The organism is Sorangium sp. So ce448 (genome assembly GCF_051520915.1).
GTDB lineage: Bacteria > Myxococcota_A > Polyangia > Polyangiales > Polyangiaceae > Sorangium > Sorangium cellulosum_B.
In genome coordinates, this window is sequence record NZ_CP150343.1 from 4,113,185 (window position 1) to 4,228,527 (window position 115,343).

77 protein-coding genes and 2 tRNA genes (2 of these 79 running past the window's edge) are annotated in these 115,343 nt (G+C 72.2%); 49 read left to right on the top strand and 30 right to left on the bottom strand.

All coding sequences use genetic code 11. The features are described from left to right. The 7 genes from WMF45_RS15755 to WMF45_RS15785 form a co-directional block, all read left to right on the top strand. Window positions 1-1,066, top strand: the 3' portion of a protein-coding gene (locus WMF45_RS15755) for a DTW domain-containing protein (protein WP_437717710.1). 86 nt of this gene lie to the left of the window's left edge; only the last 1,066 of its 1,152 coding nucleotides appear in the window; the start codon falls outside the window, past its left edge; the stop codon is at window positions 1,064-1,066. Between the two features lie 273 nt (window positions 1,067-1,339). After that, the gene (locus WMF45_RS15760; RefSeq protein ID WP_437717711.1) at window positions 1,340-3,694 is read left to right on the top strand and encodes a pyridoxal-dependent decarboxylase; all 2,355 of its coding nucleotides are present in this window, start codon (window positions 1,340-1,342) and stop codon (window positions 3,692-3,694) included. A 403-nt stretch (window positions 3,695-4,097) separates the two neighbouring features. After that, complete coding sequence (locus tag WMF45_RS15765) at window positions 4,098-5,060, top strand: macrolide 2'-phosphotransferase (RefSeq protein ID WP_437717712.1); 963 nt, start codon at window positions 4,098-4,100, stop codon at window positions 5,058-5,060. 96 nt (window positions 5,061-5,156) lie between these two features. Then, window positions 5,157-5,441, top strand: a complete 285-nt coding sequence (locus tag WMF45_RS15770; protein WP_437717713.1) for a hypothetical protein — start codon at window positions 5,157-5,159, stop codon at window positions 5,439-5,441. Then, window positions 5,438-8,446: an ATP-binding protein gene (locus WMF45_RS15775; protein ID WP_437717714.1), complete on the top strand. Its 3,009-nt coding sequence runs from the start codon at window positions 5,438-5,440 to the stop codon at window positions 8,444-8,446. Before WMF45_RS15770 ends, WMF45_RS15775 begins: the two co-directional genes overlap by 4 nt. 319 nt (window positions 8,447-8,765) lie before the next feature. Then, window positions 8,766-10,145: an MFS transporter gene (locus tag WMF45_RS15780; RefSeq protein WP_437717715.1), complete on the top strand. Its 1,380-nt coding sequence runs from the start codon at window positions 8,766-8,768 to the stop codon at window positions 10,143-10,145. Between the two features lie 1,150 nt (window positions 10,146-11,295). Continuing rightward, window positions 11,296-12,840 carry a cellulose binding domain-containing protein gene (locus tag WMF45_RS15785; RefSeq protein ID WP_437717716.1) on the top strand — a complete coding sequence of 515 codons (1,545 nt, stop codon included), beginning with the start codon at window positions 11,296-11,298 and terminating at the stop codon, window positions 12,838-12,840. Window positions 12,841-13,305: 465 nt separating this feature from the next. On the opposite strand, the gene WMF45_RS15790 is transcribed toward WMF45_RS15785, so the two are convergent. Both WMF45_RS15790 and WMF45_RS15795 read right to left on the bottom strand, forming a co-directional pair. Further along, entirely contained in the window at window positions 13,306-15,873 is a 2,568-nt protein-coding gene (locus WMF45_RS15790) for a polynucleotide kinase-phosphatase (protein ID WP_437717717.1), read from the bottom strand. Then, window positions 15,870-17,369 carry a 3' terminal RNA ribose 2'-O-methyltransferase Hen1 gene (locus WMF45_RS15795; RefSeq protein ID WP_437717718.1) on the bottom strand — a complete coding sequence of 500 codons (1,500 nt, stop codon included), beginning with the start codon at window positions 17,367-17,369 and terminating at the stop codon, window positions 15,870-15,872. The genes WMF45_RS15790 and WMF45_RS15795 overlap by 4 nt, the downstream gene beginning before the upstream one ends. Before the next feature lie 87 nt (window positions 17,370-17,456). Between WMF45_RS15795 and WMF45_RS15800 the strand changes: the two genes are divergently transcribed. Continuing rightward, window positions 17,457-18,491 (top strand): sensor histidine kinase, encoded by a 1,035-nt coding sequence (locus tag WMF45_RS15800; RefSeq protein ID WP_437717719.1) that lies wholly within the window; start codon window positions 17,457-17,459, stop codon window positions 18,489-18,491. Then, window positions 18,488-19,243 (top strand): LytR/AlgR family response regulator transcription factor, encoded by a 756-nt coding sequence (locus WMF45_RS15805; RefSeq protein ID WP_437717720.1) that lies wholly within the window; start codon window positions 18,488-18,490, stop codon window positions 19,241-19,243. The genes WMF45_RS15800 and WMF45_RS15805 overlap by 4 nt, the downstream gene beginning before the upstream one ends. On the opposite strand, the gene WMF45_RS15810 is transcribed toward WMF45_RS15805, so the two are convergent. Next, window positions 19,227-20,318: a serine hydrolase domain-containing protein gene (locus tag WMF45_RS15810; protein WP_437717721.1), complete on the bottom strand. Its 1,092-nt coding sequence runs from the start codon at window positions 20,316-20,318 to the stop codon at window positions 19,227-19,229. The genes WMF45_RS15805 and WMF45_RS15810 overlap by 17 nt on opposite strands. Window positions 20,319-20,622: 304 nt before the next feature. On the opposite strand from WMF45_RS15810, the gene WMF45_RS15815 reads away from it, so the two are divergent. From WMF45_RS15815 to WMF45_RS15835, 5 genes are all read left to right on the top strand, one after another. Continuing rightward, window positions 20,623-21,738, top strand: a complete 1,116-nt coding sequence (locus WMF45_RS15815) for an STAS domain-containing protein (protein WP_437717722.1) — start codon at window positions 20,623-20,625, stop codon at window positions 21,736-21,738. Between the two features lie 201 nt (window positions 21,739-21,939). After that, the gene (locus WMF45_RS15820) at window positions 21,940-22,272 is read left to right on the top strand and encodes a hypothetical protein (protein ID WP_437717723.1); all 333 of its coding nucleotides are present in this window, start codon (window positions 21,940-21,942) and stop codon (window positions 22,270-22,272) included. A 1-nt stretch (window position 22,273) separates the two neighbouring features. Beyond that, window positions 22,274-23,638 (top strand): efflux RND transporter periplasmic adaptor subunit, encoded by a 1,365-nt coding sequence (locus WMF45_RS15825; protein WP_437717724.1) that lies wholly within the window; start codon window positions 22,274-22,276, stop codon window positions 23,636-23,638. A 10-nt stretch (window positions 23,639-23,648) separates the two neighbouring features. Next, complete coding sequence (locus WMF45_RS15830; protein WP_437717725.1) at window positions 23,649-26,783, top strand: efflux RND transporter permease subunit; 3,135 nt, start codon at window positions 23,649-23,651, stop codon at window positions 26,781-26,783. Window positions 26,784-26,786: 3 nt separating this feature from the next. Beyond that, a complete protein-coding gene (locus WMF45_RS15835) occupies window positions 26,787-27,365 on the top strand; it encodes a TlpA family protein disulfide reductase (RefSeq protein ID WP_437717726.1) in 579 nt (192 codons plus the stop codon). 12 nt (window positions 27,366-27,377) lie between these two features. Here the strand turns inward: WMF45_RS15835 and WMF45_RS15840 are convergent, their stop codons facing one another. Both WMF45_RS15840 and WMF45_RS15845 read right to left on the bottom strand, forming a co-directional pair. Next, window positions 27,378-28,934: a hypothetical protein gene (locus WMF45_RS15840; protein WP_437717727.1), complete on the bottom strand. Its 1,557-nt coding sequence runs from the start codon at window positions 28,932-28,934 to the stop codon at window positions 27,378-27,380. A gap of 152 nt (window positions 28,935-29,086) precedes the next feature. Further along, window positions 29,087-30,214, bottom strand: a complete 1,128-nt coding sequence (locus WMF45_RS15845; protein ID WP_437717728.1) for a hypothetical protein — start codon at window positions 30,212-30,214, stop codon at window positions 29,087-29,089. A gap of 297 nt (window positions 30,215-30,511) precedes the next feature. Here WMF45_RS15845 and WMF45_RS15850 point away from each other — a divergent pair, with 297 nt between their 5' ends. Beyond that, window positions 30,512-32,410 carry a hypothetical protein gene (locus WMF45_RS15850; RefSeq protein WP_437717729.1) on the top strand — a complete coding sequence of 633 codons (1,899 nt, stop codon included), beginning with the start codon at window positions 30,512-30,514 and terminating at the stop codon, window positions 32,408-32,410. Between the two features lie 52 nt (window positions 32,411-32,462). Here the strand turns inward: WMF45_RS15850 and WMF45_RS15855 are convergent, their stop codons facing one another. Then, window positions 32,463-33,506, bottom strand: a complete 1,044-nt coding sequence (locus tag WMF45_RS15855) for an MBL fold metallo-hydrolase (RefSeq protein WP_437717730.1) — start codon at window positions 33,504-33,506, stop codon at window positions 32,463-32,465. Window positions 33,507-34,667: 1,161 nt separating this feature from the next. Between WMF45_RS15855 and WMF45_RS15860 the strand changes: the two genes are divergently transcribed. Next, on the top strand, window positions 34,668-37,406 hold the full coding sequence (locus tag WMF45_RS15860) for an RICIN domain-containing protein (protein ID WP_437717731.1): 2,739 nt from the start codon (window positions 34,668-34,670) through the stop codon (window positions 37,404-37,406). Window positions 37,407-37,810: 404 nt separating this feature from the next. Here the strand turns inward: WMF45_RS15860 and WMF45_RS15865 are convergent, their stop codons facing one another. Further along, window positions 37,811-39,184: a FecR domain-containing protein gene (locus WMF45_RS15865; protein ID WP_437717732.1), complete on the bottom strand. Its 1,374-nt coding sequence runs from the start codon at window positions 39,182-39,184 to the stop codon at window positions 37,811-37,813. Beyond that, the gene (locus WMF45_RS15870; RefSeq protein ID WP_437717733.1) at window positions 39,177-39,818 is read right to left on the bottom strand and encodes an RNA polymerase sigma factor; all 642 of its coding nucleotides are present in this window, start codon (window positions 39,816-39,818) and stop codon (window positions 39,177-39,179) included. Before WMF45_RS15870 ends, WMF45_RS15865 begins: the two co-directional genes overlap by 8 nt. Window positions 39,819-40,079: 261 nt before the next feature. On the opposite strand from WMF45_RS15870, the gene WMF45_RS15875 reads away from it, so the two are divergent. Next, a complete protein-coding gene (locus WMF45_RS15875; protein WP_437717734.1) occupies window positions 40,080-45,236 on the top strand; it encodes an AAA family ATPase in 5,157 nt (1,718 codons plus the stop codon). 8 nt (window positions 45,237-45,244) lie between these two features. On the opposite strand, the gene WMF45_RS15880 is transcribed toward WMF45_RS15875, so the two are convergent. After that, on the bottom strand, window positions 45,245-45,604 hold the full coding sequence (locus WMF45_RS15880) for a hypothetical protein (protein ID WP_437552603.1): 360 nt from the start codon (window positions 45,602-45,604) through the stop codon (window positions 45,245-45,247). A gap of 321 nt (window positions 45,605-45,925) precedes the next feature. On the opposite strand from WMF45_RS15880, the gene WMF45_RS15885 reads away from it, so the two are divergent. Beyond that, the gene (locus tag WMF45_RS15885) at window positions 45,926-48,250 is read left to right on the top strand and encodes a PilZ domain-containing protein (RefSeq protein ID WP_437717735.1); all 2,325 of its coding nucleotides are present in this window, start codon (window positions 45,926-45,928) and stop codon (window positions 48,248-48,250) included. Between the two features lie 139 nt (window positions 48,251-48,389). Here the strand turns inward: WMF45_RS15885 and WMF45_RS15890 are convergent, their stop codons facing one another. Continuing rightward, window positions 48,390-49,091 (bottom strand): hypothetical protein, encoded by a 702-nt coding sequence (locus tag WMF45_RS15890; protein ID WP_437717736.1) that lies wholly within the window; start codon window positions 49,089-49,091, stop codon window positions 48,390-48,392. A gap of 374 nt (window positions 49,092-49,465) precedes the next feature. After that, on the bottom strand, window positions 49,466-49,597 hold the full coding sequence (locus WMF45_RS15895) for a hypothetical protein (protein WP_437717737.1): 132 nt from the start codon (window positions 49,595-49,597) through the stop codon (window positions 49,466-49,468). Window positions 49,598-49,966: 369 nt separating this feature from the next. On the opposite strand from WMF45_RS15895, the gene WMF45_RS15900 reads away from it, so the two are divergent. Beyond that, window positions 49,967-50,938, top strand: coding sequence for a phospholipase D family protein (locus tag WMF45_RS15900; RefSeq protein WP_437717738.1), 972 nt, complete (start codon window positions 49,967-49,969; stop codon window positions 50,936-50,938). Between the two features lie 235 nt (window positions 50,939-51,173). Here WMF45_RS15900 and WMF45_RS15905 read toward each other — a convergent pair whose 3' ends face one another. Together WMF45_RS15905 and WMF45_RS15910 are read right to left on the bottom strand one after the other, a co-directional pair. Then, a complete protein-coding gene (locus WMF45_RS15905) occupies window positions 51,174-51,485 on the bottom strand; it encodes a hypothetical protein (RefSeq protein WP_437717739.1) in 312 nt (103 codons plus the stop codon). 22 nt (window positions 51,486-51,507) lie between these two features. After that, entirely contained in the window at window positions 51,508-52,245 is a 738-nt protein-coding gene (locus tag WMF45_RS15910; protein WP_437719545.1) for a DUF6602 domain-containing protein, read from the bottom strand. Here WMF45_RS15910 and WMF45_RS15915 point away from each other — a divergent pair. Continuing rightward, window positions 52,165-52,329: a hypothetical protein gene (locus tag WMF45_RS15915; protein ID WP_437719698.1), complete on the top strand. Its 165-nt coding sequence runs from the start codon at window positions 52,165-52,167 to the stop codon at window positions 52,327-52,329. The genes WMF45_RS15910 and WMF45_RS15915 overlap by 81 nt on opposite strands. A 52-nt stretch (window positions 52,330-52,381) precedes the next feature. Here the strand turns inward: WMF45_RS15915 and WMF45_RS15920 are convergent, their stop codons facing one another. Both WMF45_RS15920 and WMF45_RS15925 read right to left on the bottom strand, forming a co-directional pair. Continuing rightward, a complete protein-coding gene (locus tag WMF45_RS15920) occupies window positions 52,382-53,668 on the bottom strand; it encodes a patatin-like phospholipase family protein (RefSeq protein ID WP_437717740.1) in 1,287 nt (428 codons plus the stop codon). Then, window positions 53,665-58,158: a protein kinase domain-containing protein gene (locus tag WMF45_RS15925; protein WP_437717741.1), complete on the bottom strand. Its 4,494-nt coding sequence runs from the start codon at window positions 58,156-58,158 to the stop codon at window positions 53,665-53,667. Before WMF45_RS15925 ends, WMF45_RS15920 begins: the two co-directional genes overlap by 4 nt. A gap of 490 nt (window positions 58,159-58,648) precedes the next feature. Here WMF45_RS15925 and WMF45_RS15930 point away from each other — a divergent pair, with 490 nt between their 5' ends. The 11 genes from WMF45_RS15930 (at window position 58,649) to WMF45_RS15980 (ending at window position 73,273) form a co-directional block, all read left to right on the top strand. Then, window positions 58,649-60,382: a fumarate reductase/succinate dehydrogenase flavoprotein subunit gene (locus WMF45_RS15930; protein WP_437717742.1), complete on the top strand. Its 1,734-nt coding sequence runs from the start codon at window positions 58,649-58,651 to the stop codon at window positions 60,380-60,382. A gap of 40 nt (window positions 60,383-60,422) precedes the next feature. Then, window positions 60,423-60,707 carry a 4Fe-4S dicluster domain-containing protein gene (locus WMF45_RS15935; protein ID WP_437717743.1) on the top strand — a complete coding sequence of 95 codons (285 nt, stop codon included), beginning with the start codon at window positions 60,423-60,425 and terminating at the stop codon, window positions 60,705-60,707. A gap of 21 nt (window positions 60,708-60,728) precedes the next feature. Beyond that, window positions 60,729-61,724 carry a HEAT repeat domain-containing protein gene (locus WMF45_RS15940; RefSeq protein WP_437717744.1) on the top strand — a complete coding sequence of 332 codons (996 nt, stop codon included), beginning with the start codon at window positions 60,729-60,731 and terminating at the stop codon, window positions 61,722-61,724. A 4-nt stretch (window positions 61,725-61,728) separates the two neighbouring features. Next, entirely contained in the window at window positions 61,729-63,168 is a 1,440-nt protein-coding gene (locus tag WMF45_RS15945) for an ABC transporter substrate-binding protein (RefSeq protein ID WP_437717745.1), read from the top strand. Further along, window positions 63,165-64,115, top strand: a complete 951-nt coding sequence (locus tag WMF45_RS15950) for an ABC transporter permease (protein ID WP_437717746.1) — start codon at window positions 63,165-63,167, stop codon at window positions 64,113-64,115. Before WMF45_RS15945 ends, WMF45_RS15950 begins: the two co-directional genes overlap by 4 nt. Further along, window positions 64,112-64,957: an ABC transporter ATP-binding protein gene (locus WMF45_RS15955; protein ID WP_437717747.1), complete on the top strand. Its 846-nt coding sequence runs from the start codon at window positions 64,112-64,114 to the stop codon at window positions 64,955-64,957. Before WMF45_RS15950 ends, WMF45_RS15955 begins: the two co-directional genes overlap by 4 nt. A gap of 115 nt (window positions 64,958-65,072) precedes the next feature. Further along, window positions 65,073-65,498, top strand: a complete 426-nt coding sequence (locus WMF45_RS15960; RefSeq protein ID WP_437717748.1) for a DoxX family protein — start codon at window positions 65,073-65,075, stop codon at window positions 65,496-65,498. A gap of 233 nt (window positions 65,499-65,731) precedes the next feature. After that, window positions 65,732-68,113 (top strand): PAS domain-containing sensor histidine kinase, encoded by a 2,382-nt coding sequence (locus WMF45_RS15965; RefSeq protein ID WP_437717749.1) that lies wholly within the window; start codon window positions 65,732-65,734, stop codon window positions 68,111-68,113. A 367-nt stretch (window positions 68,114-68,480) separates the two neighbouring features. After that, window positions 68,481-70,268 carry an ATP-dependent zinc metalloprotease FtsH gene (gene ftsH / locus WMF45_RS15970; protein WP_437717750.1) on the top strand — a complete coding sequence of 596 codons (1,788 nt, stop codon included), beginning with the start codon at window positions 68,481-68,483 and terminating at the stop codon, window positions 70,266-70,268. Between the two features lie 510 nt (window positions 70,269-70,778). Continuing rightward, the gene (locus WMF45_RS15975) at window positions 70,779-71,915 is read left to right on the top strand and encodes a D-alanine--D-alanine ligase family protein (RefSeq protein WP_437717751.1); all 1,137 of its coding nucleotides are present in this window, start codon (window positions 70,779-70,781) and stop codon (window positions 71,913-71,915) included. After that, a complete protein-coding gene (locus WMF45_RS15980; protein WP_437717752.1) occupies window positions 71,912-73,273 on the top strand; it encodes a GNAT family N-acetyltransferase in 1,362 nt (453 codons plus the stop codon). The genes WMF45_RS15975 and WMF45_RS15980 overlap by 4 nt, the downstream gene beginning before the upstream one ends. A gap of 26 nt (window positions 73,274-73,299) precedes the next feature. On the opposite strand, the gene WMF45_RS15985 is transcribed toward WMF45_RS15980, so the two are convergent. Further along, entirely contained in the window at window positions 73,300-74,343 is a 1,044-nt protein-coding gene (locus tag WMF45_RS15985) for a serine/threonine protein kinase (protein WP_437717753.1), read from the bottom strand. 213 nt (window positions 74,344-74,556) lie between these two features. On the opposite strand from WMF45_RS15985, the gene WMF45_RS15990 reads away from it, so the two are divergent. Both WMF45_RS15990 and WMF45_RS15995 read left to right on the top strand, forming a co-directional pair. Further along, on the top strand, window positions 74,557-74,979 hold the full coding sequence (locus WMF45_RS15990; RefSeq protein ID WP_437717754.1) for a tellurite resistance TerB family protein: 423 nt from the start codon (window positions 74,557-74,559) through the stop codon (window positions 74,977-74,979). Window positions 74,980-75,728: 749 nt separating this feature from the next. Further along, entirely contained in the window at window positions 75,729-76,622 is an 894-nt protein-coding gene (locus WMF45_RS15995; RefSeq protein WP_437719546.1) for a serine/threonine-protein kinase, read from the top strand. Between the two features lie 9 nt (window positions 76,623-76,631). Here WMF45_RS15995 and WMF45_RS16000 read toward each other — a convergent pair whose 3' ends face one another. After that, entirely contained in the window at window positions 76,632-77,849 is a 1,218-nt protein-coding gene (locus WMF45_RS16000) for a hypothetical protein (RefSeq protein WP_437717755.1), read from the bottom strand. Between the two features lie 248 nt (window positions 77,850-78,097). Here WMF45_RS16000 and WMF45_RS16005 point away from each other — a divergent pair, with 248 nt between their 5' ends. The 3 genes from WMF45_RS16005 to WMF45_RS16015 all read left to right on the top strand — a co-directional run bounded on the left by WMF45_RS16005 (window position 78,098) and on the right by WMF45_RS16015 (window position 81,910). Further along, a complete protein-coding gene (locus tag WMF45_RS16005; protein ID WP_437536085.1) occupies window positions 78,098-79,210 on the top strand; it encodes an S-(hydroxymethyl)glutathione dehydrogenase/class III alcohol dehydrogenase in 1,113 nt (370 codons plus the stop codon). Window positions 79,211-79,439: 229 nt separating this feature from the next. Further along, on the top strand, window positions 79,440-80,987 hold the full coding sequence (locus WMF45_RS16010; protein ID WP_437717756.1) for an aminopeptidase: 1,548 nt from the start codon (window positions 79,440-79,442) through the stop codon (window positions 80,985-80,987). A gap of 200 nt (window positions 80,988-81,187) precedes the next feature. Further along, window positions 81,188-81,910, top strand: coding sequence for a type II toxin-antitoxin system RatA family toxin (locus WMF45_RS16015; protein WP_437717757.1), 723 nt, complete (start codon window positions 81,188-81,190; stop codon window positions 81,908-81,910). A gap of 31 nt (window positions 81,911-81,941) precedes the next feature. Here WMF45_RS16015 and WMF45_RS16020 read toward each other — a convergent pair whose 3' ends face one another. After that, the gene (locus WMF45_RS16020; RefSeq protein WP_437719547.1) at window positions 81,942-82,997 is read right to left on the bottom strand and encodes an aldo/keto reductase; all 1,056 of its coding nucleotides are present in this window, start codon (window positions 82,995-82,997) and stop codon (window positions 81,942-81,944) included. A 156-nt stretch (window positions 82,998-83,153) separates the two neighbouring features. Between WMF45_RS16020 and WMF45_RS16025 the strand changes: the two genes are divergently transcribed. After that, window positions 83,154-84,056, top strand: coding sequence for a helix-turn-helix domain-containing protein (locus tag WMF45_RS16025; protein ID WP_437717758.1), 903 nt, complete (start codon window positions 83,154-83,156; stop codon window positions 84,054-84,056). Window positions 84,057-84,089: 33 nt separating this feature from the next. Here WMF45_RS16025 and WMF45_RS16030 read toward each other — a convergent pair whose 3' ends face one another. The 4 genes from WMF45_RS16030 to WMF45_RS16045 form a co-directional block, all read right to left on the bottom strand. After that, window positions 84,090-85,781, bottom strand: a complete 1,692-nt coding sequence (locus tag WMF45_RS16030) for a right-handed parallel beta-helix repeat-containing protein (RefSeq protein ID WP_437717759.1) — start codon at window positions 85,779-85,781, stop codon at window positions 84,090-84,092. A 62-nt stretch (window positions 85,782-85,843) separates the two neighbouring features. Beyond that, window positions 85,844-86,737 carry a LysR family transcriptional regulator gene (locus WMF45_RS16035; protein WP_437717760.1) on the bottom strand — a complete coding sequence of 298 codons (894 nt, stop codon included), beginning with the start codon at window positions 86,735-86,737 and terminating at the stop codon, window positions 85,844-85,846. A 121-nt stretch (window positions 86,738-86,858) separates the two neighbouring features. Continuing rightward, window positions 86,859-88,106, bottom strand: coding sequence for a hypothetical protein (locus WMF45_RS16040; protein ID WP_437717761.1), 1,248 nt, complete (start codon window positions 88,104-88,106; stop codon window positions 86,859-86,861). Window positions 88,107-88,183: 77 nt separating this feature from the next. Then, window positions 88,184-92,746, bottom strand: a complete 4,563-nt coding sequence (locus tag WMF45_RS16045; protein ID WP_437717762.1) for a DUF2339 domain-containing protein — start codon at window positions 92,744-92,746, stop codon at window positions 88,184-88,186. A gap of 295 nt (window positions 92,747-93,041) precedes the next feature. Between WMF45_RS16045 and WMF45_RS16050 the strand changes: the two genes are divergently transcribed. Next, window positions 93,042-93,308 (top strand): hypothetical protein, encoded by a 267-nt coding sequence (locus WMF45_RS16050; RefSeq protein ID WP_437552632.1) that lies wholly within the window; start codon window positions 93,042-93,044, stop codon window positions 93,306-93,308. Between the two features lie 34 nt (window positions 93,309-93,342). On the opposite strand, the gene WMF45_RS16055 is transcribed toward WMF45_RS16050, so the two are convergent. After that, a complete protein-coding gene (locus tag WMF45_RS16055; protein WP_437717763.1) occupies window positions 93,343-94,230 on the bottom strand; it encodes a DNA adenine methylase in 888 nt (295 codons plus the stop codon). A gap of 546 nt (window positions 94,231-94,776) precedes the next feature. Between WMF45_RS16055 and WMF45_RS16060 the strand changes: the two genes are divergently transcribed. Next, on the top strand, window positions 94,777-95,748 hold the full coding sequence (locus WMF45_RS16060) for a hypothetical protein (protein ID WP_437717764.1): 972 nt from the start codon (window positions 94,777-94,779) through the stop codon (window positions 95,746-95,748). A gap of 35 nt (window positions 95,749-95,783) precedes the next feature. Here the strand turns inward: WMF45_RS16060 and WMF45_RS16065 are convergent, their stop codons facing one another. From WMF45_RS16065 to WMF45_RS16075, 3 genes are all read right to left on the bottom strand, one after another. Continuing rightward, window positions 95,784-96,497, bottom strand: coding sequence for an NUDIX hydrolase (locus WMF45_RS16065; RefSeq protein ID WP_437717765.1), 714 nt, complete (start codon window positions 96,495-96,497; stop codon window positions 95,784-95,786). A gap of 141 nt (window positions 96,498-96,638) precedes the next feature. Beyond that, window positions 96,639-96,713 (bottom strand) — tRNA-Glu (locus tag WMF45_RS16070). Between the two features lie 39 nt (window positions 96,714-96,752). Then, a tRNA-Gln gene (locus tag WMF45_RS16075) sits at window positions 96,753-96,826 on the bottom strand. A 592-nt stretch (window positions 96,827-97,418) separates the two neighbouring features. Here WMF45_RS16075 and groES point away from each other — a divergent pair. From groES to WMF45_RS16095, 4 genes are all read left to right on the top strand, one after another. After that, the gene (groES, locus tag WMF45_RS16080; RefSeq protein ID WP_012235412.1) at window positions 97,419-97,715 is read left to right on the top strand and encodes a co-chaperone GroES; all 297 of its coding nucleotides are present in this window, start codon (window positions 97,419-97,421) and stop codon (window positions 97,713-97,715) included. Between the two features lie 68 nt (window positions 97,716-97,783). After that, entirely contained in the window at window positions 97,784-99,472 is a 1,689-nt protein-coding gene (gene groL, locus WMF45_RS16085) for a chaperonin GroEL (protein ID WP_437717766.1), read from the top strand. 202 nt (window positions 99,473-99,674) lie between these two features. Then, a complete protein-coding gene (locus tag WMF45_RS16090; protein WP_437717767.1) occupies window positions 99,675-100,331 on the top strand; it encodes a Crp/Fnr family transcriptional regulator in 657 nt (218 codons plus the stop codon). 4 nt (window positions 100,332-100,335) lie between these two features. Further along, complete coding sequence (locus WMF45_RS16095) at window positions 100,336-101,103, top strand: MBL fold metallo-hydrolase (protein ID WP_437717768.1); 768 nt, start codon at window positions 100,336-100,338, stop codon at window positions 101,101-101,103. Window positions 101,104-101,356: 253 nt separating this feature from the next. On the opposite strand, the gene WMF45_RS16100 is transcribed toward WMF45_RS16095, so the two are convergent. The 3 genes from WMF45_RS16100 to WMF45_RS16110 form a co-directional block, all read right to left on the bottom strand. After that, window positions 101,357-102,175, bottom strand: a complete 819-nt coding sequence (locus tag WMF45_RS16100) for a PP2C family protein-serine/threonine phosphatase (RefSeq protein WP_437552642.1) — start codon at window positions 102,173-102,175, stop codon at window positions 101,357-101,359. Between the two features lie 236 nt (window positions 102,176-102,411). Next, complete coding sequence (locus WMF45_RS16105) at window positions 102,412-104,049, bottom strand: FAD-dependent oxidoreductase (RefSeq protein ID WP_437717769.1); 1,638 nt, start codon at window positions 104,047-104,049, stop codon at window positions 102,412-102,414. A 4-nt stretch (window positions 104,050-104,053) separates the two neighbouring features. Then, window positions 104,054-105,658 (bottom strand): polyamine aminopropyltransferase, encoded by a 1,605-nt coding sequence (locus WMF45_RS16110; protein WP_437717770.1) that lies wholly within the window; start codon window positions 105,656-105,658, stop codon window positions 104,054-104,056. Between the two features lie 108 nt (window positions 105,659-105,766). Here WMF45_RS16110 and WMF45_RS16115 point away from each other — a divergent pair, with 108 nt between their 5' ends. The 6 genes from WMF45_RS16115 (at window position 105,767) to WMF45_RS16140 (ending at window position 115,259) form a co-directional block, all read left to right on the top strand. Next, window positions 105,767-107,239: a DUF4178 domain-containing protein gene (locus WMF45_RS16115; protein ID WP_437717771.1), complete on the top strand. Its 1,473-nt coding sequence runs from the start codon at window positions 105,767-105,769 to the stop codon at window positions 107,237-107,239. A 310-nt stretch (window positions 107,240-107,549) separates the two neighbouring features. Continuing rightward, window positions 107,550-107,858, top strand: a complete 309-nt coding sequence (locus WMF45_RS16120) for a hypothetical protein (RefSeq protein ID WP_157906673.1) — start codon at window positions 107,550-107,552, stop codon at window positions 107,856-107,858. Window positions 107,859-108,014: 156 nt separating this feature from the next. Next, window positions 108,015-109,118: a hypothetical protein gene (locus WMF45_RS16125; RefSeq protein ID WP_437717772.1), complete on the top strand. Its 1,104-nt coding sequence runs from the start codon at window positions 108,015-108,017 to the stop codon at window positions 109,116-109,118. Further along, the gene (locus WMF45_RS16130) at window positions 109,115-111,085 is read left to right on the top strand and encodes a S8/S53 family peptidase (protein ID WP_437717773.1); all 1,971 of its coding nucleotides are present in this window, start codon (window positions 109,115-109,117) and stop codon (window positions 111,083-111,085) included. Before WMF45_RS16125 ends, WMF45_RS16130 begins: the two co-directional genes overlap by 4 nt. 209 nt (window positions 111,086-111,294) lie before the next feature. Further along, window positions 111,295-113,652 (top strand): ATP-binding protein, encoded by a 2,358-nt coding sequence (locus WMF45_RS16135; protein WP_437717774.1) that lies wholly within the window; start codon window positions 111,295-111,297, stop codon window positions 113,650-113,652. Further along, complete coding sequence (locus WMF45_RS16140) at window positions 113,649-115,259, top strand: sigma-54-dependent transcriptional regulator (RefSeq protein ID WP_437717775.1); 1,611 nt, start codon at window positions 113,649-113,651, stop codon at window positions 115,257-115,259. The genes WMF45_RS16135 and WMF45_RS16140 overlap by 4 nt, the downstream gene beginning before the upstream one ends. A gap of 62 nt (window positions 115,260-115,321) precedes the next feature. On the opposite strand, the gene WMF45_RS16145 is transcribed toward WMF45_RS16140, so the two are convergent. Continuing rightward, window positions 115,322-115,343: the end of a UDP-glucose dehydrogenase family protein gene (locus WMF45_RS16145; RefSeq protein WP_437717776.1), read on the bottom strand. Its footprint extends 1,280 nt past the window's final position; 22 of the gene's 1,302 nt are visible here — the last part of the coding sequence; its start codon lies beyond the right edge, outside the window; the stop codon is at window positions 115,322-115,324.

Sequence of the window (115,343 nt, forward strand, 5' to 3'; positions counted from 1 at the left end):
CGTGCTCCTCCAGCACCCGCGCGAGAGGAAGGTCGGCATCGGCACGGCGCGCATGGCCCACTTGGCGCTTCCCAACTCCGAGCTGCACGAGGGGGTGGTCTTCGAGGACGACGCCCGGATCGCCGCCCTCGCGAGCGATCCGACAACGGCCGTGCTCTTCCCCGGGGGCGACGCGCCCGCGGCGGGCGGGGCGCCGGTGCGCTCGCTCATCGTGGTCGACGGCACGTGGTGGCAGGCGAGGAAGATGCTCGCGCTGAACCCGCGCCTGGCCTCGCTGCGGCGCATCGGCGTGACGCCCCGCGCGCCGGGCAACTACCGCATCCGCAAGGAGCCGCGGCCCGAGTGCCTCGCCACGGTCGAGGCGGTGGCCAGCGCGCTGGCCGCGCTCGAGGGCGAGCCCGCGCGCTTCGACGAGATGCTCCGGGCCTTCACGTTCATGGTCGACCGGCAGATCGAGCACCAGGCGAGGAGCAAGGCCCCGCGGCGGCGGCGCGCGCAGGCGGCCTCGCCGCTCGCGCCGCTGCGCCCCTACCTCGCCGAGCCGGAGAGGGTGGTGCTCGTCGACGGCGGGGCCAGCTCCGGCTGGCCTGCGGGCGCCGGCGCGGCCGAGCCGACGTCCGAGCTCGTGCACCTCGTGGCCTGCCGCGCGTCGGGCGAGCGCTTCGAGGCATTCCTCCGCCCGCGCCGGCCGCTGGGCCCGAGCGTCGCGCACCAGCTCGAGGTGCCCGAGGGCCGCCTGCTGGACGGCGAGAGCGTGAGCGCCGCCCTGACCCGGTTCCTCGCGTTCGTCGGCCCGGGCGGCGTGCTGGGCGCGTGGGGCACCTTCACCCTGGACCTGCTCGCGCAGGAGGGCGTCCGGCGCCCGCCGTTCCTCGACCTGCGCGACCTCTGCGCGCGGCACCTCGGGCGGCGCCCCGGCGGCATCGCCAACGGGGCGCGGGCGCTCCGGGCCGGGGAGCCGGCGCCGTGGGGCGCCGGTCGGTGCGGGCACGCGGTGGGGTGGCTCGAGGTCGTCCTCGCGCGCCTCCTCGACCTCGCGGGGGAGGACTCGGCACCAGACAGCTAGAGAGACAAACGGGTTGAAGCCGCCTGCAAACAGCCAGAAATTGAACCGCCAAGGCGCCAAGGACGCCAAGAACTTATTGTTTTCTTGGCGTCCTTGGCGTCCTTGGCGTCCTTGGCGCCTTGGCGGTTCGATTCTCTGGTTTTCGCGCCGGCTTGACCGTGGCCAAGGTGACCTGTACCGTCTGGCCACCTTCGTTGCGAGATTCCCTCGAGACGGCGAGCGAAGAGGAGCGAAAGCCTTATGGACGGGCGGGCGTCGAACGACAGATCCAGGATGAAACAATACTTCCAGTTCGGCGACGGGCCGTTCCTCAAAGGGGCCGGGACGAGGTCGCCGGAGGCGTGGTTCTTGGGCCCGAAGGCCGAGAACGCTGACGAGTTCGAGAGGCTCATCGTGGAGGCCATCCGGGATCACTCGTTCTGGCGACGGAACTTCCACCCTCAGGATCCCACGCACATCACCGAGCAGGCCAAGCGGCACCCGTCCTATCTCCACACGATGGATACGCTGAAGGACAGCTTTCGGTCGCTCATGTCGTTCCTCAAGAAATCCGTGCCCTTCTTCAGCGATCGGTACCAGGGGCACATGAACTGGGATACCTCGATCCCCAGCGTGCTCGGCTACTTCGCCGCGATGCTCTACAACCCCAACAACGTCGCGTTCGAAGGGTCCACGGCGACCACGATCCTGGAGATGATCGTGGGCGACGATCTCTGCCGGATGCTCGGCTATCCGCTGCCGGACGAGGGCGCCGGCGACAAGGCCATTCGACCCTGGGGACACATCACGTGCGGCGGCACGGTCGCGAACATCGAGGCGATCTGGTCTTCCAGGAACTTGAAATTCTACCCGTTGTCGCTCCGGGACGCGCTGAGATCCGAGCCGAGCCTCTCGGCGGCGCGTGAGCTCGTCGTGACCACGTGCGACGGCAGGCGCGCGCTGCTCGGCGACCTCGACGCCTGGTCGCTCCTGAACCTCAAGGTGGACGAGATCCTCGCGCTGCCCGCGCGCCTCACGCAGGAGTACGGCATCTCGAGCGACACGATCACGGCGGCGATGGCGGGCCACTCCCTCCAGCACCTGGGGATCCAGGAGCTCTACCGGCGATGTGGGGCGGACCTGCCGTGCTCGCCTGTGTTTCTCGTCCCCGCCACGAAGCACTACTCATTCCCCAAGGCAGCGGCCGTGCTGGGCATCGGCTCGGCGAACGTGCTCGATATCCCCGTGGACTGCGACGCGCGGATGAGCCTCTCCGCGCTGGAGGCGACGCTGAGGCGTTGCCTCGACGAGCGGCGGCCGGTCTACACGGTGGTGAGCGTCGTCGGGAGCACGGAGGAGAGCGCGGTCGATCCGCTGAAGGCGATCCTCGACCTGCGCCATCGATTCCAGAAGGAGGGGCTCTCGTTCACGGTCCACGCGGACGCCGCATGGGGCGGCTATTTCGCCTCGATCCTCCGCCCTGACGAGGGGCCGCGCGCGAAGGACGCGCCCTCGGGGCCCGCGGCCGAGATCGGGATGAGCAGGTACGTGACGGCGCAGCTCTCGGCGCTCGGCCGGGCGGATTCGATCACGGTGGACCCGCACAAGTCGGGCTATGTCCCGTACCCGGCCGGGGCGCTCTGCTACCGGAACTCGGCGATGCGCGACATGGTGACGTTCAAGGCCCCCTACATCGTCCACGGGGACGCGGAGCCGACCGTGGGCATCTATGGGCTCGAAGGGTCGAAGCCAGGAGCCGCGGTGGCGGCGGTCTACCTGAGCCACAAGGTCATCCGGCCCACCCGGAGCGGGTACGGGCAGCTCCACCGGAAGGCCCTGTTCAACTGCAAGAGGTTCTACGCGCGGCTCCTCTGCTTGGCTCGCCGGGAAGATCGGTTCATCATCGTGCCGGTCCCGCGGCTTCCAGCCGAGATCGGGGGCGGCGACGTGGAGAGCGAGCTGCAGTTCATCCGCGAGCGCATCGACCGACCGAGCCTCGAGGAGCTCCTGGCCGACCCCGAGGCGATGGCGGTGCTGCCGGAGCTCGGTCCCGATCAGAACATCCTCACCTACGCCGTCAACTTCAAGCACCCAGACGGTTCGATCAACACCAGCCTCGAGATGATGAACCGATTGAACAAGGCGATCTATGATCTCTTGAGCATCGCCCCCGGGGACGACATCTATCACTACCGGATGATCGTGAGCACGACGGACTTCAGCGAGGAGCACTACGGCAACGTCTTCATCGAGGACTACAAGCGGCGCCTCGGGGTCTCGGCGTCGCAGGGCTCGACGGTGACGGTGCTGAGGTCCACGGTGATGGCGCCCTGGCTCCCGGAGTCGCCCGAGGGGAGCATCCTGGATGTGCTGGAGCTCGAGCTTCGCGATGCGATCTTCAAAGCGATGATGCGGGACTCGATGCTCCAGGCCTTCGAGGAGATCGACACGAATCGGGACGGCGCTCTGGACGTGGCCGAGATCATGGCGAAGTTTCGCGAGAAGGGCTTCCACGACAGCGAGGTTGACGAGTTTTTGCAGGTCTGCGACCTCGACAGGAACGGCAGTGTGTCGGTGAGCGAGTTCCTCGGGGCGTTCTCGCACTTCCTGATGAAGGCGAAGCTCTCGGGGAGAGAGGCGAGGGGGTAAGCCAGGCGGAGGCGGACCCTCGCCGCCTGGCTCGAGGCCGAGCCGGGAGCTCGCGGCGCCGCCGTGCCGCCGGGCCAGCGTCGAGCCAGGCGCCCTGAACGCCGTTGCGGCGCCGGGCCCCGCGTGAGATGCTCCGGCCGTGGCATTCCTCCGGCTGCGCTGAGCTCGGCATCCTCGTCCGCCCTGTCGCCCCGGCGCTGCCGGGGCAGCGAGGCGTGCGCGCGGGTGCCTGTCCGTGCCCTGTCTTCCCCTGCAACGTGGAAGACCGGGGCGCGGTGACTCATGCCCGGCAACCTGGAACGTTCACGTCACGCACGCCCCGCCGGCCGTGAGCTCGCGCCGCGAGTCTTCCCCATCCGCGCGCGCCGCCCTGGAAAGGTGGCGCGCGAAGAGGCTCGCTCTCATGACCGCAATCAACGAAATCTCCTCCACCGGCTCTTCCTCCTTCGCGCCCATCGATTCGGTCGGCGCGCTCCTCGATGCGGCGCGCCGCGAGGGGCTCCGTCTCGTCACGTCCCACGCCGACTTCGACCGGAGCGGGCTCGACTTCCTCGTCGTGCACGCCCACGACGAGGGCGGCGTTCCGTGGGTCGTGCGCACGCCGCGCCGCATCGCGGTCGTCGCGTCGGCGCGCGTCGAAGCGCGCGTGCTGGCCCTCGTGCGCCAGCGCTTGCCGGTGGCCGTGCCGGACTGGCGTGTTCACACCGACCACGTGATCGCCTATCCGCGCCTCGGCGACGTGCCCGCCGTCTCCTTCGATCCCGAGGCGGGCCCGCGCTGGAGCCGCGTCGATCCGGCGGCGCCGTCCGATGTGTTCATCGCGTCGGTGGCCGAGGCGCTCGCGGCGCTCCAGCGCGTGGACGCGGCGGCGGCCCGCTCGGCGGGCGTCCCCGTGAAGTCCATCGCCGACGCGCGCCAGGTCCATGCGCGGGCCATGGACGAGACGCGCGCCGCGCTGGCGCCGCCGGACGCGCTGTGGGCCCGGTGGCAGCGCTGGCTCGAGAACGACGCGATCTGGCCGCGCGACCTCGCCCTCGTGCACGGCGATCTCCACCCCGGCCACATGCTGCTCGACGAGGGCGGCCGGCTCACGGGGATCCTGGACTGGACCGAGGCCCACATCGGCGATCCCTCGGTCGACTTCGCGCTCTTCGTCGGCGCCTTCGGCAAGCCCGCGCTCGACGCGTGCATCGCGCGCTTCGAGGCGGCCGGCGGCACGACGTGGCCGGGCCTCGCGGCCCACGCCGGCGAGCGCTGGGCGGCGTTCCCCGCGATCGCGGCGAAGTGGGGAGTCGAGTCCGGCGACGAGGGCGTCATCACCCACGCGCGCAACCTGCTCGCAGGGATCGTGGCCGAGAGCGGGTGAGCGCCGGCGCGCCGCACCCCATCACCCAGGGTGATGATGCGTTGCGTTGTGAGCCCGCGCATGTTCAGCCGCGGCGGCCCTGAGTAGCCTCTCCACATGACCGGAGGACACGGCGCGGATGCCGGCGCGGCGGATCGCGCGCTCGTGCTCATGCTGCTGGGCACGGTGCTGCTCGTGTCGCCGGCGCGGCTGCTCTGGGCCCGAGGCCTGCTCGCGGTGGCCGCGGTCTTCGCGGTCTGGGCCGCGCTGATCGCGCTCGCCGCGCTCGCGACGCGCTCCGACCGCGGCGATCGCGGCGACCTGCCGAGCGGCGATCACGCCCGCGGCGAGCGCGATCGCGGCGACCCGGCGCCCGGCGCCGGTGATCGAGGGCCGCCGTGATCGACGTCGGCGTCTTGCTCTTCGCCACGGTGGCCTGGCTCGCCGTGCTCGCCGCGATCGCGCTCGCCGCGCAGCGCGAGCGGATCCCCCGCGCGCTCGCGCGCCACCCGCTCGTCCTCGCCCTCTCGCTCGGCGTCTACGCCTCGTCGTGGACCTACTACGGCGGCGTCGGCTTCGCGCAGCGCCACGGCCTCGTCTTCCTCGCGGTTTACCTCGGCCCGACGCTCGCGTGCATCGCCACCCCGCTCCTCTGGTCGCGCGTCCTGCGGATCACGCGCGAGCAGCGCCTCTCCTCGCTCGCCGACCTCTTCGCCTTCCGCTTCCAGAGCCCCGCGGCGGGGGCGGTCGTCGCCGCCTTCTCCGTCGTCGCCAGCGTGCCCTACGTCGCGCAGCAGTTCCGCGCGACAGAGCAGTCGGTCCGCGTGCTCTCCGGGCCCGGGCACGAGGAGGCCGTGGGCGCCGTCTTCTGGGCGCTGCTCACGCTCTTCACGGCGTTCTTCGGCGCCCGCCCGGCCGCCGAGCAGGGGCGGGAGGACGGCCTCGCGGCGGCGGTCGCGTTCGAGTCGGCGGCGAAGCTCGCCGTGCTCGCGGCCGTGGGCCTCGTCGCCGTGCTCGGGGCCTTCGGCGGGGCGGGCGGGCTCGCGGACTGGCTGGGCGATCACGCCGCCGAGGTCGAGGCGCTCGGCCGCCCCGTGCGCGAGGACAGCGGCTGGACGTCGATGCTCGTCATCAGCTTCGCCGCCGCCTTCCTGCTGCCGAGGCAGTGGCACATGGCGTTCGCGGGCGGCGCCGGCGACCGCGCGCTCGCCAGGGCGGCCTGGGCCTTCCCGCTCTTCCTGCTCGCGCTCAACCTGCCCGTGCTGCCCGTCCTCTGGGCCGGGACCCGCCTCGCGCCGGCCGAGCCCGCCGACAGCTACGTGCTGCTCGTGCCGCAGCTGCTCGGCCAGGGCTGGCTCGCGCTCGCCGCGTTCATCGGCGGCATCTCCGCGGCGAGCGCCATGGTCATGGTCACCGCCGTCGCCCTCGCGAGCGCCAGCGCCACGCACCTGCTCCTGCCGATCGCCCGCAGGACGCTGCGCCGCAACGTCTACGCGCGCGTGCTGTGGCTCCGCCGCGGGCTCCTGATCGTCATCCTCACCGGCGGGTGGCTGTTCCACCGCGCGCAGCCGCACCGCGGGCTGCTCGTCGAGAGCGGCATCGTGTCGTTCGTCGCCTTCGCGCAGTTCCTGCCGGGGCTCTTCGCCGCGCTCTTCTGGGAGCGCGCGACGCGCGCGGGGTTCCTCGCCGGGCTCCTCGCCGGCATCGGCACGTGGACGGCCACCTGCCTCGCGCCCTTCCTGCCCGAGCTGTCCGGGCTCGACCCGGGGTGGCTCGATCTCCTGCGCGAGGGCGCGGGCCGGGCCGACCCCGCCGTGTACGTGACGGTCACGGACACCTGGTCGCTGCCCACGTTCGTGTCGCTCGCCGTCAACGGCGCCACGCTCGGGCTCGTCTCGCTCCTGCGCCCCCCGGCCGAGGAGGAGCGCGAGGCGGCGCGCCTGTGCACGCGCCGCGAGATCGGCCCGTCGGTCGAGCGCGCGACCGTGGCCTCGAGCGTTGGCGCGCTGGAGGAGCGGCTCGCGCGGCTGCTCGGCCGCGAGGCGGCCGCGCTCGAGGTCACGCGCGCCCGGATCGAGCTCGACATCCCGCGCGACGAGACGCGGCCCACGGAGCTCCACGCGCTGCAGGAGCGCCTGCACCGCAACCTGTCGCCGCTCGTCGGCCCGGTGCTCGCGAGGACCGTCGCGGAGGCGGACGCGCAGGCCGCCCCCGGGGCGTTCGGCGGCAGAGCGGCGACCGGCGCGCTCACCGAGCAGCTCCGCTGGCTGGAGCGGCGCCTCGCGCGCGGGGAGGCCACGACGACGTTCGTCGGCGCCGCGAAGGAGCTCGACCTCCTGCGGCGCTGGCTCCGCTCGGTGCTCGCGCAGCTCCCCCTCGGCGTCTGCGCCGTGGGCTCCGACGGCGCGATCAGCCTCGTGAACCGGCGCCTCGAGGCGCTCGTCGGCGCCGAGGAGCGCGACCTCGTCGGGGCGCCGCTCGACCGGCTGCCGGCCCCGTTCGCGGAGCTGTTCGCGCGCGCCGCCCGCGCCGCCTCGGCGGGCGAGGCCGGCGCGGACGAGATCGAGGCGCACGTGGCCGGCCGCGCGCGCTCGCTGCGCGTCCACCGCGCCGCGCTCGACCCGCTCGACGCGCGCGCCGCCTCGGGGGGCGTGGTCCTCCTCGTGGAGGACCGCACCGAGCAGCGCGCGCTCGAGGCGCAGCTCGCCCACCGCGACCGCCTCGCCCAGCTCGGCCGCCTCGCCGCCGGCGTGGCCCACGAGGTCGGCAACCCCCTCACCGGCATCGCCTGCCTCGCGCAGAACCTCCGCGCCGAGTCCGACAGCGACGAGATCCGCGCGCGGGCGGGCCTCATCCTCGGCGAGGCGGCGCGCATCGAGGCCATCCTGCGCTCGCTGCTCGACCACAGCCGCACCGGCGCCGTGCCGAAGCCCGGCGAGGGCGCGCGCGCGCGGGTCGGGCGCGTGGCGCTCGCCGAGGTGGTCGCCGAGGCCGTGCGGCTCATCCGGCTCGACCGCGCGGCGCCCCACGTCCGCGTGGATCAGGCCTGCCCAGAGGCGCTCGTCGTCATCGGCGACCGGCGCGAGCTCGTCCAGGTCTTCGTCAACCTGCTCGCGAACGCCCGCGACGCGTCCGAGGCCGGCGCGCTCATCGCCGTCCGAGGGTGGATCGACGCGGGCCAGATCGTCGTCGAGGTCGAGGACCACGGCAGCGGCATCCCCGAGGAGCTCCTCGCCGCGGTGCTGGAGCCGTTCGTGACGACGAAGCGCGACCCGAGCGGCACGGGGCTCGGCTTGCCGCTCTCGCGCTCGATCGTCGAGGATCACGGCGGGACCCTCACGCTGCGGAGCGCGGTGGGGCGGGGGACGACGGTCGTCGTCCGGCTGCCGCTCGCGGGCGCGGGGTGAAGCGGTCGGCGCGGGACGTCGGGTGTTACCGATCGTAACGAGACGTGGCCGAACGAGCCCGCCAGCGTGCTTGCCCCGTGGACGAACAGGTATTCTCAAGGCTGCTTGCGTGGTATTGAGATCAAAGAGAGCAGCATTCCGCGAGCCGGGGGTGACAGGGCATCGACCCACGCGCTGCCCGGCCCCTCCTCCTCCCTCGCGTGCGGGGTGAGGAGGAGCCATGAAGAACACCCTGGCTGCCTCTTTCCGCTCGGCGCGCCTCCAAGCCCGTCTCCGGCCCTCTCGACGAGCGCTGGAACTCCTCCGAGGAACCGTTCTCATGGCACAGACGTCTCCCCAAACCTTCGACGTGACGCCCACGACCCAGGCCCCCGCGGCCGGGCGTGAGGTTGTCAGCAGCTCCACGCTCTGGAAGGTCATCTTCGCGTCCGCTGGCGGCACGATGATCGAGTGGTACGACTTCTATATCTTCGGGAGTCTCGCCGCGATCATCTCGACCCACTTCTTCCCGAAGGACAACCCGACGGCGAGCTTCCTCTTGACGCTCGGCACGTTCGCCACGGGCTTCGTCGTCCGCCCGTTCGGCGCGCTCGTGTTCGGGCGCATCGGCGATATCGTCGGTCGGAAGTACGCGTTCCTCGTGACGCTGCTGCTCATGGGCGGCGCGACGGCGCTCATCGGCTTCTTGCCGACGTACGACAAGATCGGGCTGCTCGCCCCGATCGCGCTCGTCCTGATCCGCCTCGTCCAGGGCCTCGCGCTCGGCGGCGAGTACGGCGGCGCGGCGGTGTACGTCGCCGAGCACTCACCCGACGAGAAGCGCGGCTTCTACACCTCGTTCATCCAGATCACGGCGACGCTCGGTCTGTTCGTCTCGCTGGCGGTGATCCTCAGCACCCGCCTCATCGTGGGCGAGGAGGCCTTCAAGGACTGGGGCTGGCGCATCCCGTTCCTCCTGTCGGTCATCCTCGTCGTCGTGTCCTTCTACGTGCGTTCCCGCCTCAAGGAGTCGCCGATCTTCAGCAAGCTCAAGGCCGAGGGGAAGACGTCGACCGCTCCCATCAAGGACAGCCTCGGCAACAAGCGCAACTGGAAGGTCATCCTCGTCGCCCTCTTCGGCGCCACGGCCGGCCAGGGCGTGGTCTGGTACACGGGGCAGTTCTACGCCCTCTACTTCCTGCAGAACACGCTGAAGGTCCCGTTCATCACGGCCACGATCGTGATCGCCTCCGCGCTCGCCCTCGGCATGCCGTTCTTCGTGTTCTTCGGCGCGCTCTCGGACCGCATCGGCCGCAAGAAGATCATGCTCGCGGGCAACCTGTGCGGCGCGATCGGCTTCTTCCCGGTGTTCTGGGCGATGAAGCAGAACGCGGACAACCCGGTCGTGCTCACCGCGCTCGTGTTCGTGCTCGTGCTGTTCGTCACGATGGTCTACGGCCCGATCGCGGCCTACCTCGTCGAGGCCTTCCCTGCGAAGGTGCGTTACACGTCGCTCTCGATCCCGTACCACGTCGGCAACGGCGTGTTCGGCGGGCTCTTGCCGCTCATCGCCTCGTCGGTGACGGTCGCGACGGGCAACATCTACGCGGGGCTCCTCTATCCGATCGCGGTGGCGCTCATCACCGTCGTCGTCGGCGGGATCTTCCTGAAAGAGCGCAGCGACGTGCGCCTCTGGGACGAGCTCGATCGCCCGGCTTGACGGCGATCTCCCGGCGGACGGAGCGCGGCTCGCGCGCCGTCCGCCGCCTCCTGCTCCTTGCAGGTTCGCGGGATACGAGCTCAGCCGTCAGGCGCTGCAGCGAGGCATACGAAAGTACGCCGCAGCGAGCCGCACGACGTGGATGAGCCCGTAGAACTGAAACCTCCCTCGAAATTCCGGAAAAATTCACAGGGAGGCGGGGAGGAGGGGAGTGGAATCCCACCAACCCTCCCCGTCTCCCCGCCTCCCTGTTCAATTTCTCTTCTCGAGAATGCCAATTGGTCGAGGTCGGGGCCTACTGGGTTGGTCAGAAGGTGCTCGCAGAGGCGACGCGCGACACGTCCGGCGACGAGACGACCTGGACGCTGCCGGAGCACTTCCCGACGGGGAAGTACCTCCGTGTGACGGTGGATGGCGGCACGCTGACGCAGGGGGAAACGCGCTGGCGTGGAACGAGCACGGCTACCACGAGATCGCGCTCGACGCGGGCGCGCTCACCTTGTCGCCGTAACAACCCTGTCATTCCCGCCGTCGGGCCGGCGCGCGCGGCGATCTCGGCGCCCTCACGGGCGCGGCGCCGCGCGCGGGCGCCGTCCATCGTTCCCGCAGATCTGGTAGCGGGTCGCCCAGGCCCGATTCGGCTGAGGGGCGCTCTGTTACCGCATCGCTCGAGCGCGGCCTTGATCTCGAGCACGAGCCACAGAGGCAGCGAGGCACAGAGGAGCATCCGTGTGCTCTGTGCACCTGTGGTTCAATAGTTTTCCTTCAAGGAACGCGGGCGGCCATGGGAGACGTGATGTTGGCAGATCGCGTCGATGAATAGTTTCGTTGCCACTGATGGCTGTGGGCTCGCCGGTGTGCCCCATGCTGCTTCGCTACATTGAACTACAGCATGGTGTTTGATTCGTCACGGGCTTGAGAGAGCAATTGTGCTTGACTCGGTACATGGTGTGATCGAAGGGTCGCTGGTCGGGCATCAGAGGTGGGAAGTGGGGAAGTGGGGAAGTGGGGAAGTGGGAAATCGGAAATTGGGGGCCACGAAGCAAAGATAGGTTGAGCGCGCCGTGTCATATGCTTTGCGCGCGGCGCGTCGGCGTGGCATCTTACGGAACTTGCTTGCGGCCTCTCGGCCGCTCCTGGGAGAAAATTTATGCGCTTTGCTAGCTTGCTGAGCTTCGGCTCGGTTTCGATCGCTTGCTGCCTGGCCGCCTGCATCGCCGCGTCTCCGGACGACGAAGAGATCCTGTCGCTGGAGGGCGAGCTGCTCAGCTCGGACGGGACGATGTCGGCGGAGCTGTCGTACCAGTCGCAGTGGTCGACGGGGTACTGCGCCAACGTGACCGTGAAGAACATGAGCTCCAGGCCGAGCACGTCCTGGGGCCTTTCGATCGCGCTCAACGGCGCGACGACGGTCAGCTCGTGGAATGCGCGGATCACGCAGTCGAACGGGCAACTGAACGCCACCAACGAGAGCTACAACGGCTCGCTGGCAGCAGCGTCGGCGGGAGCAGCAGCGTCGACGACCTGGGGGTTCTGCGCGAACGGCACGGCGAAGCCTTCGATCACGTCGGTCAACGGCAACGGGAACGGCGGCTCGACGTCGGCGAGCTCCAGCAGCGCCTCGAGCAGCTCCAGCAGCGCTTCGAGCAGCTCCAGCAGCGCTTCGAGCAGCTCCAGCAGCAGCTCGTCGGCCAGCTCCGGCGCAGGTGGCGCGGGCGGCGGCGGAGGCTCAGGCGGCGGAGGCGCGGGCGGCAGCGGTGGAGGCCCGGTGGTCAATTCCGGCCTTCCGACGCCGCCCGGATCCAGCAATGTGGCGAAGCCGTCCGGCGCGGCCGGCGGGTTCAGGGTCATCAACTGGGCCGGCTTCACGGGCGCCGTGTCGTACACGTTCGACGACTCGAACTCGAGCCAGATCCAGAACTACGACACGCTGAACGCGCTCGACGTTCCGTTCACCTTCTACCTCCAGACCGGCAAGACCGAATCGACCAACTCGGTGTGGCAAAGGGCGCTGAGCGACGGGCACGAGCTCGGCAACCACACGAAGAGCCATTCGAGCAATGACAGCGGCGCCGATACGGACGCCGCGACGCAGTTCATCGAGAGCAGGTTCGGCACCAAGGTGTGGACGATGGCGGCTCCGAACGGCTCGTCCGTGTACTCGAGCATCGCCAGGACGCGCTTCCTCATCAACCGGGGCGTGGCCAACAACCTCATCGGCCCGAACGACTCGACCGATCCGTTCACGCTGCCCTGCTACATCCCCCCGACCGGCGCCTCGACGACGGTGCTGGACCAGCAGGTCACGAGCGCGCGGGACGCCAAGAAGTGGCGCACCGTCCTGGTGCACGGCTTCACCGGCGGCAGCGACGGCGCCTATCAGCCGGTCGGGCTCCAGGCCTTCGTCGATCACGTCAAGCACTCCAAGGCGCTCGGCGACATGTGGCTCGACAGCGTGGTCAACGTCGGCGCTTACTGGCGCGGCCAGAAGGCGGTCTCCTCCGCCACCACCTCGACGTCCGGCGGCGCGACGACCTACACGTGGCAGCTCCCCGCCAACTTCCCGCCGGGCAAGTACCTGCGCGTGACGGTCACCGGCGGGACGCTCAAGCAGAACGGCGTTCCGCTGAACTGGGATCCGCACGGCTACTACGAGGTGGCGCTCGACGCGAAGTCCGTGACGCTGTCGCCGTGACGAAGCGGGCCCGCGCCCCGCGGCCCCCCCGCCGCGGCGCGCGGTGGGTTTTCGTCCGTGCGCTGCGCGACGGCCGGGCGATCTGCCTCTCGTCAAGATGCCCGCGTCGCATCGGGGACGACGCGACCACGAGCCCGCTCGACGGTCGCTCCTCCCGCTCTCGACACGTCTTGCCTGAAAGACGCTGTGGCGCTGCGCTCAGCGCGCCGCTCTACGAAGCGACGCTCACGGCGCCGCATGGAGCCGCTGTACGACGTCGCGAGATTCCGGGCGCTCGTCCCCATGACAGAACAAAGAAGGAGAACGATCTCTCAGCGGTCGGGAGGCGGCAGCGAAAAACCGATCGACCCCGGAAACGCCACGGAAGATATCGACGAACGCCCGGGGCGCCGCCTCGTTCGATCCGCGCGTACCGATGGACATCGCCGAGGAGCGGGATGACGACCACCGCTTTCCCGCTCCCCGTCACAGCCGCGGATCGACCGGCTCGCTCTCCAGCGCCAGCACCCCGAACACACACTCGTGCACGCGGTGCAGCGGCTCGCCCTCCACGAAGCGGTGGAGCGCCTCCAGGCCGAGCGCGTACTCCCGCAGCGCGAGCGCGCGCTTCGACGACACGCTGCGGTGGCGCAGCCGCGCGAGGTGCTGCGGCGTCAGGTACTCCGGCCCGTAGATGATGCGCAGGTACTCCGGCCCGCGGCACTTGATCGCCGGCTGGACGAGCCCGCGCGGGCCGCGGACCACCCACTCCCATGACTTGACCACCATGCCCTCGCCGCCGCGCTCGACCATCTCCGTCCAGAAGGCCACCGCCTGCGCCTCGCTCTGCGGGTCCGAGAGGTCGACGACGCGGTGCGGGGTCTCCACGAAGAACGCCGGATCGACCTCGGCGAGCCGCGCGAGCTGCCGCAGGTGGAAGCCGTGGTCCCGCGCCGCGTGCACCGCGCCCTCGCTCGCCAGCAGGTGGAACGGCGCCAGCCGGAGGTCCGCGAGCGACCGCACCGGCCAGCAGTAGCGCCGGTACGCCGCCACGTACCCGTCCATCGCCGCCTTCCGGGCCGCGTGCCGCTCGAGCAGCTCCCGCGCGCTCTCGTCGCGCGCGGCGGTCATCGTGAGCGCCCGCACCGCCGCGTCGAGCGACGCGCGGCCCGACGAGCCCACGGCGGCGTACTGGCCGCGCAGGAGATCCTGCGCCTTCGCCGACCAGGGCAGGAGCTCGGCGTCGAGGCAGACCCAGTCCGTGCGCAGCTCGGCCCACAGATCCGCCCGATCCATCGCCGCCCGCACCCGGTCGATGAGCTCCCGGCTCCGCGCCTCGTCCGAGAAGAACGGCCTGCCCGTGCGCGTCGTGCACACGCCGAGCGGCCCCTCGTCGAGGCGGAACCTCCGCCGCCGCGCGGCCTCGTCGCGGCACACGACGAGCACCGCGCGCGACCCCATGTGCTTCTCCTCGCAGACGACGCGGCCCACGCCGTTCTGCCGGAAGTACGCGAACGCCTCGCGCGGGTGCTCGAGCAGGCCCCCGTCCTTCGCCGTCTCGCTCGGCGACATCGTCGGCGGCAGGTAGATGAGCCACCGGGGATCCACGGCGAAGCGGCTCATCGCCTCGAGCGCCGCCGCCGCGTTCTCCTCCCGGATCGTCACCATGCCGTGCACCCGCGTCCGGATCGCGCGCCGGCCGCGCACGTCGTCGATGTCGAGCACGTCGTGCGCCTGCCCCCGCGCGCCGGCCTTCGGCTCGCCCGCGAGCGGCGCGAGCGGCTTCGCGGGCTCGTAGTACACGCGGCGCGCCTTGACCTCGACGAGCTCGCGCTCCGGGTAGCGGAGCGCCGTGAGCGCGCCGCCGAACACGCACCCCGTGTCGATGCAGATGGTGCGGTTCTCCCACTCGGCCACCGTCGTCGGCGTGTGGCCGTAGACCACCATCGCCTTGCCGCGGTACTCCGAGGCCCAGTTGTACCGCACGGGAAGGCCGTACTCGTCGGTCTCGCCCGTGGTCTCGCCGTACAGGCAGAACTCGCGCACGGCGCCCGAGCCCCGGCCCTGGAACGCCTCCTTCACCCCCGCGTGCGCGACCGCGAGGTTGCCGTCGTCGAGCACGTAGTGGCTGACGAGCCCGTCGATGAAGTCCGCCGCCTTCGCCTTGAACGCGTCCGTCTCCGACTCGAGCTGCTCGAGCGTCCGCTCGAGCCCGTGCGTCGGCTTCACGTCGCGCCCGCGCAGCTTCTTCAGCAGCTTCACGTCGTGGTTGCCGGGCACGCAGAGCGCGGCGCCCGACGCGACCATCGCCATCGCGAGGCGCAGCACGTCGGGCGAGCGCGGCCCGCGGTCCACGAGGTCGCCGAGGAAGATCGCGCGCCGGCCCTCGGGGGGCGACACGCGCGGCGCGTCCGGCAGCCCCTCCAGCTTGTAGCCGAGCGCCTCGAGCAGCTCGACGAGCTCGTCGAAGCAGCCGTGGACGTCGCCGATGATGTCGAACGGCCCGCGCTCGTCGCGGCGATCGGTCCACAGGCGCTGCCGCTCGATCGTGGCCGCCGCGACCTCCTCGGGCGAGGAGAGCACGTGCACGTAGCGGAAGCCCTCGCGCCGGAGCTCCTTGAGCGAGCGGCGCAGCTCGCGGCTCTGGCCCCGCACGACGTGCGGGCCGAACTGCCGGTCCGGCCGGCCGGCGTTGCGCGCGTGGCAGAGCTTCTCGGGCATGTCGAGCACGATGGCCACAGGCAGCACGTGGTGCTCGCGCGCGAGCGCGACGAGCGGCCTGCGCGCGTCCGCCTGCACGTTGGTCGCGTCGACGACGGCGAGCCGCCCCGACGCGAGCCGCTTGCCCGCGATGAAGTGCAGGACCTCGAAGGCGGACGCGCTGGCGGCCTGATCGTTCTCGTCGTCGGACACGACGCCGCGGTAGTGATCGGACGAGAGGATCTCGGTCGGCTTGAAGTGCGCCCTCGCGAACGTGCTCTTGCCGGAGCCGGACGCGCCGACGAGCACGACCAGCGAGAGGGAAGGGACGATGAGGGGGGCCTGCTCGCTCACGACGCCACCTCCGTCGCCTGCGCTTCGGCGCCGCCCGCGCCGCCGTCCTGGGCCTCTCCGCCGCCCGCTCCGTTGGTGCTGCTCGTGCCGCCCGCGCCGCCCTCGCGCGTGAAGATCGCCATCTGCGTCGGCGCGCCGAGCGAGGGATCCATCGGGCCGATGGGCAGGTGCTCGACGGCGTAGCCGTGCGCGGCCGCGACCCCCTCGCAGAAGGCGTGGAACTCGGCGCGCGTCCACTCGAAGCGGTGGTCGCCGTGGCGGAGCGCGCCGCGCGGCAGCCCCTCGAACAGCGCGTTGTACTCGGCGTTCGGGGTGGTCACGAGGACGACGCGCGGCCGCGCGTGCTCGAAGACGCTGCGCGTGAGCGCGCCGAGCCGCGAGAGGTCCACGTGCTCGATGACCTCGACGAGGGTCGCGGCGTCGTAGCCCGAGAAGCGCGCGTCGCGGTAGGTGACCGACGCCTGGAAGAGCTGGATGCGCCGCCGCTGCTTGTCGGGCAGGTCGTCGAGGCGCAGCCGGTTCTTCGCGATCTCGAGGCTGCGCATGGAGACGTCCGCGCCCGCGACGCGCTCGAAGACGCGCTCGTCGACGAGGCGCTTCAGCAGCTTGCCCTCGCCGCAGCCGAGGTCGAGCACGCTCCTCGCCTCGGCCCGGCGGAGCGCCGCGACGACGGCCTCGCGCCGCGCCTCGTCGAGGCTGATCCGCGCCTCGCCCCGGTCCTCGGGCGCGGCCTTCTCGTCCTCGGCCTCCTCGGGGCTCGCCTCGTCGTCGGCCACGAGCCGCGCGAGCGCGGCCCGGAAGAGCGGCCGGCTGTGCTTCAGGTAGCGGAGCGCGATCGCCTCGCGCTCCGGGTGCTCCGCGAGCCACCCCTTGCCCTTGGCGAGGAGGTTGTCGACCTCGGCGTCGCCCACGTAGTAGTGCTTCTTGTCGTCGAGCACGGGCACGAGCACGTAGAGGTGCGCGAGCAGCTCCCTGAGCCGGCACGTCCTCGCGAGCGAGACGCGCAGGTAGCCGCTCTGGCCCCACTCCGGGAACGCCTCGTCGAGCGGGAGGCGCTCGGCCGCGATCTCGTAGCCGAGCGGCTCGAAGAGCCGCCGGAGCAGCGCCTCTCCGCCGCGGCACGGCAGGGCCTCGATCGTGGCGGAGAGGGGGATCGGCGCGTCCGCGAGCTCCGGGCGGTCGCGGCACTTGCCGCCGAGCGCCGAGCCGAAGACCTGCGCGATCGCCACGGAGAGGAACGACGAGGCGACGTAGGGCCGGTCGTTCACGTACTGCGCGAGCGTCCCGGGCTCGCCCGCGCCGCGCCCGCGCACGAGGTCCACGGGGTCGACGTCGAGCAGGAGCGCGGCGGTGCACCGCTCCTCGGTCGCCTCCGGATAGAACACGTGCGCCTTGCCGAACGACAGCGGGAACGACTGCGTGTACGCCGGGTTCTTGACGAGCAGGTAACCGAGGTCGGTCGCCGGCCGGTGCGTGGTGGTGAGCGTGAGGAGCATCGGGGGCCCGAGTCTACGCGAGAGGGACGACGCGCGACACGCTCGGCGCGACCGCGCGGGGGGCCCTCCGCTGCTAGCGTTGAACGGGTGACGCAGGAGCCCGCAAGCCCGGGAAAGGCCCACGTCGGCAAGGCCGTGGTGATCACCACGGCCGTGCTCTGGCTCCTCGACTGGATCGACCAGGGAAGCTTCGAGCCCTGGCGCGGGCTGGGCACCGCGGCGTGGGTCGCGGCGGTCCTCGGCGCGCTCACGCTGGTGGCGCGCCGCATCGAGCCGCGGCGCGCGCCGATATGGCGTCAGCTCGTCGTGCTCGCGTTCACCGCCGGGATCGCCAGCTCCATCGCCACCACCTTCTTCTTCCTGGTCGCCACGGCGCTGCCCGAGGTGTTTCCAGAAGGACCGCGACGGCCGCTCGTGGCCACCGCCGTCGTGGGCTTCTTCGACGGCGACGCCCTGTTCGGCTTCTGGGCCCTCCTGATCGAGCTGCCTCGACAGATCGGCGCCGAGCGGAGGCTCGAGGACGAGCGGCGCGCGCTGCGCCAGGAGGTCGAGCTCGCGCACATCCGCGCCGCGCTCGAGCCTCACTTCGTGTTGAACACGCTCAACACGATCGCCGGCCTGGTGACCGAAGAGCCGGCCGAGGCGCGCACCCTGATCGCGACGCTCGGCGACCTGCTGCGGGACATCATGCAGGGATCGCGGCGATCCCATCACACGGTCCGCGAGGAGGTGAGCTGGCTGCGGGGCTTCGCGCGCATCCTGGAGTCCCGGCACTTCGGGCGGCTCGCGTTCGAATGGGACGTGGACGCCTCGGTGGACGACTGCGTGCTCCCTGTGCTGCTGCTCCAGCCCCTGCTGGAGAACGCGGTGCACCACGGCGCGCTGCGCCGGCGGGAGCGCGGCCGTGTCGTCCTGCAGATCACCGGGGAGGCAGGGCACCTGCGCTGCGCCGTCGAGGACGAGGGCCCCGGCTTCGACCTGGCCGCTGTCCCGCCGGAGGGGCGGGGGCTCGCGCTGGTGCGGCGCCGCGTCGCCCTGGAGTCGGCCGACGCGTCGCTGCGCATCGACTCGAGGCCCGGCCGGACGCGCCTGGAGGTCACGCTGCCCAGGAGGACCGCATGAAGCAGCTCTCCGCTCTCGTCGTCGAGGACGAGTGGCCGGCGCGCAACTTCCTCGTGGAGCTGCTGCGCGATACAGGGAGCTTCGGAGCCATCGCCGCGGTGACGAACGTCGAGGCGGCTCGAGAGGCGCTCGATCGCGTCGAGCTCGGCATCGACGCCGTCTTCGTCGACATCCGGCTCGTCGATCGCCCTGGAGACACGTCGGGCCTCGAGTTCGCCCGCTCCCTCTCGGCTCTCGCGAGCCCGCCGGCGGTGGTGCTCGCCACCGCGCTGGCGCACCACGCGCTCGATGGGTTCGAGATGGGCGCTGTCGACTATCTCCTCAAGCCGTTCACGCTCGACCGCGTCACAACGTGTGTGGCGCGGCTCCTCGAGCGACGCCGGGCGCCGTCCCCGAGCGCGGGAAAGCCGCGCCTTGTCGCGCGAAGAGACGACCGCCTGGTCTTCCTGGACCTCGACGGCATGCTGGCGTTTCAGGCGGCCGAGCGGCTCACCTATCTCCACCACGCCGACGGCGTGTTCTCGGTGGACCTCTCGCTCAACGCGCTCGGGGCCACGCTGGGCGACCGTGTCCTTCGCGTGCACCGCAACTGGCTCGTCGCCCCGGCGTACGTGCGCGGGCTCGGCCGGCTCGACGGGGAGCTGATCCTCGAGGTCGGTCCAAGTCTCCGCGTGCCCGTCTCGCGCGATCGCGCGCGAGAGGTCCGGCAGCGGCTCCTGGAGAACACCGTCGGCATCACTCTTCCCGACTGAGCTCGCCTCTCTCGGCCGAGAGGACAAGCTTCGCCAGCTCGACCCCGAAGCCCTCGATATCAAACACATCGTACGTGTTCGTCCCGAGGATCACGCGCGTGTTCGCCGCCGGGCAGTCGACAGCGACCCCTCCAAGGCCATAGTCCCCGGCGCCGGCCACGGCGTAGACCGTCTTGCCCTCCAGGTCGTGGGCGCCGCCCGAGAGGTAATGCGTCTCGTACGACGCGAATGCGGCCGGACCGAGCACCTCTCCCTTCCAGACGGCGACCAGCCAGCGCTCGAGGTCGGAGACGGTCGTCACCAGCCCGCCATTGCCGACGAGCGACCAGGTGTACGGCCATCCGGCGGGGTCGTTCTCCCCGAAGGTCGAGGCGTCGTATCCGATCGCTGTGTCGATCTGCTCCCAGATCGGGTCACCGAAGAACCCGCTCTGTCGCATGTGGGCGGGAGCGAAGAGCTCGTCACGCACGTAGTCCGTGAACGCTCGTCCCGAGACGGTCTCCACGACGTCGGCGAGCAGCGTGTAGCCGGAGTTGGAGTATTGCTCGTTGCTTCCCGGCTCGAACAGCAGCTCCTGCGCGAAGATCCGCTGGCGCGCTTCGAGCCGCGTCATCGGCTCGAAGTCCCCCTCCGTGTCGTGGTACTCGTCGAACCCGGCGCGGTGCTGGAGGATCTGAACGAGCGTGATCTCGGCCTTGTCGGCCGGCACGTCATCGAAGAGGGTCGCGAGCGAGTCGGTGACAGCGAGCGCGCCGTCGCCTTCGAGCTTGAAGATGGCCGTCGCGGTCAGGTCCTTCATCACGGAGCCGAAGTCGTACGCCGTGCCGGCGACGTTGGGGATGTTGCTGTCCCGATCCGCCAGGCCGTAGCCGCTCGCGAGCACCTCGGCCCCGTCGACCGTGACCAGCACCGACCCGGAGAACCCGGCCGCGGCCGCGTCCGAGAGGCGACGCTCGAGCTCCTCGCGGAGCTCGTCCCGCTCGGGAAGTGCGGGAGACTCCCCGCTGCACCCAGTTTGTGGGACAGCCAGCGTGACAAGGCCGGCTGCCATCAGCCATTGCGAGATGGGTTTCATGCCGCGCCAGGCTGCCAGCCGAGCTCGCGAAGATCAGGGACGAACCGACGAGCGCCGGGTTCTCGGCCACGAGCGGCGGGTTCCGCGGGACGAGCAGCGCTTTGCTCTCTTTCTCTGGCCTGTTCGCCGCCGCCTGCACCGTCGCCGCGCCTCTGGCCCCGCCTCTCGAGGGGCCGTCACGGACGTGCGCTCCCGCGCGAGCCCCGGAGCGCGGTCGCGGCTCGCCCGTCGAGGGCGACGCGCGCCGGGTCGAGCCGGTACACTGCCGCAGGCGGGCGGGGGCGCTCGTGGACTCGGGGAATTTATGAGCACAAGCTCTGAGCTTCTGGACAAGAAGATCCGCGTCGTCGTCGGGGGGATGGCGATCGAGTGGGATCTCGAGAACGGGCAGTGCACGTGGGCCGGCGTCCCCTCGGTGTCGATGTTCCTGCCGAGCAGCGTGGTTGGCCTGATGTCCGGCTTCCAGCGGATGGCGGGGACCGAGCGCTTCAACCTCGCCGTGGAGAGCGGCGGGCGGCTCAGCATCGACGACGACTGGACCTACATCTCCGGTTATCCGACGTTCGAGGAGGGCTTCAAGGCGCTCGGCGTCGGCGCGGCCACGGCGGGCTGGGGCGTGTGGCACGTGCTCTCCCTGGACCGGGAGCGGAAGGAGGCCCGCTTCCGCGTGGTGAACGGGTGGGAGTCGGTCTACCAGAAGGAGCTCGATGTCTGCTGGGGCAGCAGCATGATCGCGGGCAAGCTGGCCGGGTTCTGCACCCGGCTCTTCGGGGAGGAGTGCGACGTCGAGCAGACGTCGTTCGCCGCGCGAGGCGACGCCCACGACGAGTTCACGGTGCGCCCCGCCACGACCAGCCTGGAGGACCGGCTGCAGCACCTGCTCGACGAGGAGCGGGCGACGAAGACCGACCTGGCCATCACGCTGCACAAGCTGAAGCGCGAGGTCGACGAGCGCGCCCGCATCGCCGAGGAGCTCCAGCGGACCGAGCAGGAGCTCCGCGACAAGCTGTCGCTCATCGAGCGGCAGCAGCACGAGCTCCGCGCGCTCGCCACCCCGATCATCCAGGTGTGGGACGGCGTGCTGACGCTCCCGTTGATCGGCACGCTCGACGGCGTGAGGGCCGGGGTGATCACCGAGGAGCTGCTCGACGCCATCGTCAGGACGGGCTCCCGCTATGCGATCCTCGACATGACCGGCGTGGACAGCATCGACGGCGAGACCGCCGATCACGTGATCCGGATCATCCGCGCGGTCGAGCTGCTCGGCGCGAAGGGGGTCATCACCGGCGTGCGCCCCGCGGTGGCCGCGCTGATCACGTCGCTCGGCCTCGAGCTGTCCGCCGTGACCACGCTGCGGAACCTCCGCGAGGGGCTGCGGATGTGCATCCAGTCGCTCTCGGACAAGCCTGCAGGGGTGTGAAGACGGCGGGCGGTGGGACGCCGCCCACCGGCGATGGCTCTATCCGCCGGAGGTCCGCCCAGGGATGGCCGGACCTCGTCCCCGGCTCGCGCTCTACGCTTGCGGCCAGGGCCAGCGGCGGTAACGGTGGTGCCGGTGCGCTGGCGCGCGTCCGAGGCGCTCCCGTCGCGTGACGCCGCGAACAACCATGAGAAAAGGCCCATGAAGCTTCGTTCCATCTCGGTCCTGATCTGCGCCTTCGCCCTCGGCGCTGCGTCGTGCTCGAAGGAGGCGCCGAGCGCCGGCAAGGACGCGCCCGAGCAGACGCAGGCCAAGGCGGCGGCGCACGCGCCGGCCGACGTGAAGCCCGGCTCCCACGAGGACTGGTGCGGAGAGCACCAGGTGCCCGAGTCGCAGTGCACCCGCTGCAACCCGGATCTGATCCCGGCCTTCAAGGCCACGGGCGATTGGTGCGCCGAGCACGGGCTGCCCGAGTCGCAGTGCCTCAAGTGCAATCCTGATCTGAAGATCGTCCGGCCGCCGAAGGGGAGCTGACGTGCCAGGCCGCGTTGGCATTGCGGTGCTCCTGCTCCTCGCCGGGCTCCCGGGCTGCGGGGGCAAAGGGACCGACAGCTCCGCGGCGGAGAAGGCCGGGGTGAAGCGGAGCGCGGCGTCGGCCGTCGAGGGCGCCATGTGCAAGGAGCACGGCGTGCTGGAAGCCCTGTGCACGAAGTGCAACCCGAGGCTCGCCCCGGTCTTCCAGGCCAAGGGAGACTGGTGCAAGGAGCACGAGTTTCCGGAGTCCATCTGCCCCATCTGCCACCCCGAGCGCGGCGGCAAGCCGGAGGCCGACGTGGCGAGCGACGGCGCGCCTGCCGACGGGACGAAGGTCAAGCTCAAGACCAAGGACACGGCCCGGCTCGCCGGGATCCTCACCGCAAAGGCCGTCGAGCGTCAGGGCGGCGGTGGCATCCCCGTGACCGCCAGGATCGTCTACGACGCGCTCAAGGTGGCGGAGATCAACGCCCGCGCCCCGGGGGTCGTCCGGCAGCTTCACGTGGACGTGGGCGCGGAGGTCAAGAAGGGCGCGCCGCTCGCGATCATCGACAGCGCCGACGTGGGTGCGGATCGATCGCGGCTCGCCGGCGCGCAGTCGCGCCTCACGATCGCCGAGGAGAACCTGAAGCGCGAGGAGCAGCTCGAAAAGGAGGGGATCTCGTCGCGCCGGAGCGTCCTCGCCGCGCAGCAGGAGCTCGACGCCGCCCGTGCCGAGCGCGCCTCCTTCGCGGCCTCCCTGGCCGTCGTGGGCGCGAGCGCGGGCGGGAGCGGGGGCTACACGCTCGCGACCCCGCTCGCCGGCGTCGTGACGCAGCGGAAGGCGAGCGTGGGCAGGCTCGTCGGCGTCGAGGAGACCCTGTTCGAGGTGGTCGACGTCTCGAGCATGTGGGCCGAGCTCGACGTCCCCGAGACCGAGCTCGCTGCCGTCTCGCTGAAGCAGCCGGTGGTCATCGAGGTCGACGGCATCGAGGGGCGCGAGCTCAGAGGGGAGATCACGTACGTGGCGCCGGCCATCGACCCGGCCACGCGCACGGCCAGGGCGCGCGTCCCGCTCGCGAACCCGGGCGGCGCGCTGCGGGCCAACATGTTCGGCAGGGCGCGCATCCTCGCCCCCTCCCGCGCGGCGGTCGTTGTGCCCCGCGCCGCGGTGCAGCGCGCGAGGACGGTGAAGCTCGTGTTCGTGCGGCTCGCGGACGACCAGTTCGAGGCGCGGCGGGTCGAGGTCGGGGCGACCGAGGGCGACCTTGTCGAGGTGACCAGGGGCGTGCGTCCGGGCGAGGAGGTCGCGACGGAAGGGAGCTTCCTGCTCAAGACCGAGACGCTCAAGGAGAGCATCGGCGCCGGCTGCTGCGGCGAGGACTGAGCCGCGGGCCATGCTGAACGCCGTCATCACCTGGTCGCTCCGCCACCGGTTCCTCGTGATCCTGGCCTCGATAGGCCTCTCCCTGGCGGGCATCCTCGCCTTCCGCCGCCTGCCGATCGACGCCTTCCCTGACACGACGCCTGTGCAGGTGCAGATCAACACCGTCGCGCCTGCCCTCTCCCCCGTCGAGATCGAGCGCCAGATCACGGCGCCCGTCGAGCAGGCGATCTCGGGGCTGCCCAGGCTCGAGGAGGTCCGCTCGCTCTCCCGCTTCGGCCTCTCCCAGGTCACCGCCCGCTTCGAGGACGACACGGACATCTACCTGGCCCGCCAGGTCGTCATGGAGCGCCTCCAGACCGTGACGTTGCCGCCGGGGATCCATCGCCCGGAGCTCGGCCCGGTCGCCACCGGGCTCGGCGAGGTGTTCCACTACGTGGTCACGGGCAAGGGCAAGTCGCTGAGCGAGCTGCGGACGGTCCACGACTGGGTCATCGCGCCGCAGCTCCGCTCGGTGCGCGGCGTGGCCGAGGTGAACGCGTGGGGCGGCGATGAGCGGCAGATCCAGGTGCTCGTCGACCCGGCGGAGCTCACCGCGCGGGGGCTCTCGCTCCACGACCTCTCCGAGGCGCTGGAGCGCAACAACGCCAACGTGGGCGGGGGCAACCTGGACCAGGCCGGCGAATCCAGCCTGATCCAGGGCATCGGCATCGCCACGCGCGTGAGCGACATCGAGGACATCGTGGTCGCCGCCAAGGGCGGGGCGCCCATCCGGGTGCGCGACGTCGCCCGGGTGGTCGAGGGGCGCGAGATCCGGCGGGGCGCGGTCACCGCCGACGGCCAGGGCGAGGTCGTTCTCGGCCTCGGCTTCATGCTGATGGGCGAGAACAGCCACGACGTCACGACGCGGCTCAAGGCGCGCCTTTCGGAGGTCGAGAAGAGCCTGCCACCAGGGGTCGACGTCGCCGTCGTCTACGACCGCACCGAGCTCATCGACAGGGTGCTCGGCACCGTGCAGAAGAACCTGCTCGAGGGCGCGCTGCTGGTCGTGGCGGTGCTCTTCGCCTTCCTCGGCAACCTCCGCGCCGGGCTCATCGTGGCCTCGGCCATCCCCCTGTCGATGCTCTTCGCCTTCGACCTCATGCTGCGCGCGGGCGTCGCGGGGAGCCTGATGAGCCTCGGCGCGATCGACTTCGGCCTCGTCGTCGACAGCTCGGTGATCATGGTCGAGAACTCGGTCCGGCGGCTCTCCGAGGACGCGAGCGACCGGAGCACGACGGACGTCGTGCGCGACGCCTCGATCGAGGTCCGCAAGCCGACGATGTTCGGCGAGCTGATCATCATGATCGTCTACCTGCCGATCCTCGCGCTCGAGGGGGCGGAGGGGAAGCTGTTCCGGCCGATGGCGCTCACCGTCATCTTCGCGCTCATCGGCTCGATGATCCTGTCGTTCACGCTCATGCCGGCGCTCGCGAGCCTGCTCCTGCCGCGCCGCATGAAGGAGCGCGACAACGCGCTCGTGCGCCTCCTCAAGCGGGCCTACCGGCCCGCGCTGCAGCTCGCGCTGCGGTGGCGCTGGGCGGTGCTCGCCGGGGCCGCGCTGCTGCTCGGCAACGCGGCTTTCCTCGCGACGCGGCTCGGCTCCGAGTTCGTGCCGCGGCTCCGTGAGGGCACCCTCGTCGCGAACACCGTGCGGCTCTCGGGGGTCTCCGCGGGCGAGTCGATCCGCTACGGCACCCGGCTCGAGCGGGTCCTCCTCGACAGGTTTCCGGACGAGATCGAGCGCGTCTGGACGCGCACGGGCACCGCGGAGGTGGCGACGGACCCGATGGGGCTCGAGCTGTCCGACATGTTCATCACGCTCAAGCCGCGGGAGGCATGGAAGCGCGCCGCCACGCAGGACGAGCTCGTCCAGGCGATGGAGTCCGAGCTCGCGGGGATGCCGGGCATGCGCGTCATCTACACGCAGCCCATCGAGATGCGGGTCAACGAGATGGTCGCGGGGATCCGGGCCGATCTCGGGGTGAAGCTGTTCGGCGACGACTTCGACACGCTCAAGCAGAAGGCGCGCGAGATCGAGGCCTCCCTCAAGCAGATCCCAGGCGCCGCGGACGTCGTGACCGAGCAGGTGACAGGCCAGCCCGTGCTCGAGATCGAGGTCGACCGCGCCGCCATCGCCCGCCACGGCATCGCGGCCGCCGACGTCCTGGATGTCGTCGAGGCGCTCGGCGCGCGGGAGGTGGGGCAGCTCCAGGAGGGCGAGCGCCGCTTCCCCGTGGTGCTGCGCATCGACGATCGCTACCGGGAGGACCCCGCCTCGATCGGCCGCATCCTGGTCACCGCGGCCGGCGGGGAGCGCATCCCGCTCGCGCGGCTCGCGAAGATCCGCACGACCGAGGGGCCGGCCGCGATCAACCGCGAGTGGGCCAAGCGCCGGATCGTCGTGCAGGCGAACGTCCGGGGCCGCGACGTGGGCACCTTCGTCGAGGAGGCGAGGGCGAGGCTCGATCGGGAGGTCGAGCTCCCGCCCGGCTACTACGTCCGCTTCGGCGGGCAGTTCGAGCACCTCGAGCGGGCGCAGGCGCGCCTGCTCGTCGTCGTGCCCATCGCGCTCGGGCTGATCCTGCTCTTGCTCTACTTCACGTACGGGCGGCTCCTGGATGCGGTCCGCGTCTTCACGGGCGTCCCGTTCGCCGCGATCGGCGGCGTCGTCGCGCTCTGGCTCCGCGATCTGCCGTTCAGCATCTCCGCGGGCGTCGGGTTCGTGGCCCTGTCGGGCGTCGCGGTGCTCGGGGACATGGTGCTCGTCTCGACCATCCGGCAGCTCACGGCGGCCGGGATGCCGGTGCGCGACGCCATCGAGCTCGCGGCCGAGCGGCGCCTCCGCCCGGTCCTCATGACGGCGCTCGTCGCCTCCCTGGGCTTCCTGCCGATGGCGCTGAACACGGGCGTCGGCGCCGAGGTCCAGCGCCCGCTCGCGACCGTCGTGATCGGCGGCGTGATCTCCTCCACGCTGCTCACGCTGCTCGTCCTGCCGGCGCTCTACAGCGTGGTCGGCGGGAGGCTCCGCGCGGACGCCGCCGGAGAGGCGGGCGCCTCCGAGCCTCCGCGGCCCGCTGGCCCGGCTCTGTCGCCTGCGGCGGAATAGCCGGTGAGCGCGCGCTCCCGCCTCCGCGCGATCGCCGTCACGGCGGGCGTCCTGATCCTCGTCCAGGCGCTCGCCATGGGGCTCTACTGGGCCGTGGAGCGCCACCGCGGCGTCGGCCGTCGAGGGCGCCCTTTCGCGGTCGAGCGGCTCCATGACGGCCAGCGCGTGCCCGACGCTGCCTTCGAGCAACCGGACGGGACCTCGCTTCGCGCCGCCGCTCTGCGCGGCCGCCCTGTGCTGCTCCACTTCTGGGCCACCTGGTGCGCCCCCTGCCGCGCCGAGCTCCCGCGCTTGCTGGAGCTCGGCCAAGAGCTGGAGAGGGCCGGGAGGCTCCAGGTCGTGGCCGTGAGCGTCGACGAGAACTGGGAGGTCGTGCGCGCCTTCTTCGGGGGCGAGGTCCCGCCCGGCGTCGTGCGGGCCGGATCCCCTGCGGTGCAGCAGCGGTTCGGGGTCTCGACGTTGCCCGACACCTTCCTTGTGGAGGCGGACGGCAGGATGTCCCTCCGCTTCACGGGCGCGAGGGACTGGCAAGCGCCCGAGGCGACAACGCTGCTGCTTGGACAGGAGCGGCCAGCGCCCTGATCGCGCTTCCCGCTATTCGGCGCCCCCGGCAGACACCGAAGACCCATCGAGGGAGCCGCCGGCGCCATTCGTGCCACCTGCGCCATTCGTGCCGCCTGCGCCATTCGTGCCGCCTGCGCCACCCGCGGCATCCGTGCCGCCGGCGCCATTCGTGCCGCCGGCGCCATTCGTGCCGCCTGCGCCGCCTGCGCCATCCGTGCCGCCGGCGCCATTCGTGCCGCCTGCGCCACCCGCGGCATCCGTGCCGCCGGCGCCATTCGTGCCGCCGGCGCCGCCCGCGGCATCCGTGCCGCCGGCGCCATTCGTGCCGCCTGCGCCATCCGTGCCGCCCGCGCCACTCGTGCTGCCTGCGCCACTCGTGCTGCCTGCGCCACTCGTGCTGCCTGCGCCACTCGTGCTGCCTGCGCCACTCGTGCTGCCTGCGCCACCGGTGCCATCTGCGCCGCCACCACCACCCGTACCGCCTGTGTCCGGGTCCTCCAGGGGGTAATTCTCGTCGAGGCACAGACGGCCTTCAGGCGTCGCGGTGCAGATCTCTCCCTTCGCGCAGGCCCTCTGGCCTTTCGGGCACTTCGTCACGTCGAAGAGGCAGAATCCGTTGGTCTCCACGCCAAAGAACACACACGAGGCGTGCGGCAGCAGGCAGTCGCTGTGGCTGTTGCACGCGGGCGCGCACATTCCGAGGTCACCAACCCCGGGCTCGGCTGTCAGAGGATACAAGCAGAGACCGCTCTCCAGCCCTCCGCAGTCCTCGTTGGCGACGTCCCCGCCGAGCCCGCACAGCTCGGCGCACACGCCGACGTCGGCGCCGATGTCGATGCACCACCCCGCGCAGGGATCCGTGCCGTCGGCCTCGAGCGCGCACTCGGCGCCCGCCGGCAGCCCTTGCGTGGGCTCGTCGACGCAGATGTTTACGCGGGGATCGCACACCCGGCCGCCGCACTGGCTGTCCGATCCGCAGTTCGGCATGCATACGGATACATCGCCGATCTCCTCGCAGCGCAGCTCCTCGCGGCCGCGGCACTTCGTCGGATCGAGCTCGTCGACGATGCTCTCGAGCGGGGGCTCGCCCGAGGTGCAGCCGAGAAGGCAGAGGCCGTCGAAGCACGCGCTGCCTTCGCCCTCACAGTCGCTGTCTCCCGTGCACGTGGTCGTGCAGTACCCGCCCGCCGGGCCTCCGCCGAGGAACTCGTCGCCCGACTCCTTGAAGCAGTAGCCGCGCCGGCCGCAGTCCGCGTCCCTCTCGCACCGGGCGCCGAGCCCCCGCCCTTCGCCCGAGCCGCCGTCGCCTGAGCCGCCGTCGCCCGAGCCGCCGTCGCCGCCCCCGGCGCCGCTCTGGGCGCTGGAGCCGCCGTCGTTGCCGTCGGAGCCGCCGTCGCCGGAGCCACCGTGGCCGGAGCCGCCGGAGCCGCCATGGCCCGCCGCGCCCGCGCCGTTGCTGCCGGCGCCCGCGCCGTCGCTCGTCGATGTGCCTCCCGCGCCGCTGTCGGCATCGTCAGAGCAGCCGAGAAATCCCGTAGAAAATGCGACCGTGGTGAGCAAAGCCGCCGCAATTCTTCGCACTCTCATCGCTGTCACCCGAACCAGGAGGACGTGCCCCCATCGGGCGCGCCGTCGACTGATTCACAGACGGTACCGGAATCGGCGCCTCTCCAACATCGGCAAACGGCCTCGTGCCGGCGTTCGCTGCCCCTTGCCGGGCCACGCGGGCGCGGCCCGCCTCAGAGCCGCACGAGCAGCCCAAGAAACCCGGCGAACGTCGGTCTCCCCGCGGTGCCGAGCCGCTCGCCGCCGAGCGTCACGACGGCGCGGGGCTCGGCGAAGATCGCGTGTGCATCCACCAGGAGGGCCGCGCGGTCGGTCAGGCGCAGCCCGGCGCCCCCGCCCAGGGCCGCGGCGACCGACCAGACATCGCCCGTCGCGCTCCGCAGCGGCGGCAGGGGATCACCGCTGACGAACAGGTGAATTCCGCCTACGCCGGCCGAGAGCACAGGCCAGATCGCGCCGCCCGTGTCCAGCGCCCATACCGCCTCCAGAAAGGCCATCTCCTGACGGACGGACACCGTGCCGAGCTCGCCCTCGAGCGTCGGCCCCAGCGTCGGCCCGGCGAATGTCAGCCGCGCCGCGAGCCCCGCGGGCAGCGCGCCGCCGCGGCCGTCCGCGCCGACCCCGTACGACAGCCGCAGCGCGGGCCCCAGCGCCGGCCCGACGCCGTCTGCGCTCAGGAGCGCCACGAAGCCGGCTTCCACGCCGACGCCCGCGAGCATCCCGGCCCGCTCCGGCGCAGGGGGCATCCCGGCCCGCTGCCGGACGGGCGCCATCCACCGCCGCACGTCGTCGGGAACGGCGGCGCCGCCGTCCTCCGCGGCGCGCCCCTGCGGCTCCTGCAGGCTCGCCTCCAGCAGGCTCGCCTGCAGGAGCTCGACCGCGCGCACGGCCATCACCGACGGCGCCGCCGCGCCGGCCGCCTCCACGGCGCGCACCACCGTCTTCTGCGTCACCCGGTCGACGATCCACAGGTCGGCGGTCGCGCCCGTCCGCGAGCGGACGATCGTCGCGGCCGCGAACGCGTCCGCCTCCTTCGCGGCGCGCTCCAGCCCTGCGCGCAGGTCGCCCTCGGGCGCTCGCAGGACGCGCACCACCTCGAACCCCGCCGCGCCGAGCTCGGCCCGCAGCCGCGTCGCCGCCTCGAGCACGAGCGGGTCGTCCACGCCGGCCTCGACGATCACCACCCGTGACGCGGCCGCCTCGGCCTTCCCTGAGGGCGCGCCGGGCGGCGCCGCGTCGGCCCGCGCCGCGGCGGGCGCCGACGCGAGGAGGAGCCAGAGCAGGAGAGTGAGGGAGCGCACGCGCCAGGGCTCTATCAGATCGCAGGCGGGGGTGGAGGCGCATTGCAGTGAACGGGGAAGGGGCCAGGGGGAGGGGGCCAGGGGGAGAGGGCATGAGGCCCAGCGACGTACCCGAGGCGCCGAGCCACGTGGATCCCGCAGCGTCCGTCCGGACGGGCCATGACCGGGAGGGCCTCCACGATGCGGCGCGCTCTCGCGGAGGAGCGTCGATGGGCATAAGCTCGACTGGGCCCCAGCCTGCCGTCGATGCGCCGCCGCAGGGATCAGGGGCGACCGCGCCGATCGAGGGGAAACGCCATGGCAGATGGGGAGATCGACGATCTGCAGCAGCTGCCGTCGCGCCAACACAGCGGCTCGGAGCCGAAGCGCGACGGCGGTCCGCTGGTGCTCGTGAGCCCGACGACCGGGGGGCGGCAGGGGCAGTCAGGCCCTCAGGAGGCCTCGCCGGAGGCAGGGCAGCCTCCTTCCAGGCCAGAGCGGGCGCGGCGGCCGCCCGGCGGGCGAGGGGACGCACGGCAGGGGCCGCTCGCCGAGGAGATCGAGCTCGTCAACAAGACGGCTCGCCGGATCTGCATCCGGCGCGACGGCAGCGATCTCGTCGTGGCGCCTTTCGACGTGGTGCGCACGACGGAGGCGGCGGCGCAGCGGCTGGATCTGAGCGTCTGGCTCGAGCGTGGTTATGTGGAGAAGCGCGCCCCGGTCCAGGCCGAAGAGCCGAGCCTCGACGCCGCCGCCATCGCGGGGGTGCTGGTCCTCGGGGGGCTCACGTCGCTGTTCATGGCCACCCTGGACGGCTGGGCCCGCCTGGCCTTCGGCGCGGTCGGCGTCGGGATGATCGCGTTCACCGTGTTCCCGTCGCTGGAGCGCTGGGCCCGGCATCGCCATCGCAGCACCGCGTTGATGCTGCGCGACCAGTTCTGGCGCGCGATCGGCATGCTGGCGGTGTGCCTCGTGGGGTTCGGCATCCCCGCCGCCACGGTCCTCTTGCAGGCCGAGAAGCGCCTTCACGAGATCTTCACGTTATCGATGCGCAGCATGGCGTTGCTGCTCCTCTTTGCGCTGTTCATCGGCGCCGCGGCGACGTTGCCCGCGCTCCTGTTCTTTCTGTTCGCGGAGCAGCGCCGTAACGTGGTGAAGGAGCAGTTTCACCGCGACGTGCTGCGGCTCGACCCCGCGCTCCGCACGATCGACGAGGCGGAGCGGGCCTATTCTCCGCTGATGAAGGACGCGCTGGACACCCGGCGCGGTCCGCTGTTCTTCGTCCCGATCATCCTCAGCACGTTCCTCCTCTCGGTCGGCTGGGTGATCTCGGCGCTGCCGACGGTGGCGTCCGTGGCCGAGACGCTGGGGGACACGCCGGTCGAGCTTCACTCCCTGTTCATCCCCAACCGGACCGCCTTCACGTTCGCGTTCCTCGGCACGTATTTCTTCGCGCTCAACATGGTATTCCGCCGCTATGTGCGGGCGGATCTCGGGCCCAAGGCGTACAGCCACATCTCCGTGCGCATCATCATCGCCACGATCCTGGCCTGGGTCATGAGCAAGACGTTCGAGGGCGCCTCGCTCTCGGGCGGCGCGGCGCCCATCGACAGCGCGCCCTGGCACCTGCTTCTGCTCGCCTTCTTCATTGGCATCGTGCCGGACACCGGGCTCGCCGTTCTCCATGACCTGCTCAAGACGCGCATGGTCACCTTCTTCGTCCCTACCCTGAAGGACCGCGACCCGCTGACCCACCTCGAGGGCATCACGCTCTACGACAAGGCGCGCCTGCTCGAGGAGGGCATCGAGAACATCGAGAACCTCGCGCACCACAACCTGATCGAGCTGATCCTGCGCACGCGCATCCCGGCCCCGCGCCTCGTCGACCTCGTGGATCAGGCGATCCTGTATCTCCACGCGCGAGACGAGGCCGAGCCGGCCCGGAACGCGCCGTCGAGCATCCTTTCGAGGCTGAAGGCGCATGGGATCCGCACCGCGACCGATCTCGAGCTCTGCATGGCGACGCAGGAGACGCGCGACGCCGTGATACGGCTGTCCTCCGAGTCGCGCATCCTGCTCCTGCTCAGCGCGCTGCGGGACGACGAGTGGATGCCGCAGCTCCGGAGCTGGCGCGAGTTCCGCAAGACCTACGAATATGCCTACACGGTCGAGCAGATCACGCCGCCCTCGCCCGAGACGAGGCCCCGGGCGGCGTGACCGCGCGAGGCGCGGCGTGGCGTTCCCGCTGAAGGGGGCTGGCCGCCGTCCGTCACCGAGGGTCCGCGACCGCTCGCCACCATGGGGTCGGCGCCCCGACCCGCTCGGGCTCGAACGCGGCGCCGATCCGGGGGGTCACGACGCGCGCGCCGCGCTCGGTGGCCAGGGAGAGCAGCGTCTCGGCCGGCTCGTCCCAGTCGTGGAGGCCGAGGTTGAAGGTGCCCCAGTGGACGGGCAGGAGCGTGCCGCCGCCGAGCATCTCGAACGCGGTCAGCGCGTTCTCGGGGCCGAGGTGGATGGTCCCCCACGCGGGGTGATACGCGCCGACCTCGAGCATCACCAGGTCGAAGGGGCCGTGTTGCTTGCCGATGTCCTCGAACCCGGGGAACAGCCCGGTGTCGCCGGAGAAGAAGACCTTGCGCCGCTCCGCCTCGATGACCCAGGAAGCCCAGAGCGTCGCGTTGCGGCTCATCGGCCCGCGGCCCGAGAAGTGCTGAGAGGGCGTCGCGGTGAAGCGGACGCCGCCGATCTCCGCGCGCTCGTGCCAGTCGAGCTCGGTGATCCGCGCCGGGTCGACGCCGAGCGCCTCGAGGAGCGCGCCCACGCCGAGGGGCGTGACGAAGGGGACGCGCGTGCGGGCCAGCGCCTCGATCGTCGGCGCGCAGAGGTGATCGAAGTGGTCGTGGGAGAGCAGGACCGCGTCGAGCGGCGGCAGCTCGTCGAGCGCGGCCGGGACCGGATGGAAGCGCAGCGGCCCGGCGAAGGAGACCGGCGAGGCGCGCTCGCCGAACACCGGATCGGTGAGGACCCGGCGGCCATCGAGCTCGAGGAGGACGGTGCTGTGGCCGAGCCAGGTGACCCGCAGGCCGGTGTCGCTCTGCCGGGCCCAGGTCTCGTGGGGCCGCACGACGGGCAGCGGCGCGGGCGGCTCCCGCCGGCCGCGGCGGAAGAAGAACTCGCCGAGCACGGGCAGCGTCGAGCCCTTGGTCATTGTGGGGCCGGCGCCCGACGGGTTCTCGAACTTGCCGTCCTTGAACTGGGCTGAAGCGCGCGCCCGCTCGAGCCGCAGCCCTTTGCGACGCCGTGAATCGTTCATGAGGGGACGACCTCCTGCCGGGCGCGGTGCCTGGCGAGACAGAACACGACCTTGAAGGCGACCACGCCGCGGCCTGGTCGCCGGAGGAGGCGTGGGCTCCTCCTGCTGTAGCGCGCGCTCGGCCAGGGTGGCTCGCTCACGCACCGGATGAGCTTTGGGATCGGCGCGCAGACCGTCAAGGCCTGAACTTGACAAATTGTTCTCAACTTGTCAATGTTGACCATCGCCTGACGCTTTCTCCTTGCGCTGGCCCCTCGGCGATTCGCCCCGTGCTTCTCCGGGTGCCGCCTCGGGGGAGCGGGGACGACCTGCCTGGATCTGCGCAGGAATCAACGCACGGCGAAGCCCTGGTCATCCGATGATCCAGCGGTGCCGCGGCAACCCTCGTTCAGGCGAGACTCGACCCGTTCAGTGACACGGGCGAAAAGGGCGCGAGGAGCCAAATGTCTCGGTCAATGTGGGACATTGCGGCACAGGTCATTGGCCATCAACTGCTGTGGTCGTGGCTTCGTAAATAGTCGTTCATAAATGCCGGCAAAGTGAACAAGATGGGCAGATGCGCGGCAAAGTGAAGAGGATCGACGGCGGGATATGCGCAAATTTGTGCGTGTTTGCGGGGATTTGTAAACGATCGCCCGAGCGATCGTGGGTTCGAGTATGTGAACGCTCACGTGAAAGACCATGTGAATGATCAGGCAAACGAGCATGCAAATGATGCAAATGACGCGGCGGGACGCATGATTGGCTTGACTCGTAACGCGATAGGGGACAAGAGTAAACCTCTTAGCGGTGCCTGACCGCCTGTCGAACGAGTCCTCCAGCTCCGCACCTCGTGATCGAGATCCCCTGGGGGGCGATGACCGATGACCACCGCGGCCGTCCCTCCGGAGCATCCATTGCGCATTGCGTGTCGAGAGCCCCTGACCAGCGCAAGGGCAGCGTCGAGCTGTAGCACTACTGCGGGAGGTCGCCCTGAGAAGCGAACCGCCAAGCCGCCAAGGGCGCCAAGCAACCAGGGAAATAAGAGGGGGAATGCCGAGACGGCCCTCCCCTTCTTCTCTTGGCGGCCTCGGCGCCTTGGCGGTTTTTCTGCTGATCCGGGGCAACTTCCCGCAGTAGAGGTAGATAGACCGTATTTCTTACTTGACAGAGGAGAACAACATGAGATTCGCATCAAGGAGCGCCCTGCTCGCCTTCGCGACGAGCCTTCTCGCCGTCTCATGCATCGCTGGTCTGGACGACGCCGGCAGCGAGCAAGGCGACGCGCTCGAGGAGAGCCTCACGATCGACCCGAACGCGGTCTACACGCTCGTCGGCGTGCAGAGCAACAAGTGCGTCGAGATACGCGGGGGCAGCACGGCGAGCTCGGCAGCTGCGCAGATCGCCACGTGCAACGGCGCCACGCGACAGCAGTTCCGGGCGGAGTCCGCAGGGAGTGGAACCTTCCGGCTGCGGAACGTGAACAGCGGACTCTGCCTCGGGATCAACGGTGGATCGACGGCGAACGGTGCCACCGTCGTCCAATCCAGCTGCGGCAACGCCACGAGCCAGCAATTTTCGTTCGTGGACGCCGGCAACAACGCCCAGCGGATCATGGCCCGAAACAGCAACAAGGCGCTCGACGTCACCGGGCGGTCGACCGCGGACGGCGCCGGCCTCCAGCAGTACAGCTGGGCGAACGGCGACAACCAGAAGTTCACGTTCAAGGTCGTGGGGGGCAGCTCGAGCAGCTCAAGCAGCTCAAGCAGCGCGAGCACCGGCGTGGGTGGTTCGGGCGGCGCTGGTGGTGCTGGCGGCTCGACCAGCTCAAGCAGCTCGACCAGCTCGACCAGCTCAAGCAGCGCGAGCACCGGCGCCGGTGGTTCAGGCGGCTCGGGCGGTACTGGCGGCTCGGGCGGCGCTGGCGGCGGCGACGCGGATACGGGGGTCAACCCGGCGTCGGGCTGCACGCTCGGCTACAGCCAGATCCCGGACGGGAAGGGCGGCAAGAACGTCGAGGCTGTCTGCCTTCCGAAGGAGATGAACTTCAACATGGCCGCGTCGCTGGAGGCCTTCAAGACGACGGTCTACCCGCTCTTGACCGCCAACTGCTCTGGCTGCCACAGCTCGACGGGCAAGGCCCAGGCGCCCATGCACTCCGACGTCGATCCGGCGCTGGCCCACGAGTACGCGCTCACGCGCGTCAACTTCAAGAAGCCGGCGGACTCCAAGCTCGTGGTCCGGATGGGCATCGACCGTCACAACTGCTTCGGGACGAGCTGCAGAGACGCGAACACGCAGATGCTCAACGCCGTCACGGCGTGGGCGAACGCCGTCGCGCCGACCCTGCCGGCCACCCCGCGCCCCGTCGCGGCCGGCGAGAAGGTCACCGAGGACCAGGTCAAGGCGTGGATCGCGACGGACAAGGCCACCGTCGCCGCGGCGGACGCGGAGTTCATCAAGTACGCCTCGCTGCACGAGCTCCACAACGCGGGCGTCAGCGCAGAGGAGCTCAACGTGGCCCGCGTGGGGCTGTCGAAGGCCCTGAACTCGACCGCGCGCTGGGCCCCCACGATCGTCAACCCGGTGGACATCAACGGCAAGGGCATGGTCTACCGCTTCGATACCCGCAACTACTGGGGCTACAACAAGGGGGTCACGAAGCTCCACTTCGGCGGATCGGACGACGACGTCTTCTTCGGGAGGACCTCGGTCAACTACCTGGGTGAGCCCGTCGGCTCCGACGTCACGTTCAAGGAGCGGTACAGATACACCTCGACGGTCCAGGTGGATCCGAGCTTCGCCAGGCTCGTCTGGGGGCGCGTCCTCGCCGGCAACGTGGAGGGCGCCACGGACAGCCAGGTGCTGCCGCCCAACGTCAACGGCTTCAAGACCGATTACATCGAGGCGAGCCAGCTCGTCTACACGCTGACACGCCCGGACGTCTACAACGCCATCATGGCGATCCCCTGGTACGCGCAGGATCTCGAGGCCGAGCTCGGCGTCCTCCACGACGCGGGGGTGAAGTCGTACGAGTACATGCTCACGAAGCAGGCCATCACCGTCGATTCCCGCATGTACTTCAGGGCCAGGACGAAGACCGGCGGGTACTACTGGAAGACGTGGGACGTCTTCAGCGGGCAGCTCGACGGCGTGACCACCATCGAGCAGGCGTACGAGACGGGCCAGATCCGGTTCCCCTTCTGGGCGCACCCGATCCCCAAGTTCATCAGCGGGGCCGGCGGCTCGGCGAGCAACTACAGCTTCATCGCGACGCTGGCTCAGCCGAACGGCACGGAGCCGGCGGGGTGCGACGGGGCGCCGAGCTACGCGGGCGGCAGCTACATCAACTGCCGCTACTACACCGGGACCGACGGCCTCCAGCAGTCGGCGGAAGAGGTGATCTGGGATCTGCCGAACGGCCTGCAGGGGTACTCCCTCTGGGGCGGCATCAACCAGCGCCGCGTCGACGCCTTCGTCAACATCGTGCGTGATCCGCGCCTCCAGAAGACCGCTTCGGACGCGCAGATCAACAGCACGGTGGGCTTCGCCACCCAGGATCGCCGCCTGAACACCGGCAGCTCCTGCATCGGCTGCCACGCTGACGGCATGAACCGCGGCAACAACGATCTGCGCGACTGGCTGGACGCCGGCGGCTCGCGCCTCCCGAAGGGCGAGCACGGGGTCGACGGGTGGATCAACGACGCGGCGACGGTGGCTCAGGTCAAGGAGCTGTATCCCCCGTCGACCGTGATGCGGCCGCGCATGGAGGACGATCGCAAGGTCTTCCTGACGGCGATGGCGAAGATGAAGCGGGGCATGATCCTCGGCGCGGACAAGAACGTGTACGTGGAGCCGACGATCTGGACCATCGAGTGGGCGCAGAACTTCTACAAGTACCCGCTGAGCCGCTCGAACTAGCGCCTTCACGTCTGAGGTCATCCGTGCTCGCCGCGCGAGAGGGCGCGGCGAGCTGACCGGCCCGAGGTGGGCAGCGCGGCGCGCGGGAGGGCGCGCCGGATTGCCCCTCAGGCCTGCGCCTTCCACCACACCATTGGTCACCAGCGTGAACGTGAACGTGAACGTGAACGTTTACGTGGTCGTTTACGTGGTCGTGGTCGTGGTCGTAATCGTCAACGGTAGGCCGTGAACGACCACGACCACGACCACGTAAACGACCACGACCACGACCACGTAAACGTTCGGACATGGGAGAACGCGGCGCGAAGCCTGGGTAACGCTTATGGGGGCAAGCCCCCCACCCGAACGTTCTCCCGATCGGATCAAACGATGGATGCCAGAACGGGTGAGTCACCCGCCGGGCGTCACGGCGTGAGGAGATCGCGCGCCACCGGCTCGTGCGCGCCGCGCGGGTGGCGCTTCAGGTAGAGCTCCGCGATGGGGCGCGCCGCCGCCCGGCCGGCCGTGCGCTCGACCGCCACCATCTTGCGGCCGAGCGCCTCGGCCGCGAACGGGCCGCCCGGCGACTCGGCGAGGTACGTGTCGTACCAGGCGACGGCCGCCTCGGGCGAGCCGCCGTCGTGGATCAGGCGGCCGAGCAGGAAGGCCGCCGCCTTGCCCTGGCTCGTCCCCGGGAACCGCTTGCGCGTCGCCGAGAGCGCGCGCTGCGCCACGTCGCCGCGCCGCGCGTACCGCGCCGCGTCCCCGAGGGCGACAAGGTCGTCCAGCGCGCCCCGCTCGAGCACCCCCCCGAGTCCGCGCTGCTCCGCCTCGGCCAGGACCGCCCGGAAATCCCCCGCAGCCACGCGCTGCGCCCAGCTCGGCGCCACCGCCGCGCCGGCCGGCGCCGCCGGCCCCGCACCGTCCGTCGGAGGGCTCGCGGGCGCCCCCTCTGCCCGCGAGCCCTCCGGCCGTACGGCCCCAGCGTCGCCGCCCCCGGCGCCGCCAGGTCCGATGGTCTTCTCCTCCCGGGGCTGCGCCGCCGTGCCCGCGGGCGGCAGCGCCTCCGGCGCCGGATCCGCCGCGCTCGCGGCGTCGCCGCTCGAGATCTGCACGTCGCCCTCGCGCATCCGCGCCACGAGCCGCTGCCCGGCGCGGAGCGGCAGCCCCTCGGGCGCGAGCGGCCCGCGCACGGTCACGCTCCCCTCGTGCAGAGCGACGCGCAGCGTGCCGTCGCCGCGGCTCCAGGACACGTCGAACGCCGTGCCGGTGACCAGCACCGCGAACGGCCCCGCCTCGACGGACCAGCGCGCCCTCGGCCGCCGCGTGACGCGCAGCGACGCGCGGCCGTCCTCGAGCAGCATGCGCGCCCCGGCCGCGTCGACGTCGACCACGCGCATCGCGCTGCCCGGCGAGAGCGCGACGGAGGTGCCGTCCGTGAAGCGGAGCCGCGCCTCGCCGCCGGCCGTGGCGGCGATGTACCGGCCCGCGGCGGAAGGCGCGCCCTCGACGGCGTAGTCGAGCGGCCGCGCCGGCCAGAGCGTGACGAGCGCGAGCGCGAGCGCCGCCGCGCCGGCGAGCGCGAAGCTCCACCGCGGCCGCCCGGTGAGCGCGCTCCACAGGGGCGAGGCGCGCAGCCACGAGCCCACGCGGCCCGGCGCTCCCGCGCGGCCCGCGCCGCGGCTCACCGCCTCCACGAAGCGGGCGCGCTCGGCGGCGTCGTGCGCCGCGTCGACGTCCGCGGGGACGCCGCTCCGCACGAGGTCCGCGAGCCGGCTCAGCTTCTCCGCTTCATTCATCGCGATCTCCTCCGTCGGCGGGGAGGGTCCCGGGCCGATCGAGGTCCTGCGGGGCCTTGGTGAGGTAGGCCGAGAGCGCGGGATCGCGCTCCGCGGCGGTGAGGATCCGGTGCGACGCGCGTGCGAGGTGGCGCTTCGTCGTGGCCAGGGAGCAGCCGAGCGCGGCGGCGATCTCGGTGAGCTCGAGCCCCTCGATGAACCGCAGCACGAAGAGCGTCCGGGACCTGTCGTCGACCTGGTCGAGGATGCGGTAGAGCCGCGTGAGCGCCGCGCGCCCCTGCGGATCCTGCTGCGCGCCCCCCATGTCCGGGAGCTCGCCCGAGGGCGACAGCTGGAGCCAGCGCCGCACGCGCCTGCGCCGCAGCTCGGCGCGCGCCACGCGCACCGCGATGCCGACGATGAAGCTCGAGAGCAGCGAAGGGTCCCTGAGGTCCTTCGCCACGCGGAAGAAGCGCAGGAATGTGTCCTGCACATGATCGTCGACCTCGTCGCCCGGCCCGAGGGTGCGCGTCAGGATCCGGCGCACGAGCGGCGCGAACCGCTGCCAGAGGATCGGCGCGGCGCCCGGGTGCCCCTGCGCGGCGGCGCGCGCGAGCGCCTCGTCATCGGTCGCCGCCAGCGGTAGCGCTTGCACGCCTCGCCTTTGCGTGAAGGGCGCGACCGCTGTCAAGGGCGGGACGGTCGACCGGCGCGTCGGGAACACGCCCAGCAGTGTTCCCCGGGAGGCCGCCGCGGCTCAAGATTCGGCACGCCCGCGCCCCCGTGGAGCTCGAGACAAGGAACGACGAGGATCGTCGATGGGATGTGCGCTGGGCTACTGATTCCGGCCACAGCGGCACCGAAGCGACGTCGAACGCCGTCACGGTAGGTTCCGTATCAGTTGTAACCTGTACGCATGACCACACTCGGCGCGGTTCATGCCACCGGATCCGCGAGCCCGCTGCAGGGCTACGCCGCGGAAGCCACCCTCCACGAGGGGACGATGATCACGGTGCGCCGCGCGCGCCGCGCGTCGGACGGGCAGCCGGTCGTGCTGAAGGGACCGAGCGCCGGGCGGGCGTCGCCGCGCGCGATCGCGAGGCTCCGCCACGAGCTGGTCATCACGCGCGAGATCGCGCACCCGGGCGTCCTCCGCGTCCTGGACGTCGAGGAGAGCGACGGGGGGCCCGTGCTCGTCCTGGAGGATTTCGGCGGCGCGTCGCTCGACATCGTCCTGCGGGGCGAGAGGCTCGGCCTGGCCACGACCTTGCGGATCGGCATCCACGTGGCGGACGCCCTCGCGTCGCTGCACCACGCGGGCATCATTCACAAGGACGTCAAGCCGCACAACCTGCTCGTCCGCCTCGATCCGCTGGTGGTCAAGCTCTCCGACTTCGGGATCGCAACGCGCCTGTCGCAGGAGGCGCCGAGGGCCGAGAACCCGGGCGCCGTGGAGGGGACCCTTCCGTACATGTCACCCGAGCAGACGGGCTGGATGAACCGCAGCCTCGACTGCCGGACGGACCTCTACTCCCTGGGCGTCACCCTCTACGAGATGCTCACGGGCGCGCCCCCGTTCACCGCGCCGAGCGCCATGGAGCTCGTGCACTGCCACCTGGCCAGGACGCCGACGCCGCCGCACGCCGTATCGGCCGAGATCCCGCGCGTCGTCTCCGATCTCGTCATGAAGCTCCTCTCCAAGGCCGCCGAGGATCGGTATCCGTGCGCCGAGGCGCTGCGCGCCGATCTCGAGGAGTGCCTCCGGAGGTACGAGGCCGACGGCCGCGTCGATCCTTTCCCGCTCGGCGAGCGCGACGCGGGCGGCCGGCTCTGGCTGCCGGAGAAGCTCTACGGGCGCGAGGCCGAGGCGCAGGCGATCGTGGCCGCGTGCGAGCGCGCTTCGGCCGGCGCCGGCGCCGTCGAGCTGTTCCTCATCTCCGGCCACGCCGGCGTCGGCAAGTCCGCCCTCGTCCGCGAGGTCTACAAGGTGCTCGCGCGGCGGCCCGGGTACTTCGTCTCGGGGAAGTTCGGCCAGCTCAAGCAGCGCACCCCCTACGCGGCCATCGCGCGGGCGTTCGGCGAGCTGTGCGAGCGCATCCTGTCGGAGGGCGAGGAGTCCGTGGCGCGCTGGAAGGCCCGGCTGAGCGCCGCGCTCGGCTCGATCGGCCAGGTCGTCGTCGACGTGATCCCCGAGCTCGAGCGCGTCGTCGGACCCCAGCCCGCCGTGCAGCCGCTCGGGCCGAGCGAGTCGAAGAACCGCTTCAGCCTGGCGTTCCAGACCTTCGTCCGCGCCGTCACGGAGGAGCACCTCCTCGCGCTCTTCATCGACGACCTCCAGTGGGCCGACCCGGCCTCGCTGAAGCTCCTCGAGCTCCTCCTGACCGATCCCGACGTCCGCGGGATGCTCGTGATCGGCGCCTACCGCGACCAGGAAGTCGACGACGCCCACCCGCTGGCGAGGTTCGTCGGCGGCCTGCGGGTCGCGGGCGCGTCCGCCTCCGAGGTGTGGCTCGGGCCGCTCGAGATCGAGGACATCCGCCGGCTCCTCGCCGACGCCCTGCGCTGCCGCCTCGAGGACACGGACGCCTTCGCGGCGCTCATCCTGGAGCGGACCGCGGGCAACCCGTTCTTCATCCACCAGCTCCTGCACGCCCTCGCCGGCGAGGGGATCGTGCGCTTCGATCCGGCCGCGGGGGCGTGGGCGTGGAGCCTCGAGCGCGCCCGGAGCGCGGAGGGCGCGGAGGGCGTCGTCGAGCTGATGGCCGCGAAGATCCGGCGGCTCGCACCCGGCGCGCAGCGCGCCCTCCGGCTCGCCGCCTGCGTGGGCCACCGCTTCGACCTCCGGACGCTCGCGCTCGTCGCCGAGCAGCCCCCGGGCGAGGTGGCCGCGGCCCTCTGGGAGGCCCTGCGGGCGGGCGTCGTCGTGCCCCTCGATCCCGAGTACCGCCTCGTCCACGCCGGCGACGCGGCGGTCGCGGGCAGGCTGCTCGAGGACCCCTCGTTCCGCGTCTCGTACCGGTTCCTGCACGATCGCGTCCAGCAGGCGGCGTACGCGCTCATCGACGAGCCGGAGCGGAAGCGGCTGCACCACCGCATCGGCCGGCTGCTCGCGGCGAGCCTCGGCGAGGACCCGAGCGACGAGGATCTGTTCGTCGTCGTCGGCCACCTGAACCTCGCCCCGGCCCCGATCGAGGATCCGGCGGAGCGCGGCGAGCTCGTGCGGCTCAACCGGGCCGCGGGGCGGCGCGCGCAGGCGGCGACCGCGTACGACGCCGCGTTCGGCTACCTGAGCGCCGCGGCGTCCGCGCTCGGCCCGGATCCATGGGCCGGCGAGCCGGGCCTCGCCTCCGACGCCTTCGACATCTTCGACATCTTCGACATTTGCGCCGCGAAGGCCGAGTGCGCGTACCTGAGCGGCCGCTGCGACGAGGCGGAGGCGCTCTTCGACGCCCTCCTCGAGCGCGCCGCCTCGGACGTCCAGCGCGCGCGCGTGTACTGCACGCGGATGGTCCTCTACAACGCGCAGCACCGCTGGGCGGACACGCTCGCGCTGGCGCTCCAGGGCCTGCGCCTCTTCGGTATGGAGGTGCCCACCGCGGGCGAGGCGCTCGCCGCCGCGCTCCGCGCGGAGCTCGCCGAGGCCGGGCGCGGCTTCGCCGCACGGCGGGGCGAGGACGTCGGCGCGGGCCCGGAGCTCGCCGATCCGCGCGTCAGGGCCGTGGTGGAGATGCTCGGCTACGGCTCGCCATCGGCGTACTTCCTCAACCCGCCGCTGGCCCAGCTCCTCGCCGTCAGGATGACGAACCTGTCGCTCCGGCACGGGATCTCGCCGATGGCCAGCGTGGCGTACGCGCTCCACGGCTTCTACCTGGCCGCGTTCTGGGGCCAGCCGCACGAGGGCTACAGGATCGTGCGGATGGGCGTCGCCCTGAACGACAGGTACCGGGTCGATGCCATCCGGGCGAAGGTCGACTTCAACTACGGGGTCGTCATGAACCACTCGAGGCCGCAGCGCGAGGCGCTCGAGGTGCTCCAGCGGGCGCGGGTCGCCGGGATGGAGACCGGCGACTTCATGTTCGCGTCGGCGGCCTCCAACCTCGTCGCCCAGATGAAGCTCAGCCTGGAGGGCGAGCTCCGGCGCGTGCGCGAGGACGTCGGCGGGTTCCTGCGCTTCACCTCCCGCACGAAGGACGCGCTGTCGACGGCGGTCCAGACCGTCGCGCGGCAGGTGATCCAGAACCTCGAGGGGCGCACGCTGGACCGCGGCACGCTGAGCGACGCCGGCTTCGACGAGGACGCCTTCGTGCCGAAGCTCGATGGGATGGGCTTCGCGATCGTCGCTGGCTTCTACTACACGAACAAGCTCGCGCTCGCGTACCTCTACGGCGACCACGAGGGCGCGCTGCGGATGGCGCGCCGCGCGCACGAGCGGGCCCGCGCCCTGACGGGCCAGTACATCGGCATCGTCGATCTGCCGCTCTACACCTGCCTCACCCTCCTGGCGCTCGGCCCTCGGGCGAGCGGGGAAGAGGGCGGCGCGCTGGCCGAGATGCTCGCGTCGAGCCACGACAAGCTCGCCGTCCTCGCGCGGGACTGCCCCGAGCTCCGGCACCTGGAGCTGCTCGTCCGGGCGGAGCGCGCGCGCGTCGCCGGGGAGGCGCTGGAGCCGATCCTCGAGCTCTACCAGCAGGCGAGCGACGCCGCGGAGCAGGCGGGGTACGTGCGCTACCGCGCGCTCGTCAGCGAGCTCTGCGGCAGGTTCCTCGCGGCGAGGCGCATGCCGTGGCTCGCGCGCTCGTGCCTCGTCGAGGCCTACCAGGCCTACGCGCGCTGGGGCGCCACGGCCAAGCTGCGGCAGATGGAGGAGGCGTACGTCCAGCTGCTCCCCCGCGCGGCGGCGGGCCAGCCCGCGTCCGCGAGCGTCCTGTCGAACCTGACCTCGGTCGCCTCGTCGACGACCGATACGGTCGCGCGGCGCGTGGCGCTGCTCGACGCGGCGGCCCTCATCCGCGCCGCGCAGGCGGTGGCGCGCGAGATCGACCTCGGCCGCGTGATGACGCGGCTGCTCCGGCTCGCCATCGAGAGCGTCGGCGCCCAGCGGGGCGCGCTGATCCTGGGCCACGAGGGCGGGCCGCGCGTGGAGGCCGTCGCCGAGGAAGAGGGCGAGGTGCGCGTCGGCCCGTCCACGCCCGTGCGCGAGAGCGGCGCCGCCGCAGCCCGGGTGATCGAGCTCGCGATGCGCACCGGGAGCGCCGTCGTCGTGGCCGACGCCGCGCAGGACGGGCGGTTCGACGGCGACCCCTACGTCGCGGCGCGCAAGCCGCGATCGGTGCTCGCGCTGCCCATGGTGAGCCAGGGGGAGGTCTCGGGCGTCCTGTATCTGGAGAACAACGCCGCGCCCGAGGTGTTCTCGCCCGCCCGCCTCGACGTGCTCGAGCTCGTCGCCGCGCAGGCCGCCGTCGCCGTGAAGAACGCGCTGCTCTACGCGCGCGTCCAGGCGGCGAGCGACGAGCTCCGCAACGCCAACGACGCGCTCGAGGCGGCCGTCGCCGCCCGCACCGCGGAGCTCTCGGCGGCGAAGGTGCAGCTGGAGGCGGAGCTCGTCGAGCGGGAGAGCGCCGAGCGGGCGCGCGCCGCCCTCCAGGAGGACCTCATCCGCGTGCAGCGGGAGCGGCTCGCCGAGCTGTCGACGCCGCTCATCCCGATCACCGACCAGATCATGGTCATGCCGCTCATCGGGACCCTGGACGCGGAGCGGGCGGACGAGGCGCTCGAGACGGCGCTGCACGGCGTGGCGGACACGTCGGCGCAGGTCGTCATCCTGGACATCACCGGCGTGAAGGGCGTGGACAGCAGCGTCGCCGCGACGCTCGTCCGGGCCGCGACCGCGCTGCGGCTGCTCGGCGCCGAGGCGGTGATCACCGGGATCCGAGGCCACGTCTCGCAGACGCTGGTCAGCCTCGGGATCGACCTCCGCGAGACCGTCGTCCAGGGGACGCTCCAGCGCGGGATCGCGTACGCGCTCCGGAAGACCGGCCAGGCGCGGCAGCTCGCCGCCATGGCGCCTCGCTGACGGCCCGCTCAGTTGGCGAGCTTGTTCGCCTCTCGCGGGCCGAAGATCGCCTCCCAGTTCGAGCGGTAGGCGTCGGTCGCGACCTGCGCGGGGCCTGACCGGGGCGACTCGCCGCGCGCCGCCGGGAGGAGCACCTCCACGTCGAAGAGCCGCGCGTGCTCGGACCGCTGCGTCAGCTTCACGAGCTCCCCGTTCAGCGGGCGCCCGTGCTCGGTGGGCCGCAGCTCGCCGATCTCGAGCCGGTCCTCCCGGCTCCGGATCACCCGGAAGCCCTCCCCCTGCTCGACGGGGCTGTGGATGAAGACGACATCCTGATTCGCGGCGGGCGCGGGCGTGTCCTGGTTCTGCGGGGGCTCGTCCTTGCCCATCGCGAGAGTTTCCCACGTTTGCCCCCCCGAGCGCCAGGTGAAGCGAGCGGTCGATCACACCGCCCGGCACCACCTCTCACCGCCTGCCGCCCATCGCACTCCGCCTCCGCCCCCGTTGCTCGGTGGCTCCGTTGCTCCCCGCGTCACAACGCTGCGCATCACGGCGGCGCGCGTGCACGTCGCACGTGGCGAATGGCGCGTGGCCGGGGCCTCCAAAACTTGGCCAGCGCGGGGCTTACGCCGTACTGCCGGCCAATGGGCCCTCTGCACCGCGGAGGGCCCGCGACGGCGGACGCGGCTTCGCGGCGGAGGAATGGGCGTATGAACGGTCGAGGCGCAGAGGGAGAGGGCGTTCGCAAGGCGCCGGAATCCTTGGACAGGGAGCGCGAGGGCGGCGGCGAGCGGCGCGCGGGCGCCGGGCAGCGGGTCCGCGTCGAGGCGCTCGTCGCGGTCGGCGAGACGTCGGGCGGCGGCTTCGAGGCCGAGTCGATCGACATGTCCCCCGAGGGGATGCGCCTGCGCACGGCGTACCTGCCGCGGGTCGGCGACGCCCTGATCTGCCGGTTCGACGGGCTCGGCAAGGAGCTGGTCGTCGAGGGCGAGGTCTGCTGGCGCGCCGAGCAGGCGCGCGGCGGCGAGTTCGGCCTGCGCTTCACCGGCCTCGACGCCGGGGCGGAGGAGGCGGTGCGCGCGATGTGCTCGTCGATCGACGCGGGCGGCGCAGGCGCCGCGGGCGCCGCGCCGGCGCTCAGCGTCCAGGCCGCCGCCGCGTCGCTCGGGGCCGCGCAGCGGGGCTCCCGCGTGCGGCTCCACATCGAGGGTCTGGGCTCGCCCATGAAGGCGCGCGTGCGCGGCGGCGGGCTCGACGACCTGGAGGTCGGCTCCAACCTGGAGTTCCTCAAGGTGGGTCGCTCCCTCGAGCTGGAGGAGGTCGATCAGGGCACGCGCCGCGAGGCGTACATCGATCACGTGAAGGTCGAGGTCGACCCGGCGACGAGCGTGCCGCAGCTCGTGGTCACGCTGTGCTACGAGGCGCCCCGCGCGGCCAAGGCGCCGCGGCCGCGGCCCTCGTCGCCCGAGGCGCTCCCCCCGGCCCCGGCGCGATCTTCCCACGACGCCGGCGCGCCGGCGCGGTCGCCGTCGTCGCCGCCGGGCGAGCGTGCGGCCGGGCGGCCGTCGTCGGCGCCGACCGTCCCGGCGCGCGATCATCAAAGCGAGCGCGCGGCTGCGCGGCCTTCCACGGCGCCGACGGTTCCGGCGCGCGATCATCAAAGCGAGCGCGCGATGGCGCGGCCGTCCTCGGCGCCGCCGGCCGAGCCTCGGGGCGAGCGCGTCCCCTCGGGTGCGAGCGGCGTCGCGGCGGCCCACGCGGACGACGATCACGACAGCGACGTGTCGCCGGCGCTCTCGGCCCGCGAGGCGCGCGCGGGCGCCGACGCGGCTCCGCCCTCCGCGGACGACGGGGCGCCGCCCTCCGCGGGGAGCGCGGCCGAGGACGCGGGCGCCGAGGCGGCTGCCGACGCGCAGCCGGGCCGGCTGCGCGAGGTCGGCGAGAAGGCCGCGATGGCGGGCAAGGCGGTGGCGGGCAAGATCGCGCCCGCGCTCGCCGGCGCCGGGGCGCGCGCGGCCACGGCCATGGCGGGCCTCGTGGCGAGGATCAAGGCGCGGCGCGCCGCGCGCGCAGGCGACGGCGACGGGTCGGGGAAGGACGGCGGCCCGCGCCGCAAGACGGCGCCGCCGCCGGCCGGCGCGCTGAAGTCCGGCGGGCGCCGGCTGGTGCGCGAGGAGCCCGAGGAGGAGGCGGGCGAAGGCGGGGAGCCGCCGCGCTTCAACAAGAAGGCGGCCGCGGTCGGCAGCTTCCTTGGGCTGGCGGCGGTGCTCGTTGTGTTCGGTGCGGCGCGCTTCTTGGGCCTGCGGGGCGGCGACGCCCCCTCGGCCGGGGCCGAGTCGGCCGCGGGCGCGCCGGCGCTGCCGGCGTCGGCGTCCTCCGGCGCGCCTGCCCTCGCGGCGGCCGCGGGGCCGGCTGCAGCGCCGGGCGGCGCGCTCACGGCGAACGTCCCGCTGTTCGGCGCGACGCCGCTGTCGACGACGGAGCCTGTGCCGCCGACGCCGCCGGCGGAGCCGAGCGCGCTGGCCGGCGACGCGCTCGCGCCGGGCGCGGCGGTCCCGGGCGGCCCGGGCGAGGACGACGAGGTGGAGGTAGCGGACGACGGCGACCGGGAGGGGCCGCGGGAGTGGGGGCAGGGGTCGGTGAGGAACCCCATCGTCCTGAAGCTGAAGATGGACGGCCCGATCGAGGAGCTGAACGGCGCGGCCGGCGCGATGGGCTTCACGGTCTCGCTGCCCGATCGGCGGGCGCTGTCGTCGGGCAGCGGCCTCGCCCGCAAGGACAAGCGCATCGCGTCGGTGCGCGTGGTCAACACCGCGCACGGCGCGGAGGTCACCCTGCAGTTCAAGGACGGCGTGCCCGCCTACAAGGCGAAGGCGCGCGGCGATCGCCTGGAGATCTCGCTCGGCCGCGGCGAGTCGAAGAAGGTGGCGTCGAAGTCGAAGCCCGAGAAGAACGAGAAGCACGACAAGAAGAAGGCCGACGACGCCAAGAAGAAGAGCGAGAAGGGGAGCGGCAAGAAGGACAAGGAGCGCTGAGGGGCGCTCGGCCGATCATGGCCGACGGCTCGCAACGAACCGGGTCCGCTGCTGGTACCGAATCGCTCGACGATCGCTGATCCGCACGGCGCGCCGCCCGCCTGGGGTCGAATCCAGGCTCGGCGCTTTCCTCTCCTCCTCAGAGGAAGAAGTGGGCCGTCAGGTTGACGGACCCGCTGCTGGCGTTGCTGCTCTCGCCCATGTACTCGTAGCTCAGGATCGTCCAGCGCCCGGTCATCTCGAACCCGAAGCCCTTCGGACGACCCCACAGAACACCCAGTTCCAGCATGCCGCCAAGGGCGTCGTCGAACCGAGCATCGGCGCCGCCGAGGACGCCATCGCCATAGAGGTGCGGGTCGAGCTCCAGGATCCCGCCCGCGGCCACGACGCCGTGCCATGAGCTGTCGATTGCCACCAGGCTTCGGGCGGAGGCCATCAATGGGATGCGCTCCAGCTTGATCGAGCCATCGGCGTCGACGAGGGTGCTCTTGTACTTCCACCCGGCGTCCAGCCCGAGACCGAGTCCCACGCGATCCCCGAGCCAGAGAGGCGTCCAGGTCAGTCCACCGGAGAGGGAGATCCCTTCTCCGGCGTGGACGGCGGTCGTGGAGCCGTCCGAGTACGTGAGCTCGGCGAGCTCGTCGCCACCGAAGGCGAGGCCGAGCGAAGCGTGCAACCCCAGAGACGAGAGCCATTCCCCGCGGCGCAGGGCCGGGGCGAACTCGTTCGGAGCGCGATCTGCCTCGGATGCTGCCGAGGGAGCCTCGGCGCGCGCCACTGAAGCCCAACCCAGTATTCCCACCCCCAGCGCCGCGATCAGGAACTTCGAGTTGATGGTCATGGTTCTCGCTCCAATCCGAGCCGTCAGCCGGTGACGACGATCTTGTCCTGCACCCCTACGAATACGCGTTTTTAGCGCGGCTCTTCCCGACGTCGTGCAGCCCGTTGAGCGCCGTCGGGTCGGCGATCGGTGTGACGGCAGCATCGGTGAAGGACAGGTGTGCTGGCGGTATGTGAGCCTTCGAGTGGCACGCTGTTGGATAATGAATTTGTTGTGTAATCGTGTCAACGGAGAAGCACGGAGGATTCATGACGCCATGATGGCGTATTCAGCGGGGTCGTGGCGATACTCCGGGAGCGCTCGCCACGGACGCCGAACAAAGCTCTGTCGAGGGGTGCGCCGGAGCATGGTGGCGGGCCGACCCGCGCATGCCTCTATCGCGGGATCGGGTGCTGCGGGCGGCGCTCGCGTTCGCCGATGAGGCCGGCCTCGACGCCGCGGTGGTGCGGGCTGTCGGCCAGCGTCGTCACGTCGAGGCCATGTCCCTCCACAAGCATGTCGCTCACGGGGACGAACTCCTCGACGGTCTCGTCGAGATCGTTTTCTCCGAGAGGCCTCGCCTTCGATCGAGCACCACTCGGCGGTGTAGACGAAGGCGACGCGGTGGCCGAGACTTGGATCCGTGCCCCAACTGCTCCGCTCGCCGAACTTCGACCGCCTCGACGCCCACGACGCGCCTGCTCGTCCACCGGAATCCGAACGACGAGCCCGCCGAGGTGATGCCGGTGAAGCTGAAGGCGGATAGGGGAAGAGTGAACAGCGAGAAGCCCAGGACGGGCGGTCGGCAACGTGGTCGGAGCGGCGGACGATGGTCGCTCGCCGCGCGGCGAACAAGCGCGCGTACGACGCTTCGCGGGCACTGAGGGAGTGCTGGGATGGGAACCGAGTTCATTGCGAGCGGCGTGTGGTCGCGCATCACCAAGCTCGCGCGGCGCGTGCCGGGAGATGTCGCCGTCGCCTACTGCGCCCGGGGGGCGCGGAAGCTGCTGCCGCTCAAGCGCGGAAGCCGTCTCGTAGTCGACGCCAGCGAGCGCGCCGTCAAGTCGGGCCAGACTGACCCGGCCGAGCTCCTGTACTTCATCAACCGTGGCGTGGCCGTCCACAGCGTCGAGAACCTCCACGCCAAAGTCTTCGTGTTCGCGGACGCGGTTTTCCTCGGCTCGATGAACGTGTCCCGCCGGTCGGCTTCCGTGCTTCAGGAGGCAGCTGTGCTGATCACGGACCGTTCCGTCGTCGCCGAAGCTCGTCGCTTCGTTGAGAGCCACCTCGGCGAGGAGGTGACGGCCGAACACGCTAGGCAGCTGCGGAAGCTCTACAAGCCCCCGCAGATCGGGCATGCTCCGCTGTCTGCCCCCCGCCGGCGTTCAAGCAAGGGTGGCGTGCCAGAGCATCCGCCGCTCTGGGTCGTCCCCTTGACGATGAACGACTGGGACGAGGACGATGAGCGTGAGGCGAAGCGCGCACGGCCGGCGGCCGCGCGGCGCGTCCGTCGTGGTGCCGAAGAGCTTCAGGAGTTCGCGTGGGTTGGGGCCTCTCTCTGCGAGCACCTCGAGAAGGGCCACCTCGTGCTCCAGGTGGTGAAGGACGGTCGCCAGTGGCACGCGTACCAGGCAGCTCACGTCATCGACATCCGGCGCTTCGAGGGGCCCAGAGGGGCGCGGCGAATGGTGGTGTTCCTCGCTGCTCGCCTCCACGCCCACCGCAAGGGCCTGCGTGCCGTGCGGGCCGCGCTCGGGGGGCACCAGCGCCTGCTACCCAATGGCTGGCTCCCACGCCTCGTGCGGGTGCCCGCGGCTGCGCACGCGCTCCTCAATCTCTGGGGATCCGGCGGGGAGCGGCGGAAGTGACCTTCGTCTCTTCGCCCCCGGTTCCCTGGTCTCTTGGCGCCGTTGGCGGCTTGGCGGTCCACTTCTCCGTCCGACTTCCCACAGTAGCGCTAGGTTCCTCCCTGTTTCCGCGTCCACGGGGGCCGGGTCGCTCGGCACGACCTCACCCGCAGCCAGGGAGGAACTCGGGCGACGAGGTACAAGCCTCGACTTGGGCACAGCTGCCTGACACCGGGCAGCTGTGTCCGAGTCGAGACTATATCGACCCGCTGCGGCTCAGGATGACGTGGGGCAGTTTCTGCGCCTCAACGTCCGCGAGGAGCGCGCTTCCCAGCTTGATGTTCCCGCGATCGTCGGCGAGATGGGTCTCTCGGTAGATCCAGGTCGCGGGTCCGTCTTCCGACGGGAACTCGATCGCGTACTGCACTCGGATGGCCGCGTGCATGAGCACGGCGCTTCCTTCGGTCACCGGGACGACCGTGGGCGACCGTACGATCCGTACCTCGACGCCCATCTCGCGCGCCTTTTCGAGGAATGTCTTCCGATCGTAGATCTGGGTCACGAACATGGGCTCGCCCGGCTCTTTCTCGCTACGCCACCTGTAGGATCGCACATTTCTTGGCCTCCGCGAGCGGCGCCCTCAGGAACGACGAAACAAGGCGGAACGCCTTGGTTACGCGGCCGGCGACCGCCGGGTCCGCGGGGACCGTCTCGATCACACGCGGCGCGGTCAACATCATCATCTGGTCGAGAAACGCGACGGCGGTGGGGGCGCCGGCCTCGCACTCGTAGAAGCGGTATGCCGGCTTGCCGGCATCGTCGATCTTCATGGCGATGGCACCCTCGTCCGAGAAGAGGAGGTCCGGAAGGAAGGGAGGGGCGAGCGCGGCCTGCGCCTCTCGTGCGGTCCGCTTCGCCTCGGCATCGGACGCAGCGGTTACGGCGTTTCCGCGCTTGGCGCGCGCCTCGATGACGTCTTCGAGCCAGCCGCGGAACGTGGCCGATTTCGTCGGCGCTCCGAAGGAGAAGAGGGCGGTCACGAACGGGTTGTCGGCTCCAGCGTCGAGCTGGAGCCGTCCAAGCTGATCGACGGCATCGATGAACTTCGCTCCGCGCGCGAGGCCGCTCTTCACTTCCACCACTGCGCGCACCGCCTGCGGGATCGCGACGACCGTCGTCCCGACACGGAGAAGCATCGGATAGTCGATCGTGTCCACGAGCATGATGTCCGCCTGCGCGGTCGCCAATTGGGGCTGTCCCTGATCGTCTACGCGCGCGATCGCGCCGGTGAGGACCTCCAGGCGGCGCGGAACGACCTCGCGGAGCAGCTCCGCAAGCGCGTGCTCCCTGCCGGAACCGACGACCGTGGGGTGGTTCGTGAGCGCGGCGAAGAGATCCGCCTGGGCACGTAGGCGGTTCCGGAGGAGTTCTGCGAGGTTCCTCGATTCGACCACCTCTCGCCCCCTACACGGATCTCCCCGGCCCCACCGGCGGCGGGATCGACCACTCCGCGCTGTCCGACAGCCGGGGCTCCGCCTCCTCCGCCGCGCTCCCGAAGAAGTCCGCGACGTCGTGCCGCCTCGCCTCCGCGTCCGCGCGCCCCAGCTCGATCAGCTTCCGCGTGAACGAGCCGTCGAACAGCAGGTAGCTCGCGAGATCCGCGTCGTTCTCCGCGCCCACGTCCACCAGCGAGAGCAGCCTCCGCATCATCGCCGGGCCGCCCTGCAGCTTGCCCGCCCTCACGTGCTCCGCCGCCAGGCGCCCGAGATCCGCGCTCGGCCGCACCACCAGCGTCTCCACCCTCCGGTACGGCAGCGCCCCGCGCAGCGCGGCGGCCCCGTTGATCGATTGCAGGAAATCCGGGCCGAACGCCTGCTCCCCGTCCTCGATCATGTGGTTCACCCGCGTCAGCACCTCGAAATCGGTCTGGATGTGGTCGAGCAGGAACGCGTTCAGCACCTTGCCGAGCACGAGCGCCATCCCCGGCGGCTTGCCGCTGTCCCCCGCGTCGATGCTCCGCACCTCGCGCGACAGCCCGATCGCCAGGACGTGCGTCGCCCCCAGCCGCAGCGCCGGCGCGATCGGCGTGTTCTGCCGCACGCCCCCGTCCATGTACAGATCGCGGCCGATCCGCACCGGCGGAAACAGGATCGGGATCGCCGCCGACGCGAGCGCGTGCTGCGGGCCTATCAGCGCCCCCCGGATGATCGTCCGCGGCGGCGCTGTCGTCGGCAGCGCCCCGTCCGGGCCCGTCTGCATGAAGATCACCGTGCGGCCCGTCCCGATCTCCGTCGTCGACACGCTCACCGCCGAGAGGTAGCCGTGGCGCAGCGTCCGCGCGATCGCGCGCCACGGGATCTCCCGCTCGACGAGCCGCTGCATCGGCGAGACGTCGAACAGGCCCACCCCCTCCGACCCGCCCCCGAACAGCAGCTTCGGCATCGAGATCGCCTGCCGGACCCCGAAGCCGAGCACCGTCTCCAGCTTCAGCTGCGTCCACAGGTTGACGAGGCGTCGCACCCCCAGCGTCGGATCGTCGAGGTGCGCCGCGAGGTAACACGCGTTCACCGCGCCCACCGACGTCCCGCACAGGATGTCGATGCGCGGCGGCGCCCCGCGGAGGCGGGCGAACGCGTCGAGGACGTACGACAGCACGCCGACCTCGTACGCGCCCCGCGCGCCTCCGCCCGAGAGGATCACCGCCACCTTGCGCCGCGGCTTCGCCCCGGTCCTCGCGCCCGTTCCCGTCATGCCATCTCCCCGCGGCGCAGCGGGTCGTGCGCCGCCGCCGGTCCGTCCGCCTCCGCGGCGAGGACCCGCCGCACCACGGTGCGCTCCAGGAACAGCGCCCTGAGCCGCGCGTCGCGGATGTAGCCCGCCACCCTCCGCACGTGCGCCGCCGCGCGGTGGTACGCGTCCGTCGAGCTCGCCGGCGCGCCCTTCTGCAGCGCCTCGCAGCAGAGGTCGCGCACCTCGATGCCATACTCCGAGCTGCCCGCCTCGACAGCGCCGAGCGCCGTCCGCGCGAGCAGCACCCCGGAGTGGACCTCCCCCGCGTCCACCCGCGACGCCGCCTCGATCGCCGTCGCGTGGGCGTGGTAGCTCATGAGCCCCTGCGACTCGGCGAGCTGCCGCGCCTCGGAGGCGTTCGCGATCGCGCCCTGGATGTCGCCTCGCGCCCTGGCCAGCAGGCCGCGGACGTTGCGCTCGTGGATCATGTCGTAGACGCTGCCGGTCACCGCGATGAGCGCGCCCGCGTCGGCGCAGAGCGTGTGCGCGGCGTCGACGTCGCCCGCCTCGAGGAGGATCCCTGCCGAGCAGAGGAGCGTGTCGGCCCGCGCATCCTGATCGTCATAGCGCTCGTGGGCCTCGCGCGCCCGCTTCATGTACGCCAGGCTCCGCGGGACGTCCCCCAGCTTCGCGTAGGCGTGGCCGATGTTGCTCAACGTCTTGGCGATCTGGAACCGGCCGCCGATCGCGAGATCGATGGAGATCGACGAGAGCCCGACCGCGATCGCGTCCTCGAAGCGCTCGAGCACGAACATCGCCACCGCGAGCGAGTTCTTCGCGCGCGCCTCGCTGCGGCGCGCCCCCACCGCGCGGAACACCGCGATCGCCTCGGCGTAGGCCTCCACCGCCTCCTGCACGCGGCCGACCCGGCGCAGGAGCACCCCCTTCGTGCGCAGCACCTCCGCGCGCGCCCGCGGCGTCAGCCCGCCCGCCTGCGTCACCCGGAGCGCGCGATCCGACGCGCTGATCGCGCCCTGGACGTCGCCGAGCTCGCGCAGCACCTCCGACAGGATCGTGAGCGCCTCGACCTCGAGCGCGGGGCGGCGCGCGATGCGGGCGATCTCGGCCGCGCGCTGCGCCACCGGCAGGCCGCGGGCGAGGTAGCCGTCGTCGAGGTCGAACCGCGCGGTGCGCACGAGGGCGAGCGCCGCCCAGCGCGCGTGGCCGCTCTCCTTCGCGAGCTGGCGCAGCGCCGCGAGGTGCCGCCGCCGGTCGCGGCGGCGGCCGAGGTGGCGGAAGATCGCCTCCAGCGCCTCGTGCGCGATCATCCGCCGCGTGTCGCCGGTCGGCAGGAGCGACAGCGCGCGCTCGTAGTACCGCCGCGACAGCTGCGCCTGGTGCCCCGCGCGCGCGGCCCGCGCGGCGTCGAGGTAGAGCTCCGCCGCCGGCCCGGGCGCCTCGCCCCGCGCGAGGTGCTGCGCCACGATCGCCGCCGAGAGCCCCTGCGAGAGCGGCGTCGTCGAGAGGTGCTCGCCGAGCCGCCGGTGCATGCGCACGCGGCTCGCGCCGTCGAGCGCGAGGTAGGCCACGTCGCGCACGAGCGGGTGCCGGAAGTCCACCGCCCCGGCGCGGCGATCGCACAGGCCGCGCGCGCAGAGCCGCGTCACCGCCTCGTCGTCGGCGAGCCGCGTCAGGTTCAGGATGTCGTCCTTGAGCAGCGGCCCCCCCGCGACCGCCAGCCAGTTCACGACGTCGTGCTCCGCCGGCGGCAGCTCGCGCAGGCGGTCGCCGATGAGCTGCTCCAGCGTCGAGGGCAGCGGCTCGCCGCGATCCCCCGTCCGGTCGTGGCGCACGAGCTCGTGCCGCCCGCCCGGGTGCTCGACGATCTCCAGCGTGCCCCGCTCGAGGAGCGCGTCGATCATCTCGAGCAGGAAGAACGGGTTGCCGGCGACGCGCGGCACGAGCTCGCCGCAGACGGCCGCCACCCCGTCGCGCACGCCGAGGCGGGCCTCGACGAGGCGCATCTGCTCCTCGGCGCTGAGCCCGCGGAGCTCGATCCGCACGAGCCCCTCGATGAACGGGGTCACCCGCTCCTCGGGGCGCGTGAGGAGCAGCACGAGCACCGGGAGCCGCTCCGCGCGCTGCTTCAGGAGCTCCGAGAGCAGCTCCAGGCTCGGCCGGTCGGCCCACTGGAGGCCGTCGATGACGACGACGAGCGGCTGGTGGCGCGCCAGCGAGCCGAGCAGGTACTTCACGCCCCGCACCACCACGTCGCGGCCGTAGGCGGCCGCCTCCTCCTCGGGGTGCTCGAGCTGCTTGCCGGTGACGAGCTCGGCGAGCCGCGTGACGATGCGCGCGCCGAGCGGCGAGCGGGCGATGGGCCCGAGCAGGGCGCGGATCACGTGGGACGCGTCGTCGATCGCGTGATCGAGCCCCATCCCGGTGACGTCGCGGAGCACGTCGCAGACCGTGGCGAGCGGCAGCTCGCTCTTCACGGGCGAGCACTCGACGTGGAGCACGCGCGCGTCGCCGGGGAGCTCCGAGAGGAACGTGGAGATGAGCGCGCTCTTGCCGATGCCCATCTCGCCGACGATGACGCGCGCCACGGACTGGCCGCGGAGCGCGCCGACAGGCGGGCTCGAGGGCCTGCTCGAGATGCTCGGGGGCCTGCTCTGCCGGCTCCCCGGCGGCTCGCTCTCGCCGAAGCGCGCGGGCGCCTCGACGTTGCCCTTCACGGGCGGCGAGATCGCCCGGTGGTAGGCCGCGTGCAGATCGGCCCGCTCCGCGTCGCGCCCCACGAGGTCGTTCGGCGAGAGCGCGATCTCGGCCATCCGCTCCTCGCGCGTGAGCGGCCGCTGCAGCGCGTAGAGCCGCATCTGGTGCGGGACCGGGTAGCCGCGGGCGTCGTCGAGGTCGAGCGAGGGCGCGTCGCCCCAGCGGAAGTCGCGGCGGACGAGGCGGTAGACGCCGCCCGCGACCCAGGTCTTGCCGAACGGGGTGCGGCTGCCGAGGCGCTCGGCGAGGAAGTTCGCGGGCTCCTTGAGCGCGTGGTTGATGAGGTGCCCCTGCTCGTCGCGCTCGCCGTACGCGATGCCGCGGACGATGCCGATCGCGGCGCGGAGCTCGACGGGCAGGTCCTCCGACGCGCCCGCGAGCGCCTCGTGCACGTCGACCGCCAGCGAGGCGGCGTCGGCCGCGGCGCGCGAGGGGTTCGCGAGCAGCCCGACCACCGCGCGCGCGCTCGCGTGCGACTCCCACGACCAGATCGCCCCGTGCTTGAAGGCGATCGCGTCGAGGGTCGTGCGGATCGATCGCCCGCTGCGCTTGCCGGCGAGCCGGCCCTGCGCCCCGAGCAGCGCGTCGACGCCCTCGATGCGCAGCGTGACCACGGCGACGTGGCGCACCTCGCGCACGGCCCGCGGCGCGCCCGTGCCCTCGCCGTCGCCTCCGGTGCGCGCGGCCGGCACCGCCGCGAGCGTCTGCGGCTGCGCCACGGAGCCGTCGTCCGCGGGCTGCTCCTCCGCGCCATCCGCGCCATCCGCGCCCTCCACGCGCCGCGCGGCGCCCTCGCGCGCCTCCTCCGCGCGGTCGCGCCCGAGCAGGTGGGCCACGGTCTGCTCGACCGAGGCGTTGTCGACGAGCTCTTGCCGCGCGAGCAGCGCGCGCGCGACCGCCCCGGCCAGGTCGCGCGCGGTCTGGAAGCGGGCCTCGGGCTCGCGCTCCATCGCGCGCATCACGATCGCCTCGAGCTCCGCGGGGATGTCGCGCGCGTGCGACGACGGGGGGTCGAACCGGCCCTCCTTCACGGCCTGGAGCAGCGCCTCGTCGTCGAGCTTGCCGTACGGCGAGCGCATGGCGAGCAGCTCGTAGAGCACGACGCCGAGGGCGTAGATGTCGCTGCGCCGGTCGACGCGCTCGCCGCGCGCCTGCTCGGGCGACATGTACCCGAACTTGCCCTTCAGCACGCCGGGCTCCTCGCGGAAGAGGTTGGCGCTGGCGATGCCGAAGTCGGCGATCTTCACGACGCCCTCGAGCGAGAGCAGGATGTTCTGCGGCGAGACGTCGCGGTGGACGATGGCGAGCGGCATGCCGCCCTCGTCCTTGCGTTCGTGGGCGTAGTGCAGCCCCTTCGCCGCCTCGGAGACGATGAACGCCGACACGAGCGGCGGGATCCGCGACTCCTTCTGCTGGGCGGCCCGCATCAGCTTGCCGAGGTCGAAGCCCTCGACGTACTCCATCGAGAGGAGCAGCCCGTCCTCGCCGTGGTCCGAGAACTCGTAGACCTGGACGATGTTCGGGTGGTTCAGGCGCGTGGCGAGGTGGGCCTCCTCCACGAACATCGCGCGGAAGCGCCGCGAGGCCCCGTGCGCGGGGAGGATGCGCTTGACGACGAGGAGCTTGTACGTCCCCTCGGCGCCCCGCTTCTTGGCGAGGAAGACCTCCGCCATGCCGCCAGCGCCGAGGCGGCGCTGGATCTCTAGGTCGGCGAGCTGGGACGGGTGCTTGGCCATGCAGCGAAGCGGCGCGCGGGCGCCCTGGCTGGGAGGCGCCGAGCGCGGTGAATCGGGTGACCGGTGATGAACGAGGTCCGCGCTCGGTTCCCCCGATCCATGGGAGGACTACGGGTTGACCCGCATGGTAGCGTCCCGCCCGCGTCTCCGGGGAGACAACCAGGGTGGAAAGGCGAATCTTTCTGGGTGGCTCGGGGATCCCCGCCGGGGGTGAGCCTGCCCGCGCGCCGCACATCCGCGATGGCGGGGCCGCCAGACCCCGGCCCTGACGTTTCACTTGCAAGGCGCCCTCCCACGGCGCCCGACACCCGGCCGGTGCTGTGCCAGCAGCAACAAAGCTGTTGCCGAAGCACAGGTCGTCTGTTAAAACGGATGCTGCGTCTGTGATGTGAGACGCCGGGCGTCCGACCCCGGCCGCTGGCCGTTGGCCATTGGGCCGAGAGGCGGTGGGGTCGTCGTGTGCGCGCGCCCGAAACCTTGAGGGCTTGTAATGGACATTCGCGTGACAGAGGCGGACGTCGTCGTCGTGGGCGGCGGCAGCGCAGGCTCCACTGCAGCGGTGGAGGCGCAACAGCGGTTGCCCCGGGGGAGGGTCGTCCTCCTCGAGAAGGCGCATATCAAGCGGAGCGGCGCCATCGCGATAGGCATGGATGGGCTGAACAACGCCATCATCCCAGGGCACGCGACGCCGGAGCAGTACGTGAAGGAGATCACGGTGGCCAACGACGGCATCGTGAACCAGCGCGCCGTCTATCAATATGCGCGCAACAGCTTCGCGATGATCCAGGAGCTCGATTCCTGGGGCGTGAAGTTCCAGAAGACGCGATCGGGCGATTTCGACGTCAAGAAGGTCCACCACAACGGGAGCTACGTCCTCCCGATGCCCGAGGGGTACGATCTCAAGAAGATCCTGACGCGCATGGTCAAGCGCGCCGGCGTGAAGGTCGTCAACCGCGTGATGGCGACCCGGATCCTCGTGACCGACGGCCACGTCGCCGGGGTGATCGGCTTCGACACCCGGGAAGGACATATCGAGATCATCAAGGCGAGGGCGGTCATCCTGTGCTGCGGCGCCTCGGGGCGGCTCGGGCTGCCGGCGTCGGGATACCTCCACGGGACGTACGAGAACCCGTCGAACGCGGGAGACGGCTACTCGATGGCGTACCACGCGGGCGCCGAGCTCTCGGGCATCGAGTGCTTCCAGGTGAACCCGCTCATCAAGGACTACAACGGTCCGGCGTGCGCGTACGTGACAGGCCCGCTCGGCGGGCACACGGTCAACGCCCGGGGGCACCGCTTCATCGAGAGCGATTACTGGAGCGGGCAGATGATGCTCGAGTTCTACCGGGAGCTCCACTCCGCCAACGGCCCCGTGTACCTGCAGCTCACCCACCTCGCCCCGGAGACGATCACCGAGGTCGAGCGGGTCCTGCACCAGACGGAGCGCCCGAGCCGCGGGCGCTTCCACGAGGGGAGGGGGCACAGCTACGCGAACGATCTCGTCGAGATGCACATCTCCGAGATCGGCCTGTGCAGCGGCCACAGCGCGTCGGGGGTCTGGGTCAACGAGAAGGGCGAGACCACGGTGCCCGGGCTCTACGCCGCCGGCGACATGGCGTGCGTGCCGCACAACTACCTGCTCGGCGCGCTCACCTACGGGAAGATCTGCGCCCAGAGCGCGCTCGATTACCTCGAGCGCGCGCCCGCGGTCGAGCCGCTCGCCGCCGCGGTCGACGCCGAGCGAGAGCGCATCCTCGCCCCCCTCTCGCGACGGAGCGGGGTGGCGCCGCACCAGTACGAATACAAGGTGCGGCGCCTGGTGAACGATTATCTCCAGCCGCCCAAGACGGGGAACAAGATGACGCTCGGGCTCGAGTACTTCCTGCGCGCGAAGGAGGAGCTCGAGGAGGTCACGGCGGAGAGCCCCCACGAGCTCATGCGGGTGATGGAGTGCCATTTCATCCGCGACTGCGCGGAGATGGCGGCGCGCGCGTCGCTGTACCGGACCGAGAGCCGCTGGGGCCTCTACCACTACCGGCTCGATTACCCCGAGATGGACGACCAGCGCTGGTTCACGCATGTGCAGCTGAAGAAGGACGAGCGCGGCGAGATGGTCGCCTTCAAGAGGCCGGTGGAGCCCTATCTCTTCCCGATCGACGACGGCGAGCGCAATGCCTACCACCGGCTGCGCATCCCGGCCGAGGAGCAGCGCGCGTCGGCCTGACGAGCGCGCGAGAACGCGAGAACACGAGGTCAATCAAGCGATGGGTCACCTGCTCAACCGCGAATCCGTCAAGGCGCAGAGCGCCAGGTCCGTGGGCCACGCCGAGGCCGCCGTGCGGCTCGATCTGCCGGTCGTCATCGACGAGGCGTCGTGCATCAAGGGCTGCCGCATCTGCATCGACTCGTGCCCGGTCGATTGCCTCGCGATCGATCCCGAGACGAAGAAGGCCCGCATGGCCTACGACGAGTGCTGGTATTGCCTCGCGTGCGAGATCGATTGCCCCAAAGAGGCCATCACCGTGAAGATCCCCTTTCTTCTCCGATAGCGACACCACGGCGGAGACGACATGACACAGCCTTCGCTCGCGCAGGATCTCGAGGGCATCCTCGGGGATCCCGACCCCGGCGCGCGCCAGCTCGCGCTGACGCAGATAGAGGATCTCTCGGATCCGGAGATCATCCACCCCCTGATCGCGGCGGTCCGCGACGAGGATCCGACGGTGCGGGCGCTCGCGCTCGGGCACCTCGAGGATCTCGGCGACGCCCGCGCGGTGCCCGCCGTCCTCGGGGCGCTCGACGACGAGGACGCCCGCGTGAGGGAGGCGGCCGCCACGGCGCTCCGCGAGATCCGCGGGGCAGACGCCGCCACGCACCTCATCGAGGCGCTGGGGCACACGAGCCCGTTCGTCCGCACCTCGGTGATCGTGGCGCTCCGCGAGATCCGCGACCCGCGGGCGCTCGCGCCCCTCGAAGCGGCGCTCGGCGACCCGGATCCCGAGGTGCGTCGCGAGGCGGTCCTCTCCCTGGCTTACCTGCGGCGGCCCGAGTCGGCGCCGGCGCTCCGCCCGAGCCTGCGCGATCCCGACGCGCGGGTGCGGCAGGTGGCGATCGGTGCGCTCGAGTCGCTCGGCGCGCGGGGTAATACCGCGCTCGTCCAGGACCTCGTGGGGCTGCTCTCCGATCCGGACTGGCGGGTGCGGGTCGAGGCCACCATCGTGCTCGGCCGCTCGGCGCACGGCCTCGCGGCGCCGCACCTCCGGAGCGCGCTCGACGACGGCGCCTGGCAGGTCCGGAAGGAGGCGGCGCTCGCGCTCGGGCGGCTCCGGGCCGCCTCGGCCACGGAGGACCTCGTCGGGCTGCTCGGGAGCGATCTCGCGGATCTGCGCAAGGCGGCCGCGCAGGCGCTCGGCGAGATCGAGGCGGCGGCCGCGGAGGCGCCGCTCCGCCGGCTGCTCGGCGACGCCGACGTCGAGGTGCGTAAAGCGGCTGGCCGCGCGATCGAGGCCATCCGGGCGGGAATCGGGCGAGGCAACGAACGACATGAGACCTTTGCGAGGGATTGAACCGATGACCAGGGCACTTCGCGCGCTCGTCTTCCTCACGTTGCTCGCCGCGGTCGTCGCCGGGCTGTCGTGCAAGCCGGAGGCGAAGCAGACGATCCGGATCGCGATAGGGACGCAGGACACGACAATCAATTGCGCCACCGGCGGGCTGCTCATCCGGGAGCTCAAGCTGCTCGAGAAGCACCTGCCGAGGGACGGCAAGTACAAGGACGTCACCTACGAGATCGAGTGGAAGGACTTCACCTCGGGGCCGCCGCTGACGACCGAGATGGTGGCCGAGAAGCTCGATATCGGCGCGATGGCCGACTTCCCCGGCGTGCTGAACGGCGTGGCGTTCCAGAAGCAGGGGAGCCGCAGCCGCTTCATCGCCACGCTCTCCGGCAGCGCGCTGGGGAGCGGCAACGGGATCGTCGTGCCGAGCGACTCCCCGGCCCAGGGCCTGAAGGACCTCAAGGGCAAGCAGATCTCGGTGCCGTTCGGGTCGTCGGCCCACGGCATGCTGCTCCGGGCGATCCGCGATCTCGGCTGGGACCCGGACAAGGACGTGACGCTCGTCTCGCAGTCGCCGGAGGTGGGCGGCTCGTCGCTCAAGGCGAACAAGATCGACGCGCACGCGGATTTCGTCCCGTTCGCGGAGCTGTTCCCCTTCCGCGGCTTCGCCCGGAAGATCTACGACGGCTCCGGCGTGAAGGTGCCGACGGCGCACGGCGTGCTGGTGCGCGAGGCGTACGCTTCGAAATACCCGGAGATCGTCGTGGCCTTCCTCAAGGCGGCGCTCGAGGCCGATCGCCTGTTCGCGGAGGAGCCCGAGAAGTACAGCGAGCTCATCGAGAAGGTGACCGGGGTGGACGCCGAGGTCGCCTACATGTTCCACGGCCCGCTCGGCATCCAGACGCGGGACTTCACGATCAAGCCCGAGGTCCGACGCGCCCTCCAGGTGGCGGTCGACACGCTCACGCTGCTGAAGCGCACGGACACGACCCTCGATGTCGGCGCGTTCGTGGACGACCGGTACATCCGGCGCGCGGCGGCGGAGCTCGGGCTCGACTACGAGGCGCGGCTCGCGAGCTACGCGAAGCTCCCGCTGTCCGGGAAGGACGCGCTGTCCGGGGAGCCGATCGCCGAGCCGACGCTCGTCGCGCAGATCTGGGTCGCGGGCGAGCCGAAGGTGCGCGCGTACGCCAGCCCGGGCACGGCGCTCGCCGCGCTCGGGCAGCTGACGATCGAGGGCAAGGAGATCCGCGCGGTGTTCGTGCACGATCGCGCGAGCGGGGTGAAGCTCCTCGCCGATCGCGCGTGGTACGCGAGGCGCCCGGACGGCGGCCTGTCGGCGTTCCTGGCGAAGGAGGACGCGGAGCGGTGGGCCGCGGAGAACGGCGCGGCGGTCGTCGACTTCGCGACCCTGCGGGCCGAGCGCGCGAAGCTCACGGCGGCGGCGCCATGACGATGATCTCCGAGCGCAGCGCGCCGGCCGGGGCGGAGCTCGCCGGCGGCGCGGCCTTCGCGCCCGCCCCGGCGAGCGCGGCCTTCGCGCCCGCAGCGGCGAGCGCGGCCCGGCGGGGCGCCCCGTCCCCCGCGCCGGGCCGCGCGCCCCGCGACGGGCGCCCGCGCCGCGACCTCCGCCGCGCCCTCCTGCGCGCCCTGTCCGTGGCGGCGTGCGTCGGCCTCTGGCAGTGGGCGTCGATGACCCGCGCGGATCTCGGCGTCGTCACGTTCCTCAACGTGCCCGCGCCGACCGACGTGCTCGGCGCGGCGCGGGAGCTCTTCGCCTCGCCGAAGCTGTGGCAGCACCTCGGGAACAGCGTGTTCCGCGTCCTCGCTGGGTTCGCCGCCGCGGGCGCCACGGGGGTCGTGCTCGGGCTCCTCATCGGCAGGTCGCGGCTCGCCGAGGACACCCTGCTGCCGCCGCTCGAGATCCTGCGCCCCATCCCCGGCGTCGCCTGGCTCCCGCTCGCGATCCTGATGTTCCCGTCGGCCGAGCTGAGCATGATCTTCATCACGACCATGGGGGCGCTGTTCCCCATCCTGATCGCGACGATCCACGGCGTGGGCGCCCTCGATCCGCGGCTCATCGCGAGCTCCCGCAGCCTGGGCGCGCGCCCGCTCCGCCTGTTCCTCGAGGTGGTCCTGCCGGGCGCGCTGCCGAGCATCGTCACGGGGATGAGCATCGGCATGGGGACGTCCTGGTTCTGCCTCGTGACCGCCGAGATGATCGGGGGGCAGTACGGCATCGGCTACTTCACCTGGGAGTCGTACAACTTGCAGCGTTATCCGGACATCGTCCTCGGCATGCTGCTCATCGGCCTGCTCGGCATGCTCAGCAGCGCGCTCGTCCTGCGGGTCGGCGCGTGGCTCACCCCGTGGCAAGAGCCCCAGGAGAAGGGCCGATGACGCTCGACGCGAACCGCGCGGCGCGCCGGGAGAGCCCGGGGGGCGCCGTGGAGATCCGCGGCCTGTCCGTAGCCCTCGGGACGGGCGCCCGGCGCGTCGAGGCGGTGCGCGACCTCGACCTCCGCGTCGAGGGCGGCGAGCTCGTGAGCCTGCTCGGCCCGTCCGGGTGCGGGAAGTCGACGATCCTGAACGCCGTCGCCGGGTACGTGGCGCCGGAGCGCGGCAGCATCGTCGTCGGCGGCGAGCGGGTCGAGGGGCCGGGGCCGGCGCGCGGCATGGTCTTCCAGCAGAGCTCCCTGCTCCCCTGGAAGACGGTGCTGAACAACGTCGGCTTCGGCCTCAAGGTGCGCGGCGTCCCCGAGCGCGAGCGCAGGGAGGCGTCCCGGCGCCTGCTCTCGCTCGTCGGGCTGTCGGGGTTCGAGGACGCCTATCCGGCGCATCTCTCCGGCGGCATGCAGCAGCGCGTGGAGATCGCGCGCGTGCTGATCACGGAGCCGCGCGTCGTGCTGATGGACGAGCCGTTCAGCGCGCTGGACGCCCAGACCAGGCTCTCGATGCAGGAGCTGCTGCTCGACGTCTTCCGCCAGGTGCGCACGACGGTGCTGTTCGTCACGCACGACATCGACGAGGCCATCTTCCTGTCCGACCGCATCGCCCTGATGACCCGCCGCCCCTGCCGCGTCGGCGCGGAGATCGCGGTGCCCTTCGGGAGGCCGAGGACCGCGGCGATCGTGGGCTCCGGCGAGTTCGCGGCGATCAAGCGGCGGTGCCTCGAGGCCCTCCGCGACGAGCGCGCCGCCGCCGCGCACCATCACGACCTGGAGGCCCGGACCAGCGCGTGAGGCGCGGGCCGGCGCGCCGGGTCCGGGCCGCGGGGGCCCGGCGCCTCCGGCCCTCTCGTCGCGCTTGATGTCCCGGACGTTCCTCCTTACTACCGAGCCGAGAGGAGTGTTCCCGATGCTCAAGAGATTCCTGCGGGTGACTGACGTGCCGTTCTCGGCCTCGGTCGGGCTGCTCGCGCTGCGCGTCGTTATCGGCGCCGCGTTCATGTTTCACGGCTGGGGGAAGATCCAGGCCCCCTTCAGCTGGATGGGGCCCACCGCGCCCGTTCCGGGGTTCTTGCAAGGGCTGGCCGCGCTCTCGGAGTTCGGGGGCGGCCTTGCCTGGATCCTCGGCCTCCTGACGCCGCTCGCGTCGCTGGGCCTCGCCGCCACCATGGCCGTCGCGGTCGCGGTTCACGTCTCGAACGGCGATCCGTTCGTCGCGATGGGCGGACCCTCCTACGAGGCGGCGGCGGTGTACCTCGGCATCTCCGTTGCGCTCCTCCTCGTCGGGCCGGGTAGGCTCTCCGTCGACGCGGCGGTCTTCGGGACGAAGCGCTGAGCTCTCGCGCGCGCCCTCGCGCGGTCCGCGCGAGGGCGTCGCCGCCCGCTCTCGCGCGGCGGATCTTGACCCGCGCTGCCCTGCTGCGTCCGGCCGGGCGGATGATGTCGGCACGCGCTGGAGCGTCCTGATCCATCTGGGTTGGACAGCGCGTGCGCCGACCCATGTGCGCGCTTGAATTGCCCATGTGAAGCCGCGCCGTCCCGACATTATGCTCCGGTCGGGAGGACCCGATGAGAGACGCCGATGCGATGGCGCCTTCGAGCAGCGCGCGGCGCGGTGTCGTCATCGCAGCGACCTGTTCGTTCGCCGTTGGATGCGTGACGCTGCTCGGCTGGTGGATCGGGGCGACCGCCCTCGTCGCCATCGCGGACGGCCTGCCGCTCATGGTGCCCAACACCGCCGTCGCCCTCGTTTTGGCGGGGGTGTCGCTCTGGGCGCTGGGCGCGCGAGAGTGCCCGGCGCCGCTCCGCCGGCTGGGACAGGCGTGCGCCGCCGTCGTCCTCGCGCTCGGCTTCGCGGTCCTCGCGCAGTACATCTTCGCCTGGGATCTCGGCATCGATCGCGTGCTGCTCGCGGGGCGCGTGGATTTCCCGCGCAAGTTCCCGGGCAGGCCGCCGCCAAACACCTCGCTCTGCTGCGTCCTGATCGGCCTTTCGCTCCTCTCGCTGCGCGTGAAGACGCGGCGAGCGTGCCTGTTCTCGGAATGGAGCGCGCTCCTTGCCGCGGCGCTCGCGCTGACGGCGCTGACCGGCTACGTGTTCGGCGTCGGCTACTTCTATGGGCTGCCGCCGCTATTTCCGTTCACGGGCATGGCGCTCCACGCGGCGATCGCGTTCCTCGCCCTCTGCGCCGGGCTCCTCATGGCGCGGCCCGATTGCACGGCGTTCGCCACGCTGACGGCCGGCCGGTCCGGAGGCATCCTGCTGCGGCGCTTCCTGCCCTACGTCGTCCTCGTTCCGCTCGTGATTGGCCGCCTCTTCCTGTTCGGAGCGGCTCGCGGGGCATACCCCATCGCAGCGTCATTATCGCTCGCCTCCGCCATCACGACGCTCCTGCTCGGGGCCATGCTCTGGGTCAGCGCGGCGCGCATGAACCTCCTCGACGAGGCGCGGCAGCGCGCCGAGGAGGCGCGCGCCTTCCTCGCGACCGTCGCGCAGGCCTCGGACGACGCCGTGATCGGCACCTCCCTCGACGGCACCATCCTGAGCTGGAACCCGGCGGCGGAGCGCCTTTACGGCTACTGCGTCTGCGAGGCGATCGGGAAGAAGCTGCCCCTCCTGTGCCTGCCCGAGCGCGCCGGCGAGGCGGAGGCCGTCCTCGCGCACCTGCGCCGCGGCGAGCGCGTCGAGCGCTTCGAGGCCGTGAGCCGGACCAAGGACGGGAAGAGCATCGACATCGAGGTCACGGTGTCGTCGATCGTGGACGCGTCGGGCCGCGTCACCGGCGTCTCGACGATCTGCCGCGACATCGGGCGCCGCAAGGCGATGGAGGCCGAGGTCTCGCGCGCGCACGAGGCGGAGCGGCGCATCCGCTCGCAGCTCGAGGCGGTCATCGAGCAGCTGCCCGAAGCGGCGATCCTTGTCGACGCCAAGGGGCGGCTCATCAGCTGCAACAAGCTCGCGCTCCAGTACGCGTCGGGCGTCGAGGACGATCCCGATCCCTGGGGCAACCGGCTGTGTTTCGAGCACAGGACGCCGGCTGGAGAGCCCGTCGTCTGGGACGAGCGCCCGCTGGTCCGGGCCCTTCAGCGCGGGGAGGGCGTGACGGGCGTCGAAGGGCTCTTGCGGCGCGCCGACCGCGGCCTCGTCCCGGTGCTGGTCAACGCGGCTCAGGTGCGCTCGAACGACGGTGAGCTCCAGGGCGCCGTCGCCGTCTTTCATGACATCTCGGCGTTCAAGGAGCTGGATCGGCAGCGCCAGGAGTGGATCGGCGTCATCGCTCACGATCTCCGCCAGCCCATCCAGGTCATCGCGACCGCGAGCCAGCTCCTGGGTCGCGCGGCCGGCGAGCGGCCCGTCGCGGACTGCCGGAAACAGCTCGACAGGATCACCTCGTCCATCGAGCGGCTGCGCCGCATGATCGACGACCTCCTCGACGCGTCGCGGATCGAGGCGCGGCAGCTCACGCTGGATCGTTCGCCGGTCAATCTGCGCGCGCAGCTCGGCGAGATCCTCGAGAAGTCGGCCGAGGTGACCGCGGGTCACGCCCTGCGCCTGGAGGTCAAGGGCGATGTGCCCGCCGTCCTGGTGGACCCAGGGCGGCTCGAGCAGATCGTCACCAACCTGCTCTCCAACGCGGCCAAGTACGGTCGGCCGGAGGGCGACATCGTGGTCGCGGTCGACGCCGGGCCGGGCAGCGCGCACGTCGCGGTGACCAACTGGGGCGGCGGTATCCCGGAGGCGTCGCTCCCGTACCTGTTCAAGCGCTTCTGGCGCGCGCCCGACGCCGCTCCGCGCGGCGTCCGCGGCGTCGGTCTCGGCCTCTACATCACGAAGGGCCTCGTGGAGGCCCACGGGGGCAGCATCTCCGTCGAGAGCAGCCCCGGCGGCGCGACGACATTCCGCTTCTCGCTGCCGTTCGCGCCCGATACCGCGCCAGCCGCCGGGGCGTAGCGCGCAGACAGCCCCTCTCTGCCCCTCTCCGCCCCCTCTCTGCCCCTCGCTCCTGGTTCCTGCTCCACCGGCGACTCCATCCCGAGAAGGAGGCTCTCAGGCGAGCTCGTCAATCCGCCATCGGCGAGCTCGTCGATGGGTCGTCCCCATGCTGCCAAGTCCGCAGAGACGTTTGTCCTGTCGCTGTCCGTTCTCCGTATTCCGTTTTGCGGTGCTGCCATCCTTTCGCAGGTTTCTACGGCTCAGATCGTCAGAATGATTGCAGAAGGAACTTCCTGAGGTTCGTATCCTTGCTACACCTGAGATCCGCTCCGGCCCGACGCCGGAGCAGTAAGGTGGCGCAGCAGTGAATTCCTGGTTCTTGCAGGTGAGTAAGCGGCTGGGGCCCGCGGGGCGCCGGCTCTGGGTGCTTGGGTTCATGGGGGTGGTGCTTGCGGTCACGCTCGGGCTCGCGCTGCGCGCGGCGCGCGAGTCGTCCACGCAGCGTACGGCGACGTACACCGAGCTCCTCCAGATCGCGCAGGCGGGGCAGGCGACCGCGGTCGAGGTGAGCGGGGATCGCTTCCTCGTTCGTCAGGCGGGCGGCGCCGCCGTGACGGCCGTCGTCGACGAGCCGACGCTCCGGCAGGAGCTGGTCTCCCGGTTCGCGGGCGCCGGCGCCTCTGTCGACTTCGCCTCCCGGGAGGATCCGTCGCGCGCCGCGTCCGCGGTGCTCCCGGTGGTCGTGCTGGCCGCGGTCGGCTTCGCGCTCTTCACGGTGAGCCGGCGGCGCAGCCCGAAGGTCTTCTCCGACGTGAAGGCCGGGGCGGCGCGGGCGGCGGTGCGCTTCGCCGACGTCGCGGGGATGCACGAGGTCAAGCAGGAGCTCGCCGAGACGGTCGAGTTCCTGAAGAGCCCCGATCGCTTCGCGCGCCTCGGCGGCCGCCCGCCGCGCGGCGTGCTGCTGACGGGCGAGCCCGGGACCGGCAAGACGCTGCTCGCGCGCGCCGTCGCGTGCGAGGCGGGCGTGCGGTTCCTCTCGGCGTCGGGGTCGAGCTTCCAGGAGATGTTCGTCGGCGTGGGCGCCTCCCGCGTCCGCGCGCTCTTCGCCGAGGCGCGCAAGTCCGCGCCGTGCATCGTCTTCATCGACGAGATCGACGCCGTGGGGCGGGCTCGCGCGAAGGGGCACGGCGACTCCGCCTCCGCGGAGCACGACCAGACCTTGAACCAGCTGCTCGTCGAGATGGACGGGTTCGACCACGAGACAGGCATCGTGGTCATCGCGTCGACCAACCGCGCCGACATGCTCGACCCGGCGCTGCTCCGGCCCGGGCGCTTCGACCGCAAGGTCACCGTGCCGCTCCCCGACGTGCGCGGCCGCGAGGAGATCCTCAACGTCCACGCCGGGCCGATCCCGCTCCAGGGGGAGGTCGATCTCGGCTACATCGCCCGCGGCACGCCGGGCTTCTCGGGCGCCGACCTGGCCAACCTCCTGAACGAGGCGGCCATCCTCGCGGCCCGCGAGGGCGCCGACGCGGTGGACCCGACGCACATCGACCGCGCGCGCGACCGGGTGCTCATGGGGCTCGAGCGCAAAGGGGTGCTCGTCGACGAGGACGAGCGTTATGCGACCGCCGTCCACGAGGCCGGGCACGTCGCGGTCGGGCTCCTCGCACCGAGCTGCGATCCCGTGCACAAGGTGTCGATCCTGCCGCGGGGCCGCGCGCTGGGCGTGACCCAGGCGCTGCCCGAGAAGGATCGGCTGATGTACCGGAAAGAGTACCTCGAGGATCAGATCTGCATGCTGATGGGCGGCCGCGCCGCCGAGATGGTCGTCCTCGGGACGATGACGGCGGGCGCCTCGGACGACATCCAGCGCGCCTCGACGATCGCGTGGAAGATGGTCGCGGAGCTCGGCATGAGCCACCTCGGCCCCATCTGCGTCGGCGACGGGCACCCCTCGCGGAGCCCGGCCCTGCTCGACCGGGTCGACGAGACGGCGCGGGCGCTCACGGAAGCGCAGCTCTCGCGCGCCATCGAGATCGTGAGGTCCCGGCGCGGCGAGATCGAGGCGCTCGTCAGGGCGCTCCTCGAGAAGGAGACGCTCGGCATGGACGAGATCCAGGCCTGTTTCCCGGCCGATCGCAGGCCGCGCCCCGAAGGCCAGGCCGCCTGACCGGCGGTGGCTCGAGGACGCCGGAAAGGGAAGTCCTTTTCAGGCGTCCTCGGCGGCAGGCCGCCCGCTCGCCGCGCGCGTCCGGCGCTCTCCGCTTTCATCGGCTCGCCCGCCGGACTCGACCCTTCCCCCTGCAGCCAGCCGTCTCCTCTCGTCTCCGACGCTCCCGCGCGTGTGGCTGGCGTGTGAAGAGCCTGTTGTCCGAGATACGTTGTGCTCGGAAAGCTCGCTTCCCGGCCGCACGCGCCGGATCCGATCCCGGCGCGGGGCTTTGAGCCGCGGCGCGTCGCGCCTTCCTTTCCGTCCGGAGAGGGCAAATCTCCCCTTGCGATTGCCGGGCAAGCTGGTGAAGTGTGGCCACTTGCATGCATGGATTCCGGTTCGTTCGTGTGTCTCTCGACAGGGCACCCTCTCCGCGTTCGCCGATGGCCAGGCCTCTCACGGGCCGCTCCCTGAGCTCGGCGCGCCTGTCGCGGGCTCTCCTGCCCCGCGTAGGTCCGGAGGCGTGCGGTGCCTGAGCCTCGGATACTGATCCTGTCGAACAGAGATCCGGAGGAAGTCGTCGACGAGCCGCCACTCGCGCAGCGGGTGGGGAGCGGGCGGCTCCGGCTCGGTCGCGAGGACGGCAGCGCGGTGGTCGCGGAGAGCGTGCTCGCGGCCCTCGCCGCGGCCCCGGGCGTGCGCGTGGCGCACCGGCCTGTGCTCCGGCCGAGCGAGGTGCTCGCGGCCATCGGCGACCATCGCCCGGACGTGATCTTCAACCTGTGCGAGGCGCTCGACGGCGACAGCCGCCACGAGGTCATGTGCGCGTGGCTGCTCGCGGGGCTCGATCTCCGCTTCACGGGCAGCGATCACGTCGCGCTCCGGAGCTGCCTGCACAAGGCCGAGGCGAACCGGATCCTCGCGCGCGCCGGCGTGCGCGTTCCGGCGACGGTGCGGGTCGAAGGCCCGGATCGCATCCCGGAGGTCGCGTTCCCGGTCATCGTCAAGCCGGAGCGCGAGGACGGCTCGATGGGGATCGATCGGGGCTCGGTCGTCCACGATCGCAGGGCGCTCCGCGACCAGGTCGCCGCGGTCGTCGCGCAGTGCCGCCAGCCGGTGGTGGTGCAGCGTTACGTGCACGGGCGGGAGATCTCGGTCTCGCTGCTCGGGTGGCCGACGCCGCGGGTGCTGCCGCCCGGCGAGATCACGTTTCAGGGCCTGCCAGAGGGGCACCCGCATGTGGTCACGTACGAGTCGAAGTGGCGCCCGGAGACCGCCGCGTCGATCGGGACGCCCTCCTCGGCGGCGGTGCTGCGGCCGCTCGATCTGCGCCGGGTCGCCGCCGTGGGCCGCCGCGCGTTCGAGGTGCTCGGCCTGCGCGACTACGGCCGCGTCGACGTGCGGCTCGACGAGCGCGGCACGCCGCACGTCATCGACGTCAACCCGAACTGCGATCTCTCGCCGGACGCCGGCTTCGCGCGGGCGGCGGCGCGCGCCGGCCTGTCGTACGCCGACGTCGTCTGGGAGATCCTCCGCGCGGCGCTCGCCCGCGGCCCGCGCCACGACGACCTGCTCCGCGCGCGGGGCCGCGCGCCGGCGCGGGGCCGCGCCGCGGCGCGCTCCGCTGCCCGCGGCGCCCTCGCCGCCGCGCCCGAGGCGCCGTGATCACCCAGCGCGGCCTCCGCGCGGAAGACCGGCCGCTCATCGCGGCGCTGCTCGAGTCGGTCCCGGCGTTCACCGACGACGAGCGCGCGGTGGCGCTGGAGCTCGTCGACGTGACGCTCGGCCAGCCTTCGACGGACGGTTATGGCTACCGGTTCGTGCTGAGCTTCCAGGGCGCCCCGGGCGGCGACGGGGCGCCGCGCCTCCTCGGGTACCTCTGCTACGGCCGCACGCCGATGACGCAGTCCACGTACGACCTGTACTGGATCGCGACCTCGCCCGATTTCTCCCGGTCGGGGGTGGCGCGGGGGCTCGTGGCCACGATGGAGAGCGAGATCGCGCGCGAGGGCGGCGGCCTCGTGCGCGTCGAGACGGGCAGCCGGGAGGGGCACGGCGCGGCGGTGCGCTTCTACGACGCGGTGCAGTTCACGCGGGCCGCGGTCCTCGCCGACTTCTACGCGCCGGGCGACGATCTCATGATCTACACGAAGCGGGTCGCCCCGGCGCGCGCCTCGGCGGCGCCCTCGGCCGGCGAGGCGCCGGCGCGCGGCGAGGCGCCCGCGCGCAGCGATACGCCGCCGGGCGAGCCTGCGCTCTACGACGCGGCGTTCGGCTACCGCGATTACGCCGCCGAGCGCGACTTCCTGCTCGCGTGCGCGCGCCGCTTCGGCGGCCGCCCGGTGCAGCGCGTCCTCTCGTGGGCCTGCGGGCCCGCGCGGCACCTGGAGGCCTTCGCGGAGCTCGGCGTCGGCTGCGCCGGCGCGGACGGCTCGGCGGCGATGATCGCCTTCGCGGAGCGCGCCGCGGGCGCCCGCGGCGCCGGGGCGTGCATCCGCTTCTCGTGCGCGGAGCTCGACGAGCGCCCGGACGTCGCGCCGGTCGATCTCTCGTTCGTGCCGCTCTCGGCGATCCACCAGCTGGCCACGCCGGCGGCGCTCGAGCGCCACCTCCGGCTCGCCGCCTCGCTCCTCCTGCCGGGCGGCGTCCACGTCATCGAGGCGACCCACCCGGCCGATCTCACGCCGTCCGGCGTGAACAGGACGGAGTGGACCGAGCTGCGCGGCGAGCAGTCGATCGACGCGCGGTTCCGCATCCACATCGAGCGGTCGACGCCCGATCGCGTCGTGCCCGTGACCCTCGAGGTGGTGTGCTCGGCCCGGCGCAACGGCGGCGCGCCGAGGGAGCTCTCGTCGATCCGGCAGGAGGCGACGTGGTACGTCCCGGACCTCGCCGGGTGGCGCCGCGTCGCGGAGCGGGTGCCGGAGCTCTCGCTGGTGGCGACGCTCGGCGACTTCAACGTCGACGTGCCGTTCGAGCACGCCGCGGCGTGGCGGCTGATCCTGGTGCTGAAGCGCCTCTGATCGATCGAAGCCGCGCGCGACCGCGATCAGTTCATATCCCAGAAATACTTTCCCCCGCTCGGCGGCGGCTCGTCCGCGCCGCCGCCGGGGCCGCCCGTGTCTCCATCGCGCGTCAGCTGGAGCACCTCCTCGAGCGAGCTCGCCTCCTCGCGCCAGTACGCCTCCGTGCCGAAGTGCGGAAAGGTCCTCGGGAAGATGGGGTCGTGCCATCGCCGCGCGATCCATGCCGCGTAGTGGATCATGCGGAGCCCTCGGAGCGGCTCGATCAGCCCGAGGGTCGAGCGGTCGAAGCGGCGGAGCTCCTCGTAGCCCTCGATGAAGAGCTCGCGCTGCTGCCGGGCGGCCTCGTCGCGGCCGGGGAGGAGGAGCCACAGGTCCTGCACGGCGGGGCCGACGACCATGTCGTCGAAGTCGAGCACGCGGAGCGCGCCGTCGCGCAGGAGCAGGTTGCCGGGGTGCAGATCGCCGTGGATGCGGTGCACGTCGACGCCGCGCAGGCGCTCCTCGGCCGCGTCCGCGACGGCGCGCGCGGCCGCGAGGTACCGCCGCTCGACGGCCGCGGGGATGAGCTTGCGCTCGACGAGCCAGCCGAGGTCCTCGCGCGCGTAGGAATCGGCGGAGAGCCGGACGCGGTGCTCGGCGGCGCTGGCGGCGCCCACGTTGTGGATGCGGGCGGCGAGCCTGCCGAGGCGCACGAACAGCTCGTCGCCGAGCTCGTCGGGGGCGCGGCCGCCCATGCGCTCGAAGAGGCAGTAGGGGATGTGGTCGATCTGCTTGAGCGTCTCGCCGTCGGGGAACGGGCGCGTCGGGCAGACGGGGATCTCGGCGTCCGCGAGCTCCGCGAGGAACCGGTGCTCCTCGAGGATCTGCTCCCGCGTCCAGCGCCCCGGCCGGTAGAACTTGGCGATGACGCGGGTGCGATCCTCGCGCTCGACCTCGTAGACGCGGTTCTCGAACGAGTTCAGCGGGTAGCAGACGCGGTTGCAGTGGACGCCCGCGGCCTCGACGGCCTCGATCACCTTGTGCGGCGTCAGCGACAGGAAGAGGTCGGTCGGGGTGGTGGTGCTCATGGTGGGGAGAGTTGAGCACCGACCGGCGTCGCGCTCGACGAGAACTTTCGCCGCGCGCTGCCGGAGGCCGCTGCCGCGCGGCGAGCGCCGTTGCCGCGCGGCGAGCGCCGTTGCCGCGCGGCGAGCGCCGTTGCCGCGCGGCGAGCGCCGTTACCGAGCGGGCCCAGGGGCGCTGTGTCAAGCGCGGCCGTGATACGCTATCCTGAGGACCGCATGATGGAAGAAACGCAGCTTTCGTTTCGTCACCTCGAGCTCAACAGGCTCGAGGCGATGGTCGAGATCATGTTCCTCGCCGCATACGCTGACGGGTCCATCAACGAGGCCGAGCGCGCCGAGCTCGCGCGGCACGTGGCGGCCATGAGCGAGGGGCGCCTCGGGGCCGACCTCGTCGAGTCGCTCATCTCCATCATCGAGCGCTCGGTGCGCGACGAGGGAAGGAGCGGCCGCTTCGCGGCGCTTCGCGTCCGCCTGCCCGACGTGCGGATGCGCGAGGCCGCGATCGAGCTGGCCGTCCGCCTCGTGGCCGCCGACGGCGTGGTCCACGAGAGCGAGCACGCGCTGCTCGTCGAGGCGGCCACCGCCCTCGAGGTGCCGATCGCGTTCAAGGGGCGCGTCGTGCCCGGCTCGGCCCGCTGAGCGGCGCGCGGGGCGACCGCCTCGCGGCGATCCCGACGCGCGCCCCGGGGGTGCCTCGCTCGCTGGCTATCGGGCGATCCTGACCGACATCGGCTGTCGATGTACCCGTCGAGCGCCTGTGTGGCGCGCAGGGAATGCGTCGTGCGACGACCGTTGCGCCGACGGATCGGTCGCACGCTCGTCCCGGGAACGCGCCGGCGGACGACGCGCCGCGCGACGGGCCCGGCGGACGGCGCGCTGCCCCCCGGGCTAGCCGATGGCCGCGGGCGCCGGATCTGATGCCTCCACACCGCAATCCCGGCGCCGCGGCGGGCGGGAAAGAGGCGGATCTGCGGCGATTTTCATCGGCCTGCTCCTTGCAGCACACGTGGGCAAAGGACATGGACAGCCACCGAACTGACAGCTCCACGACGCCACATGGCGGCTCGATGGATCCCGCGTCGAATCGCTCCCGCCCTCCGAGCGGGGGCCGGGCCTCTCAGCGTGCGTACCGCTCGCCGCGGTCTCCGCGCTGGCCTTCGTCTCACCGCCCTCCGTTCGAGCCCGTCGACCTCCGGACGTCGGGCCGCCTGTCGAGGCCGTCCGGCTCGGCCTTCCGTCACGGCGGGGACGTCGCGCCGCTGGAGACGCCGAGCGACGCTCCGGCCACCCCGGCGAGCGTACCGCCCGCCACGCTGCGGACCGGCCTTGCCGGCGCGCCCCCCGCCGCCGCCCTGGCGGTTCCTGCGAACGACCCGGGCTCCGCCGCGCTGCGGCGCTACGCCCCAGGCGACGTCCTCGGGGGGCGCTATCGCCTCACAGAGCTCCTCGGAGAGGGCAGCATGGGCGCCGTGTGGAAGGCGCGGAATCTCTCCCTGAGCCTCGATGTCGCGCTGAAGCTCATCCGTCGCGACTGCGCCGTCCCCGAGGCCGCCTCGCGGTTGATCCGGGAGGCGCAGGCGACGGCGCGGGTGTCGCATCGCGCCGCGGTGCGGATCTTCGATCTCTGCTTCACGGAGGAGGGCGAGCCGTTCGCGGTGATGGAGCTCCTCCAGGGCCGGTCGCTCGCCCAGGCGCTCGCCGAGTCGGGCCCGATGTCGCCCGTCTCCGCGGTCCAGCTGCTCCTTCCCGTGATCGGCGCGCTCGGCGCGGCGCACGGCGCCGGGGTCGTGCACCGGGACGTGAAGCCGGCGAACATCGTCCTCGTGCGCGAGGGCCGCCGCAGCGTCCCCAAGCTGATCGACTTCGGGATCGCGTCCACCGCGGTGCGCGCGGCGGGCGACGAGCAGAGGGAAACGCTGGTCGGGAGCCCGGCCTACATGGCGCCCGAGCAGGTCCGCGGCGGGCAGGAGTCGGACGCGCGCGCCGACGTGTGGAGCGCGTGCGTCGTGCTCTACGAACTCGTGAGCAGCCGTCGCCCGTTCGGCGGCCCGAGCAGCATCTCCATCGTGCACGACGTGCTGCGCGCCGCCGCGCCGCGCCCGGAGGCCCTCGAGCTGCACCCGCGGCTCTGGGAGATCATCGAGCGCGGCCTGGCCAAGGACCCTGACGGGCGCTTCACGACCATGGCGGCGCTCGGCCGCGCGCTGGCCCAGTGGGCGATCGCGGCCGGGGTCACCCACGACGTGACCGGCGCGTCCCTCGTCGACTACTGGCTGTCGTGAGAGGGGCTCTCAGTACGTCACGCCGCAGCCCTTCGCGTCGGAGAAGGCCTTGATCGTCTCGAGCTCGGCGGCTGTCGCGTCGCTGTAGGCCCAGCTGATCGCGCCCGCGTATCCCTGGCTGTACCAGCTCTCCAGGAGCGTCGGCAAAGCGGCCGTCGCCAGGCCGGCGATGGGAAAATCCCCCATGATGACGGGCTTGTCGGTGATGCCGTAGTCCTTGGGCGACTGGTTGTATGGCCAGTACAGGTTGACCCGGTCGTTGATATGAAAGGTGTAGAAATCGACGTCGGTGTCTCGCCAGGACCGCGCCCACTTCATCGACGCCGAGCCGATCGTGACGAGCGCCGTGCTCTCCGCGCGCAGCGCCCGGATGGCCTCGCCGAGGAACGCCGCCATCTGCGCGTGCTCGATCGGATCCACCTGGGCGTCGGGCTCGTAGCGAGGGCCGTCGTCCGGGCTCGCTCCGGTCATGGCCAGCTCGGGCTCGTTGATCACGTCCCACGCGACCATCCGGTGCCGGTGAGGGCTCTGCGCCACGGCCCTGGCGATCGGCCGGACGACCTTGTCTATCAGCTTCGCGCGCCGCTTTGCGTCCTTCACGAGGGGGGTGATACCGACGGTCTTCACGTCGGCGTCGATCCGCGTCGGGTGGAAGTTGTCGAAGGAGAACAGGCAGAACACCAGGTTGACGTCCGCCTGCTCGGCGAGCTCGAGCGCCTTCTGGACGTCGCGCCGCGTCGTGCCCCCGAGGCCGGTCGGGTTCTCGCTCGTGTCGAAGGCGACGCTCTCGCCCCGGATCTCCGGCAGCATCCACCACCGCACGACGCTCGCCCCGTGAGCGCGGATGTCGGCGAGGTTCTTCGCGTGCGTCTCCGCCTCGGCCTCGACGCCGCGCTTGTCCCACGCGGCGATGCCGCCGAAGTCGCCGGCGAAGTTGTGCCACGCATAGTTCATTCCGAACATGAAGCGCTTCTTGCAGCCGATCGTGATACCAGCGCTCTCAGCGGGGCACTCGTCGACACACTCCATGCTGTCGAGCGGCGCGCCTCCCTGTCCTCCGTGGCCACCCTCGGAGGAAGCGCCCTCGCCGCCTCCACCGCCGGCGCCGCCACCGCCCTTGCCGGCCGCCCCGCCGGCAGGCGTGCTCTCGCCGGTGCAGGCGACGAGGACCAGCGCGGCTGTTGCGATGAGCGCGCGGAGACCCGGTGGGCAACGGAGTGTGTTCATAAGGACAGCGGGGTGATCGTACGCGTGCTGTCACGCGAACGCCATCCTCGGGTGGCGGCGCGGGCGGCGAGCGGGCTGCGCGATGCGGGCAGGCCGGGCGGCGCAATGCGGGCAGGCTGGACGGCGGGCGAGGCGGGGCGGCGCCGGCGGGGTTCCCCTTGAAACCTGCTTCCCCGCCCGGCTATGGGAGTGGCTCGGGCGCCGCTCGGGCCCCGAACGCCCCGCTTGCGGGAGGAGAACCACCGATCATGAAAGCGCGCGCAGCCGTGGCCCACAAGGCCGGCGAGAAGCTGACGGTCGAGGACGTCCAGGTGGAGGGCCCTCGCGAGGGCGAGGTCCTCATCGAGATCAAGGCGACGGGCGTCTGTCACACCGACGCTTACACGCTCTCAGGAAAGGATCCGGAGGGGCTCTTCCCCGCGATCCTCGGCCATGAGGGCGCGGGCGTCGTCGTCGACGTCGGGCCGTCCGTGAAGAGCCTCAAGAAAGGCGATCACGTGATTCCCCTCTACACGCCCGAGTGCCGGCAGTGCTCTTATTGCACGAGCGGAAAAACCAACCTCTGCCAGGCCATCCGCGCCACGCAGGGGCGCGGGCTCATGCCGGACGGGACGAGCCGCTTCTCGATCGGCAAGGAGCGGATTCACCATTACATGGGCACGTCGACCTTCTCGAGCTTCACCGTCCTGCCCGAGATCGCCGTCGCCAAGATCCGCGAGGACGCGCCGTTCGACAAGGTCTGTTATATCGGCTGCGGCGTGACGACGGGTATCGGCGCCGTCATCAACACCGCGCAGGTGAGGCCCGGCGACAACGTCGTTGTCTTCGGCCTCGGCGGCATCGGGCTGAACGTGATCCAGGGCGCCCGGATGGCCGGCGCCGACATCATCGTCGGCGTCGACATCAACCCGAAGCGCCGCGAGCTGGCCGAGAGGTTCGGCATGACCCACTTCGTCAACCCGAGCGAGGTGGCGGGGGATCTCGTGCCCTACCTCGTCGATCTGACCCGGGGCGGCGCCGATTTCAGCTTCGAGTGCATCGGCAACGTCAAGGTGATGCGCCAGGCGCTCGAGTGCTGCCACAAGGGCTGGGGGACGAGCATCATCATCGGCGTCGCCGGGGCCGGCGAGGAGATCGCCACGCGCCCCTTCCAGCTCGTCACCGGGCGCGTCTGGAAGGGCACCGCGTTCGGCGGCGCCAAGGGGCGCACCGACGTTCCCAAGATCGTCGACTGGTACATGGAGGGCAAGATCAAGATCGACGAGCTGATCACCCACACGATGCCGCTCGACGACATCAACCACTCCTTCGACCTCATGCACGAAGGCGAGTCGATCCGCAGCGTCGTGCTCTTCTCCTGAAGCGGCGCCGGGCTCGACGCCGGCCGCCTCGCGCGTGACCGCAGGGGCGGACGAGCGCACTTGGCCGCTCGGCGCGCGGGCATCACGCGCCGAGCGCGGCGCGTGATGCCCGCGCGCCATGCCCGCGCGACAGCCTGCTCTCCGGGGCGCATGTCGGTGCCCTCTCGGTGCCCTATCGGCGGCGACGGGTGCTGCAAAAATGCTGACCCCTGTGACATCATTCGCCGCCATGGTCCATGTCACCTCCCTGGCGGGGCTGCCCGCCAACGCCCTCGCGGAGTCGAACGCGGCGATCGCGGCGTGTGATGCTGTCGTCCTCGTCGCGCCGTCGCCCATCGCGAAGTACGCGGGGGGGCTCGGGTCCGCCGTGGGCGCGGTGGTCGAGGCTGCGGCGCGCGTCGACTCCGCGCTCGAGGGCAAGAGTGCTCCGCTCGTCCTGCCGGCGCCGGGGGTGCCTGGCGGGCGCCTGGTGCTCGCGCCGATGGGGCCGCTCTCGGAGGACGTCGATGACGTCCGCTCCGTCGCGGAGGCCGCGGCGGCCGGCTTCGCGCGGGCGGTGGACGCGGGGGCGAGCCGGCCGCTGCTCGTCGTGCGCGCTCCGGTGGGCGCCGCGCCGCGGTTCGCGCGGGCCGTCGAGGTGGGCGCGCTCGCCGCGCTCGGGAGCCAGTGGACGCCGCTCGAGGCGCGGGAGGCGGAGATGGCCCCGCGCTCGGCCGAGTCGCTCGCGGTGCTCGGGCTGTCGGAGGCGCGCGCCCGCGAGATCGCGGCCGTCGAGGTCGGTCGGGCGCTCTGCCGCGACATCACGGGCACCGAGCCGGAGCGGATGGCGCCCCGCCGCGTCGCCGAGATGTGCGAGGCGGCGTTCGCCAGGACGGGCGTGCTCGTCAAGATCGAGCGCAACGTCGATGACTATCCGCTCATCAGCGCGGTATCGCGCGCGTCGCGGGTCGTCGAGCGGCACCGGCCGTGCGTCGTGCGGCTCGACTACAGGCCTCGCGGGGAGATCCGGCGAACGGTGCTGCTCGCGGGCAAGGGCGTCACCTACGACACGGGCGGCGTCGACCTGAAGACCGACGGGCACATGGCCGGCATGTCCCGGGACAAGGGCGGCGCCGGCGCGGTCGCCGGCCTCGTGCGCGCGGCCGCGGCGCTCGGCCTGGAGGGCGTGCGCATCGTGGGGCTCCTCGGGCTCGTGCGCAACAGCATCGGCGAGGAGTCCTATGTGAGCGACGAGATCATCCGCAGCCGCGCCGGCGTGCGCGTCCGGATCGGCAACACCGACGCCGAGGGCCGCCTCATCCTGGCTGACCTGCTCGCGCTCGGGCGGGAGCTCGCCATGAGCGGCGCGGCGGACCCTATCGTGTTCTCTGTCGCGACGCTGACCGGGCACGTCTACCGCGCCCACGGGCCTTACACCGGCGCGATCGGCAACTCCGCCGCGCGGGCGGAGCTCGACAGGCTCGACGTCCTCGCGGAGCGCTGGGGCGAGCCGATGGAGCGCGTCCGACCGCGGCGCGAGGACTACGCGTTCGTGGCGCCCCGGTCGAGCGCCGAGGACGTGGTCTCCTCGAACCGCCTCGCCTCGGTGAACACGCCGCGCGGGCACCAGTTCCCCTTCGCGTTCCTCGACATCGCCTCGGGGCTCAAGGGGGGGGCGCTGCCGTTCATCCACCTCGACATCGGCGGCGTCGGGGTCGAGTCGGCGGACTGGCAGTTCGGCCGCCCGACGGGCATCCCCATTCCGAGTCTGACAGCTTACCTCTCTGGCGAATCCTGACCGATAGGGGCGCGAAGGGGGAGACAGGGGGCCTTCCGAGCTCTCGTGGAGAATCGGGAAGGAGCCCGTGTTTTCCGCGCTCGATGGGCCGGTGATCCGTTCTTGGTGGCCGGGGTGGGGGGGCGGCCCGAGCGGATGTGTTGCGCGGTATCATCGGGGCGATGGGGGCGGCCGGCACGTCGCTGGCAAGCTGGGCCGTCATGCGGAGAACTCGCTCGACAACGACCGGCCATCGCGCACCGATCCCGCGCGCGCTCGCCGGGGGACTCGCCCTCGTGGCCACCGCGTGCAGCACGGGGGAACGGGGGATCAACCTGGATGTACCGCGCCTGCCGGCGCAGCGCGACAGAGGCGATGTCCTGCCGGCTGTCACGAGCGACGGCGAGCAGGCCGAGCGCGCGCAGCCGGCGCCGGATACGACCGGGATCACGAGCATGGAAGTCCCGATCGGAAGCACCGGATTGGCGCGTGGACGGTCGACGGTGGTCGTGAAGGGCTCGCTGGAGCGCGTGCGCGCCGCGGTGCTCTCGTTCGAGCGTTATCCGGAGTTCATGCCGCACTACAAGAAGTGCCGCCTGCTCGGGCGCACGCCCGCGGGCGGGTGGGATCTCTACATGGAGGTCTCGGCCCTTTCGGGCGCGGTCACGATGTGGGCGCGCATCGAGATCCAGAAGCCGGTCGTCGAGGATGGCGTCGAGACGTACTCGTCCCGCTTCATCTCCGGCAATGTGCAAGATCTCCAGGCCATCTGGCGGCTAGAGAAGATCGACGCCCAGTCGGCGCGCCTGTCCCTCGAGGTGTTCCTCCGGCCGAAGCTGCCGCTTCCGAAGAGCCTCCTCAACGCGGAGAACCTGGACGGCTCGGCGCGCGCCGTTGCAGCCATCCGGACGCGCGTCGAGCAGGCGCAGGACGGGAATCGCTGACGCGCGCCGGAGCGAGGCGGCGAGGCCGGCGTCACCCGCCCGAGGCGAGCCTCCGGACGGGGTTGGGCACGTCGAGCCGCGCCGCCGTGGCGCCGTAGACGACCCGCTCGGTGCCGGGGGTGCCCAGGAACTCGTAGGGAAAGCCGAGCGGCACCCGGCTCGCCGCGTCGAGCCTCTCGAGGGCCGCGGCGGGCAAGACGACATCGAGGCAGCCCAGGCAGTCCTGCATCTGCTCGGGCTTCCGGGCGCCGATGATGGGGATCACCTGCGCCGGGCGCGACCTGAGCCACGCGAGGGCCACCTGCGCCGAGGAGCAGCCGAGCTCCTCGGCCACCGCGTCGACCGCGCGCGCGACGCGCAGGCCCCGCTCGTCCAGGCGCCCCTGGTTCATCGCCGCGCGCGCGGCGTCGTTGCCGCCACCCCGCGTGTACTTGCCCGTCAGCACGCCGCCGGCCATGGGCGCCCACGCGAGCACGCCCAGGCCGAGCCGGGACGCCATCGGGACGAGCTCCCGCTCCACCGTGCGCTCGATCAGGCTGTACTCGATCTCGATGCCGACGAACTGCGACCAGCCCCGGAGCTCGGCGATCGCGTTCGCCCGGGAGACGACCCACGCAGGCGCGTCGGACATGCCGACATAGAGCACCTTGCCCGCGCGCACCACGTCGTCGAGCGCGCGCATGAGCTCGGCCTCCGGCGTCGTCCAGTCCCACGCATGGACCCAGAGCAGATCGATGTAGTCCGTCCCCAGGCGCTTGAGGCTCGCCTCGACGGACTGGACAAGGTTCTTCCTGCCGTTGCCGCTCGCGCTCGGATCGGCGTCGTTCATGGAGAGCGAGTACTTCGTCGCGATGACCCACGCGCCGCGGTCGCCGCGGACGAGCTCCCCGACGATCCGCTCGGCGCTGCCGTTCGTGTACTTGTTGGCGGTGTCGATGAAGTTGCCGCCGCGGGCGCGGTACGCCTCGAGGATGCCGCGGCACGCCTCGGCCGAGGCGCCGAAGCCCCAGTCCTCGCCGAAGGTCATGGTGCCAAGGCTGATCTCCGAGACCTTGAGCCCGCTGCCGCCGAGCAGCTTGTAACGCATCTCCATGGTCGTCCTCCTCGGGCGCAGTCGTCGCCCGGCGACGGGCATCCTAGGGCGGGCGGGAAGGGCGCTATAGAACGCCGCTGCGCTCCCTGGAACCGGGCTGCTGCGTTGACCGGCCCCGCGCCGCGGGCGCATGCTGGGGCCGGCTCTCCGATGATCTCCCGCGCCTCTCGCGTCTCCCGCAGCGCCATCCCGTTCGTCCGCGCCGGCACCCGCGAGCCCATCGAGGCGCTCCGGCAGGCGGAGATCCGCGCGTCGAGCCGCTCGCTGCGCTGGACCGGTATGGTGGCCGAGCTCGGCGTGAACCCGTCCTGGGAGACAGACCACCTCGCCGTCGCAGGCCATTACATCGCCATCAACCTCGCGGACGCGCCGCTGCGCTTCGAGCGAAAGGGCCAGCGCGGCTTCGAGCGCGTGGAGATGCCGCCCGGCAGCCTCTGGCTCCAGCCCGCGGAGGTGCCTTTCTCCCATCGCGTGAGCGAGCCCACGATCTATGGCGCGCTCGTGCTCGACCCCGCGCGGCTCGCGCGGCTCGCGGGGGTGCGGGAGCTGCTGATCGAGCCCTGCGTGGGGCTCGTGGACGCCCAGATCGAGCATGTGCTCCGCGCGCTCTTGGTCGAGGTCTCGCGCGGCGGCGCCACGGGCGCGCTCTTCGCGGACGCGATGCTCTCCGGGCTCGCGGCGCGCCTCGGCGCCCGCCATGCGGCGCGGGCGGAGCGGCCGGCCCGGGGCGGTCTCTCCCCCGCGACGCTGCGGCGCTTGCTCGACTTCATCGAGGCGCACCTCGGCGACGATTTCGGGCTGGAGGCGCTCTCCGGCGTGGCCGGGCTGAGCCCAGCGCACATGGCGCGGGAGTTCAAGCGAGCGCTGGGGGAGCCGCCGCTCGCCTACGTGACGCGGCGGCGGCTCGATCGCGCGCGCGAGGCGCTGCTCGCCGGCGACCGCCCGATCGGGGAGCTCGCGCGCGCGCTCGGCTTCGCCGACCAGAGCCACCTGACACGGCTCTTCAAGCGGCGGTTCGGGATCACCCCCGGCGCGCTCGCCCGCACCCGGTGATCGCCGCCCGGCGGCGCGAGGCGCTCGCGGCCCTCAGGGCAGCCGGGTGCTGAGGTTGGCTATCCCGTCCGGAGGGCCGTCGAGGGGAGGGGAGCCGAGCGTCCATTTGCGGACCGGCGTGCCCGGCGGCAGCCCGACGTAGTTGTGGCGATGTCGGGACCCGTTGAGGTGCGCCCGGTTGCCGGTGAAGGCGCTGAGCCCCGCGGGATCCTCGTTCTGGATGCCGTAAAGCGTGTTCCTCGACAGCGTGTTTCCCTCGACCAGCGCGCGCGCGCAGGCCCTCAGCCAGATCCCTTTGCCGTCGTTGTTCGCGGACTGGCAGCCGATGATCCTCGCGTCGCTCTGCCTCTCGAGCAGGAACCCCGCGCCCTTCTGCGGGTCGCCCCGCGACGGACCGGCGTCGACGGGCGGGGCCGGCGGCTGCACGAACAGGGGCGCACGGTGGACCGTGTTGCCGTCGGCGATGCAGTCGACGAACGCGTTGCCCTCGCCGCCCACGAGGCCCCCCTGCGGATCCGCGAGCGGCGTCGAGGCGATGAACCCGGCCGCGAGCCCGTCGTCCTCGGCGGTCCCGCTCGCGTTCCTGTTCCCCACGGCCACGCAGCGCCTCAGCACCACGTGGCGGGTCGAGTGGAGCGCGAAGCCGCCGGCGGGCGCGTTCGCGCTCGCGCCGTGGTTGCCGATCGCGCGGCACCCCTCGAGCAGCCCGCGGTACACCGCCCTGCCGAGGCGAAAGCCGAGCGCGGAGAAGTCCTTGACCGCATCGGCGGAGGCGGCCGGGTTCGCGTTGTAGTTCCCGTCCGCCTCGCACTCGACCATCTCCAGGTTGCTCGTCGTCGAGATGTTGAACCCGCACGCGCGGTTCCCGGTGAGCGTGAAGTTCCGGTTCGCCCTGCAGCGCAGGAATTTGTAGTTCTCTCCCCACGCGAAGAAGCCGGCCGGCTCTCCGCCCGACGTGTTGTCGTGCGCCTCGCAGTCCTCCACGAGCACGTTGCGGCAGATGACGAAGTCGGCGCCGACGACGTTGAACTGCACGCCGCTCGGCTGGGCGCTGGTGTTCGCCGTGCGGTTGAACACGCACTGCTTGACCTGCACGTCGTCGCAGAACAGGACGAGCGCGCCCAGCGTCACGGCGAAGTCGAGCCGGCTCGTGTTCTCCGAGCACACGCAGTTGATCATCCGGATGCCTTCGGCGAAGGCGACGCCGCCGGCCGCGTCCCGGGCGCCCATCACGAAGATCCCGCCGTTGCGGCACAGGAAGCCCGTGTCGATCACGCCGTCGCCGCCGCACCGCCGGACCGACAGATCGAGCAGATCCAGCTGGCTGCACGCCCTGGCGGCGATCCCCACCCCCTGGATCCCGAGCACGCTGCCGTTCCTGATGACGAGCCGCGTCCTCCCCTCGGCGAACACGCCCACGTTCCCGGAGACGACCTCGCCTCGGCAAGGCCTCGCGCCCGGGTCGGGGGCGACGACGGACGCCGGAGGGTCGATCTGCCGCAGCGTCCTGCCGCCCAGGTCGAGCGTGACATCGTCGCTCGCGATCGTGATGGCCCGCGCGCTCGCGTCCTGCGCCACCCAGTCGACGTCTTCCACGAGGGTGTACACGCCGGGCGCCGTGATGACGAAGGGGATGCGGCGCTCCGGGTCCGGTCCGCCGTTGATGTCCTGCGCCGTGATCGGCGTCGCGGGGAGGCGCGCGCTGGCGCCGGGGAGCTCGCTCATGGTCCTCGGGCGGGAGTCTACGCCGTTCAGCCCGCTCCGCGCCGCGCCGGCGAGCGCGCGCCTCACTGGATCGGCACCGCGCGCAGCGACTCGGCGAGCTTCGCGTAGAGCGAGCTCCGCGGGTCGTCGCGCCGGTAGATGAGCCGGAAATGATCGCGCGCGAGGGGCGCGGACGGCAGGAGCCGCTTCAGCTTGCCGCCGCGGAGCTCGGCGGCGACCATGTGGCGCGGCAGCACGGCGACGCCCTCGCCGGCGAGCACCAGCGCCTTGATGGCGGCGCCGAGCCCCACCCAGCGGTGCCGCGCGAACGCGAAGCAGCCGGCGCCGCCCGCCTGATCGGCGAGGTACCGGAACAGCGGCATGGTCGGGTCGATGTCGAGCAGGCAGTGCCGCGACGCGTGCTCCGGGCGGGCGAACGCTTCGCGCCGGAGCAGCTTGGGGGAGGCCACGAACGCGTAGCGCTCCTCGTGCAGCGTCTCCGCCGCCAGGCTCGTGGCGCACCAGCGCGCGCTGGTGACGACGCAATCGACGCTGCGGTCGTAGAGGCGCTTCAGCAGGTCGTCGGAGGCGCCGAAATAGAGGTGGAGCGTCAGCTCGGGGCGCCGCCGCGTCAGCGCGCCGAGCTGGGGGACGATCCACGACATCCCGAGCTCGAACCGCGTGCCGAGCGTCAGCTCGACCGGAGCGGGCGCGGGGCCCATCGCGCTGCGGAGGCAGTCCTCGGCGAGCGCCAGGCACTGGCGGGCGCGCGGCAGCAAGGCGAGCCCGCGCGGCGTCAGCTGCACCCGGCGCGTGGTGCGCTCGAACAGCGCCGCGCCGACCTGCTCCTCGATCTGCCGGATGCGCTGGCCGAACGCGGCGGGGCTGAGCGCGACGGCGCGCGCCGCGGTCCGGAAGTTCAGCGTCCGCGCCGCGGCCTCGAAGCAGGCGAGGTTCTCCAAGGAAGGGAGCAGCATCGCGGCATCGTATCGATTTGCGCAACAATCCCGGTCATGAAATACGGGATCATGAAATACGGGATCTCGCCGGCCACGGCGCGCGTGATCCGGAGGGCTCGGGTGGCCCGGACCCCGGGGGTTACCGTGGATCCTCGACGGGCGCGGTCTCGAGCGGGACGGTGCCGCCGTTCGCGACCCACTTGAAGCCGTCGACGAGCGCTGTCGAGTCGACCCTTTCGTCGCCGGTGTCGAAGATCATGAACCGCAGCTTGAGCTCCTCGCCGCCGGTCACCGGGGCCCGCGTGCGCAGCCAGCCGGTCGCGCCGGCGTTGTTCCAGAGCCCGAAGCCGGTGCCCTCGAGCTCGTCCGTCCCGAGCGGGCAATCCTCGCAGACATCGAAGAAGCTGAGTTTGACGCTGACAGGGTTGCCAAGGCGATCGAACGAGAGATTGCCGTTGAGCGACCCTGGCGGGGCCGGCGTCGCCAGGGCGATGAACTGGTCATTGAAGCAGTGTTCTTCTCCGATGAACTCGGGGTATTCGAAGGTGTAGAACTTGAACGCGAACTCGTAGCCTGTCGCGTTCGTCGGCGCGCGGATGACGAGCTCGAGCGCGATGTCGTCGTGGATGTTCGCCGAGGGAGCGCACTCGGGGGGGCCTTGCGGGAAGCCGGGCGGCGCGTCGCCCGGCCCGTAGTTCTCGCAGCTATCCGCGTTGCACGCGCCCGGCCACCCCGCGATCCGGGCGCGACCCGAGGACAGGACGAGCAGGCGTGTCCCGCCCTGCGGGCGCACGTTGGGGCCGAAGGAATCGAGCACGCCCACCGCGGGCGAGGGCGCCGCGGGTGAGCCGTCGCCGCGCACGTACTGCGCGCTCAGCACGCCCCACTTCCTGTCGCCGGGCGACGCCTTGGCGCAGAGGTCGATCGCGTGGGCCCCGTGGATGGCGTCGAAGTCGGCAGGAGCGATGTTCCTGTCGCAGGCCGGCGGCGCGTCGTCGATCACGCCGTCGCAGTCCTCGTCGGCCGGCTCGGGCACCGCGCCGCTCGGGTCGGGCTCCGTGATCACGACCTCGACGGCGCCTGGGTTGACGTTCGTGTCGCCGTCGTTGCAGTCGCCGTCCTCGATGGTGAACCCATCACCGTCCTCGTCGGGCGACGGGCCCTCCTCCGCCGGCGCGCCGCCGCCGAAATCAGCCCAGGAGCCCGTCGACTCCGCGCGTCCGCCGGCGCCCGCCTCCGCCGTCGTGGCGCTGGTCGCGCCCCCGCCGCCGCCCTCGCCAGGCGCCTGCTGCCGGTCGCGCGCCGTCGCGGAGCACGCGCCCGAGGCCCAGAGCGCCGCCCCGACGCTCGCGCAGAGACCCAAGTAGACGAAGCGCCCGCCTCTCATGGTGCATCCACCTCGATGGTTGGTCCGGATCGCCGGAGCGCCGCGTTCCCGGCGACCCACGGCAACATGCGAGCACATCACGGCCTGGGCTCGCTGTCTTCTGTTCGCTGCCGCGGCGGCGCGGGGTCGTCGGGCGGCGCGCCTCGCGCCTGTTCCCCTCGCTCCCCTCGCTCCCCTCGCTTCAGGAGCCGCGCGGCCCACAGCGAGAGCGCGAGCAGCCCGACGGCCAGCGCGCCCCCGATCGGCGCCCGGTGCCGCTCGGTGAACGGCAGGTCGCGCGCGACCGGGGCGGCGCCGAGCTCCGGGTTTGCCGCTGCGGCGCCGAGCCTCACGGCGGGGGGACGCTCGCGCGCGGCGGGGTCGAGCAGGTCGGCCAGATCGTAGCTCGGGCGCTTGCCGAGCGCGTCGCCGACGTAGAGCCAGTGCGGGCCCGGCCGCGCGGCGCGGAGCACGATCTCGCGCGCCCGCACCTCGCCTTGCGCGCCCGAGAGGGAGAGCGGCGCCGAGTCGCCGTCGTGGATCGTGAGCCGGAGGAAGCGCTTCCGGGTCGGGCTCAGCGGGATCCGTGTCGACGCGAGCGAGGGCCCTGACTCGCCGTGCGGACGGATGCGGTGGATCAGGCCGCTCCCTACGGCCGGCCAGACCGCGCGGTACGTGGTCGAGGCGACGTCGACGCGGCGGCTGAACTCCGGCGTGGCGACGTCGAGGAGGACGGCCTCCAGCGGCACACCGTCGGCGCCTGCGTCGAGCGTGACGAGCGTCGTCTTCGCCTCGCTGTCCCGCTGCGTCTCGACGATCGCGAGCGGCAGCAGCGCGGGGGACTCGGTGGGGGCCTGCGGCTCGCACGAGACGCCGCCGCCCGTGATCCGGACGTCCGCGGCCGCGTCGCGCGCCGGGGCACCCTCGGGGACAAGGCGGATCCGGACCAGGGCGGCGCGCGAGAGGGGATAGCGGACCGACAGGTGCTCGACCGTCTCCGAGCCCCGGGGGATGCGGTACACGTAGGCGCCGCGCGCGACCTCGCTGAGCGCCCTCGGATCCGCGCCGGTCTCGACCCGCGCCTCGCGGAGGAAGCCGCCGCCGGTGACGCTGAGCTCGACGCGGCAGTGGCGCGTGCCGGGCGCGTCGAGCGCCCAGGTCGCGTGCGCCACGCCGGCGGCGTCGACCCCGGGATCGAGCATCGTGGCCGCGATCCGCCCGGGAGAGTGCGCGGCGCCCGGCTCGCGGATCACGTAGGGCACCTCGGCGCCGTCGGGGCCTGCGATGCGGACGTCGGCGAGCAGCTCTTCCGCGCGGCTCTCGCGGTAGAGGTCGAGATCGACGTCGACGCGGTGGTCGCCGGCGGCGTCCACGCCCTCGATGGGCCGGACGAGCGCGTGCCTCTCGGTCGGGGGCGCCGCCCCGGTCTGCGCCTCGGCGGGCCGCGCGAGGCCCATCGCCGCGAGCAGCGCGAGCGGCCCGGCCGCGCCCCGCGATCCGGCGCGCAGGAGCGTCACGAGGCGCCGGCCGAACCGCGCGTAGAGGAACCCTCCGCCGACGAGCAGCGCCCCGACGCCCGTGAAGAGGGCGATCTGGTAGATGCGCTCGACGTGCCAGACGTCCCAGGTCACGAGCTTCGCGATGGTGACGGCGAACAGGGCGAGCCCGGCGTAGCGATGGAAGGCGTCGCGCGCCGCGAACCCCGCGGTGAGCAGCGCGATCGCCGCGAGGGCGAGCACGAGCGTCGTCGCCATCGCGAGGCTGCCTTGCTGGCCCTCGAGGGCGGCGCGGTGCTGCACGGTGAGCTCGGCGAACTCGGCCGCGTCGAGCGGGGCAGGGGGGGCGGCAGGGAGCGCGGCGATCGCGCTCCGCACCTCGATGACGACGGTCGTGATGAGCAGGGCGTACCCTGCGCCCAGCGCCGCGACCGCGGCGCCGCGCAGCTCGGCGCGCGCGGCGTCCGGGGGGCGGGCGAACGCCGCGCGCGACAGCAGCCGCCCCGCTGCGAGCAGGGCGGCGCTCACGCCCGCGAACGCATAGGTCCTCGCGTTCAGCAGGACGGGAACCGCCATCGCCCCATCGCGGCCGTGCGTCGCGAACCAGGCTGTGACGAGCGCCTCGGCCTCGGCCCGATCGACGACGAGCGCCCGCGCGAGGGCGGCGGCGAAGAGCAGCAGGGTGACGGCGAGCCAGGCGCGCTCGCCGGTGCGCGCCGCGATCGCGGCCGCCACGGCCGCGAGGATGCTCCAGACCACGGTGACCGTCGCGCCGCCGAGCCCGAACGCGACGGCCGCGGCGAACAGGGCGAGCGCCTGTCCGAGGAGCAGGGCGATGCGATCGGCGGGGGGCGCGGCGCCGGCGCGGGTCACGCCGGCGCGCAGGAGCGCGGCGCCGAGCGCCAGGTCCAGGGCGCCGGCGCCCGCGGTGAGCAGCGCGCGGAGCGTCGGCGTGTCCTCCGGCGTGGCGCCGAGCGCGGCCGCGACGAACCCGAGCGTCGCCACGCACGCGGCGAGCGCGTCGGACCACGAGAGCGCCGGCGCGCCGGGCTCGCGCGGGCGCCGCGCCGAGGCGCCCGCGGCGCCGAGGAACACCAGCATGACGAGCGCCGAGGCGCCGAGGAAGCCTGCGTTGACGGCGTCGATGGCGTCGACGGCACCGGCGGCCGCCGAGGCGCCCGCGTCCGCCGGCGCGATCGCGAAACGCGCGGCCGCCGCGAGCGCGCCTGCCGAGACGATCGCCGCAGTGAGAAGCAGGCCGGGGAGCGCGGCGCGCGCGGCCGTCCACGCCGCGAGGGCGGCCGCGCCCGCGAGCGCGAGCGCGAAGAGCGCCGCATCGGCCTCGATCAGCAGCATGCCCGCGGTGCAGGCGAAGAGCGCCGCGCCGGCGGAGCACGCGATGGCGGTCTTCCGATCGAGCTGGCGCGCGAGCCCGGCGCCGCGGAGCCACCCCGCGAGGTAGACGAGCGTCCAGGCCGCGACGAGCGCGACGAGCGTCGTCCGGTGCGCGGCAGGCGCGTCCGAAAACGTCGCGGCGAAGGCGAGGAAGGCGGCGCCCATCGGCGCCAGCAGCCAGGCGCCCTCCTCCGGCGCGCGCAGGGCGACCAGCGCCGCGAGCGCGAGCGCGATGGCGGCGGCCGTGAGCGCGCGCGGCGCGTCGAAGAGCAGCGCGGTCGCGCCCGCGTGGGCGAGCACGAGCGCGGCGATGCTGGTCGCCGTGGCGTCCGCGCGCGCCGCGACGCGGAGGACGCCGGTCGCTGCCGCGCCGGCCGGCGCGGCGCTTCGATCGGGGCTCGAGGCGGGCGCGCGGCGCAGCCACAGCGCGCGCAGGATGCCCTGCGCCGCGGCGAGCGCGACGAACGCGAGGGGCGCCGCGCGCGCGGCGAGCGGGAAGTAGGGCCCCGGGAGCGCCTGCGCGGGCGAGTCGAGCCAGGGCGCCGCGTCCGGGTCTCCGCTGGCCGGGGCGGCGCTGGCGTCGAAGTGCGTGGCGTACCAGCCCCAGAACAGCGCCGTATGGCCTGCGATCGCGAGCCACGGCGCGACGCGGAAGCCGAGCCTCGCTGCGACGGCGTGGGCGACGCTCGTCATGAGCAGGAGGTAGCCGAACAGGACGAGCGGCCGGTCCTGCCCCGTCGACAGCACGACGGGGTTGAGGAAGCCGGCGACGAGGCTGAGGACCAGGATGGCCTCGCCGCGGTGGCGGAGCGCGAGGCCGGCGCCGAGCAGGAGGAGCACCGTGTCCGCCGCGAATGCCGCGGAGATCGGGACGATCTCGTACAGCGCGGCGCTCGCCCACACCGACGCGATCAGGACCGAGAGGCCGAGGCCGATGAGCGTGTGGACGAAGCGACGCTGCGCGCGCCCGCGGAGCACCTCGGCGATCGCGAGGAGCGCGACGCCGGTCGCGGCGCCGAGCGCGACGCGCCCGAACGGCCCGATCCAGGCGTTGTCCGAGGCATACTTGAAGAAGAAGAGCGCGCCGAGCAAGAAGGTGGTCGCGCCCGCGCGGGTGAGCCAGGTGAGGCCGAGCCGCTCCTCGATGGAGGGTCGCTCCGGGGCCTCGCGGTGCGCGGTCGAGCCGGCGCCGGACGCGCCGGCGTCGAGCGTCGCAGCGGGGCGAAGCGCGCGAGGCACGCGAGGCAACGGAGGAGCAGCGGGACCCGGGAACGCGACCGCGGGGGGCGCCGCGGCCTCCGCGGCGGCGAACGCCGTGGACGCGATCGCCGGGGGCGCGGTGGCGGGCGGATGCGCGATCTCGGGAGGCGCGCCGGCGGCCGCCGCGTCGAGCGCGGGCGGCGCGCCGGCGGTCGCCATGTCGAGCGCGGGCGGCGCGGCGGCGGTCGCCGCGTCGAGCGCGGGCGGTGCACCTGCGCCCTCGGCGTCGAGGCCGGGTTGCGCCGCCGCCGGGGGCGGGAACGCGCCCTGGGCAATCGGCTCTTGCTCCAGGCCGTGTGTGCTTCGCGGGCTCTCCGTCGCTGCGGTGAGCGCTGCGCGGCCGCGCTGTCCCGAGAGCTCGGCCACCCGGTGCTCCAGCGCGTGGATCCGCAGCAGCAGGTCCTCGTTGCGCCGGTTGGCCCGGACGGCGAACACGAAGGCGACGAGCGGGGCAACCAGGAGATAGGCGACGAGCGCGAGCCCGAAGAAGACGACGATTCCTGCCCCCATGCATGCTTCGTAGCATGGGGTGCGCATCGCAGGCGCCGCCCGTCCGCGCGATGATGCCTGTGCTGTTCACGCTGCTCGCGCCGACGGCCCCATCGGAAGGCGAGGACCTTTCGGCGCGCGCTGGGATTCGGGTAAGGTGCATCCGCATGAGGAACACACGCCTGCCTGATCGCCGCGCGCCGGGCGCCTGCTATCTTCCCCGTGTTCCCGGACGGCGGCGTTGCTCGGGGGGGGAGCGCGGCCATTCGGGAACAGTTCTTCAGTCCTCTCGACCTTCTGCGCCGGAGACCTCGCGATGGTGAAGCACCCGACCGTCTCTGCATGGCAGCGGGATCACGAGGAAGGTGGCTATACGGCCGAGTTGCATGGCTGGACCTTGCGGGTCCGCTGGATACCCGAGCGCCCGGGGGAGGTCCGCGGCTTCGTGTGGGAGGCCGTCGATCCCTCGGGGAACAAGGTCACCTCGCGCGAGATCCACGAGGAGATCGAGGTGGCGATGGCGTACGCCGAGGAGCGCGCGGCCCCCGATCCGGAGAAGCACGAGGGGAAGACCGTCGATTGAGCCGCGCGCCGCGCGCCGCGCGGCGCCGCCGGGCTCAGCCCGCCTTGTCTGCGGGCGCCGCCTTGCGGCCCCGCCTGGTCCCGTAGTTCCGGATCACGATCTCCCCCACGCGGCCTCTGGCGTCGCTCTTCGCGTTGATGCTCCGGAGCGCCGCGACGCGGTCGATCTTGAACCGCTTGTAGAGCGGCGGGATCTCCGGAACATCGGAGTTCGAGAGCATCACCTGGACGCCTCGCCCGTCGAGCTCCGCGAAGAGGGCCGCGAGGCGCTCCTGGTCGCGGAAGCCGAAGCCGCCCGCGCTGTAAGACGTGAAGTTCGCGGTCGACGAGACCGGCGAGTACGGCGGGTCCAGGTACACGAAGTCGCCTTCCTGGGCGTGGTCCAGCACGCGCTCGAAGTCGCGGACCTCGATCTCGACGCCCTGCAGCGCCGCCGAGCAGGCCCGCAGCTGGGGCGGGTTGCAGATGGCCGGCTTGACGTAGCGGCCGAAAGGCACGTTGAAGCGGCCGGCGCTGTTCACCCGGTAGAGCCCGTTGAACCCCGTCTTGTTCAGGAAGATGGTCCGCGCGGCGCGCTCGGGCAGCGAGAGCGAGGCGGGATCGACGTCGCGAACCTTGTAGTAGTGCGTCTCCTCGTAGGCGTGGCTGCCCAGCGCGGCGATCACCTCGTCGACCCGATCGCGCACCGCCCGGTAGCAGTCGATGAGCTCGGCGTTGACGTCCGTCAGCGTCGCGCGCTTCGGCTGCAGGCAGAAGAAGAGCGCGGCCCCCCCCATGAAGGGCTCGAAGTAGCGCCCGTAGGACGCGGGGAGGAGCGGCTGGAACTGTCGGAGCAGCTGGCCCTTGCCGCCCGCCCATTTGAGGAACGGGCGTGGCGTCACGGGCGCGTCGTCGTCGGCTTCGGTGACAAGGGCGGTGGTCATCGCGCAATACTGGACGCCAACCTACCAGGGCGCGCGATCGTCCTCAACCGCCGAAGGCACCGCGAGCGAGCGCGCTCGTCCGACGCGCCTCGCCGGTCCGCCCCCGACGCGCGGGTGCCCGGGGCCATGCGTCGCTCCAGGCTAGGTCGTTCTATGTCCACGCCACGGCCCAGCCGGGCGGCGATGTGCCTTGAGGACGATAGCGGATGTTGGCCTGATTCATCAGTGATTCCGATTGCTTGTAAGCATGCATGAGCACGCGTGTCCCCGCTGGCGCGCTGCCCGGATCATGGCATGTCGCCGCTTGCGCGATCGCCGAGCAGGGATAAGTTGAAGTCTCGACACGCGGGCTGAACAGCCGCTGGTGGAGCGGAGTTCTCCCGCATTCGCGCACCGCCGCGTCAGGCCATCTCGCCGGTGGACCTGCGCGGCGCGGCAGGGGCTCGCTCGGGCGCTGGGCGCGGGCGTCCCACGCCGGGTGGCGGCTCCTCGAGGGGCCGCCATTCGTGGCAGCCGCCGTTGCTTCTCGACAGGAGGGATGCCGCCATGATGCTTGCCTTCGACCTCGATCGCGACGACGCCCCGCAGCAGCGCGGCCCCGGTCCTGCGGACGGACCGGGTTGTTACGGTGAAGCCGCGGACTACCGTGCTCAGCGGATCCTGTACGCCGCCCGCGACTGGATCGGCGAGCAGGACGGCATCACCACCGACGGTCGCTCGCTGATCCTGCTGCACGCCCAGCGGACGTCGCCGGAGCGGCGCGAGGCGCTCGTGCGCTGCTTCGAGCGCGTGATCCTGCATGCCCCCCGGCCGGAGCTCGCCGCGCTCTCCGCGTCGCTGCGCCAGGCGGGGCTCTCCGTGGACGAGGACCTCTCGGTGATGGGCGCCCCGGCCGGCGAGGTGCGCGCCGCCGTGCAGGGGCTCAGCCGGTTTCGCACGTTCCCGCCGCGCCTGCGCCTGTCCAGGGTGTCGCCGGACGACGACGAGGCGTCGATCCGCGCGATCCAGGAGCTTCAGGCCGAGAGCGGCCACGCGCCGCTCCCGGGGTGGACCCTGCGCGGCGGCGAGGGGCGCTCCTTGACGCTCGCGCTGCGCGACGGCGCGGGGGCGCTGATCGGCTGCACCACCCTGTGCGTCGTGACGCGGCCACAGCCTGCCGAGATCGGCGGGCGCGAGGCGCTCGCCCAGCTCGGGCTGCTGGGCGCCCCCCCGCTCTGGATCTCCGACGTGGGCGAGGCGCCCTCGTGGACGGCCATGCCGATCTGCACCTGTCTGCGCGAGGACCACCGCGGGCGGGGGCTCGGGGCCCCCCTGCAGGCGGCGGCGCTCCGGGAAGGGCACGATCGCTTCGGGATCCGGTGGTTCTACGCGCTCGTCCGGGCCGGCGACGAGATCGCCAAGCGCATGAACGCGCGTTGCGGGCTCGCCCCGCACCGCGCCGAAGGGTTCCTCGTCGCGTCGGCGGTGCCCCCCGAGAAGCCCCGGTGGCCGGCGGACGGGCGCCGCGGCTCAGGCTGACGACAGCACGGGCGCGAGGAGAAGGCGCCGCCGTCCTAGCCGAGGAGCCACGGGGCCGGCGCCTCGCCCGCGAGGCGCCGGCGGATCGTGTCGAGCGCGCGCTCGAAGTAGCCGTCGCGCGCGACAACGAACTCGTCGAGCCGCACGTCGCGCGGCTCGACCTTCACGGCGCCCGCGGCGTCCGGCGGCCGCCGCACGAAGCCGCTCGCGCGGGGCACCTCGCCTCGGACGAGGCGCAGCGCCGCGCCGAGCGGGAGCGACAGCAGCGCGGTCACCTCGTTCGGATCGGGACGCAGTTCCTCGAGCGCGCGGCGGGTCGTCGCGAGCAGCACGTCCTGCAGCTCGCGATCGACGATGCCCGGCGCGTGATCGTCCTGGCTGCGGCGCGTGCCGAGCCGGACCACATCGTGCGGCGAGAGCGGCAGGCCGATCTCCTCCTCCGCCTCGCGCAGCGCCCCCGCGAGATCCTCTCCGGCGCGGTAGTGCCCCGACACGGCGACCTCGAGCGCACCGGGCCAGGTGTCCTTGTCGGGGCTGCGCTGCTGGAAGAGCACCCAGGGCTCCGCGGCGCTCTGGCCGCTGTCCGGCACCAGGCCATCGTCGGGCCCCCTCTCGAGGAGCACCCACACGTGAACGCTCCTGTGCCAGTCGCCGTCGCGGTGAACGAGCCTGCGCGCCTTGCGCACGCCGAGCGGCCGGCCGCCATCATCGAGGATGTCGAACAGCTCCTCTTCGTCCTGCGCCGCCATGCGCCAGAGGGTAGCGCAACGTGAACGGAGCAGGACGTCTTCGCTGTCCTGCGTGCTCGTCAGATGACGCTGTGCTTCGCGTCGTGCTCGACGCACGACATCCAATGGAAGCAGCAGGAAACGAGGCGGATGAGGTAGAAGTGGCGATCCCAGCGGGAATCGAACCCGCGTTACCGGCGTGAGAGGCCGATGTCCTAACCGCTAGACGATGGGACCTTGTTCTGTGGAGAAGACCGACAGCAGAGCTGAGCGGCCTGGCTGGGGGACAAGGATTCGAACCTTGATAGCAAGAGCCAGAATCTTGCGTCCTGCCGTTAGACGATCCCCCAAGGGGTCAGCGCCGTGTTTCAGCGCCACGGGCCGCGGAATCTACTCGGGCTGCCTGGATTGTCAAGCGACCAAAATCGGACCCGCCGAAGAAAAATGCTCGCCGCCAAAAATCGCCCACATTTCAGATGGTTCGCGCGCTTCGCGGGGTGAGCAGGGCCTCCCCCCTGCTCAATCCTTCGCCCAACCCGCTCCGCCCTCGTTGCACGCCTTCCCTCTGTCGCCGCGCAACTGTACGTCGCTGTTGCCATTGTCCGTTCATGTTGTAACTCTGCTCTCGGCGGGGGCTCGTCCCTGGGAGGCTCCATGATGTCGCGACCGTGCCCCTCGCCGTCGCTTCTCCAGACATCTCGGCTTCGGCGGTCTGAACTTTCGACCCCGGAAAAGTCGCGGCTCCCTGCTACGTGCCCTTGACGCGCCGGGTGACTGATTTACTTTCGGCCGCGGTTTAGCCACCGGCCTAGGAGAGTGCCAAGACACTGCGATGTCGGGCACTTAGCTCTCGTCGCGCGGGCGGATCGCCCCAGCGGGGGGGCGAACGGGACCTCCGGCGAGCCGATGGTCAGTCAACAAGCCGAGGACGAGGGAGCCAGCATGAAAATCAGGCCGCTGCAGGATCGGATTGTCGTCAAGCGCGTCGAGAGCGAGACGAAGACCAAGGGGGGCATCATCATCCCCGACGCCGCGAAGGAGAAGCCGATCGAGGGGCGCGTCGTTGCGGTGGGCAACGGCAAGGTCCTGAAGGACGGCAAGGTTCGCCCGCTCGATGTGAAGGTCGGGGACAAGGTGCTGTTCGGCAAGTACAGCGGCACCGAGGTGAAGCTCGACGGCGAGGAGCACGTGCTCATCCGCGAGGACGACGTGCTCGCCGTGACCGAGTCCGCCTCCTGAACCAGGTCTGAGGCAACCGAACGCAAGCGTTAGTACACGCGGCCGCGCGGCCGCGAGGGGATTGAGAGATGGCTGCGAAGCAGATCGTTTTTAGCCGCGGCGCCCGCGCCGCGATCCTCAAGGGCGTGAACACGCTCGCCGATGCGGTCAAGGTGACCCTCGGGCCGAAGGGGCGGAACGTCGTCATCGAGAAGAGCTGGGGCTCCCCGGTCGTGACGAAGGACGGGGTCACGGTCGCCAAGGAGGTCGAGCTCGCCGGCAAGCTCGAGAACATGGGCGCCCAGATGGTGCGCGAGGTCGCCTCGAAGACCAGCGACAAGGCGGGCGACGGCACGACGACGGCGACGGTGCTGGCGCAGGCGATCTTCGGCGAGGGCCTCAAGCTCGTCGAGGCCGGCCACAACCCGATGGATCTGAAGCGCGGCATCGACGCGGCGGTCGCGAAGGTCATCGAGGCCGTGCAGAAGGCCGCCAAGCCGACCAAGGACAAGGACCAGATCGCCCAGGTCGCCACGGTCAGCGCCAACGGCGACAAGGAGATCGGCCAGATCCTCGCCGACGCCATGGAGAAGGTCGGCAAGGAGGGCGTGATCACGGTCGAGGAGAACAAGCGCATGACGACGGAGCTCGAGACCGTCGACGGCATGCAGTTCGACCGCGGCTACCTCTCGCCCTACTTCGTGACCGACCCCGAGAAGATGACCGCGGTGCTCACGAACCCGCTCATCCTCGTGCACGAGAAGAAGATCTCGGCCATGGCCGACCTCCTGCCGCTGCTCGAGCAGGTGGTGAAGCAGGGGCGCGAGCTGCTCATCCTCTCCGAGGACATCGAGGGTGAGGCGCTCGCCACGCTCGTCGTGAACAAGCTGCGCGGCACGATCAAGGTCGCCGCCGTGAAGGCGCCCGGCTTCGGCGATCGCCGCAAGGACATGCTCAAGGACATAGCGATCCTCACGGGCGCGACGCCGTTCATGGAGGACCTCGGCCAGAAGCTCGAGAGCGCCACGGTGCGCGACCTCGGGACGGCCAAGCGGGTCGAGATCGACAAGGACAACACCGTCATCGTCGACGGCCAGGGCGACAAGACGGCCATCAAGGGCCGCATCGAGGCGATCCGCAAGCAGATCGCGGACACGGCGAGCGACTACGATCGCGAGAAGCTCCAGGAGCGGCTCGCGAAGCTCGCCGGCGGCGTCGCGGTGGTGAAGGTCGGCGCGGCGACCGAGGTCGAGATGAAGGAGAAGAAGGCGCGCGTCGAGGACGCGCTGCACGCGACCCGCGCGGCCGTCGAGGAAGGCATCGTGGTCGGCGGCGGCGTGGCCCTCTTCCGGGCGGCCGCCTCGCTGGAGTCGCTCAAGTTCAACGACGAGCGCGACGTCGGCGTGCGGCTCGTGCGCCGCGCCGTGGAGGCGCCGCTCCGCCAGATCGCCCAGAACGCGGGGGTCGACGGGACGGTGGTCGCGGAGAAGGTCCGGACGGGCGCGCCGACGTTCGGCTACAACGCCGCGACCGACTCGTACGAGGACCTGCTCGCCGGCGGCGTCATCGACCCCGCCAAGGTCGTGCGGCACGCGCTCTCCAACGCGGCCAGCGTCGCCGCGCTGATGCTCACGACCGAGGCCCTCGTCGCCGAGAAGCCCAAGAAGGAGAAGGCCGCGGGCGGCGGGGCTCCCGGCGGCATGGGCGGCATGGGGGGTATGGGCGGCATGGGGGGTATGGGCGGCATGGGCGGCATGGGCGACTTCGACATGGGTTGATCGCCTGTCCGCGCCGCTCTCGGGCTGCCGCCGCCTCCGCGCGGCGCCGGCCCGCTGAGCGCGCTGCCCCGACGAAGCGGGCCGAGGGGCCCTCCAAAGCATGCTGGCTTGGGGGGCCCCTCGCGTTTTGTGTTTTGTGAGCGCCAGCGCTCTTGCCCGGGTTTTTGACCCGCGGTCACGTGGGGCGCTAGACTCCCGGGCAATGTCGGAGTCGTCGTTCGCCCGCTATGGCCGCGAGTACGTGCCGGGCGACGTGCTCTTTCGTGAGGGTGACTCCGGCGACGTCATGTTCGTCATCCAGTCGGGCGCCGTGCGGATCACGAAGTCGGTCGCCGGCGAGGACAAGGTGCTCGCGGTGCTCGGGCCCGGCGAGTTCGTCGGCGAGATGGCGATCTTGAACGGCAAGCCCCGGAACGCGACGGCCACCGTGAGCGAGCCGTCCCGCTGCCTCGTGATCGACGCGCGGAAGCTCGAGGTCATGCTGCAGCGCGACGTCGAGATTGCGCTCCGTCTCCTCAAGAAGCTGGCGAAGCGGCTCGACGCGGCGAACTCGCTCGTCGAGATCCTCATGCACCGCGACCCGAAGGCGCGCGTGATGCTCGCGCTCGCGCGCCACGCCGAGGCCTTCGGAGCGGAGACGCCTGAAGGCATACGCGTCCGCTTGTCTCCCGAGGACATCGCGCGCGAGGTCGACGTCGAGCAAGAGACGGTGGACGAGGTGATGAAGCGGCTCCGCCGGCTGAAGCTCCTCTCGTACGGGCCGCCTGGACCCGCGGCGATCATGGTGACCGACATGCGCAGGTTCCGGGATTTCATCGAGTTCCTGGACATGCCGCAGAAGTTCGGCGGAGAGAGCTGAACCAGTGGAGCTGCGTGTCATCGGCTGCCACGGCGGGGAGACCCCCAGGCATCGCACGTGCGCGTTCGTCGTGGACGACGTCCTCGCGATCGACGCCGGCTCGCTGACCAGCGGGCTCGAGGTGAAGGACCAGGCGCGCATCGAGGCGTGCCTGGTGAGCCACGCGCACCTCGATCACATCCGCGACCTGGCCACGATCGCGGACAACCGTTGCCAGCTCGGGTGCCCGCCGCTCGTGATCGCGGGCACGCGCGAGACGCTGCGGACGCTCAAGAAGCACTTCTTCAACAACGTGCTCTGGCCCGATTTCGCGGTGATCCCGAGCGCCGGGCAGCCGACCATCCAGTACCTCGAGCTCAAGCCGGAGCGCCCCACGCCGGTCGCCGGTCGGCTCGTGCGCGCGGTCCACGTGACGCACACGATCGACGCGTCGGCGTTCGTGATCGAAGGGGACGGCGGCGCGATCGCGTACAGCGGCGACACCGGGCCCACGGAGCGGCTGTGGGAGGTGCTGAACCAGCAGCAGGACCTCCGCGCGCTGCTGATGGAAGTCAGCTTCCCCAACCGGGAGCAGCGCCTCGCCACCGTGAGCGGCCACCACACGCCGCAGACGCTCGCGCTCGAGCTCCAGAAGTTCCGCGCGCCGAGGGATCTGCCGACGATGCTCTACCACATCAAGCCGGTCTTCCAGGCCGAGGTGGAGCGGGAGTGCGCCGCGCTGAAGGGGCTGAACCTGGAGGTCCTTCAGCTCATGGATCACTTCGTCCTGTAGCCGACGCATCGCCGACGCATCGGGGCGGGGCGTCCGGGGGCGTCCGGAGCGTGGTGCGCGCGCGGGGGAGGGTGGCGCTCCGCGCGACGCGATCGTGGCGCCGAACTGCCCTGCCCGAGGGGGATCGCTCGCTGGTCCGAGCGAGATCGCACCGCGCAGGAGGTGAGGCCTGCGCGGCGGCGGTGTCGGGAGCTCGCGCGCGACGCGACGCGACCGCAGAACGGCGCGGCGCGGCGCGGCGCGGCGCGGCGGGCTAGCGGCTTTCCTGGGTGGGCTCGTCGTTGAAGGGGCGCTTGCCGTCGGGCACCTCTTCGACGCGGGCCAGGACGACCGTGATGTTGTCGGTGCCGCCGAAGTAGTTCGCCCGATCGATGAGCGCCGTGCACGCAGCGTCCAGCGAGCCGCTGGACATCACGAGCTCGAGGATCTGATCGTCGCTCACCAGCCCGGACAGGCCGTCCGAGCAGAGGAGGTACACGTCACCGTGCCGCGTCTCGTCCGTCACGAGATCGACGAGGACGTCCTCGCGGATGCCGAGCGCGCGCGTGATGACGTTGGCCGGCAGCTGCCTGACCTCCTCCTCGGTCATCCACGGCGCCATGTGCGCCGCGTCGCTGACGAGCGAGTGATCGCGGGTGAGCTGCGTGATCTGGCTGTCGCGCAGGCGATAGCAGCGGCTGTCCCCGACGTGACCCACCGTCACGTGCTCGGCGTCCTTGGAGAACATCGCCGCCACGATCGTCGTGCCCATGCCGAAGTCGGCGAGCGTCTTGAGCGAGCGATCGAAGATGCGCCGGTTCGCCAGCCTGAGGCCGGTGACGACGTAGTTCTCCTCCTCGGTCAGGTTCGGATCGGCAGGGAAGGGCCAGGTGGCGTCCCTCCCGACCGTCACGGACAAGAAGTCCGAGAGGGTGCTCACGGCCAGCTGGCTCGCGACGTCGCCCGAGCGGTGTCCGCCCATTCCATCCGCCACGGCCACGACACGGTACTCCTCGCTGACGAGGAGGTTGTCCTCATTGTGGTCCCGGAGGAGCCCGGTATCCGTCATCCCGGCAAACCGGGTCCGCAACATGGGCAGAGAGTAGACGCGGAGCAGGGGGGCAGCGCAAGTTCAAGGCGAGGGCAAAGCTGAAATCCTGGGCCGGATCTCCCACCGCGGCCTCGCCGTGGCCGCTGGAAGCGGCCGGCGGCAGGGGTAAAGGACCGTTCCGGAGGCGCCCGCTCGCCGGACGCACTTTGCTCTTGAAAGATGAGAGAGGACGTGAGGTTCCCCGTCGCGCGGCGCGCCGAGGCGACGGGCGCTCGAGCTCAGAGCCAGCTCTCGCCGATCGCGATCCCCGCCGAGGCCGCGATCGTCTCGGCGGCGCGTACGCCGCAGGCCTGCGCCTCCTCGAAGAGCGCCATCCCCGGCTGATCGACGTGCGCCCAGGCGACGCGCTCGGACAGCGCGCAGCGCGGCTCGAACGGCCGCGGGCCGAGGAAGCCGGGGCGCGGGCGCGGCATCGCGTGCCCCCAGATCATGACGTCCATCCGCTCGACGTCGTCGCGCAGGTGCGGGTGCGCCGGCGCGAGATCGCGCAGCACGCCGTCGGCGAGCGACGACCACGGCGCGCGGAGCAGCGCCGCGCGCGCGGCGGCGACGTCCGGCCCGCCGAAGGCGCGGTAGTAGGTCAGCACGGTGCGCTGCACCGGCGTCGCGAGGCGCGACCGCTGCGTCGTCGCCGCCGCGAGATCGGTGAGCTGGTGGCGCGCGTCGACGTAGCCGAGCCCCTCCGCGCCGTAGAGGACGGAATCCCACGCGTGGTTGGGATCGATGGGCCGCTCGACGTGCAGGTTCGCCACGAGCCACGCCGACGCGACCCGCTCCGGCAGCTCGCCCGCCGCGCTCCCCGCGAAGATCCGGCGCACGACGAACGCCGGCGCCGCGAGGATCGCCGCGCGGGCCTCGATGCGGCGCGCCTCGCCGCGCTGCACGTCGACGTAGTCGATCTCGACGCGGCCGCTCGGCTGCGGGCGCACCGACGTGACGAGCGCGCCGAGCGACACGCGCGGCGCCGCGCGCTCGATCAGCGCCTTCACGAGCCGGCCGTTGCCCTCGGGCCAGACGAGGTAGCGGCTGCCCGCGAGCTCGGGCGCGCGCGCCTTGCGCCCCGCGAAGTAGTGCAGCCCCGCCCAGGCCGAGATCTCCTCGAGCTCGCCGCCGAAGTCGTCGAGCATCGCGTAGCGCACGTACCAGCGCAGGAACGCCGTGCGGTACCCCTCGCGATCGAGCCACGCCGCCATGCTCATCCGGTCGAGCTGGAGGAGCTCGGGGTCGCGGGAGGAGCGATCGAGCGGGATCTGGAACGCCGGGCGCCCGTCGCTGCCGATGAGCTCCGTGAGCTCCTCCTCGAGCGCGTGGAACCTCTCGAGCTCGTCCAGCGCCTCGCTCGAGAGCGCGTCGACCGGCGCGAGGCCGCTGTGCCACGCGCCCTCGTAGAACAGCCGCTCGCCCGGCGCGTGGCACAGCCGCCTCGGATCGAACACGGGGCGCCCCGCCGCGTCCCAGCCCGTGACGACGCCCATCTGCTCGAGCAGCCGCAGCGCCGCGCGCGCCTCGACGTTCGGCGCGGCGAGGTAGTGCGCGCCCCAGGGGTACGGCACGACGCCGTCGTCGCCCCACGCGCTCGTGCCGCCCGGCCTCGGCTCGAGCTCGAGGACCCGCAGATCGAGCCCCGCGCCGGCGAGCCGCCACGCGGCCGACAGCCCGCTCACCCCGCTGCCGACGATCACGACGTCCGCGCGCTCGGCGGGGCCGCTCGCCGCGGGCAACGGGCCGCCGCGGAGCAGGTGGCCCGCGCCGTGGGCCGCGCCGACGATCTCGCCGGCGAGCGGCGCGCGCCCCGGCGCGGCCGTGTGCACGACCCAGCCCGCGGCCACGGAGCTCAGGAAGCCGCGGCGGTTCACCGGATCACCGGGTCCACTCGGCCCACTCGCGCGTGTACACGGAGACGAGCTTCTGGTCGTTCAGCCGGTTGATCGGCGCCTCGACGCGGCCGAGATCGCGGGGGAACCGGAAGAGCTCCGGCAGGCCGCTCGAGTCGAGGTAGCGGAGCCTCGACGGATCGATCCGGAGGGCGCCGGGCGCGGCGAGCCCCTCGCCGCCCGCCAGGATGAAGCCCCACTCGCCGAAGCTCGGCACATAGACGTGGAGCGGCGCGGTCTTGAAGCCGGCCGCCTCGAGCGTCGTCACGACGCTCCAGAACGACTCGCGCGCGTAGTGGGGCGACGTCGCCTGGACGACGGCGAGCCCGCGCACGGAGAGCCGCTGCCGGAGCAGGTGATAGAAGGCGTCCGTGTACAGCTTGCCGACGGCGTAGTTGCCGGGATCGGGGAAGTCGACGATCGCGAGATCGAACGACTCGGTCGACTCCTCGAGGTACTTGAACGCGTCCTCGTTGCGGACGGCGACGCGCGGGTCGCGCAGCGAGCCCTGGTTCAGGTCCACGGCGAGCGGCAGATCGCGGAAGGCGCCGGTGACCGCGCCGTCGAGGTCGACGAGCAGGATCTGCTCGACCGACGGGTAACGGAGCAGCTCGCGCGCGGCGAGCCCGTCGCCGCCGCCGAGGATCAGCGCGCGCCGCGGCTCGCGCCCCAGTGCGGCGACGGCCGGGTGCACGAGCACCTCGTGGTACCGGTGCTCGTCGTCCGACGAGAACTGGAGGTTGCCGTTGAGGAAGAGGCGCGTCGTGCGCGGGCTCCTCGTGATGACGAGGCGCTGGTACGGCGACTGCGCCGCGTAGACGATGGGCGCCCCGAAATAGAGCGCCTCCGAGCGCTCGACGAACCGCGAGACGAGCGCGAAGGCGACCCCGAGCCCGGCGATCACGATCAGGCAGAGCGCCCGCAGCCGGACGATGACGGCGCGATCGAGCGGGAACAGGAACGTGCTCGTGAGCGCGACGGCCGCGTTGAGCATGCCGAAGAACAGGCTCGTCTGGTGGATCCCGAGGCGCGGCAGGAGGAGCGAGGGGAAGAGAAGGCTCGCGGCCAGCGCGCCGATGTAGTCGAGCGTGAGCACGCGCGCGACGAGCCGCTTCAGATCCAGCGAGAAGTTGAGCAGCCGGATGAGCAGCGGGATCTCGAGCCCCACGAGCATCCCGATGAGCAGCACGAGCGAGTAGAGCAGCGCGCGGAACGACCCGAGCGCCGTGTAGACCCGGAAGAGCATCGGCGCGGAGAGCCCCCCGACGAGCGCGAGGCCGAGCTCGATCTCGACGAAGCGCTCGAGGAGCCGGCTCTCGATGTACTGGGAGAGGTACGAGCCGATCCCCATCGCGAACAGGTAAAGGCCGATGACGAAGCTGAACTGCGTCACCGAGTCGCCGAGGACGTAGCTCGCGAGCGTGCCGGTGATGAGCTCGTAGACGAGCCCCGACGTGGCGATGACGAACACGCTCGCGAGGAGCGCCGGGTGCACGAGCCGGGGCAGCGGCTGCGCCGCAGGGAAGTGCGCCTGGGCGTCCCCGGGAGGGGCGCCCCGAGCTCCCGCAGGGCTCTCCTCGATGGCCGGCATCGGCGCGGTCCTAGCACCGCTCGCGCTGGACCACAGCCTGTTCGGGCTCGCCGGCGCACCTTGAAACGCTTCCTCTTCCGTGGTCGAGGCTTCTAGTATGGTGCTCGCGTGAGCACGCCCTTCGACCGAGCAGCCGCGTGCCCCTCCTGCGGCGCGCCGATCACGTTTCGCTTCGCGGGCGCGATGGCGCAGGTGTGCAAGCACTGCAAATTCGTCGTCGCGCGCACCGATCGGGACCTCCGCGCCGTCGGGCGCGTCGCCGACCTGGTCGAGATTCCCACGCCCCTCCAGCTCGGCGTCACCGGGCGCTGGGGCAACGAGCCGTTCGTGGTCGACGGCCGCGTCCAGCTCGATCGGGCCAGCGCGCCGGGCGCGCCCTGGCAGGAGATCTTCATCGCGTTCCCGGCCAGCGGCCGCTGGACGTGGGTCGCGTTCGCCCAGGGGCGCTGGTACGCCACCACCGAGGCGCCGCTCCCGCTGAACGGGCTGCCGCAGTGGAGCTCCCTCCAGCCGGGCGGCCGTGTCCACCTCGAGGGGCACGGCATGTTCACCGTCGTCGAGGTCGGCAGCCGGCGCGTGATCTCGGCCGAAGGAGAGATGCCCCACGTCGCCGCGCCGGGCGTTGTGACGGGCTTCGTCGACATCGCGGGGCCGAGGGGCGAGTTCGGGACGCTCGACTACGGCGACGGGCGGACGATCCCGCCCAAGCTCTACCTGGGCCGGCAGATCGACCCGGCCATCATGCAGCTCGACACCGGGGCCCCTGTGGACCAACCCACGGCGCAGGTGTCGGCCGTCGTGTGCCCGAGCTGCGGCGGCAACCTGCCGCTCGCCGCGCCCGGCACCACGGAGCGCATCGTCTGCCGGTACTGCGGTACGGCGAGTGACCTCACGAAGGGCGCGCTCGTCGCGCTCGGCCAGGTCCCCAGGCCGCCCATGGAGCCGTACGTCCCGCTCGGCGCCGAGGGCCAGCTCCGCGGCACGCGCGTGCTCTGCATCGGCTTCGTCATCCGCGGCTGCACCGTGGAGGGCGAGCGTTACCGCTGGCGCGAGTACCTGCTCTACGGCGGACCGAGCGTTGGCTACCTGTGGCTCATGGAAGAGGACGGGGCCTGGCAGCTCGTGACGCCTCTCTCGCCCGGCGAGGTCCAGCCGATGGGCTCGACGGCGAGCTATCAGGGGCGGACGTATGCGCTCAAGCAGAGCGTCCACGCCGAGGTGGAATACGTCATCGGCGAGTTCTACTGGAAGGTCGAGATCGGCGAGGCGGTGCAGGCCACGGAGTACCAGGGCGAGGGCGGCAAGGTCAGCATCGAGCAGGCCCCGACCGAGGTGAGCGTGTCGTTCTGCTCACCGCTTCCAGGCAAGGAGCTCGCCGCCGCCTTCCACCTGCCACCCCCGCCGAGCCCCTCGTTCGGTGACGGGACGGGCGCCGGAGCCGGCCGGATCGTCGTCATCGTCGTCGTCGTGATCGTCGTCCTCCTCATTCTCATCGCGCTCAGCGACTGCGGTGGGGGTGGCGGCGGCGTCCTCTTCATTCCGAGCGGGGGCGGCAGCCCGAGCTTCGGCGGTGGGAAGTGATCCAGCGTCACGGCTCGATTCGGCTGCGTATGAAATCAACGGCCTGTGCCGGTGCGTCTTTTGCGATCCCGGCTGGTGTCGAGTCGGGCACGTGCAGCACTGGACATATCTATGTCCAGCTCCGTGGAAAGGCGACACCGCGTCGAGCGGAGCGGTCGGATTCGGGCAGATGATGGTCGGTTTCGGGTATCGCCCAGCTCCGGCCACCGTCGGCGATCGAGTAATTTCAATGGGTTACACGCTGGCTCACGGCGGCCCGTGACGTGCAATGTGCCGTCCGACGCCGGCGGTGGGCCGGCGGCGGAGGCCCATGCAAACGGTGAATTCGATCGACCCGCACGCACAGCTGCGCGCGCTCTACATCTCCCTGCTCCGAAACCAGGAGCACTTCGACGAGTTCAAGCAGCTGCTCGCCCTCTACGTCGTCGCGCCCGAGGCAGATGAGGAGCCGGTGGACGCGGCCAGGATCCGCGCGCAGCTCAACGGCCGCATCCGCTCCTGGATCGGCGGCTTCTTCGATGGGCTGAGCGCCTCCCAGGTGCTCCAGTGGCGCGCGATCGTGGTCGAGGAGCGCTTCAACGTGTGCCTGTCGCCCTGGAAGGAGTCGAACGTCTATTGATGCTGCGGCGCAGGCGACAGGCGGGGTTGCACCGCCATCGGCGTACGTCTCACCGGCGCGGCTCTGCCCCGGTGCCATCTACCGGCGCCCGGAGCGCGCCGCGCACCGCGAGCGCCGAGCCCGGCGCGCCGCGCCGGGCGAGGGAGGTGCCCGCGCATGGATGACGCCCTCTGGGTGGACGAGCTCTACAAGGCGTTCTGGCGGACCCTCCCGGGGATGCTGCACGCCGACGCGCAGGGGCTGGCCTACACGCTCGGCCTGTCGCCGTCGCGCGACGTGCCCTGGAGCGCCGTGTTCAGCAACGAGATCACGCTGGCCGCGCCCGCGCTGCTCGCGGAGGCCATGCCGGGCGTCCGCGGGGCCACGGTGCAGGACGCGCTCCTCGCGCACCTGCTCGCCGTCATCGAGGCGTTCGGCACCGATCGCATCAAGGACAAGCAGGTCCGCCCGACCTGGCAGCTCGAGGCCATCCTGGCGCACGCCCGGCGGGCGCGCGACGAGGCGCTCCGCCGCGTCGCGCCAGGGGTCGACGACCCGGCCATCGATTTCGCGCGCGCGGACGACGCGACGCTGTTCGCCATCGAGACCGAGCGCAGCCTCCTCGCGAGCGGCGGGCCCGCCGGCTTCAGCCGCTATTACGCGCTCTCCCTCGGCAAGCAGAGCGTCGGCTTCCCGGCGTCGATCGCCCTCGCGCACGCCGCCGGCTGGACGGCCGAGCGGCGCGAGGTGCTCGCGCGGCTGCTGTCGTCGGTGTGGCTCGGGCTGCAGCTCCACGACGACGTCATGGACTGGCAGGACGACTACCAGCGAGGCGGCGCCTGGGCCGTCGTCCTGGCCTCGGAGCTCCGATCGCGCGCGCACGGAGAGCCCCAGGCCGAGGAGCGCGATCGGGAGCGCGGCTCGGAGCCGCGCCACCGCGGCGCGGTCGCGTACGGGCCGCTCGGCACGCCGCCCTGGGGGATCGCGGTGACGCCGACGGCGCAGAGCGATCCGCCGATCCCCGACGCGCCCTCGTCCCTGCTCCCCGTCCGCCGGATCGTCCTCGAGTCCGGCGTCCTCGCGGCGATGCTCGACGGCGAGCGCCGGTGCTTCCGCGCCGCGCGGCGGCGCGCCGCGGTGCTCGGCGCTCGCCGCGTCGCGGCCTGGGCGGAGGGGAAGGCGGCGCAAGCGCAGGAGCTCGCGCGGTGCGAGGCCGAGAGCCCCGGCTTCGCGAACCGCGCCCACGCGCTCAACGCCTGGGCCAAGGCCGTGCTGGCATGAGCCGCGGCCGCGGCGCGGCCGCGCGAGGAGGGGCGGGCTCTCCGGAGGAGGGGTCCGCGCGCGCGCGTCCGGCGCCCGGTCGCAAGAGCGCGCCGCCTCCGGCGTCGTCCGCCACGCCCAGGGCGCGCCCGCGGCGCCCGCCATGGGACTTCGGCTATGCCCCCGTCCCCACCGCCGCCGGCGACGACGATGATGGTCCTCTTGACATCGTCGTCGCCTCGCGGTGCCCCGTCGCGCCCGACGCGGTCGCCGCGGCGCTCGGGGCGCGCTGGTCCCGGGTCGCGGTCGAGCGGGTCATCGAACGGACGCCCATCTTCTGGCTCCGCGTCCGGTCCCCCGACCCCGGGCGCCGCGCCGACGTCGCCGCGGCGCTCTCGGCCGCGGCGCTGCCGGTGCGCTACGTCGCGTCGGCCCGGCGCCCGAGCGCCGCCGTCGCCCCGCGCTTCGACGCGGCCGCCGGCGCCCCGGCGCGCCCGGAGGGGTGGACCGCGCGCCGCGCGTCGGTCGAGGACGAGCCCGTCACCCCCGGCCGCTGGTTCCTGCGCGACGAGGGCGGCGGGATCGGCGTCGATCGCCGCCGCTGCGGGGGCGGCGCCGGGACGCGCCTCGGGGTCATCGACGACGACGCGTGGACGGCCGACGAGCTCGGCCTCGAGCGCGAGGTGCTCGTCATGATGGAGCAGCCGCCGCGCAGCCAGGCGCACGGCGCGTTCATGGTCGCGTGGGCCGTGGGGGGCCGTCGCCCCGGCGGGTTCCGCGGCGTCGCGCCGGACGCGTCGCCCCGGCTCTACCTGATCCCGAAGCCTGGCTCGTGCGTCCTCGCCCTGCCGGTCGCGATCGTCCGGGCGGTCAGCGACGGCGCCGACGTCGTTGTGTGCGCCGCGTACGTCGAGGGCTCGACGACGCCCATGCTCGACGACGCGCTCGAGTTCGCCGCCCGCCTCGGGCGCCGCGGCCGGGGCTGCCCTGTCGTGTTCCCCACGGGCCGTGAGGCCTCGAGCCCCCCCGAGTCGCTGCACGCGAGCTTCGCGCTCGGGTTCGGCGAGCCCGCGAGCGATCCGCGCGTGTTCTGCGTCGGCCCGGGCGCCCGCGGCGAGGGGTGGTTCCTCTGGCGGGACCGGCGGGGGCGCAGCCGCCCCTTCGCCAACCGCGGCCCGGCGGTGCGGTGGCTCGCGCCGGGGGACGACATCACCTGCCCGCTGCCGTCCGCGTCCAGCGCGACCCCCGCGCTCGAGCGGCTCTGCCACGCCGAGTCGAGCGGGGCCTCGGCCCTCGCCGCGGGCTCGCTGCTCCTCGTCCTGTCGCAGAACCCGTCGCTCCGCCTGCCCGAGCTCGACGCCCTCGTGATGCGCACGCTCGCCCCGGTGCCCCCCGCGGCGCCCGCGTCGGCCGAGCCGATCGCCGACGCGTGGGACGTGCTCCCCGACGGACGCGATCGCGACGGCCACAACGCCAAGCACGGCTACGGCCGCATCGACGCCGGTCGAGCCTGCCTCGCCGCCGGAGATCCCATCGCGCTCGCGCTGGTGTCCGTCGGCGAGGACGGCGCCGCGCGCATCTGGCACGACGCCCGCGCCGAGGGGCCGCTCGTCCGCCGCCTGTACTCGCGCCGCCTCGCGCGCTGGGCGGTCCGGGCGCTGCTCGCCGACCCGAGCCTCTGCCACGGCGTCTGCGCGCTCGTGCGCCACGCCCGCCTCACCGCGGGCGACCCGCGGCGCCGGCGCGCCCACGGCGCCGGCGCCGTGCTGCGGCAGCTCTCGCTCCTCGTCCGCGCCCTCGCCGCGAGCCGCGCGGCGCCGCCGCCCTCGCCGCGCGTGCGGGACGAGATCACCGCCCTGCTCGACCGGCTCGAGCGATCGGCGACCGACGCCGCCGCTGTCGCCGACGTCGAGTCGCGCTTCGGAGCGCTGGCGGACGTCGTGTTCGCGGACGCCACGGACGGCGACGCGCACGAGGGCGCCGCCTGAGCGCGCTGCCGTCCCGCCGCGGGGTGATCCCGCTCTCATCTCCGCGGAAAAACGTAATAATAATTGCGTAGTAGCGCCGCTGGGGCGCCGGGATCGCCGGTGACGGGCGCGTTGCGCCGCGTCCGGCGCGCGAGCCCCGTTGGTTCACCCGGAGTTCCAGCGTATCGTGAGTGGCTGGCGGCGCAATTTGCGCGCCGTCGGCTCTCCCGATGCCAGCTATCGAGAATCGCCGTTGGCTCCTCGCGGTGGTCGTCCTCGCGGCGCTCGTGCTGGGCGGCTCGGGGATGAGGAGCGCTCTGAGCTGGTACGAGCGCCCGTTCCCCGGCGTGCTCGTCGATCCGGACGGCGTTGTCTCGAGCGTGGGCCTGCCGTCCTGGGAGGGCTTCCAGAAGGGCCTCCGGTACCCGGATCGCGTCGTCGAGGTCGACGGCTGGCGCCTCGAGAGCACCGCGGGGCGCTACCGCGCCGGCGCCTGGGACGCCGCGGTCGAGCGGGCGGCGCGCGAGGGGCGCCGCTCCGTGCACGCCCGCGTCGAGACGGCGGAGGGGCTGCGCGACGTCGAGCTCTCCCTCGTCCCCTTCGACGCGCTCGCCTGGTGGTTCTACGCCGGCGGGCTGATGGTCGTCGCCTCGCTCTACGTGGGCGCCGCGCTCATCGCCCTCAGCGCGAGCCCCCACGGCAAGCTCGCCCGCGCCTTCGCGAGCGCCGCGCTGTTCGCCGCGCTCTTCCAGTTCGCGCTGTTCGACTACCACAGCTCGCGCCACCTCGTCCCGTTCTTCCACGTCGCCTACGCGCTCGTCCCGATGAGCTTCTTCACGCTGGCGCTGCGGCTGCCGGACGACGTCCCCCTCATCGCGCGCTACCCCGTCTTCGCGCGGATCGCGCACGGGCTCGGCGGCCTGCTCGCCGCCGCCCTGCTCGCCTCGCACGCCATGGGCTGGACCACCGTCGCGCTCCGGAGCGTCTGCGCGATCCTGTTCGTGGCGTCGTTCTTCTTCTTCGCGACCACGCTGATCCTCCGCTTCGCCGCGGCGGAGGGCGATCGCCGCCGCACGCTGCGCGCGCTGCTCCTCGCGATGGCGCCGCCGCACGTGGTGATCGCCCTCGGCTTCATGCTCGCCATGCTCGGCGCCCCGGCGTCGACGCTCGCGTGGTTCGCGATCCCCGCGCTCGCCCTCACGCCCGTCTCGAGCGTCGTCGCGTTCATCCGCTACGACCTCTGGGGGAGCCGCGCGCTCCTGTCGCGCCCGCTCACGCGCGTCATCATCGCCTGCATGATGGTCGCGCTCACGGTGATCCTCTGCTCCGCGTGCGCGGGGTACGCCGGACTCCCGCTGCTCGGCGCGATCAAGGTCGCGGCGCCGGCCGCCGTCGTCAGCGCGGCGCTCGTCGTGTTCGCGCTCGGCGCCGGCGATCGGAAGCTCTTCCCGGCGCGCGCGGAGTACAAGCCCACCGTCGAGCAGCTCAGCGAGGAGCTGACGCTCGTCGCCGATCCCGACGAGGTCGCCTTCGCGGTCGAGCGCACGGTGGCGCGCTGGCTCTCCTGCGAGCGCGTCACCTTCCGTCGCATCGCCGTCGACGCGGCCGACGGCGCGGACGGCGCCGGCGCCGCGCCCGGCGAGCCGGCGCCGAGGGCGGACGAGTCGAGCGGCGAGCGGGTCATCGAGGTCGAGCCCTCCGAGCCGAGCGCGAGCGCGAGCGAGCTCTCGCTGACCGTCATGTTCCGCGGCCGGCTGCTCGGCGTCCTCGAGGTGGGCAAGAAGCGCGGCGGCGCCCTGTTCACCAGCGAGGATCTCGACCTGCTCCGCACGATCGGCAACCAGGCCGCGCTCGCCATGGCGCACGCCCACAGCTACGCGGAGCTGGAGCGGCGGCGGCGGGAGCAGGCCGCCGCGTGGCGCGACGAGCGCGCGGCGCTCATCGAGACGCTCGCGGCCGAGATCACCCACGAGGTGCGCTACCCGATCAACTTCTTCCGCTCCGTGTTCAAGCGCGGATCGAAGAACCAGAGCCTGGACGCCGAGGAGGTCGACATCGGCTGCGAGGAGGTCGAGCGCCTCGAGCGCCTCGTGATGGGGCTGCGCCGGGTGACGCACAGGAAGCTCGAGCGCCGCCGCCTCGCGGTCGAGGAGCTCGTCGGCCGGGCGGAGATGCTCCTGCGCGATCAGCTCGGCAAGCGGCGGATCGAGGCGCGCGTGAGCGCCGGAGCGAGGCTCCGCTGCGATCCCGATCAGGCCACGCAGGTGCTCGTCAACCTCCTCTCGAACGGCCTCGACGCGGCCGGCGACAAGGGGACGATCGGGGTCGTCTGGGAGACCACCGAGAGCGGCGCCGAGCTCGTCGTGTGGGACACGGGGCCGGGCATCTCGGGGGACGCGTCGCGCCTCTTCGCGCCCTGGTACACGACGAAGCCCCGCGGGACGGGGCTCGGGCTCGCCATCACGCACCGCATCGTCCGGGCCCACGGGTGGTTGATCGAGCCGGAGCGGCGCGACGGCACGACGCGGTTCGTGATCTCGATCCCCGCCGCCGACGTCTCCATGACCGCGGAAGAAGAGGTCGCGTGAAGATCCTGATCGTCGATGATCACCGGAGCGGCCGCCGCACGCTGCGGCAGATCCTGGCCGCGCTCGACGAGGTCGAGGTGCTGGAGGCGGTCGGCCTGGACGACGCGATGGCGGTCGTGGAGCGGAGCGCGCCGGACCTCCTGCTCCTCGACGTGCGCCTGTCGGACGATCCGCGCGACCGCGGCGGCCTGGAGATCCTGCGGCGGGTGCGGGCCTCGGGGCGGAGCACGCCGGCGCTGATGGTCACGTCGGTCAGCGAGCTCTCCGAGATCCGGGAGGCCATGCGGCTCGGCGCGCAGGACTACGTGCTGAAGGACGAGCTCTGCCCGGAGATGCTCCTGCCGATCATCGAGGGGCAGCGCGAGCGGCTGCTCCTGAAGGGCGAGGTGGTGCGGCTCCGCGAGCGGGTCGACCGCACGTTCGGCACGAAGGCGCTCCTCGGCTCGTCCGCGGGGATGGAGCGCGTCCGCCGGATCATCGAGCGGGTCGCCGAGTCGAGCAAGACGGTGCTCATCCGCGGCGAGACCGGCAGCGGCAAGGAGATGGTCGCCCGCGCGCTGCACGAGATGAGCTCGCGCCGCGGCGAGCCGTTCGTCGCGGTGAACTGCTCGGCGCTGCCCGGGACGCTCATCGAGTCGCTCATCTTCGGGCACGAGCGCGGCGCCTTCACCGGCGCCGAGAAGCGCATGCGCGGCCAGCTCGAGCTCGCGGGCGCGGGCACCATCCTGCTCGACGAGATCGCCGAGATGCCCGGCGAGCTCCAGGCGAAGCTCCTGCGCGTCGTCGAGGATCGCCGCTTCCGCCCCCTCGGCGCCGAGTCGGAGATCCCGCTGCGCGCCCGCGTCCTCGCCGCGACCCACGTCGACCTGGAGAAGCGCATCAGCGAGGGGCGCTTCCGCGAGGACCTCTTCTACAGGCTCAACGTCGTCACGGTGCACGTCCCGTCGCTGGCCGAGCGCGACGCCGATCTCATCGAGCTCCTGCTCGCGTTCAGCGCGGAGCTGCCGCGAAAGCTGCGCTACACCGACGACGCGATCGCGTGGCTGGTCCGGCGGCCCTGGCCCGGCAACGTGCGTGAGCTCCGGAACGTGGTCGAGCGGCTGGGGCTGCTCGCGGACGACGATCTCATCGACGTCCCCACGCTCGAGGAGCTCGCGCGCGAGCGGCCGGTCGTGGACGCCACGGCGGAGATCGACCGGCTGGCGCGCGCGCTGCTCGCGCTGCCCGAGCGGCTGGGATCGAAGCTCCGCGTGATCGAGCGCGCCGTCCTGCACCACGCGATCGAGAGCTGCGGCGGCAACAAGGCGGCCGCGGCGCGGCTCATCGGCGTCGATCGGAAGATGCTCGAGCGGCGCTGGGACCGTCACACCGGCGAGGAGCCCCCGAGCAGCCGGCGGATGTCGATGCCGACGCCCATCGCCGCGCGCCACATGGGCGAGGAGCCGCCGAGCAGCCGGCGGCACACGCCCGCGAACGGGACGCGGCACCTGGGCGAGGAGCTGTCGGGCAACCGCAACCACACACCCGTGAACTTGCCGCGGTACGTCGGCGAGGAGGCGCCGAGCACCCGCCGCCAGGTGCCGCCGTCAGACCACGACGACGCCTGAGGGGCGCGGCGCGCCACGTCGGCGGCGTGCTGCGCCGCGCCGCGCTACCGGCGCGGCGCGCGCTACTTCCTGCCGATGCCCGTG

Excerpts from the sequence above, each read along its gene's own strand:
- WMF45_RS15935 (WP_437717743.1), top strand. The coding sequence starts at position 60,423 with ATGGGTCACCTGCTCAACCGCGAATCCGTCAAGGCGCAGAGCGCCAGG.
- WMF45_RS16065 (WP_437717765.1), bottom strand. The coding sequence starts at position 96,497 with ATGGCGGCGCAGGACGAAGAGGAGCTGTTCGACATCCTCGATGATGGC.
- WMF45_RS15865 (WP_437717732.1), bottom strand. The coding sequence starts at position 39,184 with ATGAATGAAGCGGAGAAGCTGAGCCGGCTCGCGGACCTCGTGCGGAGC.
- WMF45_RS15990 (WP_437717754.1), top strand. The coding sequence starts at position 74,557 with ATGATGGAAGAAACGCAGCTTTCGTTTCGTCACCTCGAGCTCAACAGG.
- WMF45_RS15950 (WP_437717746.1), top strand. The coding sequence starts at position 63,165 with ATGACGATGATCTCCGAGCGCAGCGCGCCGGCCGGGGCGGAGCTCGCC.
- WMF45_RS16000 (WP_437717755.1), bottom strand. The coding sequence starts at position 77,849 with ATGAACACACTCCGTTGCCCACCGGGTCTCCGCGCGCTCATCGCAACA.
- WMF45_RS15920 (WP_437717740.1), bottom strand. The coding sequence starts at position 53,668 with ATGACGGGAACGGGCGCGAGGACCGGGGCGAAGCCGCGGCGCAAGGTG.
- WMF45_RS15770 (WP_437717713.1), top strand. The coding sequence starts at position 5,157 with ATGACCGGAGGACACGGCGCGGATGCCGGCGCGGCGGATCGCGCGCTC.
- WMF45_RS15840 (WP_437717727.1), bottom strand. The coding sequence starts at position 28,934 with ATGAGAGTGCGAAGAATTGCGGCGGCTTTGCTCACCACGGTCGCATTT.
- WMF45_RS16130 (WP_437717773.1), top strand. The coding sequence starts at position 109,115 with ATGAGCCGCGGCCGCGGCGCGGCCGCGCGAGGAGGGGCGGGCTCTCCG.
- WMF45_RS16110 (WP_437717770.1), bottom strand. The coding sequence starts at position 105,658 with ATGCCGGCCATCGAGGAGAGCCCTGCGGGAGCTCGGGGCGCCCCTCCC.
- WMF45_RS15930 (WP_437717742.1), top strand. The coding sequence starts at position 58,649 with ATGGACATTCGCGTGACAGAGGCGGACGTCGTCGTCGTGGGCGGCGGC.
- WMF45_RS16125 (WP_437717772.1), top strand. The coding sequence starts at position 108,015 with ATGGATGACGCCCTCTGGGTGGACGAGCTCTACAAGGCGTTCTGGCGG.
- groES (WP_012235412.1), top strand. The coding sequence starts at position 97,419 with ATGAAAATCAGGCCGCTGCAGGATCGGATTGTCGTCAAGCGCGTCGAG.
- WMF45_RS15815 (WP_437717722.1), top strand. The coding sequence starts at position 20,623 with ATGAGCACAAGCTCTGAGCTTCTGGACAAGAAGATCCGCGTCGTCGTC.
- WMF45_RS15765 (WP_437717712.1), top strand. The coding sequence starts at position 4,098 with ATGACCGCAATCAACGAAATCTCCTCCACCGGCTCTTCCTCCTTCGCG.
- WMF45_RS15900 (WP_437717738.1), top strand. The coding sequence starts at position 49,967 with ATGGGAACCGAGTTCATTGCGAGCGGCGTGTGGTCGCGCATCACCAAG.
- WMF45_RS16050 (WP_437552632.1), top strand. The coding sequence starts at position 93,042 with ATGGTGAAGCACCCGACCGTCTCTGCATGGCAGCGGGATCACGAGGAA.
- WMF45_RS15940 (WP_437717744.1), top strand. The coding sequence starts at position 60,729 with ATGACACAGCCTTCGCTCGCGCAGGATCTCGAGGGCATCCTCGGGGAT.
- WMF45_RS16025 (WP_437717758.1), top strand. The coding sequence starts at position 83,154 with ATGATCTCCCGCGCCTCTCGCGTCTCCCGCAGCGCCATCCCGTTCGTC.
- WMF45_RS15955 (WP_437717747.1), top strand. The coding sequence starts at position 64,112 with ATGACGCTCGACGCGAACCGCGCGGCGCGCCGGGAGAGCCCGGGGGGC.
- WMF45_RS15850 (WP_437717729.1), top strand. The coding sequence starts at position 30,512 with ATGGCAGATGGGGAGATCGACGATCTGCAGCAGCTGCCGTCGCGCCAA.
- WMF45_RS15905 (WP_437717739.1), bottom strand. The coding sequence starts at position 51,485 with ATGTTCGTGACCCAGATCTACGATCGGAAGACATTCCTCGAAAAGGCG.
- WMF45_RS15820 (WP_437717723.1), top strand. The coding sequence starts at position 21,940 with ATGAAGCTTCGTTCCATCTCGGTCCTGATCTGCGCCTTCGCCCTCGGC.
- WMF45_RS16055 (WP_437717763.1), bottom strand. The coding sequence starts at position 94,230 with ATGACCACCGCCCTTGTCACCGAAGCCGACGACGACGCGCCCGTGACG.
- WMF45_RS15985 (WP_437717753.1), bottom strand. The coding sequence starts at position 74,343 with ATGAGCACCACCACCCCGACCGACCTCTTCCTGTCGCTGACGCCGCAC.
- WMF45_RS16120 (WP_157906673.1), top strand. The coding sequence starts at position 107,550 with ATGCAAACGGTGAATTCGATCGACCCGCACGCACAGCTGCGCGCGCTC.
- WMF45_RS16020 (WP_437719547.1), bottom strand. The coding sequence starts at position 82,997 with ATGCGTTACAAGCTGCTCGGCGGCAGCGGGCTCAAGGTCTCGGAGATC.
- WMF45_RS16100 (WP_437552642.1), bottom strand. The coding sequence starts at position 102,175 with ATGTTGCGGACCCGGTTTGCCGGGATGACGGATACCGGGCTCCTCCGG.
- WMF45_RS15965 (WP_437717749.1), top strand. The coding sequence starts at position 65,732 with ATGAGAGACGCCGATGCGATGGCGCCTTCGAGCAGCGCGCGGCGCGGT.
- WMF45_RS15945 (WP_437717745.1), top strand. The coding sequence starts at position 61,729 with ATGACCAGGGCACTTCGCGCGCTCGTCTTCCTCACGTTGCTCGCCGCG.
- WMF45_RS15785 (WP_437717716.1), top strand. The coding sequence starts at position 11,296 with ATGCGCTTTGCTAGCTTGCTGAGCTTCGGCTCGGTTTCGATCGCTTGC.
- WMF45_RS15805 (WP_437717720.1), top strand. The coding sequence starts at position 18,488 with ATGAAGCAGCTCTCCGCTCTCGTCGTCGAGGACGAGTGGCCGGCGCGC.
- WMF45_RS16035 (WP_437717760.1), bottom strand. The coding sequence starts at position 86,737 with ATGCTGCTCCCTTCCTTGGAGAACCTCGCCTGCTTCGAGGCCGCGGCG.
- WMF45_RS15855 (WP_437717730.1), bottom strand. The coding sequence starts at position 33,506 with ATGAACGATTCACGGCGTCGCAAAGGGCTGCGGCTCGAGCGGGCGCGC.
- WMF45_RS15795 (WP_437717718.1), bottom strand. The coding sequence starts at position 17,369 with ATGCTCCTCACGCTCACCACCACGCACCGGCCGGCGACCGACCTCGGT.
- WMF45_RS15925 (WP_437717741.1), bottom strand. The coding sequence starts at position 58,158 with ATGGCCAAGCACCCGTCCCAGCTCGCCGACCTAGAGATCCAGCGCCGC.
- WMF45_RS15810 (WP_437717721.1), bottom strand. The coding sequence starts at position 20,318 with ATGAAACCCATCTCGCAATGGCTGATGGCAGCCGGCCTTGTCACGCTG.
- WMF45_RS16060 (WP_437717764.1), top strand. The coding sequence starts at position 94,777 with ATGATGCTTGCCTTCGACCTCGATCGCGACGACGCCCCGCAGCAGCGC.
- groL (WP_437717766.1), top strand. The coding sequence starts at position 97,784 with ATGGCTGCGAAGCAGATCGTTTTTAGCCGCGGCGCCCGCGCCGCGATC.
- WMF45_RS16135 (WP_437717774.1), top strand. The coding sequence starts at position 111,295 with ATGCCAGCTATCGAGAATCGCCGTTGGCTCCTCGCGGTGGTCGTCCTC.
- WMF45_RS15885 (WP_437717735.1), top strand. The coding sequence starts at position 45,926 with ATGAACGGTCGAGGCGCAGAGGGAGAGGGCGTTCGCAAGGCGCCGGAA.
- WMF45_RS16045 (WP_437717762.1), bottom strand. The coding sequence starts at position 92,746 with ATGGGGGCAGGAATCGTCGTCTTCTTCGGGCTCGCGCTCGTCGCCTAT.
- WMF45_RS15960 (WP_437717748.1), top strand. The coding sequence starts at position 65,073 with ATGCTCAAGAGATTCCTGCGGGTGACTGACGTGCCGTTCTCGGCCTCG.
- WMF45_RS16005 (WP_437536085.1), top strand. The coding sequence starts at position 78,098 with ATGAAAGCGCGCGCAGCCGTGGCCCACAAGGCCGGCGAGAAGCTGACG.
- WMF45_RS15780 (WP_437717715.1), top strand. The coding sequence starts at position 8,766 with ATGGCACAGACGTCTCCCCAAACCTTCGACGTGACGCCCACGACCCAG.
- WMF45_RS15880 (WP_437552603.1), bottom strand. The coding sequence starts at position 45,604 with ATGGGCAAGGACGAGCCCCCGCAGAACCAGGACACGCCCGCGCCCGCC.
- WMF45_RS15860 (WP_437717731.1), top strand. The coding sequence starts at position 34,668 with ATGAGATTCGCATCAAGGAGCGCCCTGCTCGCCTTCGCGACGAGCCTT.
- WMF45_RS15890 (WP_437717736.1), bottom strand. The coding sequence starts at position 49,091 with ATGACCATCAACTCGAAGTTCCTGATCGCGGCGCTGGGGGTGGGAATA.
- WMF45_RS16090 (WP_437717767.1), top strand. The coding sequence starts at position 99,675 with ATGTCGGAGTCGTCGTTCGCCCGCTATGGCCGCGAGTACGTGCCGGGC.
- WMF45_RS15760 (WP_437717711.1), top strand. The coding sequence starts at position 1,340 with ATGAAACAATACTTCCAGTTCGGCGACGGGCCGTTCCTCAAAGGGGCC.
- WMF45_RS16010 (WP_437717756.1), top strand. The coding sequence starts at position 79,440 with ATGGTCCATGTCACCTCCCTGGCGGGGCTGCCCGCCAACGCCCTCGCG.
- WMF45_RS16015 (WP_437717757.1), top strand. The coding sequence starts at position 81,188 with ATGCGGAGAACTCGCTCGACAACGACCGGCCATCGCGCACCGATCCCG.
- WMF45_RS16030 (WP_437717759.1), bottom strand. The coding sequence starts at position 85,781 with ATGAGCGAGCTCCCCGGCGCCAGCGCGCGCCTCCCCGCGACGCCGATC.
- WMF45_RS15875 (WP_437717734.1), top strand. The coding sequence starts at position 40,080 with ATGACCACACTCGGCGCGGTTCATGCCACCGGATCCGCGAGCCCGCTG.
- WMF45_RS15830 (WP_437717725.1), top strand. The coding sequence starts at position 23,649 with ATGCTGAACGCCGTCATCACCTGGTCGCTCCGCCACCGGTTCCTCGTG.
- WMF45_RS16040 (WP_437717761.1), bottom strand. The coding sequence starts at position 88,106 with ATGAGAGGCGGGCGCTTCGTCTACTTGGGTCTCTGCGCGAGCGTCGGG.